Annotated in this window: 102 protein-coding genes and 1 riboswitch (1 of these 103 running past the window's edge); of the genes, 38 read left to right on the forward strand and 64 right to left on the reverse strand. The window is 52.3% G+C overall.

What is annotated here, in order from left to right:
- Window positions 1-326: hypothetical protein (locus tag B4W65_RS17275; protein ID WP_158522767.1), on the forward strand; the 326-nt coding region annotated here is incomplete at its 5' end.
- Window positions 327-515: 189 nt separating this feature from the next.
- Here the strand turns inward: B4W65_RS17275 and B4W65_RS03905 are convergent.
- The 8 genes from B4W65_RS03905 to B4W65_RS03940 form a co-directional block, all read right to left on the reverse strand.
- On the reverse strand, window positions 516-1,778 hold the full coding sequence (locus B4W65_RS03905) for an adenylosuccinate synthase (RefSeq protein WP_088653824.1): 1,263 nt from the start codon (window positions 1,776-1,778) through the stop codon (window positions 516-518).
- 110 nt (window positions 1,779-1,888) lie between these two features.
- Window positions 1,889-2,368, reverse strand: a complete 480-nt coding sequence (locus B4W65_RS03910) for a Fur family transcriptional regulator (protein WP_088653825.1) — start codon at window positions 2,366-2,368, stop codon at window positions 1,889-1,891.
- A 54-nt stretch (window positions 2,369-2,422) separates the two neighbouring features.
- On the reverse strand, window positions 2,423-4,657 hold the full coding sequence (locus tag B4W65_RS03915; protein WP_240509474.1) for a RelA/SpoT family protein: 2,235 nt from the start codon (window positions 4,655-4,657) through the stop codon (window positions 2,423-2,425).
- Between the two features lie 48 nt (window positions 4,658-4,705).
- Window positions 4,706-5,992: a M16 family metallopeptidase gene (locus B4W65_RS03920; RefSeq protein WP_088653826.1), complete on the reverse strand. Its 1,287-nt coding sequence runs from the start codon at window positions 5,990-5,992 to the stop codon at window positions 4,706-4,708.
- Window positions 5,989-7,233, reverse strand: a complete 1,245-nt coding sequence (locus B4W65_RS03925; protein ID WP_088653827.1) for a M16 family metallopeptidase — start codon at window positions 7,231-7,233, stop codon at window positions 5,989-5,991. Before B4W65_RS03925 ends, B4W65_RS03920 begins: the two co-directional genes overlap by 4 nt.
- A 49-nt stretch (window positions 7,234-7,282) precedes the next feature.
- A complete protein-coding gene (locus B4W65_RS03930) occupies window positions 7,283-8,230 on the reverse strand; it encodes an NAD(P)H-dependent flavin oxidoreductase (RefSeq protein ID WP_088653828.1) in 948 nt (315 codons plus the stop codon).
- 566 nt (window positions 8,231-8,796) lie between these two features.
- The gene (locus tag B4W65_RS03935; RefSeq protein WP_088653829.1) at window positions 8,797-11,190 is read right to left on the reverse strand and encodes a TonB-dependent receptor; all 2,394 of its coding nucleotides are present in this window, start codon (window positions 11,188-11,190) and stop codon (window positions 8,797-8,799) included.
- Between the two features lie 159 nt (window positions 11,191-11,349).
- Window positions 11,350-12,360, reverse strand: coding sequence for a glycoside hydrolase family 43 protein (locus B4W65_RS03940; protein ID WP_088653830.1), 1,011 nt, complete (start codon window positions 12,358-12,360; stop codon window positions 11,350-11,352).
- Window positions 12,361-12,524: 164 nt separating this feature from the next.
- Between B4W65_RS03940 and B4W65_RS03945 the strand changes: the two genes are divergently transcribed.
- The 5 genes from B4W65_RS03945 (at window position 12,525) to B4W65_RS03965 (ending at window position 18,846) form a co-directional block, all read left to right on the forward strand.
- Window positions 12,525-14,315, forward strand: a complete 1,791-nt coding sequence (locus B4W65_RS03945) for a chloride channel protein (protein ID WP_088654048.1) — start codon at window positions 12,525-12,527, stop codon at window positions 14,313-14,315.
- 129 nt (window positions 14,316-14,444) lie between these two features.
- Window positions 14,445-15,722 (forward strand): serine hydroxymethyltransferase, encoded by a 1,278-nt coding sequence (gene glyA, locus B4W65_RS03950; RefSeq protein ID WP_088654049.1) that lies wholly within the window; start codon window positions 14,445-14,447, stop codon window positions 15,720-15,722.
- Between the two features lie 94 nt (window positions 15,723-15,816).
- The gene (locus B4W65_RS03955; protein WP_088653831.1) at window positions 15,817-16,746 is read left to right on the forward strand and encodes a serine/threonine protein kinase; all 930 of its coding nucleotides are present in this window, start codon (window positions 15,817-15,819) and stop codon (window positions 16,744-16,746) included.
- A 68-nt stretch (window positions 16,747-16,814) separates the two neighbouring features.
- Window positions 16,815-17,633, forward strand: coding sequence for an SDR family oxidoreductase (locus tag B4W65_RS03960; RefSeq protein ID WP_088653832.1), 819 nt, complete (start codon window positions 16,815-16,817; stop codon window positions 17,631-17,633).
- A 70-nt stretch (window positions 17,634-17,703) separates the two neighbouring features.
- A complete protein-coding gene (locus B4W65_RS03965) occupies window positions 17,704-18,846 on the forward strand; it encodes a metallophosphoesterase (protein WP_088653833.1) in 1,143 nt (380 codons plus the stop codon).
- On the opposite strand, the gene B4W65_RS03970 is transcribed toward B4W65_RS03965, so the two are convergent.
- On the reverse strand, window positions 18,836-20,239 hold the full coding sequence (locus B4W65_RS03970; protein ID WP_088653834.1) for an adenylate/guanylate cyclase domain-containing protein: 1,404 nt from the start codon (window positions 20,237-20,239) through the stop codon (window positions 18,836-18,838). The genes B4W65_RS03965 and B4W65_RS03970 overlap by 11 nt on opposite strands.
- A gap of 105 nt (window positions 20,240-20,344) precedes the next feature.
- Window positions 20,345-21,250: a tRNA (adenosine(37)-N6)-dimethylallyltransferase MiaA gene (gene miaA / locus B4W65_RS03975; RefSeq protein WP_088653835.1), complete on the reverse strand. Its 906-nt coding sequence runs from the start codon at window positions 21,248-21,250 to the stop codon at window positions 20,345-20,347.
- A 79-nt stretch (window positions 21,251-21,329) separates the two neighbouring features.
- Between miaA and B4W65_RS03980 the strand changes: the two genes are divergently transcribed.
- From B4W65_RS03980 to B4W65_RS03995, 4 genes are all read left to right on the forward strand, one after another.
- Window positions 21,330-21,917, forward strand: coding sequence for a YIP1 family protein (locus tag B4W65_RS03980; RefSeq protein WP_088653836.1), 588 nt, complete (start codon window positions 21,330-21,332; stop codon window positions 21,915-21,917).
- A gap of 4 nt (window positions 21,918-21,921) precedes the next feature.
- On the forward strand, window positions 21,922-22,377 hold the full coding sequence (gene smpB, locus B4W65_RS03985; protein WP_088653837.1) for an SsrA-binding protein: 456 nt from the start codon (window positions 21,922-21,924) through the stop codon (window positions 22,375-22,377).
- Between the two features lie 146 nt (window positions 22,378-22,523).
- On the forward strand, window positions 22,524-23,084 hold the full coding sequence (locus B4W65_RS03990) for an RNA polymerase sigma factor (protein WP_240509475.1): 561 nt from the start codon (window positions 22,524-22,526) through the stop codon (window positions 23,082-23,084).
- Window positions 23,081-24,511, forward strand: coding sequence for an outer membrane beta-barrel protein (locus B4W65_RS03995; RefSeq protein WP_158522768.1), 1,431 nt, complete (start codon window positions 23,081-23,083; stop codon window positions 24,509-24,511). Before B4W65_RS03990 ends, B4W65_RS03995 begins: the two co-directional genes overlap by 4 nt.
- Before the next feature lie 22 nt (window positions 24,512-24,533).
- Here the strand turns inward: B4W65_RS03995 and B4W65_RS04000 are convergent, their stop codons facing one another.
- From B4W65_RS04000 to B4W65_RS04050, 11 genes are all read right to left on the reverse strand, one after another.
- Window positions 24,534-26,336, reverse strand: coding sequence for an ABC transporter ATP-binding protein (locus B4W65_RS04000; RefSeq protein WP_240509476.1), 1,803 nt, complete (start codon window positions 26,334-26,336; stop codon window positions 24,534-24,536).
- Between the two features lie 9 nt (window positions 26,337-26,345).
- Entirely contained in the window at window positions 26,346-27,893 is a 1,548-nt protein-coding gene (locus tag B4W65_RS04005; RefSeq protein ID WP_088653839.1) for an MFS transporter, read from the reverse strand.
- 43 nt (window positions 27,894-27,936) lie between these two features.
- Window positions 27,937-29,397: an aminoacyl-histidine dipeptidase gene (locus B4W65_RS04010; protein WP_088653840.1), complete on the reverse strand. Its 1,461-nt coding sequence runs from the start codon at window positions 29,395-29,397 to the stop codon at window positions 27,937-27,939.
- Window positions 29,398-29,437: 40 nt separating this feature from the next.
- Window positions 29,438-30,523 carry a DUF4831 family protein gene (locus tag B4W65_RS04015; RefSeq protein WP_158522769.1) on the reverse strand — a complete coding sequence of 362 codons (1,086 nt, stop codon included), beginning with the start codon at window positions 30,521-30,523 and terminating at the stop codon, window positions 29,438-29,440.
- A gap of 69 nt (window positions 30,524-30,592) precedes the next feature.
- Window positions 30,593-32,101: an NAD(P)H-hydrate dehydratase gene (locus B4W65_RS04020; protein WP_088653842.1), complete on the reverse strand. Its 1,509-nt coding sequence runs from the start codon at window positions 32,099-32,101 to the stop codon at window positions 30,593-30,595.
- 67 nt (window positions 32,102-32,168) lie between these two features.
- Window positions 32,169-34,220, reverse strand: a complete 2,052-nt coding sequence (locus B4W65_RS04025; RefSeq protein WP_146697701.1) for an alpha-amylase family protein — start codon at window positions 34,218-34,220, stop codon at window positions 32,169-32,171.
- A gap of 60 nt (window positions 34,221-34,280) precedes the next feature.
- Window positions 34,281-35,846: an AbgT family transporter gene (locus B4W65_RS04030; protein ID WP_088654052.1), complete on the reverse strand. Its 1,566-nt coding sequence runs from the start codon at window positions 35,844-35,846 to the stop codon at window positions 34,281-34,283.
- Between the two features lie 55 nt (window positions 35,847-35,901).
- Window positions 35,902-38,001, reverse strand: a complete 2,100-nt coding sequence (locus tag B4W65_RS04035; RefSeq protein ID WP_088653844.1) for a peptide MFS transporter — start codon at window positions 37,999-38,001, stop codon at window positions 35,902-35,904.
- A 174-nt stretch (window positions 38,002-38,175) separates the two neighbouring features.
- Complete coding sequence (locus B4W65_RS04040; protein ID WP_088653845.1) at window positions 38,176-38,997, reverse strand: universal stress protein; 822 nt, start codon at window positions 38,995-38,997, stop codon at window positions 38,176-38,178.
- A gap of 84 nt (window positions 38,998-39,081) precedes the next feature.
- Entirely contained in the window at window positions 39,082-39,615 is a 534-nt protein-coding gene (locus tag B4W65_RS04045) for an NUDIX domain-containing protein (protein WP_088653846.1), read from the reverse strand.
- A gap of 1 nt (window position 39,616) precedes the next feature.
- Window positions 39,617-41,188, reverse strand: coding sequence for a YfcC family protein (locus B4W65_RS04050; RefSeq protein ID WP_205741214.1), 1,572 nt, complete (start codon window positions 41,186-41,188; stop codon window positions 39,617-39,619).
- A 111-nt stretch (window positions 41,189-41,299) separates the two neighbouring features.
- Here B4W65_RS04050 and B4W65_RS04055 point away from each other — a divergent pair, with 111 nt between their 5' ends.
- From B4W65_RS04055 to B4W65_RS04085, 7 genes are all read left to right on the forward strand, one after another.
- The gene (locus B4W65_RS04055) at window positions 41,300-42,703 is read left to right on the forward strand and encodes a hypothetical protein (protein WP_088653847.1); all 1,404 of its coding nucleotides are present in this window, start codon (window positions 41,300-41,302) and stop codon (window positions 42,701-42,703) included.
- A gap of 203 nt (window positions 42,704-42,906) precedes the next feature.
- Window positions 42,907-43,608: a cytidylate kinase-like family protein gene (locus B4W65_RS04060; RefSeq protein ID WP_088653848.1), complete on the forward strand. Its 702-nt coding sequence runs from the start codon at window positions 42,907-42,909 to the stop codon at window positions 43,606-43,608.
- Window positions 43,609-43,621: 13 nt separating this feature from the next.
- Window positions 43,622-44,614: an alpha/beta hydrolase family protein gene (locus tag B4W65_RS04065; protein WP_088653849.1), complete on the forward strand. Its 993-nt coding sequence runs from the start codon at window positions 43,622-43,624 to the stop codon at window positions 44,612-44,614.
- A 101-nt stretch (window positions 44,615-44,715) separates the two neighbouring features.
- Window positions 44,716-45,315 (forward strand): helix-turn-helix domain-containing protein, encoded by a 600-nt coding sequence (locus B4W65_RS04070; protein WP_088653850.1) that lies wholly within the window; start codon window positions 44,716-44,718, stop codon window positions 45,313-45,315.
- 10 nt (window positions 45,316-45,325) lie between these two features.
- Window positions 45,326-47,257 carry a DUF4914 family protein gene (locus B4W65_RS04075; RefSeq protein ID WP_205741215.1) on the forward strand — a complete coding sequence of 644 codons (1,932 nt, stop codon included), beginning with the start codon at window positions 45,326-45,328 and terminating at the stop codon, window positions 47,255-47,257.
- A 78-nt stretch (window positions 47,258-47,335) separates the two neighbouring features.
- Complete coding sequence (locus tag B4W65_RS04080; RefSeq protein WP_088653851.1) at window positions 47,336-47,803, forward strand: AIR carboxylase family protein; 468 nt, start codon at window positions 47,336-47,338, stop codon at window positions 47,801-47,803.
- On the forward strand, window positions 47,803-48,825 hold the full coding sequence (locus tag B4W65_RS04085) for an L-threonylcarbamoyladenylate synthase (protein ID WP_088653852.1): 1,023 nt from the start codon (window positions 47,803-47,805) through the stop codon (window positions 48,823-48,825). Before B4W65_RS04080 ends, B4W65_RS04085 begins: the two co-directional genes overlap by 1 nt.
- 80 nt (window positions 48,826-48,905) lie before the next feature.
- Here B4W65_RS04085 and B4W65_RS04090 read toward each other — a convergent pair whose 3' ends face one another.
- Together B4W65_RS04090 and B4W65_RS04095 are read right to left on the reverse strand one after the other, a co-directional pair.
- Entirely contained in the window at window positions 48,906-49,772 is an 867-nt protein-coding gene (locus B4W65_RS04090; RefSeq protein WP_088653853.1) for a universal stress protein, read from the reverse strand.
- Window positions 49,769-51,364, reverse strand: coding sequence for a BCCT family transporter (locus B4W65_RS04095; protein WP_088654055.1), 1,596 nt, complete (start codon window positions 51,362-51,364; stop codon window positions 49,769-49,771). Before B4W65_RS04095 ends, B4W65_RS04090 begins: the two co-directional genes overlap by 4 nt.
- Before the next feature lie 195 nt (window positions 51,365-51,559).
- Here B4W65_RS04095 and B4W65_RS04100 point away from each other — a divergent pair, with 195 nt between their 5' ends.
- Both B4W65_RS04100 and B4W65_RS04105 read left to right on the forward strand, forming a co-directional pair.
- The gene (locus tag B4W65_RS04100) at window positions 51,560-53,164 is read left to right on the forward strand and encodes a fumarate hydratase (RefSeq protein ID WP_088654056.1); all 1,605 of its coding nucleotides are present in this window, start codon (window positions 51,560-51,562) and stop codon (window positions 53,162-53,164) included.
- 67 nt (window positions 53,165-53,231) lie between these two features.
- Entirely contained in the window at window positions 53,232-53,642 is a 411-nt protein-coding gene (locus B4W65_RS04105) for an acyl-CoA thioesterase (RefSeq protein WP_088654057.1), read from the forward strand.
- On the opposite strand, the gene B4W65_RS04110 is transcribed toward B4W65_RS04105, so the two are convergent.
- The 3 genes from B4W65_RS04110 to B4W65_RS04120 are packed head-to-tail and all read right to left on the reverse strand — an operon-like array spanning window position 53,637 to window position 55,855.
- Window positions 53,637-54,773, reverse strand: a complete 1,137-nt coding sequence (locus B4W65_RS04110) for a DUF819 family protein (protein ID WP_088653854.1) — start codon at window positions 54,771-54,773, stop codon at window positions 53,637-53,639. The genes B4W65_RS04105 and B4W65_RS04110 overlap by 6 nt on opposite strands.
- 57 nt (window positions 54,774-54,830) lie before the next feature.
- The gene (locus B4W65_RS04115; protein WP_205741217.1) at window positions 54,831-55,529 is read right to left on the reverse strand and encodes an LrgB family protein; all 699 of its coding nucleotides are present in this window, start codon (window positions 55,527-55,529) and stop codon (window positions 54,831-54,833) included.
- The gene (locus B4W65_RS04120) at window positions 55,517-55,855 is read right to left on the reverse strand and encodes a CidA/LrgA family protein (RefSeq protein WP_088653856.1); all 339 of its coding nucleotides are present in this window, start codon (window positions 55,853-55,855) and stop codon (window positions 55,517-55,519) included. Before B4W65_RS04120 ends, B4W65_RS04115 begins: the two co-directional genes overlap by 13 nt.
- A 181-nt stretch (window positions 55,856-56,036) precedes the next feature.
- Here B4W65_RS04120 and B4W65_RS04125 point away from each other — a divergent pair, with 181 nt between their 5' ends.
- Window positions 56,037-57,659, forward strand: coding sequence for an ABC-F family ATP-binding cassette domain-containing protein (locus B4W65_RS04125; RefSeq protein ID WP_088653857.1), 1,623 nt, complete (start codon window positions 56,037-56,039; stop codon window positions 57,657-57,659).
- A 93-nt stretch (window positions 57,660-57,752) separates the two neighbouring features.
- On the opposite strand, the gene B4W65_RS04130 is transcribed toward B4W65_RS04125, so the two are convergent.
- The 8 genes from B4W65_RS04130 to B4W65_RS04165 all read right to left on the reverse strand — a co-directional run bounded on the left by B4W65_RS04130 (window position 57,753) and on the right by B4W65_RS04165 (window position 62,737).
- Window positions 57,753-59,027 (reverse strand): glycosyl hydrolase family 8, encoded by a 1,275-nt coding sequence (locus B4W65_RS04130; protein WP_088653858.1) that lies wholly within the window; start codon window positions 59,025-59,027, stop codon window positions 57,753-57,755.
- A 134-nt stretch (window positions 59,028-59,161) separates the two neighbouring features.
- Window positions 59,162-59,569, reverse strand: a complete 408-nt coding sequence (locus B4W65_RS04135; protein ID WP_158522770.1) for an acyl-CoA thioesterase — start codon at window positions 59,567-59,569, stop codon at window positions 59,162-59,164.
- A 43-nt stretch (window positions 59,570-59,612) separates the two neighbouring features.
- Window positions 59,613-60,500 (reverse strand): ATP-binding protein, encoded by an 888-nt coding sequence (locus B4W65_RS04140; RefSeq protein ID WP_088653860.1) that lies wholly within the window; start codon window positions 60,498-60,500, stop codon window positions 59,613-59,615.
- The gene (locus tag B4W65_RS04145) at window positions 60,472-61,371 is read right to left on the reverse strand and encodes a nucleotide-binding protein (RefSeq protein WP_088653861.1); all 900 of its coding nucleotides are present in this window, start codon (window positions 61,369-61,371) and stop codon (window positions 60,472-60,474) included. The genes B4W65_RS04140 and B4W65_RS04145 overlap by 29 nt, the downstream gene beginning before the upstream one ends.
- Window positions 61,372-61,373: 2 nt before the next feature.
- Window positions 61,374-61,718, reverse strand: a complete 345-nt coding sequence (locus tag B4W65_RS04150) for a NifB/NifX family molybdenum-iron cluster-binding protein (protein ID WP_205741218.1) — start codon at window positions 61,716-61,718, stop codon at window positions 61,374-61,376.
- 17 nt (window positions 61,719-61,735) lie between these two features.
- Window positions 61,736-61,957: a DUF5320 domain-containing protein gene (locus B4W65_RS17640; protein ID WP_158522771.1), complete on the reverse strand. Its 222-nt coding sequence runs from the start codon at window positions 61,955-61,957 to the stop codon at window positions 61,736-61,738.
- 33 nt (window positions 61,958-61,990) lie between these two features.
- Window positions 61,991-62,308 carry a NifB/NifX family molybdenum-iron cluster-binding protein gene (locus B4W65_RS04160; RefSeq protein WP_088653862.1) on the reverse strand — a complete coding sequence of 106 codons (318 nt, stop codon included), beginning with the start codon at window positions 62,306-62,308 and terminating at the stop codon, window positions 61,991-61,993.
- A 24-nt stretch (window positions 62,309-62,332) separates the two neighbouring features.
- The gene (locus B4W65_RS04165) at window positions 62,333-62,737 is read right to left on the reverse strand and encodes a DUF134 domain-containing protein (protein ID WP_205741219.1); all 405 of its coding nucleotides are present in this window, start codon (window positions 62,735-62,737) and stop codon (window positions 62,333-62,335) included.
- A gap of 189 nt (window positions 62,738-62,926) precedes the next feature.
- On the opposite strand from B4W65_RS04165, the gene B4W65_RS04170 reads away from it, so the two are divergent.
- Window positions 62,927-64,462, forward strand: coding sequence for an AbgT family transporter (locus B4W65_RS04170; protein ID WP_088653863.1), 1,536 nt, complete (start codon window positions 62,927-62,929; stop codon window positions 64,460-64,462).
- Window positions 64,463-64,560: 98 nt separating this feature from the next.
- On the opposite strand, the gene B4W65_RS04175 is transcribed toward B4W65_RS04170, so the two are convergent.
- Window positions 64,561-64,896, reverse strand: a complete 336-nt coding sequence (locus B4W65_RS04175; RefSeq protein WP_088653864.1) for a YegP family protein — start codon at window positions 64,894-64,896, stop codon at window positions 64,561-64,563.
- 238 nt (window positions 64,897-65,134) lie between these two features.
- Here B4W65_RS04175 and B4W65_RS04180 point away from each other — a divergent pair, with 238 nt between their 5' ends.
- The 3 genes from B4W65_RS04180 to B4W65_RS04190 are packed head-to-tail and all read left to right on the forward strand — an operon-like array spanning window position 65,135 to window position 67,925.
- Entirely contained in the window at window positions 65,135-65,932 is a 798-nt protein-coding gene (locus B4W65_RS04180; RefSeq protein ID WP_088653865.1) for a LexA family transcriptional regulator, read from the forward strand.
- A gap of 31 nt (window positions 65,933-65,963) precedes the next feature.
- Complete coding sequence (gene menA, locus B4W65_RS04185; protein WP_088653866.1) at window positions 65,964-66,866, forward strand: 1,4-dihydroxy-2-naphthoate octaprenyltransferase; 903 nt, start codon at window positions 65,964-65,966, stop codon at window positions 66,864-66,866.
- A 15-nt stretch (window positions 66,867-66,881) separates the two neighbouring features.
- The gene (locus B4W65_RS04190) at window positions 66,882-67,925 is read left to right on the forward strand and encodes an o-succinylbenzoate synthase (protein WP_088653867.1); all 1,044 of its coding nucleotides are present in this window, start codon (window positions 66,882-66,884) and stop codon (window positions 67,923-67,925) included.
- Here the strand turns inward: B4W65_RS04190 and B4W65_RS04195 are convergent.
- The 8 genes from B4W65_RS04195 to thiS form a co-directional block, all read right to left on the reverse strand.
- A complete protein-coding gene (locus B4W65_RS04195; protein ID WP_088653868.1) occupies window positions 67,892-68,134 on the reverse strand; it encodes a (2Fe-2S)-binding protein in 243 nt (80 codons plus the stop codon). The two genes, B4W65_RS04190 and B4W65_RS04195, sit on opposite strands and share 34 nt — an antisense overlap.
- A gap of 9 nt (window positions 68,135-68,143) precedes the next feature.
- The gene (locus B4W65_RS04200; RefSeq protein WP_088654060.1) at window positions 68,144-68,842 is read right to left on the reverse strand and encodes a HesA/MoeB/ThiF family protein; all 699 of its coding nucleotides are present in this window, start codon (window positions 68,840-68,842) and stop codon (window positions 68,144-68,146) included.
- 61 nt (window positions 68,843-68,903) lie between these two features.
- Window positions 68,904-70,028: a 2-iminoacetate synthase ThiH gene (gene thiH / locus B4W65_RS04205; protein WP_088653869.1), complete on the reverse strand. Its 1,125-nt coding sequence runs from the start codon at window positions 70,026-70,028 to the stop codon at window positions 68,904-68,906.
- A 12-nt stretch (window positions 70,029-70,040) separates the two neighbouring features.
- A complete protein-coding gene (locus B4W65_RS04210; RefSeq protein ID WP_088653870.1) occupies window positions 70,041-70,814 on the reverse strand; it encodes a thiazole synthase in 774 nt (257 codons plus the stop codon).
- A 17-nt stretch (window positions 70,815-70,831) separates the two neighbouring features.
- On the reverse strand, window positions 70,832-71,461 hold the full coding sequence (thiE, locus tag B4W65_RS04215; protein WP_205741220.1) for a thiamine phosphate synthase: 630 nt from the start codon (window positions 71,459-71,461) through the stop codon (window positions 70,832-70,834).
- A gap of 82 nt (window positions 71,462-71,543) precedes the next feature.
- Window positions 71,544-72,158, reverse strand: a complete 615-nt coding sequence (locus B4W65_RS04220; RefSeq protein ID WP_158522772.1) for a thiamine phosphate synthase — start codon at window positions 72,156-72,158, stop codon at window positions 71,544-71,546.
- A 1-nt stretch (window position 72,159) separates the two neighbouring features.
- A complete protein-coding gene (thiC, locus tag B4W65_RS04225; protein ID WP_088653872.1) occupies window positions 72,160-73,842 on the reverse strand; it encodes a phosphomethylpyrimidine synthase ThiC in 1,683 nt (560 codons plus the stop codon).
- A 20-nt stretch (window positions 73,843-73,862) separates the two neighbouring features.
- On the reverse strand, window positions 73,863-74,060 hold the full coding sequence (gene thiS, locus B4W65_RS04230) for a sulfur carrier protein ThiS (protein WP_088653873.1): 198 nt from the start codon (window positions 74,058-74,060) through the stop codon (window positions 73,863-73,865).
- A 66-nt stretch (window positions 74,061-74,126) separates the two neighbouring features.
- Window positions 74,127-74,218: riboswitch (TPP riboswitch) on the reverse strand.
- Window positions 74,219-74,351: 133 nt separating this feature from the next.
- On the opposite strand from thiS, the gene B4W65_RS04235 reads away from it, so the two are divergent.
- The gene (locus B4W65_RS04235; RefSeq protein ID WP_088653874.1) at window positions 74,352-75,410 is read left to right on the forward strand and encodes an AMP-binding protein; all 1,059 of its coding nucleotides are present in this window, start codon (window positions 74,352-74,354) and stop codon (window positions 75,408-75,410) included.
- Window positions 75,411-75,505: 95 nt separating this feature from the next.
- On the opposite strand, the gene B4W65_RS04240 is transcribed toward B4W65_RS04235, so the two are convergent.
- Entirely contained in the window at window positions 75,506-76,270 is a 765-nt protein-coding gene (locus B4W65_RS04240; RefSeq protein WP_158522773.1) for a tetratricopeptide repeat protein, read from the reverse strand.
- A 150-nt stretch (window positions 76,271-76,420) separates the two neighbouring features.
- Between B4W65_RS04240 and galB the strand changes: the two genes are divergently transcribed.
- From galB to B4W65_RS04260, 4 genes are all read left to right on the forward strand, one after another.
- Window positions 76,421-79,135 carry a beta-galactosidase GalB gene (gene galB / locus B4W65_RS04245; protein ID WP_088653876.1) on the forward strand — a complete coding sequence of 905 codons (2,715 nt, stop codon included), beginning with the start codon at window positions 76,421-76,423 and terminating at the stop codon, window positions 79,133-79,135.
- Window positions 79,136-79,429: 294 nt separating this feature from the next.
- On the forward strand, window positions 79,430-81,463 hold the full coding sequence (tssD, locus tag B4W65_RS04250; RefSeq protein WP_088653877.1) for a type VI secretion system tube protein TssD: 2,034 nt from the start codon (window positions 79,430-79,432) through the stop codon (window positions 81,461-81,463).
- 115 nt (window positions 81,464-81,578) lie between these two features.
- The gene (locus tag B4W65_RS04255; protein ID WP_146697703.1) at window positions 81,579-82,163 is read left to right on the forward strand and encodes a hypothetical protein; all 585 of its coding nucleotides are present in this window, start codon (window positions 81,579-81,581) and stop codon (window positions 82,161-82,163) included.
- 141 nt (window positions 82,164-82,304) lie between these two features.
- Entirely contained in the window at window positions 82,305-85,190 is a 2,886-nt protein-coding gene (locus tag B4W65_RS04260) for a M16 family metallopeptidase (protein WP_088653879.1), read from the forward strand.
- 51 nt (window positions 85,191-85,241) lie between these two features.
- Here B4W65_RS04260 and B4W65_RS04265 read toward each other — a convergent pair whose 3' ends face one another.
- From B4W65_RS04265 to crtD, 5 genes are all read right to left on the reverse strand, one after another.
- Entirely contained in the window at window positions 85,242-86,564 is a 1,323-nt protein-coding gene (locus tag B4W65_RS04265; RefSeq protein WP_088653880.1) for an ATP-binding protein, read from the reverse strand.
- Window positions 86,565-86,642: 78 nt separating this feature from the next.
- Entirely contained in the window at window positions 86,643-87,746 is a 1,104-nt protein-coding gene (locus B4W65_RS04270; RefSeq protein WP_088653881.1) for a glycosyltransferase, read from the reverse strand.
- A gap of 1 nt (window position 87,747) precedes the next feature.
- Window positions 87,748-88,365 (reverse strand): lysophospholipid acyltransferase family protein, encoded by a 618-nt coding sequence (locus B4W65_RS04275; protein WP_088653882.1) that lies wholly within the window; start codon window positions 88,363-88,365, stop codon window positions 87,748-87,750.
- 4 nt (window positions 88,366-88,369) lie between these two features.
- The gene (locus B4W65_RS04280; protein WP_088653883.1) at window positions 88,370-89,026 is read right to left on the reverse strand and encodes a carotenoid biosynthesis protein; all 657 of its coding nucleotides are present in this window, start codon (window positions 89,024-89,026) and stop codon (window positions 88,370-88,372) included.
- On the reverse strand, window positions 89,023-90,516 hold the full coding sequence (crtD, locus tag B4W65_RS04285; RefSeq protein WP_088653884.1) for a 1-hydroxycarotenoid 3,4-desaturase CrtD: 1,494 nt from the start codon (window positions 90,514-90,516) through the stop codon (window positions 89,023-89,025). Before crtD ends, B4W65_RS04280 begins: the two co-directional genes overlap by 4 nt.
- A gap of 175 nt (window positions 90,517-90,691) precedes the next feature.
- On the opposite strand from crtD, the gene B4W65_RS04290 reads away from it, so the two are divergent.
- Together B4W65_RS04290 and B4W65_RS04295 are read left to right on the forward strand one after the other, a co-directional pair.
- Window positions 90,692-92,209: a phytoene desaturase family protein gene (locus B4W65_RS04290; protein ID WP_088653885.1), complete on the forward strand. Its 1,518-nt coding sequence runs from the start codon at window positions 90,692-90,694 to the stop codon at window positions 92,207-92,209.
- 11 nt (window positions 92,210-92,220) lie between these two features.
- Window positions 92,221-93,054: a phytoene/squalene synthase family protein gene (locus B4W65_RS04295; RefSeq protein ID WP_088653886.1), complete on the forward strand. Its 834-nt coding sequence runs from the start codon at window positions 92,221-92,223 to the stop codon at window positions 93,052-93,054.
- On the opposite strand, the gene omp85 is transcribed toward B4W65_RS04295, so the two are convergent.
- Window positions 93,051-94,388 (reverse strand): Omp85 family outer membrane protein, encoded by a 1,338-nt coding sequence (gene omp85, locus B4W65_RS04300; RefSeq protein ID WP_146697704.1) that lies wholly within the window; start codon window positions 94,386-94,388, stop codon window positions 93,051-93,053. The genes B4W65_RS04295 and omp85 overlap by 4 nt on opposite strands.
- Before the next feature lie 10 nt (window positions 94,389-94,398).
- Complete coding sequence (locus B4W65_RS04305; protein WP_088653888.1) at window positions 94,399-95,100, reverse strand: LiaI-LiaF-like domain-containing protein; 702 nt, start codon at window positions 95,098-95,100, stop codon at window positions 94,399-94,401.
- 141 nt (window positions 95,101-95,241) lie between these two features.
- On the opposite strand from B4W65_RS04305, the gene B4W65_RS04310 reads away from it, so the two are divergent.
- The 3 genes from B4W65_RS04310 (at window position 95,242) to B4W65_RS04320 (ending at window position 98,639) form a co-directional block, all read left to right on the forward strand.
- Window positions 95,242-97,602, forward strand: a complete 2,361-nt coding sequence (locus B4W65_RS04310; RefSeq protein ID WP_146697705.1) for a TonB-dependent receptor — start codon at window positions 95,242-95,244, stop codon at window positions 97,600-97,602.
- A 145-nt stretch (window positions 97,603-97,747) separates the two neighbouring features.
- Window positions 97,748-98,101, forward strand: coding sequence for a hypothetical protein (locus B4W65_RS04315; RefSeq protein WP_146697706.1), 354 nt, complete (start codon window positions 97,748-97,750; stop codon window positions 98,099-98,101).
- Between the two features lie 88 nt (window positions 98,102-98,189).
- Window positions 98,190-98,639: a DUF4625 domain-containing protein gene (locus B4W65_RS04320; RefSeq protein WP_088653891.1), complete on the forward strand. Its 450-nt coding sequence runs from the start codon at window positions 98,190-98,192 to the stop codon at window positions 98,637-98,639.
- Window positions 98,640-98,719: 80 nt separating this feature from the next.
- Here B4W65_RS04320 and B4W65_RS04325 read toward each other — a convergent pair whose 3' ends face one another.
- Together B4W65_RS04325 and B4W65_RS04330 are read right to left on the reverse strand one after the other, a co-directional pair.
- Window positions 98,720-99,115 (reverse strand): HEPN domain-containing protein, encoded by a 396-nt coding sequence (locus tag B4W65_RS04325; RefSeq protein WP_088653892.1) that lies wholly within the window; start codon window positions 99,113-99,115, stop codon window positions 98,720-98,722.
- Window positions 99,112-99,432, reverse strand: coding sequence for a nucleotidyltransferase domain-containing protein (locus B4W65_RS04330; RefSeq protein ID WP_088653893.1), 321 nt, complete (start codon window positions 99,430-99,432; stop codon window positions 99,112-99,114). Before B4W65_RS04330 ends, B4W65_RS04325 begins: the two co-directional genes overlap by 4 nt.
- 183 nt (window positions 99,433-99,615) lie before the next feature.
- Between B4W65_RS04330 and B4W65_RS04335 the strand changes: the two genes are divergently transcribed.
- The 4 genes from B4W65_RS04335 (at window position 99,616) to B4W65_RS04350 (ending at window position 104,982) form a co-directional block, all read left to right on the forward strand.
- Window positions 99,616-100,695, forward strand: a complete 1,080-nt coding sequence (locus B4W65_RS04335) for an isochorismate synthase (RefSeq protein ID WP_088653894.1) — start codon at window positions 99,616-99,618, stop codon at window positions 100,693-100,695.
- 39 nt (window positions 100,696-100,734) lie between these two features.
- Window positions 100,735-102,429 carry a 2-succinyl-5-enolpyruvyl-6-hydroxy-3-cyclohexene-1-carboxylic-acid synthase gene (gene menD, locus B4W65_RS04340; protein WP_088653895.1) on the forward strand — a complete coding sequence of 565 codons (1,695 nt, stop codon included), beginning with the start codon at window positions 100,735-100,737 and terminating at the stop codon, window positions 102,427-102,429.
- A 6-nt stretch (window positions 102,430-102,435) separates the two neighbouring features.
- Window positions 102,436-103,251 (forward strand): 1,4-dihydroxy-2-naphthoyl-CoA synthase, encoded by an 816-nt coding sequence (gene menB / locus B4W65_RS04345; RefSeq protein ID WP_088653896.1) that lies wholly within the window; start codon window positions 102,436-102,438, stop codon window positions 103,249-103,251.
- Window positions 103,252-103,440: 189 nt separating this feature from the next.
- A complete protein-coding gene (locus B4W65_RS04350; protein ID WP_088653897.1) occupies window positions 103,441-104,982 on the forward strand; it encodes a carbon-nitrogen hydrolase family protein in 1,542 nt (513 codons plus the stop codon).
- Between the two features lie 21 nt (window positions 104,983-105,003).
- Here B4W65_RS04350 and B4W65_RS04355 read toward each other — a convergent pair whose 3' ends face one another.
- From B4W65_RS04355 to B4W65_RS04405, 11 genes are all read right to left on the reverse strand, one after another.
- Complete coding sequence (locus B4W65_RS04355; RefSeq protein WP_088653898.1) at window positions 105,004-105,840, reverse strand: hypothetical protein; 837 nt, start codon at window positions 105,838-105,840, stop codon at window positions 105,004-105,006.
- 166 nt (window positions 105,841-106,006) lie between these two features.
- A complete protein-coding gene (locus B4W65_RS04360) occupies window positions 106,007-107,116 on the reverse strand; it encodes an ABC transporter permease (RefSeq protein WP_088653899.1) in 1,110 nt (369 codons plus the stop codon).
- Window positions 107,117-107,134: 18 nt separating this feature from the next.
- A complete protein-coding gene (locus tag B4W65_RS04365; protein WP_088653900.1) occupies window positions 107,135-108,238 on the reverse strand; it encodes an ABC transporter permease in 1,104 nt (367 codons plus the stop codon).
- Between the two features lie 6 nt (window positions 108,239-108,244).
- The gene (locus tag B4W65_RS04370; protein WP_088653901.1) at window positions 108,245-108,994 is read right to left on the reverse strand and encodes an ABC transporter ATP-binding protein; all 750 of its coding nucleotides are present in this window, start codon (window positions 108,992-108,994) and stop codon (window positions 108,245-108,247) included.
- Between the two features lie 3 nt (window positions 108,995-108,997).
- Window positions 108,998-109,921 carry an ABC transporter ATP-binding protein gene (locus B4W65_RS04375; RefSeq protein ID WP_240509477.1) on the reverse strand — a complete coding sequence of 308 codons (924 nt, stop codon included), beginning with the start codon at window positions 109,919-109,921 and terminating at the stop codon, window positions 108,998-109,000.
- The gene (locus B4W65_RS04380) at window positions 109,918-110,835 is read right to left on the reverse strand and encodes an HlyD family secretion protein (RefSeq protein WP_240509478.1); all 918 of its coding nucleotides are present in this window, start codon (window positions 110,833-110,835) and stop codon (window positions 109,918-109,920) included. The genes B4W65_RS04375 and B4W65_RS04380 overlap by 4 nt, the downstream gene beginning before the upstream one ends.
- Window positions 110,828-112,126, reverse strand: coding sequence for a TolC family protein (locus B4W65_RS04385; RefSeq protein WP_088653903.1), 1,299 nt, complete (start codon window positions 112,124-112,126; stop codon window positions 110,828-110,830). The genes B4W65_RS04380 and B4W65_RS04385 overlap by 8 nt, the downstream gene beginning before the upstream one ends.
- 24 nt (window positions 112,127-112,150) lie before the next feature.
- Window positions 112,151-112,783, reverse strand: coding sequence for a TetR/AcrR family transcriptional regulator (locus tag B4W65_RS04390; RefSeq protein WP_088653904.1), 633 nt, complete (start codon window positions 112,781-112,783; stop codon window positions 112,151-112,153).
- Between the two features lie 174 nt (window positions 112,784-112,957).
- On the reverse strand, window positions 112,958-114,127 hold the full coding sequence (locus B4W65_RS04395) for an MFS transporter (RefSeq protein WP_088653905.1): 1,170 nt from the start codon (window positions 114,125-114,127) through the stop codon (window positions 112,958-112,960).
- Between the two features lie 71 nt (window positions 114,128-114,198).
- Window positions 114,199-115,047 carry a hypothetical protein gene (locus B4W65_RS04400; protein WP_088653906.1) on the reverse strand — a complete coding sequence of 283 codons (849 nt, stop codon included), beginning with the start codon at window positions 115,045-115,047 and terminating at the stop codon, window positions 114,199-114,201.
- A protein-coding gene (locus tag B4W65_RS04405) for a hypothetical protein (RefSeq protein WP_146697707.1) crosses the window boundary here: on the reverse strand, window positions 115,044-115,343 show its 3' portion. It continues 228 nt past the right edge of the window; only the last 300 of its 528 coding nucleotides appear in the window; its start codon lies beyond the right edge, outside the window; it ends in the stop codon at window positions 115,044-115,046. Before B4W65_RS04405 ends, B4W65_RS04400 begins: the two co-directional genes overlap by 4 nt.

The raw sequence follows: 115,343 nt of genomic DNA on the forward strand, positions 1-115,343 counted from the left end.
GACCACCCGAGTTCCGTGCTTGTAGCGAAGTGCCTGAAGTGAACAGGAAACAGGCAGCAGCGCAGATGGCCTACCACAAACTCGGGCCCACCTCAAGGAAAGCCCGCATGCTTAAAGGAATTCACCCGGTGGTGCTGAAGTTGAAGCAAAGGGTTAATGATTCAAGCCTCAACCATTTTTTGAAAAAACTCGGAGAAGTGTCGCATAAAGATTCACCTCAACTCAGGAATGGAAGTGGTGTAGAACAGCTGCCTTCAGAAAATTTCGTGATGAACAAGGATGCGCAACGTAACAAGCATCGCTGTCTGAGCCGCAGGCGAGTTTGATGCTTGTAGTGGAGCATCCGTAGTGAATAGAAATTTTATGTCAGCAGCAGGAATACACCACGACTAACCGAGTACAAGAATATTAGCAAATCGACGGAGAGCACAAAACACGCAGCAGCGCAGAAGCATTAGCACGCGCGAAAACAAAGCACCACCGCAACAAAACCAATCAGCAGCAGGCTTTCACCCCTACTCCCTGATGATCGTCTGCTCCCGATCCGGCCCCACCGACACAATCTTAATCGGCACCCCAAGCTCCCGCTCCAGGAACGAAATGTAAAAATTCAGCTCCTCCGGAAACTCATCCTCCGACCGGACCTTCGTCAAATCACACTTCCAGCCGGGCAGCTCCGTGTACACCGGCTCCAGGCCCTCAGGCAATTCAAAAGGAAAATCCTCCGTCTCCTCGCCCGCCATCTTATAAGCAGTAGCAATCTTAATCGTATCGAAATCGCTCAGCACATCCCCCTTCATCATAATCAACTGCGTAACCCCGTTGATCATCACACTGTACTTGAGCGCCACCAGGTCGAGCCAGCCACAACGGCGCGGACGCCCTGTAGTAGAACCAAACTCATTCCCGTTTTTACGCATCAAATCCCCATCCGCATCAAAAAGCTCAGTAGGGAAAGGCCCCGAACCCACACGGGTACAGTAAGCCTTAAAGATGCCATATACCTCCCCAATTTTATTGGGAGCAATGCCCATACCGATGCAGGCACCGGCACAAACAGTATTCGACGAAGTAACAAAAGGATAGGAACCAAAATCGATGTCGAGCAAGGTGCCCTGGGCCCCTTCGGCCAGGATGGACTTGCCCTCTTTCAAATTACGGTTCAACTCGTGTTCGCTGTCGATCAGCGTAAAGCGCCGCAGGTTTTCGATGCCTTCCATCAAACCCACCTCAAAGGCATCCAGGTCGTATTCGAAATCGTACATCTCCAGCAAACGAAGGTGCTTGGCCTTGAGCGCCGCATATTTTTCTTCAAAGTTGTGCAGAATGTCGCCCACACGCAGGCCGTTGCGACCGGTCTTGTCCATGTAGGTGGGACCGATACCCTTAAGGGTGGAGCCAATTTTGGAGGCCCCCTTGGAAGCTTCCGAGGCAGCATCCAAAATGCGGTGGGTCGGCAGAATCAGGTGGGCCTTTTTAGAGATGTGCAGATTTTTGGTCAAGTTGGTGCCACGGGCCTCCAAACCGTCAATTTCCTTTTTGAAGGTGATGGGATCGAGCACCACACCGTTGCCAATCACGTTGATTTTATCGGCATGGAAAACACCCGAGGGAATGTTGTGGAGCACGTACTTTTCGTTGTCGAACTCGAGGGTGTGCCCGGCATTGGGACCGCCCTGAAAACGGGTAATTACGTCGTATTTGGGGGTAAGTACATCTACCACCTTACCTTTGCCCTCATCGCCCCATTGCAAACCTAATAAAACATCTACCTTCATCTGCTTAAAAATTAAAGACAAAAAAAACCGGAAAACCAGGGCGCGTGAGCCATGACTTTCCGATGTGTAAAATTAGTTATTTAAAATGGGATAACAGAATAAACGTGGGTTTATTTTTGGCTTTCGTCGGCACCTTCAGCAGCGGCCTGACTGCAGTCCTTGCACACCCCGTAAATGTAGAGCGAATGGTGCGACACGCTAAATTCCATCACCTTGGCGGCATTATTGAGCACCAGCTGTACCGAAGGGTCGCAGAATTCGGTGACCTTACCACACTGTATGCAAATGAGGTGATCGTGCTGTTTCGATTCAAAGGCCTTCTCGAATTGCGCAATATTTTTCCCAAACTGGTGCTTGATTACCAGCTTACAGTCGAGCAGCAAATCGATGGTGTTGTAGAGGGTAGCGCGACTCACCCGGTAGTTCTTATTCTTCATGAAGATGTAGAGCGATTCGATGTCGAAATGCCCGTCGCGCGAGTAAATCTCCTCCAGTATCGCATAACGCTCAGGCGTTTTGCGGTGTCCGTGGCTTTGCAGATACTCCGTAAACAGTTGCTTGACCGCCTCCTTGGTTTTGTGCTTATCCATACTTAGACCTATTAAAAACAGAGTTCCGCAATTTACTGTTTTTTTTTGAATTACCTAACCCCGGATGCGTTCCTGACGGGTAACATTGTGCACCCCTTTAATCTTAACCAGATTATAAATAAGGTTATTCAGGTCTTCGGTGTTGTGGATGTAGAGGTAGATGGTGCCCTCGAAAATGCCGTCGTGACTGTCGAAATGGATGGAGCGCATGTTCACATTCTGGTCGTCCGAAATCACCTTGGTGATTTTGCTCACGATGCCAATCTGGTCGATCCCCGAAAGCGTAATGAGGGCCAGAAAGGAGAGGATTTTATGGCTTTCCCAGTTGGCGGAGACGATGCGGTTCCCCTGACTCGACATGAGGCGGATGGCGACGGGACACTTGCGGCTGTGCAAAATGAGCTTGTGGTTGTCGTCCACATAGCCAATGACATCGTCGCCGGGAATGGGGTTGCAGCAGTCGGCAATCATGTAGTCCTCATCCATATCGTCGCTCACCACCATTTCGGTGGGCTGCTTGCTTTTGGCTTTACGCTGGGCACGAATGCCCCCTGCCCCGTCGGCACTTTTTTTACCGAAGGACAAGCGCCAGTAGCGCACCCACTTGTTGGTCGATTTGTCGCTCAAAATCTTGTGCAGATTGTCGAGCCGAATCACATTCTTGCCAATTTTAAAATAGAGCTCTTCCTTGGTGGGCAGGTTGTAAAAGCTCTGCAGCTTCTTCAGAATTTTGGCGTTGATGGTGAGCTTCTTCAGGTTAAGGGCTTCCTCCAGCATGCGCTCGCCCTCACTCACCAGGAGCTTACGCTCCTTTTTAAAGGCCTCCTTAATGCGACTCTTGGCCTTGGCGGTGGTCACATAGTTGAGCCACTCGTACTTGGGCGTTTGCTTTTCCGAAGTAAGAATTTCTACCTGGTCGCCGCTCTTGAGTTCGTGGCTCAGCGGAACCAGCTTGTAGTTGACTTTGGCACCGATGCACTTATAGCCGATATTGGTATGGATCTCAAAGGCCAAGTCGAGGGTGGTGGCCCCTTTGGGCATCACCTTAACATCGCCCTTGGGCGTAAAAATCATCATCTCGGCGCTGAAAAGGTTCAGCTTAAAGTCGTCGAGAAACTCCAGTGAGTCGAGATCGGGATTCTCCAGCACCTCCCTGATTTGCTTTAGCCAGATGTCGAGTTCCGATTCTTTATCGCCCTGCCCCTTGTACTTCCAATGGGCAGCAAAACCCCGCTCGGCAATCTCGTCCATCCGCTCACTGCGGATTTGTATCTCTACCCACTTGCCATCGGGACCCATAAAAGTGGCGTGCAGGGCCTCGTAACCGTTGGCCTTGGGCACACTCACCCAGTCGCGCAGCCGGTCGGGCTTGGGCTTGTACACATCGGTAATGAGCGAGTAAATGCTCCAGCACTGGGTCTTCTCCGGAATGCCTTCCTTGGGCTTAAACACAATGCGAAGCGCCAGCAAATCATAGATCTCGTCGAAGGGCACATTCTTTTTCTGCATCTTATTCCAGATGCTGAAAATGGACTTGGGTCGCCCCTTAATGTCGAATTCAAAACCTTCCTTGCTGAGCCGGTCGATGATGGGCAGCGAAAAGCGCGTCAAAATCTGGTCGTTGCGGGTCCGAAAATCCTGCAGCTTCTCAGTCAGATCGCTGTAAACGGCCGGGTGCTCGTATTTGAGACTGAGGTCCTCCAACTCTGTTTTTATGGCGTAGAGGCCCAGTCGGTGAGCCAGCGGCGCATAGATAAAGAGGGTTTCGCCGGCAATCTTAAATTTCTTGTGATCGGGCATGCTGTCGAGCGTGCGCATGTTGTGCAGCCGGTCGGCCAGCTTAATCAGAATCACCCTTACGTCCTCCACCATGGTCAGGAGCAGCTTCCTGAAATTTTCGGCCTGGCGACTCTGCGTCTGGTCAAAAGCACCCTCCAACTTGGTGAGTCCGTCCACAATATTCGCAATCTTCTCGCCAAAGATGGTGGTCAAATCCTCCACCGTATAGTCGGTATCCTCCACCACATCGTGCAGCAAAGCAGCGGCAATGCCCTTGGCACCGAGGCCGATTTCCTCGGCCACAATGCGGGCCACGGCCAGGGGGTGCATGATGTAGAGCTCGCCCGAACGCCGACGCACCCCCTTGTGCGCCTCCACCGAAAGCTCAAAGGCTTTTTGTATGAGGCGGTAATCTTCGGGGGAGTGACAGCGCGTGCAAATCTTCAGAATTTCTTCCAACTGCTGCTTGGCTTCCTGCTCTTCGTTATGTTGAGGCACTTCTTTTATCATGGGGCTACATCAAAGCACTAAAATAGAAGTTTGTTTGGATTGTTCAAACTATTTGCCGGCCACAACGGTGTAAAAATCACCGGGCTGCAGGTAACGGGCGGCCAGGGCCTGTAAATCGGGTGGACCGATGGTTTTGACGACTTCCACCATGCGGTCGTAAAAGCGGTAATCGAGTCCGTACTCCCACAGGGTGCGGTAGATGTCCGAACTGCTGAAGGGACCGTCGAATTGCCGGAGCAATTCGCCGAGCATGTAATTGCGTACCACTTCCAGCTCATCTTCGGATACCGGCTCGTCGATCAGGCGCTGCATTTCTTCAAAAATGGCGGCCGTGGCATCCTCGCGCATCTCGCCCATCACTTCTGAGGCAATGACCCACATGCCGCCTTTGGGATAGGATACAATGCTGGAACCAATGCCGTAGGTGAGGCCTTTTTCTTCGCGGACCGTAGTCATCAAACGGGAGCCGAAGTAGCCGCCCAATATGGTGTTGAGGACTTGCAGGGGAATGTAATCGGGGTGGGTGTTGTTGAACATGGGGCGACCAATGCGAATGGCCGATTGAAGGGCGCCGTCCTTTTCGAGCAGGTGAAATTTTTCCGGACTCGAAAGTCCCTCCCCCACACCGTTCAGGTTGATGTTGCCCGCCTGCCAGTCGCTGCCCCCAAAGTGACGGGTCAGCAGGGCCAGGATGTCGTTGCCGGGCTGACCGGCAACGACGATGCGGCAGCCCAGGGGGGTGTAAGCGGCGCGGTGAAAGGCGATGAGCTCCTCGCGACCAAGGGTGTCGAAGTGACTCAAATCGAGTTGCTTGCCGTAGGGGTGGTCGGCGCCGAATATCACGCTGCCAAAGTAGCGGGCGGCCAGGGTGCGGACTTTCTCCGATTCCAGAAGGAATTCCTGGCGGCGCTTGTTCAGATAAATGTCCACTTCCCGGGCATCGAAGGCGGCGTTGCGCACCACATCTTCGACCAGTGGCAGGAGATGGGGCAGCTCGCGGGTGAGGCAGACCAGGGTGACCACGGTGTTGTGGTGAAAGGTCTGGGCGTTCAAATAGGCGCCGTAAAAGTCTATCGTGTCCGAAATCTCGGCAGAGCTGCGTGTAGCCGTGCCCTCGAGCAACAAGTTGCCCACGGTCGAAGCCAACAAGGGCTTGCCTGCCTGAACGGCCCCGGCCGGAAATACCCAGTCGATCTTGCTTACGTCCTGACTGCCTGCCTCCAGCAGGGAGACTTCAATGCCGTTGGGCAGGGCGACTTCGCGCACGGGAATGAAATTAATGCCCTCGAGGGCCTGAAAGGCGGGTCCTTTTTTTCGATCTATCGTTCTGCTCATTGCTCACCTCCACTCAAATAATGCAGGGTACAGCTGTTGGTGCGACTAAATATTTGTCGTGCAGCCTCCTGCAGTTCGCCGGTGCTTACCGCCCGGTAGTAGTCTATTTCCTTATTGATCTCGTTGGCGTCGCCCATCAGTTCGTACTGGGCCATATTCATGGCTTTGTTGAGAAAACTGATTTCAGAAAATACGAGATTCGATTCGATTTTGTTCTTGACTTTTTGCAACTCCCGTTCGGCAACGCCCTCGTTGCCGATGCGCTGCAACTGCTCCCAGATGGCCGTCTCGGCCTGGTCCATCGGCACACCGGGCATCAGGCGACCGGTAACGGTGAAGAGGCCCGGATCCATGTCGCCCGATATAAAGGCGTTGATGTCCGAAAACAGGTTCTCGTCCTTAACGAGGGTCTGAAAAAGGCGGGAGGAGGGACCGTTGGACAGCACGTCGCTGAGCAGGTCGTTGACATAGAAATCGGGGTCGGTCCGCTTACCGATGTGAAAGTCGATGTGAATGAGGTCTGCCGGCACCTTACGGCGCACGGTCAGTTCCCGTGCCTCGGTCTGCGCCACCTCCTGCGGCAAAGCACGTTTGGGCACTTCCCTGCGGGGCAGGTCGCCGAACCACTTCTCGGCGAGACGAAAAACCTCATCGGGCACCACATTGCCGGCTACGGCCAGCACCGCATTGTTGGGGGCATAGTGGGTAAAGAAAAAACGCTTCACCTCCTCCAAAGTAGCCTCCTTTATGTGACTGAGATCCTGTCCGATTGTGGGCCAGCGGTAGGGATGCACTTGGTAGGCCAGGGGACGCGACAGCAAGGGCATGTCGCCATAGGGCTGGTTCAGGTAGCGCTGCTTAAACTCCTCAATCACCACCTTGCGCTGCACTTCCAGCGCATGGGGAGTGAAATTGAGTTCCAGCATGCGGTCCGATTCCAGCCAAAAGGCGGTCTCCAGATTACCGGCCGGCAAAGTCACGTAATAGTTGGTAAAATCGTTGCTGGTCCACGCATTATTATCGCCGCCCACCCTTTGCAGGGGATCGTCGTACGAGGGCACATTAACGCTGCCACCAAACATAAGGTGCTCAAACAAGTGGGCAAAGCCGGTACGGGAAGGATCCTCGTCGCGCGCGCCCACATCGTAAAGCAGGTTGACGGCAGCCAGCGGCGTGGTTAAATCGGGATGCACCACCACACGCAATCCGTTGGCCAGTTGATGTTTGTAAATTTCTATCATGAAAATTTCGTTTTGTAGTGAAGGGTCTCGGGCTAAGACCACGACCGGCTTAAAGCTCCGGCAAAGTCTCCCGGGCCGACCGGTAATCGGCCAGCAGGGAAGCGAAAATGGCGGCAACGGGCCGCAGGTCATCGATGAGGGCAGCCACCTGACCAATCTCCAGTTCGCCCTCGTCGAGATCGCCCTCGAACATGCCTTTTTTGGCGCGTCCCCGCCCCAAAAGGGCTTTCAGCTCCTCGACCGAAGCACAGCCTTGCTCGGCCTTTTGCACTTCCTCAAAGAAGCGGTTGCGCAGCAGGCGCACCGGCGCCAGCTGCTTCAATTGCAAAAGGGTATCCCCTTCTCCCGAAGCCAGCGCGTAGCGCTTAAAGGCCTCATGGGCCGAAGACTCTTCCGACAAGGCAAAGAGCGACCCAATCTGTACGCCATCGGCCCCCAGGGCCATCGCGGCCAGCATCTGGGCCCCACTGCCAATGCCTCCGGCAGCAATTACAGGCAATTTGGTGGTTTTACGAATCAGGGGTATCAGCGCCATGGTGGTGGTTTCTTCGCGACCGTTGTGACCGCCGGCTTCAAAACCCTCGGCCACAATGGCGTCTACCCCCGCCTCCTCGCACTTGCGGGCAAAGCGACTGTTGGCAATCACATGCACCACGGTAATGCCGTGCTGCTTCAGGTGAGCCGTCCACTTGGCGGGACTCCCCGCAGAGGTAAAGACAATTTTAACGCCTTCCTCAACAATAATGCCCATCAGCTCCTCAATCTGGGGATACAAAAGCGGTACATTAACCCCCCAGGGCCTGGTGGTGGCCTGCTTCATCTTCTGAATGTGCTCACGCAGCACCTCCGGGTGCATACTGCCCGCACCGAGCAGACCCAATCCCCCCTCGTTGCTCACCGCCGACGCCAGTCGCCAGCCGCTGCACCACACCATACCTCCCTGAATAATGGGGTATTCTATATCAAAAAGCTCAGTAATTCGGTTCCTCTTTACCATATTTCACCAATTTTGAACAGGCAAAGATACAGTATATCTGCACCACCACAAACAAGCATCCCCTAAACCTCACCCTCCCTCCCCCTATAAGAAAAGTGACGCAAAACAAACGACTTCAGAAAACAACTCGTCTAAGCGCAGATGCAGCTGTTCAAGCCTCTGAGTATTTCCGTAAGTGAGCGAAGGAACGCAGCGCAACAAGCATCGCTGTTTGAGCCGCAGGCGAGTTCGATGCTTGTAGTGAAGTAACTGCAGTGAACAGGAAACAGGCAGCAGAGCAGAACAGCTGCATCAAGCAAAACTCTGGAAGGGAAGTAGTGCAAGATAGCGACCTACAGAAAACAGCTCGTCTGAGCGCAGATGCAGCTGTTCAAGCCTCTGAGTGTTTCCGTAAGTGAGCGAAGGAACGCAGCGTAACAAGCATCGCTGTTTGAGCCGAAGGCGAGTTCGATGCTTGTAGCGGAGCGACTGAAGTGAACAGGAAACAGGCAGCAGCGCAGAACAGCTGCATCAAGCGTAAAGAACAGCTATTTTCTGTCAGGCGCAAGATTGCACTACGACCACCCTTAAAACTCCAAAATCACCCCCACCGACGGCAAAAACGTCCCCGAATAAGTCTGCAACTCCTTCAAACGATAACGCTCCGGATCCGTCCCCTGCAAAATTGGCGCATCGTTCTCATCCCGCTCCTGCAACAAACGCGGCGCATTGCGACTCTCAAAACCATACACATTTTGAATATCCAGATAAAAGCCCAGCGAGAAACGCGAGAAATAGAAACTCTTATCCACCCGCACATCCAACTGATGAAAAGGATCCAGTCGCTCCCCATTAAAGCGGTCGTAATCCAGATACTCCCGGCCCCGAACATCCCAGGCCTCCTTCAACTCCGAGCGTTCCCGGTCAATGGGCGTATAAGGCAAAGCCCCAATGTAGCGCCATTTAAAACCCACATCCCAGTTGCGGGGGAGCGACTGCGTCAAAGTCGCCGTAAGCAAGTGGCCACTGTCCCACGACGAAGGCAGGGAATTGCCCTCCAAATCGCTGAAACGACTCTGCACCCAGGTATAAGCCAATAGATAATTAAGTCCACCCGGCGTACGTTGCTGCAACAAAAACTCAAAGCCGTAACTGCGACCGCTGCCGATCGAAAGCACCTCCTCATCGCCCAACACCCCGTAATCGGCCCCCTTACTGGCCAGAGAAATGCCATCGACCACCGACACCGGATAATCCGCATAACGCTTGTCGAAACCCTCCAACGTAGCCCGCAGCGACGAAGAAATCCGCCATTCCAGTCCCCCCACAAAATGATCGGCCCTGATGTAGCGCAAACCATTTTCCAGGTTCTCCAGCACCCCGTCGCCATTGCGGTAGCCCAAAGTCGTGTAGGCAGGCAACTGGTAATAGCGCCCCACCGAAGCATTCAGCAAGAGCGATGGCAAAAGGGTAAAGGACGCAGAGGCACGGGGACTAAGTTGCTGCAAGGGATTGTTCATGCTGCCGCCGTAGTTGGTGGCATCCAAACGAAGACCGCCCGACAGCGCCAGTCGCTCGTCCCACACGCGACGCGAAGCAGAAGCGTACATGCCCCACTTGAAAATATTCAGCCGCGAATCGTAAGCGATTTGCTCCTGCGCATCGCCACGGTACACATTGGCCAGGGTGGCGTTGGTATAAGTCGCCAGTTCCGCATTGGCACCGGTACTGAAAGTCCATGCACCCGGATTGGCAAAATACTCAAAACGCAATTTGTTTTCAATCTCATCCGATTTGTAATCGCTGATCAGCTTGTCGGGCGAGCTCTCGTCGTTGTCGCGGTACTTATAAATGGTATTGTAAAGGTGCGAACGACTGGCCGAAAGCACCGAGTAGCTTTTGCTGTAAAAATGCTTGTACGAAGCCCCAAGCGTGTAATTCCATTGTTCAAACACCGGCAAATAGCTCAGTATATAGCGGTTTTCCTCCGTAGGTTCCAGTCCCGTATTCAAAGCAAACTCATCGATGGCCCCCACCCCCAGAAAGGTGAGCTCGTTGCGTTGGTTGATTTTGGTACGGGTCACAAACTGAAAATCATTGTAGGTCGGCAAAAAAGGGAGACCAATAATATCGAACAAAAAGTTGAGGTAGGAACGACGCACCGAAAACAGGGCCGAAGTCCGCTCGGTCAGCGGCGTATTGGCCGAAAGCGACACCTCCGAGGCACCCAGGGTGGCTTTGAGACTGGTGGCTTCGGGGTTGGGGTCGATTTGTTTCAGCTCAAAGACCGAGCTCAGGGCATTGCCCCGTGCAGCCGGAAAGGCCCCGGAATAAAAGTCCACCTCGCGGATAAAATCGACGTTCAGGAGACTGATGGGTCCGCCCGAAGCCCCCTGGGTGGAAAAGTGATTGAGCACGGGAATCTCGATGCCGTCTAAGAAGAAGCGGTTTTCGGAAGGCCCTCCACCCCGTACTATCAAATCGTTGCGAAAGGACGTGGTGCTGCCCACGCCCGGAAAGCTTTGCAGGACCTTGGCCAGGTCGCGTGCGCTCCCTGCCCCCTTCTCAATAATGTCGACCCCGATGCGCTGGAGCGATAAAGGACTCTCGATTTTACTGGCAAAGGGACTGGCTACCACGCGCACCTCATCCAATTGCTGATTGGTGGGCGTCAGCACCACCTCAAAATAATTGCGACGTACGGCCGACAACATAATTTCTTCGGTAATGAGGGGCTCGTAACCGAGGGAGGACACCTGCAGACGGACGAAGCCGGGCGACAGGTTTTCAAAGACAAAGCGACCCTCCTCATTGCTGGTGGTGCCGGTGGTGGTTTGGTACACCACAATGTTGGTAAAGGGCAACAACTCATTGGTGTAGGCATCCTTCACCACACCGGAGAGACTGGCTGTTTGGGCACTTACTCCGAAAACACTGCCCAAGCCAAGCAGGGCAAAGAAAGCATATTTTTTCAGCGACATACTGTTCATTTTTAGACTTCAAAATCTTAAACAAAAAACCCTTCAAAAAGTTCTAAGATCGCCCAAGATAAAGCAAAGCAGCACTTCCCCGCTTACCACCAACAAAAAAACCGCTCCTGAGAGCGGTTTTTCCTTCTTATTCTTCTCTATCAGGGCAAATCAATCACCCAGTTCCTGACGAAAATCGGGGAAGCCGTTCTCGTCCCAGTGCAAAACACGCAAACGGGTATCCCGGTTGGGATCGTTCAGCGATGCACCTTCAATCTCTTTATAATCGCGGGCATGGTAAACCACAATGTCGGTCTTGCCGTCCTCAGCTACCGTAAAGCCGTTGTGACCGGGACCAAAGCGTCCCACTTCCTCGTTGGTGTAGAAAACGGGCTCGGGCGACTTGTTCCAGGAGGCAGGGTCCATCAGATCAGCATTCTCGTCGGCCCACAAAAGCCCCATAGCATAGGTGTGATCGGTGGCCGATGCCGAATAAGTGACAAAGATTTTACCATTTCGTTTTATTACTGCAGCACCTTCATTCACCGCGTAAGTCTGACGCTCCCACTCGTACTCCGGCTCGGTAATTACAATCTCGGGACCCTCCAAACGCAGTCCGTCAACCAATTTGGCCATAACCAAACCCGAATTGTTGTCGGGACGGGTATTCTCCGCCCAAATAAGATAGCGTTCTCCGCGGTGCTCAAAAGTAGTGGCGTCCAGTGCAAAACCATCGCGCTCCGTTTCAATCTGCCCTTCCTCCACCCACTCTCCGGTGGTGGGATCGTCGGCGGTATTGGTCAGAGCCCACATGCGAATGTGCCAAATGTCCTCGGCCATACCCGCAGCAAAATAAATGACCCAACGACCATCTACACGATGCAATTCGGGCGCCCAAATGTGGTGACTCATCGGTCCGCTTTCGTGCTTGCGCCAAACTACAACAACCTCCGCATCGGCAATACCGGCGAGGGTCGACGACTTTCTCATCTCTATCCTGTCGTACTCGGGAGCGGTCGCTATGTAATAATAAGTACCGTCCTCAGCCCGGTGAATCCACGGGTCGGCACGCTGGCGCACCAAGGGGTTGTCGAATTCCAATTCCTGCGGAGCAGGCGCTGCACAAGCGTGCGCCAAAAGCAGCATAAGCACTGCCAGTGATCCGAAAAGCATCTTTTTCATTGTTGTTGTATTTTTGTTATAAACCATTAGCACTTGTATATTACAAAGAAAATAAAAACATCTGTTTTTGAGGGAGGACAAATCTGTAATTGAAGACCACCCAGCGCTACATTTTTTTGTTTTCAATTTCAGAACAAGTAAATTCGCACTGCCAAATAAGAAAAATGCAAGCAATTACCGATTTCATAACCACCTCATTCAACCGTTTTGTAGTGTGGCGCGTAAAAAACGTGTCGCACCAAAACTTTTTGCTGGTACTGGCCATGGCCACCGGACTGTTCAGCGGACTGGCGGCAGTTACACTTAAAAATGCCATCCATGCCATTCACGGTCTCCTTACCGAAGGATTCGATCTTACCGGGTGGAACTACCTCTACCTGCTCTACCCGATGTTTGGCATCCTCATCACCCTGCTCTTTGTCCGCTACATCGTAAAAGACGACATCAGTCACGGCGTCACCAAAATCCTGCACGCCATCTCGCAGAAAGACTCCAACATTAAGTCGCACAACAGTTTCACCTCCATCATCGGCAGTACGCTGACCATCGGCTTTGGCGGATCGGTAGGTGCCGAGGCCCCCATTGTGCTCACCGGCGCCTCCATCGGATCTACCCTGGGCCGTTTGTTTAGGATGAATTACAAAACCATTACCCTGCTTATTGGTTGCGGGGCAGCGGGCGCCGTGGCGGGGATTTTTAAGGCCCCTATGGCGGGCTTGATGTTTACCCTGGAGGTGCTGATGCTCGATTTGACCGCCGTGTCCATCATACCGCTGCTGCTGGCAGCGGTAACAGCAGCTTCGGTGGCCTACTTCTTCCTGGGCGAAGGGGCAGAATTCACCTTCCTCCTCGAATCGCCCTTCCTGCTGGAGAACCTGCCCTACTACATCCTGTTGGGGGTGCTGGGGGGACTCGTATCCCTGCACATGACGCGGGGCACCTTGCGGCTGGAGCAGCTGATGTCAAAAGTCAGGAATCCCTGGATAAAATGGGTGGCCGGAGGCTTGGTGCTGAGCATCCTCATTTTTATTTTTCCGCCCCTCTACGGCGAGGGTTACGACACCATTTCGGCCATGCTGGCAGGCAATACCGAGGCCATTGTGGCCAACTCCTTTTTTTACGGACTCAAGGACAACGGCTACGCCATCCTTATTTTTCTGGTGCTGATTGTGGGCTTCAAGGTGGTGGCCTCTACCTTTACCAATGCCAGTGGTGGCGTGGGGGGGATCTTTGCCCCCACCCTTTTTGTAGGCGGGGTAACCGGCTACTTCCTGGTTTTGCTGTTGAACGACTTTGGGGCCAACCTGCCTGTATCGCACTTCACGCTGGTGGGCATGGCCGCCACCATGGCGGGCGTTATGCAAGCGCCGCTTACCGCCATCTTCCTCATTGCAGAAATCACCAACGGCTACGCCTTGTTTATACCCCTGATTACGGTATCCACCATCTCTTTTTTAACCCACAAATACTTTGAACCCCATACCATTTACACCAAGCGTCTGGCACGTCGGGGCGAGCTCATCACCCACCATAAGGACAAGGCGGTACTCACGCTGATGCGCCTGAATAAGGTGTTGGAGACGGACTTCCTCACGGTGCATCCCGACCAAACGCTGGGCGAATTGGTGAAAGTAGTCGCTAAATCGCGCCGCAACCTCTTTCCGGTAGTCGATGCCGAACAAAAAATGCTGGGCGTAGTCATCCTCGACGACATTCGTGAAATCATGTTCAGCAATGAGCGCTATACCACCACCAAGGTGCACCACCTGATGACCATCCCGCCGGCCTTCATCGCCTGCGACGAGACCATGGACCAGGTGATGCAGAAATTTGAGGAGACCGGAGCCTGGAACCTTCCGGTGGTAGAAAAAGGCAAATACCTGGGCTTTGTATCCAAGTCCAAAATATTTTCGGTGTACCGACGGGTGCTCATCCACTTTTCGGACGAGGAATAAAGCAACAATTTTAAGCATTTATTGTCCGGCTCTCAGTAAAATAAGGTATTTTTGTAACGGATTAAAGCCAGAAGGGCCGCATCCGCTTACACACAATAAATTTCACAATCCTATCACAGCTGCCTCATGATTAAAAGAGACGAAAAAATCTTTGAGCTGATCCAAAAGGAGCACGAGCGCCAGATGGACGGCATCGAACTGATTGCATCAGAAAACTTTGTGAGTCCCCAGGTTATGGAAGCCATGGGCTCGGTAATGACCAACAAATACGCCGAAGGTCTGCCCGGCGCCCGTTACTACGGCGGCTGTCAGATCGTAGACCAGAGCGAAAGTCTCGCCATTGAGCGCCTGAAGGAAATCTTTGGTGCCGAATGGGCCAATGTACAGCCCCACAGCGGTGCCCAGGCCAACATGGCGGTGTTCATGACTGTAATGAACCCCGGCGACAAGTTTTTGGGACTCGACCTGGCCCATGGTGGTCACCTCTCCCACGGCTCACCCGTAAACAGCTCCGGCCTACTGTACGAGCCCATTGCTTATGGGGTTAAGGAAGATACCGGCCTGGTCGATTACGACATGATGGAGGCCCAGGCCATCAAGCACAAACCCAAACTGATTGTGGGCGGAGCCTCTGCCTATTCGCGGGAGTGGGATTATGAGCGCATGCGGGCCATTGCCGACAAGGTAGGCGCCCTTTTGATGATTGATATGGCTCACCCGGCGGGATTGATCGCTGCAGGTTTGCTGAAAAACCCGGTGAAGTATGCACACATTGTGACCTCCACCACCCACAAAACCCTCCGCGGTCCACGTGGCGGCATCATTTTGATGGGTAAGGACTTCGACAATCCTTTTGGCAAAACCACCAAGAAGGGAGAAATCCGCAAGATGTCCTCCCTGCTCGACTCCGCGGTATTCCCCGGTATCCAGGGCGGTCCGCTGGAACACGTCATTGCCGCCAAGGCCGTTTCCTTCTTTGAGGCCCTGCAGCCCGAGTACAAAGCTTACCAGACTCAGGTAAAGAAAAATGCCGCCAAAATGGCTGCCCTGCTCATCGAAAAAGGCTACAAAATTGTATCGGGCGGTACCGACAACCACAGTATGCTGGTGGACTTGCGGACCAAGTTTCCGGAGCTGACCGGTAAAAAGGCAGAAAACACCCTGGTACAGGCCGACATTACCATCAACAAAAACATGGTGCCCTTTGACGACCGCTCCCCCTTCCAAACCTCAGGTATTCGCCTGGGAACGGCAGCGCTGACTACAAGGGGACTGACCGAAGAACATATCGCTCCCATCGTGGAGTTCATCGACGAGGTGCTCTCGAATCCCGACGATGAGAAAGTACTGGCAGACGTACGCCAGCGTGTGAACAAGATGATGAAGGCCTTCCCGCTCTTTGCCTGAGCAGAAGGCTCTGCTTAAACCAACCGTAAAGGCCGTCTGCTCGCAGACGGCCTTTTCACCCCGCCCCTTTTACCACCTCCTTTAAGCGCTTGTCATGCAAGACCCGCAAACCACTCCGGTTGAACTCACCCACCTGCGCCTTTTGTCCTCCGGCAAATTCGGACGCAGCTGGCTGGTGCGTTCACCCAACCAGGAACTTTTGCTCAAAAAAGAGCTGTTCAAAACCCTGCCCAACGAGGAAGCGCTCCAGACCCTAAGGCAGGTGAAACACCCCGCCCTCCTCATTCCCGGAAAATTCACCTTCCTCGACCAAAAAACAGTGGTTTTGCGTCCCTGGCAGGAAGGCAGCACGCTAAAGGAGCTGCTGAAACAACCACGCCTATGGAGACGCTTGTCGCCCGACTTCTGGCTGAAAGCTTTTATGCATTTGTGCGGGGGCCTGGAAAAGTTGCACGCAGCAGGCTGGTTGCATGGCGACATCAAACCGGCCAACATTCTGATAAGGCATCAACCGGACGCTAAGCCTTCGGACTGGCAAGCCGAACAAGTCTGTCTCATCGATTTTGAACAAGCCCATCCCTTTCCGGACACCAAATCAAAACGCAGGCCCTTTGCCCTGGCCTACGCCCCACCCGAACAAATCCTGCAATTACCGCAGCTGGCGGCCCCCTCGAGCGACCTCTTTATGCTGGCCCTCTGTCTCTACGAGGCACTAAGCGGAAAGGCCGCCTTCAGCTACCACGATCCGGAGATGCTGCTGCACCTTCAGCTGAACCTACCCCTGCCGCCCCATCCGCGACTGTCACAAAGCTGCTTGGAGACCCTGCAAAAAGCCACTGCCCGGGAGGCCTTTCCGCGACCGGCGCGTCAGCTGGAACAAGCTGCCATCGAAAAGCTGGTGAGCAGGGGTATGGCCCTGCGCTACCAATCTGCACCCGAATTCGCCCAGGCATTGGAAGACTTGTCGACAGGAGCCCAAAAGCAGAAAAAAAGATGGCTGGCCACTTTGTTTAAGTATTTTTAGAAAGTTTTTTACAACAAGCTTGCCCCACGCTTGTTATCTTCACAGCAAAACACCTATAAACTACTGTGATGTCTATAAAAAAAGCCTTCATCACCGGAGCCAGTTCAGGCATTGGTCTGGCCACCGTTCAACACCTTGTCGAAAAAGGCTGGGAAGTCGCCGCCACCCTGCGCCGGCCCGATGCCGTTCCCGAACTGCAACAACAATCCGGTGTGCGGATCTATGCGCTGGATGTTTGCGACAGCCAACAGGTAAAGGAGTTGGTACAGCAGGCCTGGCAGGATATGGGCCACATCGATGTGGTCATCAACAATGCCGGCTACGGGGCCATCGGGCCCTTCGAGGCAGCGTCTGAGGAGGCGGTGGCACGCCAAATGGACACCAATTATATGGGCACGGTCAGAGTTATACAGGCCTTTTTACCATTACTGAAGGCGCAGAAGAGCGGGGTCATCATCAACCTCAGCTCCATAGCGGGGCGACTGGGTTTTCCGCTTTACAACATTTACAATGCCTCCAAATTTGCGGTGGAGGGCCTCACCGAAAGTCTGTACTACGAGTTGCATCCCTTTAATATTGCGGTGCGACTGGTGGAACCGGGCCCCATCAAAACCGAGTTCAACGGTCGCTCCAAGCAGGAAGTGGTGGCGCCCGACCATCTGGGCTATGAAGCGCTCACGACCAAGGTGCTGGGCTTCTACGACCAAATGTTTCAACATGCCGAGGAAGTGGACGTCGTGGCCCGTACCATCTACCGGGCAGCCACCCGAAAAGGCAGTCGCATTCGCTATCCGGCCGGACGAAACGCCCAGCTTTTGCTGCTGCTCAACAAACTGACCCCAGGGGCCTGGCTGCGCCGCATCAGTCGCGCCATACTTCTGCCCTAAAAACCCACCTTAAAATCTGTAAGCCTCTTTTGGGGACACAGACCACACAACCATTAAAAGCTCCAACAACATGCATTTTTTCCTGATAGTACTGGCTGTTCACGCCCTCGTTAATTTCTATCTGGCTCTCCGGGGCTGGCAAGCCCTGGAAGCCGCCCCGGCACTGCGTCCCTGGTGGACCGTCTTCATGGTCTTAATGTTTGTCGCCTATCCCCTTGGCCGCTGGCTCGAAAAACTGTGGTTTCACCCCCTGCCCATCGGTCTCCACTGGATCGGATCCTTTTGGTTTGCCGTCATGCTCTACGCCACCTTACTGGTACTGCTCATTGATCTGGGACGACTGCTTAATCTGGCCTGGCCCTGGATACAGGCACTGGGCGTCGACAATATGCCGCTGCTGAAACTGCGTGCGCTACTTATTGTATTTGGCGCTACCCTGCTTATTGTGGTGGGGGGACACATCAACGCCTGGTATCCCAAAATTGTGCGACTGGATCTGACCCTGCCCAAGCAGGCGGGACAACTCGAGTACCTACGCATTGTGGCAGCCAGCGACGTGCACCTGGGCACCATCATCGGTCCCCGGAAGACCGCCAAACTGGTAGCGACCATGAACAGTCTGAACCCCGATGTTATCCTCTTTGCCGGGGATGTGGTGGATGAGGACGTAAAGCCGGTCATCAAACAGAATCTGGGCGAAAACCTAAGGCAGCTGCATGCACCCTACGGCGTGTATGCCGCCACCGGCAACCACGAATACATTGGTGGCGGCGAACCCTCCATCCGCTACCTCGAAGAACATGGAATCAAAATGCTGCGCGACACCGCCCTGCTGGTCAATGAGGCCTTCTATCTGGTGGGACGGGAAGACTTACATAAGCGCTGGGCAAAAGGTGAAGAACGAAAGTCCCTGCCGCAGATTCTGGAGGGGGTGGACCCCTCCAAGCCGCTGATTCTGCTCGACCACCAGCCCTATCGCCTCGAAGAGGCGGAGCAGGCAGGCATTGACTTGCAGTTGTCGGGACACACCCACCACGGCCAGCTGTGGCCCTTTGGTTACATTACCCGTAAGATTTTTGAGGTGAGTCGCGGCTACCATCAGAAAGGAAATACACACTACTATGTAAGCACAGGCTTTGGCACCTGGGGGCCGCCGGTCCGCACCGGCAATCGCCCCGAAATTCTGGTGATCAACCTCTATTTTAAAGAGTAGAGCCCTCCTTAATCAATTTCTCAATCCGCTCAATCTGCTGTTGCTTATTTACCTCGCGCAGCTGTTGGGCGGTTTTGGTAAAATACTGGTGCCCGCTGATGAATTTCAGCTGCAAACGGTTCCAGTCCTCCCACGAGCCCACCATATCGCGCTCTTTCAGCTCACGGTACAAGTTGTTCGAAACCGGAATAAAGTCGCTGCGTCCCAAATAGTCCAGGTCCGAATCGCACATAATGCACTCCAGAATGTCGGTAGGCCGGGGCGGCATCCTGGTCGCCATTATCAAACGGCATACCGTATCTATTTGCTCCCGGGTAAAATCATAACTGGCCAGTTTTTCCCGGGCCATTACACTACCGTGGTACTCATGATCCTTGTAGGAGATGGTGTGACCGGCATCGTGGAAAAGCGCCGCTAATTTAAGCAGCAACACATCTTCTTCCGATACCCCTTCGGCCCAGCCAATAAGTTCCACCTCGGTGGTTACATCGATGGTATGCTTGATGTTGTGATAATACAAATGCGGGGGGAGCTTCTTCTCCAGATAATCGAGCATTTCCTCCTGAATATCCATAAACTTAAGCGCCAGGTACTTCACCCGGTAGCTGTGATTGGGCGCCCCGGTTCCGTTGGCCCGGAGCTCGGGCAGGAGTCCCCCTACCCAATACATCCCCATACTGCCCTTGTACTTCACCGGCATTTTGCCAATTGCTTTGCTGGAGAAAAACTCCTTAATCAGTTCGTAGGTCATCCCGCTCACAGTCAAAGAACATTCGGGAGAAGCTTCGCCAATGCGACAGGCAATATTAATGCTTTCGCCGGAAAAACTGTAGGAGGTATCGGCCTGCTGCTCTTCAGGAGTGGCGATAACGGGACCGGTATGAATGCCCATTTTCAGGCGCCAGAAAGCCTGCCCTTCTCCCCCGTGCACTTCCAGAGCAGCGGCCTGCATGTCCAGCGCCACGCGAACCATATCGATGGGATTGGTGCGGTTTTCACCCTGTAAGCCGGCGGCAAAAAGCATGACATCACCTACCGACTTTAACTTAACCACATTGTACATAAAGGCAATGTCGTCCAGGCGCATGTTCAATTCGTCCAGTTGATCGACCAAAGGACCCGGATTGGCCATTTTGTAGAGCCTGTCGAAGCCTTTAACCGCCACAAACAAAATGGATACAGTGCGCAATTGCCGGGCACGATTACGCAACTCCTTGCGGTTTTTTCGGCCCTTCATCTCAGGAGAGTAGCGCAGCAAAGCCTCCTTAAAATGCTGGCTCTGCATATCCATCCCGGCAAAGCGTTGCAGCATTTGCTCCAGTTGATCGCGCAACTCCTGGTTGTGACTGGCCAGTCGCTGTATTCGCTCTATGTAGCTTTCTGATTCACTCATCGACAAAAATACTTCAAAAAGAAAGATACGAACTTTCCCTCCGAAGGTTTAGCTTTTTGGCAATGGTTTTGACAAAAGACGAACTTAATCCGGTTGAACAGCAAACTACAATAAACCAAGAATCTTTTCTACCCGCTCATTTACAGGCTGGCTCACATCTACCCAATTGATGGCTATTCCCCTTCGCTCCATGCCCCTGAACCAGGTCATCTGTCTTTTGGCAAACTGATGAATGGCGGTATTGAGCTGGGCCACCATTTCGTCGTAGCTCAAGCGGCCCGTCACGTACTGGGTGACAAACTTGTACTCCAAACCATAATAAATCAGGTCCTCAGCACTAAGTCCTTCAGCCAATAAAGCCTCTACCTCAGCCACCAATCCCTCCTCCAGTCGTTGCTGCAGGCGGCGTGTGATTTTTTCGCGCCGCAGCTCACGGTCAATGTCCACGCCAATCAGCAGGGGCCGGATCTCGGGCAGCTGCACCTCAATTTCGGGATGACTCTGGTAATAGGTTTCAATTTCAATGGCACGTACCGCCCGCTTGTGGGTATCGGTATCGGTGCTGTTGTGCAAAATCCGGAAGGTCGATAGAATTTCCTCAAGTTCGGACAGAGGCTTATCCTTGAGCGCTTCCCTGAGCGCAGGATTGGCCGGCACGTGAATCATTTTGTATTGTTGCAGTACGGCCTCAATATACAAACCCGTTCCGCCACACAAAATGGCCCACTTGCCCCGCTTTTGCAGATCGTCAAACACCTGAAAGAAATCGTTCTGAAACTCATAAACGTTGTACTTATAGCCAGGCTCCCGAATGTCGATCAAATGGGCAGGAATACGCTGTCCCTCCACCACATAATCCGCGTAATCCTTTCCCGTTCCCAGATCCATCCTGCGGTAAACCTGTCGCGAATCGGCACTGATGATTTCCCCGTCCAGCGCCCTGGCCAAATGAGCCGCAAGGGCAGTTTTCCCGGAAGCGGTGGGCCCCAAAATAACAATGAGATTGTACATGCCTTGGCATTTTTGCTGTTTCACGCTCAAAATTATAAATAAATCCGGCTTGGTCGGGGCAATTTAGTATTTTTGCAATATGAGCAACCAAAAAACAATCAGCACCGCACAGCTGTACCGCAATTTGATGCTCCGGGCAAAAAACCTGGTGCTGCAACCACGCAGTGAGTGGGCCACGGTACGGAGCGAGCGAAAAAACCTGAACGAGGTACTGAGCGAATTCTCCCTGCCCCTCATCAGTCTGGTTACCCTGGCCACCTTTCTCAATATTTTGGTGAACCACCAGGGCTTTAATTTTGAACTGGCCTTAAAGCACGCAGCCCTTATTTTCACGTCCCTTTTTGGAGGCCTGTATCTGGCCTGGCTGTTGTTGAAAACAGTTAGGAGCGCCACAGGGGTTCTGGGCGATAAAAACCAAATTTTTGAGCTGGCCGCCTATGCATCCGGCTTCTGGTACCTCATTTTATTGTTGACAGCCCTTGTCCCCGAATTGACGATGCTGAACTTTTTGGCCCTCTACAGTTTTTATATTCTGTGGACCTATATGGAGGAGATACCAGGCATCTCCCGGGAGCATAAAGGACTGCTGACCCTGCTTGTTGGTTTCAGCATACACTTTCTGCCCTTGCTGGTTCGACAAATTCTTTTCAATCTGATTCACTTTTAATCGTATGGCTGCAAATAAAATCAACATCAAAAACAAACGTGCATTTTTTGATTTCGAAATTCTCGAAAAATATGTGGCAGGCATACAACTGGCAGGCACCGAAATCAAATCCATTCGCATGGGCAAAGCCAGTTTGGTAGATGCCTACTGCTTTTTTCTGCGCAACGAATTGTGGGTAAAAGGCATGAACATCTCCGAATATTTCTACGGCACCTACAACAACCACCAGCCGGTCAGAGAGCGCAAGCTTCTGCTGCAACGCAAGGAACTCTACAAACTGGAGCGGAAGACCAAGGAGAGCGGACTCACCATTGTGCCGCTGCGCTTGTTTATCAATGAGCGGGGACTGGCTAAAATAGAGTTGGCTCTGGCCAAGGGAAAAAAGCAGCACGATAAGCGCGAAACCCTGAAGCAAAAAGACGCCCGACGCGAAATGGATCGGGTAACCAAAAAATATTGATTGGTTTTATCGTCGCCAACGCAACCTCTTGAGCTTTCCTGCATCTTTTTCAAAACATAAAATGGAGAGGATTCAGGTTCGGCTGCAGCTTAACGATTCGGGTACAATTTTTGTAATCAACAAAGGAAACTCATCCTGGACTGTCTGTGGCAAACCTTGAGCAAATAATTGAAGCTTGTAAGGAAAACAAACGGGAAGCGCAAAAAGAACTCTATGAGCGCTTTGGTCCGACTTTGTTTGCTGTTTGCCTGCGCTACACCCGTAATCGCATGGAGGCCGAGGATTTTCTCCACGAAGGTTTTATAAAGATATTTGAAAAAATTGGCCAGTACGAAGGGAGGGGACCGCTGGAAGGATGGATGCGCAGACTTATGGTCAACACCATACTGGAAAGTTTCCGGAAAAATGCCCGATGGAAGTTTACGGACGAAAGCGAAATGCTTGAGGACAGCGCCCCTCAGGCTGCGGAGGACGAAGAGCAGGAAGGAGACTACAGTTTGCAACAACTCCATGCCCTGATAGAACAGTTGCCCGAACGCTACCGGCTGGTTTTTAAACTTTATGTACTGGAAGATTATACGCACGATGAAATTGCACAAGAACTGGGCATATCGAATGGCACGAGCAAATCCAACCTCGCCCGGGCACGCCAATGGCTCAGAACCAGGCTGGAAGAATCCAAAGCAATAAAGGAGAGGGCAATATGACAAAACTAAAGGATCTTGAAGCAGCCTACAAAGAACAGGCCAGGCAAGAGCAACTTGCTCCTCCGGAGGAACTTTGGTCGCGCATTGAAGCTTCGCTCAACAGCGCCCAGGTGGTAAAAAAACGTGTGCTGCCCTTTTGGTGGCGCATGGGCGCTGCCACAGCTGCTGCGGCAGCCCTTTGGGTGGCGGTATTTTTGTTGCCCTTGGGCGACCAGGAATCTTATTTGGCGCAGGAAAGGGAACCGGCTGCTGAAAGGACTGAAGCGGGCAGCACTGCACGCTATGATGAGCAGGCTTTGGAACAAGGGGTGGTCGACCCGGTGACCGGCACGACTGGTTCCGAAAGCCTCGCCGACAAGACCTCGCTTCCTCAGGCCGTACAAGGCTCCCCCGGCGCGACGGGCCTTATCCGGACCCTCGACCAGACAAGGGAGGCGACGATTGATGCTCCGCAGAACGAGACCAGCCTGCACCCCCTGAACTACCGGCCCAGTCGCCCCCGCTTTGCCGACACTGCGCCGGCCGCCGAAACACTGAAAATACGGAGCGCATCCTCTTTCAAACGCTTTGACGTACCGGCTTCCAATGTTGTTTTAGCCGCGTTGGACCAGGAAGAAACAAGAAAAAAACGCGCGCTGCGTATGGGCTTCAGCGTTTCTCCGCTTTACAGCTTTCGGGAAACCACCCCGACAGCCTCCGCGCCGGTTATGATGGCCACGAGCGACCGGGCAAGCTATAATGAGCAGGGCCTCTTGAGCGCTGCCGGCGGTCTTCACCTAAGTATGGATCTGGGCAAAAGATGGGCTGTAGAAACCGGTCTGGCCTATGCACGAATGGGACAGGAAGTAGAAACGCCGGTGACCCAGTCGCGGCGCTACGCCGCGAGTAATGAGGCAGCACAAGACGTGAAGCCAACTTCCTTTCGCAGTCTCTCACTGGCCAATTCTCTGGGCGATATCCATCGCAGCACAGATTTGCCCGAACTGCAAAAAGATGCCCCGGCCTACGCCGAAAAACAAACAATGATGGTGGGCATGGGCCAGGAAGTCAGTACTACTTCTGCGTCTTTGCAGCAACACCTCGATTACCTGGAAATTCCGCTGACCTTGCGCTATATCGTCATCGACAGAAGCACCAGACTCTCCCTGGCAGCCGGCTTAAGTTCCAACTGGCTGGTCGACAACAAGGCCTGGCTGGAGGAAGAAGGGCAGCGTCAGCAAATTGGAGAAACGGAAGGCATCGCTGCCATGACCTTCAGTACGCACGCAGGGATGGCACTTTCTGTGCCACTGGGGGGACCGTTTTCACTGCGTTTTGAGCCGCGCTTCTCCTACTTTCTGAATGAGATCAACGAAACGCACACGACAGCTTTCAAACCCTGGTCCTTCGGCATCTACAGTGGCATTCAGTACACCATTGGGGACTAAAAGCGGAGGGACTGTGACCTCATCAGGCCTCCATGGCGTCGCTTAATGAGGACAGCATACGTTTAAAATGCCCGTTTTCCTTATTGCTCAATTCATCGAAGCTTCCTGTTTCTACCACCCCTTCTCCTTCCAGCACCACCAGGCGATCGGCCATTTTAATGGTAGAAAGACGGTGACTGACAATGAGGGCAGTGCGCCCACGGGTTATGGAACGTATATAGCGCAGCAGTCTGGCCTCCGAAAAAGCATCGAGCGAACTGGTGGGCTCATCGAGTAGAATCAACTGGGCATCGTTGTAAAAGGAGCGGGCAAGGGCCAGGCGTTGCCACTGACCGGGACTCATTTGTTCGCTGCCTTCGAACAGGGTTCCCAAGGTGGTGTCGTAACCCTGAGCAAAGCCCTCTATTACCTTATCTATTCCCGCCTCCTGCGCAGCCTTCCGTACTTTTTGGGGATCAGGCTGCTCCGAAGCCGCACCAAACCAAATGTTTTCTGCAGCACTCACATTATACAAAATAAAATCCTGGAAAATCACACTGATGTTGGCGACCTTTTCGGACGGTGCTATGCGACTAAGGGGCAGTCCGTCAACCAGAATTTGACCCTCAACGGGCTCGTAGAGACTGTTCAGCAGTTTAATGAGGGTAGATTTTCCGGTGCCGTTGACCCCTACCAGGGCGACGGTCTCACCGGCAGCAATTTCAAAATTCAAATGCCGCAGAATCCAGCGCTCATTGGACGGATAATGAAAGCCGACATCATCAAAGCGGATGCCCCGGTGCAGGGGTCGGGGAAAGCGCAAATCCGCCTCCTGCCGAACATCCCCCCGTCGCTCTCCCAGCGCCATAAACTCAAAGAGATTGTCTAAAAACAAGGAATCCTCATACAAACCGGCCAGTCGCCCCAACAACTCCTGCAGATAGGAATAGCCCCTTTGGAGGGCCAAAAAATAAAGCACAACTTCCCCCATACTCACCGAACCATGAAAGGCGCGCCAGGCAATCATCCCGTAAACCGCCACAAAGGCCAGGGCGGCAAGGACCTGCACACTGCCCTCGCGCAAAGTTTTTTGTTGCAACATACCAAATTGCTTACGTCGCCATTCTTGCTTTAAGCTTTGATATCGGCTGCGAAAAAGGCTGCCCAGATCAAAAGCGCGGACTTCCTTGACAAAGTCGGGCGCGGTAATCAGGCGGTTGTAGTAAGCCACTTCCCGCTCGAGTCGGGTGTTGCGCTTTTTAAACTGAAAGAGTGCACGCGCATGTCGCCACCTTATGAAGGCCACCGGAAGGGTGATGACCAGGAGCACCAGGCTGACCGACCAATGAACCAGTACCAAAACACCGGCCATCAGCAACAAGGTTATGAGGTTCTGTACCACCCCCAGGCTGCCGTAGAATATTCTGCCTGGTCGGTAACTGGCTTCGTTAAGCGCCCTGTAAAAAACACTTTGGTAGTCGGGGTGCTCAAAATAACCATAATCCAGCCGATTGAGCTTGTTATGAATAAGCCAGTCGAAAAAATCGGAAATGGCGTAGGACTGCTTTTCGCGCACCAGCACGCTGATCGAAGCGGAAAGGGCGTTGATCAGAAACACGCCACCGGAGGCCAACAAAAAGTACTTCAGCCGCTCAAAATCACGTCCGCCCGCCTCCACCATAGCCAGGGCCTGAATTTCATCGACCAGGAGCTTGACCAGGTACAGCAATAAAAGTGGCAATACGCCCCGCACCAAAATGAGCAGTGCATTTCCGAGTGTCCAGCCCGGAGCACTGCGCCAAATATAGGCCAGTATGGTTTTTATATGAGCCAGGGATTTTTGCACGCTTAAACTTTAGGTGTGAATTTCCGGATTTTCCAGTCCATAGCCCTGGGCCTTGTCGGCCTGCTTCAACTGCCAGGCCAGATAAACCGAAATAACCCCAATGCCTACCAGCACCAGAACCGGCCAGGTATAATCGTACACGGCCTGACCTTCACCGATGGCTGCCAGGCGGTCGCGGTTCACCCAGTCGAGCAGTGCCCCTATGCCCCAAAAAAAGAAGCCGAGTCCCCAGTTCTGAACGGTAAACATGGCGCCATAAGCCGTACCCAACCGCTTTTCCTCCACAATGCGGGCCACGGCGGGCCACATGGCCGCAGGCACCAGCGAAAAGGCAATACCCAGACTCAACAAACCGGCATAACCCAGGTAAACGTTGTTGAAGACCGACAGCGAAAGGGTGGCGAAAATTAAGAGGCCTGAACCGAGCATCATCAGGGAAGCGGCCTTGCCTTTACGATCGACGTAGCTGCCGAAAATGGGGGTAAACAAAATGGTGCCCATGGGAATGAGCGAGGCCGTTTTAGGTCCGTTTTGCAGCCAGGCAGCAAAAACATCCTGCAGCACATAAACATAGGTACCAAAGAGCAGCAGCAAAAGCAAGTAGGCACCGGTCTTGGCCTGAAAAGTCTTCAATGCCGGGGGCCACAACGAAAACAACAGTCCAAACACAAAAAGCAACACATAAATAAAAGTCGTGCCCAACGAAGCACTGCCCCACAACAAAAATTCATCGCCGCCCTGTAATTCGTATGAAAAGCCGAACTTATTCACCAGCAAGTCGGGCGTGTACTGCAAGAGGGGGAATACGGCGGCATAAAAGGCCACACAAAGCAAGGTGATGTAAATGAAAGAGCGGTTGGTAATGAGTTGCAGGAAGTCGGCCATACGGAAACGCTCGTCCTCTGCCTCTTCGGGCGCAGCCTTCCCTTCCTGACGATCGAGACGGATGTCGAAAAACAGGTAAAGCACAAAAAGAAACAGACTGATGCCGATCAAGACTACAGCAAAGTTAACAGCCGGGGCTACCGTGCCACCTGCCAAATCAGGCGACACCGCCATTCCCAGCGCCGTACCGAGCCGACCAAAGCCAATGTTCACCGCCATGGCCAGCGCCATTTCGTAGCCTTTGAACCACTTGACGATGGTACGGGTAATGACCACGCAGGATATCTCCATACCAATACCAAAGAGCAAACGACCGCCCATGGCGCCCCATACCATGGTTTCCTTTTCACTTCCGAACCACCCCATTAACGAAAAGGCGGTCAGCAGAGCACCCAAAAAGGCCAGGGCACCAAAAACCAAACCCGCAATCCTAATGCCCCAACGATCGAGAATGAGTCCCCCAACCAAAATCATCCCCAACATGTTGGCGAAGGTGGTGGCGGCCAAAATTCGGCCATACTCCTCACTGCTGATGCCCAGCTCTGCTGTCATCAAGCCCTTTATGCCGCTGAAAAAATCGTAAAACCAATAAGTCGAAAACAGCAAGGCGCTGATCAAAACCAATACCAGCCAGCGCAGCAGTGCAGAGTGGCGAAGCGATTTTTTTTCCAAAACAGAATATTTAAGATGTGATGTCTTTTACTGAAAAGACGAATTATTTCCGGGGCACATTCTTCAGTGTAGCGATTAAAAAGCGCCAAAAACGCTCCACACTGGCAATATCGACCTTTTCGTCGGGAGAATGCGGGTAGCGGATGGTGGGACCAAAAGAAATCATATCCCACTGCGGATAGGCACTGCCCAAAATGCCACATTCGAGTCCCGCATGTATGGCTTTCACCTCGGGAATCTTACCAAAATCCTTGCGATACACCTCCTGCATGGTCTTTAGAATTTCGCTTTGCATATTGGGCTTCCAACCCGGGTAGGAGCCATCGAACCAAACCTCGGCACCGGCCAACAAAAAGAGACTTTCCAGGGTAGATTCCAGATCCTGCTTGGCCGTATCTACCGAACTGCGCAAAAGCGCCAGGGCCTTGACTTCGTGGCCCTCGGTCTTTACAACCGCCAGATTGAGGGAGGTTTCCACCAGTCCCTCCATATCGGCACTCATGCGTACTACGCCGTTGGGACAGGCTTGTATGGCGTTGATCAAATCGTCCTGCACCAGTTCTTCCATCACAAAGTCGGGCAAATCACAAGCTTGGGCCTCCAATTTAAGGTCGGGCTCGGTGCCGGCGAACTCCGCACGAAAGACTTCCGAAAAAGCTTTCACCAGGTTTTGAAAATCATTTTCCTGCTCCTTGGGCACAGTGAGTACGGCAAAGGCTTCGCGGGGAATGGCGTTACGGAGACTGCCACCGTCGACGGTGGCCAGTCGCGCACCGGTGAGACTAACGGCTTCTTTGAGGAGGCGGAAAAGCAGCTTGTTGGCATTGGCCCGACCCAAGTTGATGTCCATACCCGAATGCCCGCCTTTGAGTCCGGTCAGAGCCACCCGATAGCCTTGCACCGCAGTGCCCACCTTGTCCTCCCTAAACGAGAAAACCATATTGGCATTGGATCCGCCGGCACAGCCCACGTACAATTCCCCCTCATCTTCAGAGTCCATATTGATCAGAATCTCTCCCTGCAAGACGCCCACTTGCAAATTATTGGCACCGGTCATCCCGGTTTCTTCATCCACAGTAAACAGCGCTTCGATGGGCCCGTGCTGCAGAGATTTGTCCGCCAAAACAGCCAGGGCTGCAGCCACGCCAATGCCGTTGTCGGCCCCCAGGGTGGTCCCTTTGGCCTTCACCCACCCCTCTTCGATGTAGGTCTCTATGGGATCGGTTTCAAAATTGTGCTCCTTATCGCTGTTCTTCTGCGGCACCATATCCACATGAGCCTGCAGCACCACACCTTTGTGCTTTTCCATGCCCGCGGTGGCCGGTTTGCGAATGATCACATTACCGACCCCATCGATCAGGGTCTCGAGTCCCAACGCACGCCCAACTCCGGCTACATATTCTACCGCCTTCCGCTCCTTTTTGGAGGGGCGGGGTATTTGTGTCAAGGCTGCAAAGTGTTTCCACAAAAGACCGGGCTCCAAATTTTCTATCTTGTTTTCCATATCCACTTATCGTTTAAAAATTTTACTGAAACCGGAGTCTCTATTTAAAAAAAACACGACGCAAGGCGCCGGTGGCCGGATCCAACTCTACCCCCACTCCTGGCTGATCGAACAGATCGGCCGGCAGACGCAGTACCTGTCCGTACTGACCCAGCTTATGCTCGCCGGAATAAAGCTCCACGGTTCGGTCTACCACCCGCACCTGCGCTCTGGCAGGATTACTGTAAACCAGTCCCCTGCGATTCTCACCATCTTCGTCTTCAGCGGCTACAAAATTCTGGCTGGGGTCTTCATGCACCTCTACCTCCAGGTACACCGGCGTTCCGCTTACATCCATTGCCGCAACAAAGCCCTTCTGGGCCGAAAAACGAACCAGTACGGAGGACAGGGATTTGTCCCCTTCGGGAAGGAAGGAGAAGCTCCGGCGAACAGTACGGATTTCGCACTTTCCTACAAACAGTGCCAGATAAGCGGCTTCGAGCTTATCCAATTCGGCCAGCACCACTTCCGGGGCGGCGACCTCAGCCTCTCCGGCAACAATTTCTTTACGCAGGTCGCGCAAACGGTAGATCTCCCGGGCTACCTCCTCGGCCATTGCGGTAGTCGAACTCTTAATCAACTGCTCCTCATTCAGGGGAGCCTCGTTAAAATTCAGTTCACCCAAAAAGGGTGCTGTTGGCACCTTCCGATCCCCAAAACGAGAGCGCGGCTGCCGGGGCTCCGGAAGCTGCAACCCCATCAACACCCCGTCGGGCGCCAGGTTAAGCGCAGCCAAAGCGGGCGCTCCGGTGGTGCTTACCCGAAAAAGACGGGCCGGGTCGGCTTCTCCGCGTGTGTGCACTGTGGCTCCGGTAAGCACCCACTCCTCCTGGTCGCCAGTGATTACTTCGCTAATATTCAGGAAGCGTTGGGCATAGCGGTAGAAGGGACCGGCTTTTTCGACGCGTTGCTCCGCGACCAGTTCTACTTCGATGACGGTCCTGGGCAAATGATAGTACAAGCCGTGGCCATCGGGTGCTCCTCCGGCAACAGGACTCACCTTGCCGGTATTCAATTCCTGCGAGCTGCTGCACCCGGCCAAAACCAGGCTAAGCACCCCCAGTACTTTCAAAAAAGTATTGTTCATAACTGTACCTTTAAATTTTGTTCTACAGTCCATCACAGACTGCTTTAGGTTAACGCTTGGCCTTCCGCCTTATTGCGAAAGGGCTTTTAGGGCTCGTCCCACCCGGCTTATCAGATCCGAAGCTGTGAGGGCAGCCCAACCCTCCTCTTCTGCGGCCAAATCTCCTGCCAACCCGTGTACATACACCGCCAGGCGCGCCGCCTCCACGGGCAACAAGCCCTGTGCCAAAAAGCCAAGCACCAGTCCCGTTAAAGCGTCTCCGCTTCCTGCGGTGGCCATTCCGGGATTTCCGGTGGGATTAAAATAACACTGCCCCCCAGCATCGACTGTGGTGGTATAGGCCCCCTTAAGGACCAGTACCACTTGGTATTGGCGACAAAAAGCCACAGCCTTTTGCAAGCGCTCATAATCGTTGTCCCAGGTGCCCACCAAACGTTTAAACTCACCGGGGTGAGGGGTTAAAACCGTATTTTTAGGCAGGCGGGCCAACAATTCGGGTTTCAGGGCCAATATGTTCAGCGCATCGGCATCGAGCACCAGGGGCCGCTCACCAATTTTATCGAGCAGCTCGCCAAAGGCGACCATGGCGTTGCTGCGGGTGCCAATAGCGGGTCCAACCCCCACCGCAGCAAAAGGCGACAAATCGGGAAATTCGGTAAACATGAGGTCCGACCGGTCGATGCTCACCATGGCTTCGGGGACGGAGCAGTGTAACACGTGACAGGTTTTGTGGGGGACATGTACGGTGAGCAGACCGGCGCCGCTTTTCATACAGGCGCGTGCAGCCAATACAGCGGCGCCCATTTTACCGTAACTGCCGGCAATAAGGAGGGCATGGCCAAAATGCCCTTTGTGCATAAAGCGGGTGCGGGTTGGCAGCAGTGCTGCCATTTCGGTCGCCTCGCTGAGTTGCCAGGGACTGTCGTGGGCGGCAAGGGCGTCGGGGTGGAGACCAATGGGCACGACTTCCCACTCGCCGACAAAGGCATGGTTTCCGGGAAAGAAAAAACTGAGTTTGGGAAACTCGAAGGAAAAGGTGCGACTGGCCCTAACAATACCGTCTTTGTTGTTGGCCGCATTGCACTCCCCCATCAGTCCCGATGGCAGATCTATGGCCAAAACCTCACAATTCCAGCTGTTGACCATCTGTACCAGCTCCAGGGCCTTTCCTTCGAGGGGCCGATTGAGTCCGGCCCCAAACAGGCCGTCTAACACCACGGTGCCTTCAGGGGGTGCTGACAGACGGTCTTCTTTATCGAGTTCGAGCACGGCTACCCGGGGCAGGTGGCGCAGGCGCCCGCGATTGATCTCAGCATCGGGTGAGAGGCGATTCCCATCCAACAAAACCACACTGACCAAAAAATCGCTGAGGGCCAACATGCGGGCCAATACCAAAGCATCGCCTCCGTTGTTACCGGGCCCGGCCAGCACCAGAAAGGGGCGACCTGCATAGGGTTCTTTGATGCGATCGAAGAGGCGACGGGAGGCACGCTCCATTAAATTAACCGACAAAATGGGCTCATATTCTATGGTGTAGGCATCCATCTCTGCGATGGCCTTAACCGGAAAGATTTTCATAACATGCAGCTTAATTCCGACAAAACCAGGACCTACAACAAATTTAACAAATATCTGCGGAGTAAGCCTAGGGCAGGGACAAATCTTTTTGTGGGACAAAAAAGGCGTAGGATCTGGGGGGCGCCTGGACAAAAACACGACCATCGACCTGCACCTGCACCTTTTCTTGCGGGTTGCGCACATTCACCAGGGTTTCGCCGGACCAGGAACGCCAACCCTCAGGAGACGAATCGACCCACAAACCCTTTTCTTCCGAAGCGTTATTGAGCACAATGATGCCGCCTTCCTTGCCGGCAGCCCCTCCCCTGCGGGCCACATAAACATGACGGGCATCCTCCGCAGGATAAGGCTGTCCCATTGCGCTCAACACTTCCAGACCCCCATCCAGGTAGGTGCGACGCAGGTCAATGAGCGCCACTACTTCCGCCTGCAAAGCAGGGGGAAGTTCGACCGACTTCCCGGGCACATGGTAGTCCACCAAACTGAGGCCAAACAAGTGGGGATAGAAAACGCAGGGGCGTCCTTCGTGCGTTAATATATAGGCATAACCCAAGCCCCAGTCTTTATGCACCCATTTGTCGTGTTCCTTACCCGTGTCGTGGTTCTCCAAAAAAGTAACGACAGAAGTGCCCGAAAGTCCGTGCCCCTCGTTGTTGCGAACCAATCCGGCGTGATTAAGACGACGCATATCAAATTGGGCATCCCCGTTGCACATTTCGGTCAGGGTGGCTTTCAGCGGAAAATCAAAGACATCGGCATCGGCACCCAGTTCAGCCAGGGCATTAACCCATTGTCGAATACTCTGAGCTCCGCCCCAATATTCCCCGACAACAAAGCGCTGGCGACCGTCTTTCAGGGGAATGCTTTTAATCCAGGATGCAGCAAACTCGCACTGAAAGCCACGTACAAAATCGAGTCGGTAACCATCAAAGTCCAGCTTGCGAGTCAGCCACACCCCCCAATCGTTCATACGCTGCTGTACTTCTGAATCAAACGTATTCAGATCGTTCCCAAAGCCTTTGGTATTGGTAATGAGTCCGTCTCCTTCCCCCCAATCGCCCAGCCAATCGTTGTCGTCTGCAGGGTGAAAGTGTCGGTAGTTCCAGCTTAAATCCACTTCCCCGTTTCCGGTTTTGGGCGGGTAGGACAAGGCGGTGGTGGTCATGGCCTGCAAGTGGGTTGAGGCCAGGTCCTTGCCCTCATACCACAACTCAAAAGGATAATAGCCATGGGTGGGGTCGCCCGACCACCAGCCTGTTTGGTGACTGAAGCGGGGACTCAGGCGAAACACCAAATCCTGTCCGCCCGGTACAGACACCTTGAACACATCCACATCGTGCTCATCCTGGATGAAAGCACGCAGCGTTTGTCCCGATCCCGGAAAGCCCTGATGGCCTCCAGCCCCATTGTTGGGTTCCAACTCCCAGGTGTAGCTGTCGTTCCATCCCGAAGCTTGATAATCAATCTGCAAATCGTAGGCTCTAACCGCGGGCTCTGCCTCGTAATTGAGCCGATAACCTTTTATTTTCAAGTAATAATCCCCGGCAGCGGCTTTGGGCAGGCGCCAAAGCACTTCATTGGTGGGATAAGGCGTAAACTGCTTTCCGTGCCGCCTGGCTTCATCAAACACATAGGCTTTTACGGCAGGATTGGGTTCGAGATTGTCTTCACCACCATATATGTGATTGAGCACAATGTCGGCATACACCTCCACCCTGTGCTGCCCTTGTGCGGTATCGTGCATGGCCGCCAGCATTTGCTCCAGTTCGGCGCGGCTCCCAAAACGGGTTTCCACACTGCCTTTCTGGTCGTAGTTCCCCAAATCGTAATGGTCGTAAATGCCGTATCCCATGTCGTAAATGCCCCAGTTCCCTTTGGCGGGAGAAGGCACCCAGATACCGGTAATGCCCCAGCTTTTGAATTCTTCGGTCTGGGTCCTGAGGGTATTCCACCACTGCCCATTTTTGTTTTCGGCATCTACGGGCACATCCCAATAAAAACCCTGCAACATCACATCGTTTTGGGCCTGCAGCACCCCGTGGGGAAAAAGAAAACAAGCCACAAAAAACAACCCGACGTAGGTTTGGGACTTGAGTCTGGACGTAAGGAATCTGTGCATGGCAACAAACTTTTGTTATGTTTACCAAAGTCAGACAAAATCAAAGGTGTTTGGTCAATATTAGGGCTGGTAGTAGATGGGGCCTTCAACGCCCAGGGGCAGGTTCATCCAAATCCAGGCCACAAACATCGGGATGCGCACCACCATAAAAGCAATGGAATAGGGCAACATCAATGAAATAAGGGTGCCTATCCCCACATTCTTCACGTACTTTTGGGCAAAAACAATGACCAGCGGGAAGTAGGGCAAGAGCGGGGTAAGGATGTTCGAATAGGAATCGCCAATACGGTAGGCCGCCTGGGTGGTTTCCGGAGAATAGCCCATCAGCATGAGCATGGGCACGAAAATGGGCGCCAGCAGGGCCCATTTGGCCGAGGCGCTGCCCATAACCAGATTAACCAGCGAGGCAATTAAGATGAAAGCGACCAGCAGGGGCGTGCCCGTGAAACCAATGGCGTTGAGGCCCTCCGACCCTTTAACCGCCAAAACACTCCCCAGGTTCGACCAGTTGAAATAGGCCACAAACTGAGCGGCGACAAAGGCAATAACAATGTACAGCCCCATGGTCGACATAGATTTGGCGGTCATGTCCGACACGTCTTTATCGTTGCGAATGGTTTTGGCAGCAATACCGTAAACAAGCCCCCCTACAAAAAAGATCAAAAACATGATGGGCACCAGGGAATTGTAGAAAGGGGTAAAGCTGGCCGAACCGGTCAGGGGATCTACCTCGCCCCGAAGCAAGCCGTTTTCGGGCACAATGGCTCCGACTACCAACACAATCATTACCAGGACCGAAATCAGGGACCACAAAAGGGCTTTCTTTTCTCCACGACTCACTTCGTTGGTCTGCTTTTCCACTTCCAAACCTTCCTCGGCGCGATAGGGTCCCAAACGGGGAATAATGATTTTTTCCGTCACCCAGGTCCCTGCCAATCCCACCAGGGGCACCGAAGCAGCCATCAGGTACCAGTTGGAAAGTGGATTAACGGTATAGTTGGGATCGATCAGGTTGGCGGCCGGCTCGGTAAAGGCGGCAATCATGGGATCCAGGCCCGTAGGTAAAAAGTTGGCCCCAAAGCCACCTGAAACACCGGCAAAAGCGGCTGCAATACCGGCAAGGGGATGTCTGCCCATGCCCATAAAAATAGCGGCCCCCATAGGTATCAATACCACGTACCCGGCATCGGCGGCTACGGAGCTGACCATACCGGCTACTACAATCGAGAAGGTAATCAGGTACTTGGGCACTTTACTGACAAAGACTTTAAGGGCTACGGCAATCATACCGGTATGTTCGGCCACTCCGATTCCCAGCATTACCACCAAGACCAGTCCCAGGGGTGGGAAACTGGCAAACACATCGACCATGCTGGTAAAAATGCGCTGAAAACCTTCTTTGGTTAATAGGTTTTGTACCGTTATAAACTGCTCTTCCAGTCCGGTAGCCCCGCCGGTACCAGGCTTGAGCACGGTTACTCCGCCAAAAATCCATGAAAGCACCAAAACTACGCCCATTAAAATCGCAAACAAAGTCACCGGCTGGGGCAGCTTATTGCCCACCACCTCTACTTTGTCGAGCAGACGCTTAAAAAATCCCTCCTTCTTTTCCTTAATCTCACTCATAAAATTCAATTTGTAGGTCGCCATGGGCAACCTGCATTAGTCTTTGTTAAATCAATCAATGTTCGCCGTGCATCCATTTTTTAAGGATGGGGGATACCACCAGAATAAGGACTCCTGCGGCCATCGCGGTTAAAAACAGGTAGTAAAATACCCGACTGTAAATGTGTATGGTTTTGGTGGGACCAACAAAGGCGTGCAGCATTTTCCCAAACTCGGCAAAACCGGCGGCGGGCTCCTGCACCATTTGCAATTGAAGGGCATCCCCATTGGGGGTATAAAACTGACCCATTACGTTGATGGTGTTCACCGACTTTTTAATGGCGGTGGCTTGAGGCACGCTTACCTGCATGCTGCTGTTGCGCAGGAGGGGCTGATGCAGACCGCGCTCGCCCAAGGCCAAAACCAGGGCTACATCGGTGCTGTTCTCCGGCTTATCGGTTTCAAACACCCTATACATCAGGGTATCGCGCACCAGGGTTCCGGCCAGGGAATCGGGCAGGTTGGCCGCCCGATAAACCAGCGTGTCGCCATTCAGGGTATAGCTGCCCCACTGAGATTGGGCTTTCATCTCCAGGGTGGTCAAATCACCGGTGGGATCAAGATTGCCCAAACGCAGATTGATGGCCACTGTCTCACCGGGTGCCAGGGCACGGTGCAGGTAATACACCTCCTCCTTCGCATACTCGGCTTCGGCTACATCGGGCGTGGCCTGCACGGCAACCGACAGGGGATCGGAGTAGAGGGTGTCGCCTTCGTGTACATAGAAGGCACGCACTTGCAGTGCATCCACACCTTCAAATCCGGCAGGTGCTTCATATTTTAAGCCGCTTTCCATAAAACGCTCGGTAGAGGTCAATTTGGCAATGGTACCTCCCAAATGCTGGGCCATGGCAATAGATAAAAACCAGGCACCCATCACCATGGCGACCAGACGGGCCGGAGCCAAACGGGTAACCATAGACAAGCCTACGGGTGAAATACAAAGTTCTCCGGCGGTGTGCAAAAAGTAACCCAGGAAGAGGAACAGCATGGCGACTTTACCGTCGGCACCGGCCATGGAAGCCCCCAAAACAAAGGCGCCAAAACCAATACCCAGACTGAACAAACCCATGGCAAACTTAATGATGGTATTGGGCTCCCGATCGCGCCGTGCCAAAGCCAGCCACAAAGAGGAGAAAATGGGCGCCAGCATAATGATGAAGAGGGGGTTGACCGACTGGTATACCGAGGTGGGTATGGTAAACCCAAAGATCTCGCGGTTTACGTTGAGGTCGGTAAACAAGGTGATGGAGCTGCCGGCCTGCTCAAAAAAGGCCCAGAAAGTGATGGTAAAGAAGGCCAAAACTATGATGACCCAGATGCGCTCCCGCTCGACCTTGGTCATGCGCAGCGACATCACGATGAGACCGACAAATACCGCAATTACAAAGGGGGTAAAAATATAATTCATCAGGTGGTAGTTCCAAAGCAGGAGGCCCAACAAGGGTACTACCACAAAGGAGCCGATGTAAATGAGCCATTCGCGACTGAGTCCCGCAAAAACAGGCTTCTTCAGCAACTCGGGTTGGGGAGCCGCTCCGTTTTCAGGTTCAAAGTTTTTTTGTCCCCGCCAAAACACCAACAAGCCCATGATCATGCCCAAACCAGCTAAGCCGAAACCGTAGTGCCAGCCGTAAATCTCTCCAATGAGACCACAGGTAAGGGGGGAGAAAAAAGCACCCAGATTAATGCCCATATAAAAGATGGTGAATCCGCCGTCTCTGCGTGCATCCCCTTCTTTATAAAGCTTACCCACCATGGAGGATATGTTGGGCTTAAAAAAGCCGTTGCCCATGATCAGGAAAGCGAGTCCCCCAAAAAGGTAGAACTCCGACTCTACGGTCATCATAAACAAACCAATAGCCATCAACACCCCACCCAGGTAGATGCTCTTCCTATAACCCAAAATCTGATCGGCAATGACCCCGCCAATAAAGGGGGTGGCATATACCAGGGCGGCATAGGCGGCATAAATACCATAGGCCTCTGAGTCGCCATACAAAATCTGTCGGGTCATGTACAAAATCAGAATGGCCCGCATGCCATAATAGCTGAAACGTTCCCACATTTCAGTAAAGAAAAGGCTGTATAAGCCTTTAGGATGTGTTTTTCCCATAAAGCTGTAACGAATTAAAACTTTCGACCAACGAAAGCAACAACATTTTTATTTTGGAAGTCAAAAATAAGATAAATTAAAGAGTTTGTGCCTAATAAATGTCATTTATTACTGAAAAAGGGGCGGTTGCTGCAACCGCCCCAGGGGCTCAAAACATAAAGATTCAACGCCATATCAGGCCTGCCTGCCGGCATGCAAAACAAACAGGGGATAATGGGGATGTAGAACCATTTTCCGGGTGATACTGGGATGAAAAAGGCGCTCAAAAAAACTGTAATTGTGCCGCACCATGGCCACCAAATCGGCGCCCTGCTCTTCAGAAAAATCGCAGACGCTCCGACACACATCCTCGCCGTCTAAAAAGTGGAAGCTCAGTTTTATGCCCGGAAAATATGCAGCAATGCGCTCTTCGGCTTCCAGGTGATTCAAATACTCATTGTCGAGGACATGCGCAAAGAGCAGTTCGCTGTTGAAGGCACTCACCAGTTCAAAAAGGGGCTTGGCCATTTCCTGATTCAAGGTCTTTAAATCGGTGGCGAAGACCATTCTTCGGGGCTTTTGCAAGGGGGTTTCCCGCGGAATGGCCAGGACCGGTAATTGAACGTGTTTAATCACGTCAAAAGCTGTACTGCCCAACAAAAAATTTTCTAAAGCACTTTCGCCACGACAGCCCATCACCAGAAAATCGGGTCGGGTAAACTCGGCACCTTCTTCCCGCAGCAACACGTCCACCAGGGGACCATAACGAGATACCACATTGATGGCTACGTTAGGAAACTGATGGTGCAGCGAAGCCAGTTCACGCCGCAGTCCTTTTCGGCTTTCTTCTGCCATTTCTTCTTTAACACGGGTAATGTAGGGACTGCCACTGAACTCCACATCGTAGGCATTGAGCAAGTGAAAATGAAAGCCTCGGCCTTCAAAAATTGTCAGGGCATACAATGCTGCGTGGCGGGCGGTCTCAGAAAAGTCGGTAAGTAAGAATACATGCTTCATGGCACAAAGGATTTAGGCGATTTGGTCTTTGTTTATCAAGTTAAAACCTTTAGCCTGTAAATGCAAACCCCTTTGCCAAAAAAATCAGTGGCCCCGCTCACGCTGCCAATGGCGTATTATTTGTCGTATGCTCTCGCTGCAAATCAACGAAAAATCAAGTACTTCGGGGGCAATAAAAAGATAGCCGCTGATGTCGTCGCCCCAGCTGATCCCTTCAAAACTGCTTACGCGACACTCAAAGGCCAAATCGGCGGTATAAACGCTGAGTCCGCCAAACACATACTCATTGGGATAGGAAGCCAAAAAACGGTAGTGGTCCACCTCCAAATTTAATTCCTCTTTGATTTCGCGCAACAGGGCCTGTTCTGCACCTTCGCCGGGATCGACAAAGCCCCCGGGGAGATCAAGCAGGCCTTTTTGCGGATCGAGCGCACGTTGGGTGAGTAACAGCTCTCCTTTTTCGTTTACAATGAGGGCGGCTACCGCCGCGGCGGCATTCACGTAGAGGTGAAAGGCACAATCGCTGCAGCGAAAGGACCGGTCGGCTTGGGCTGTAAAGGCCCGACTGCCGCAACGGGGACAGAAACGAAAAACGGTCTCAGGAGATGTAGGTGTCATACTAAAAGCCATTGAGCTTAAGGGTAACGGTAGGGATCAGCAGTAAAAAACCAAGCAAAACCAAAACAAGCATCAGGGGAGCCATCCAGCGTACCCATTTGACATAGGGTATTTTGGCTACGCCCAAAACGCCAATCAACACCCCCGAGGTAGGGGTAATCATATTGGTAAACCCATCTCCAAACTGAAAGGCCAGCACGGTGGCCTGACGCGAGAGTCCAATCAGATCGCTGAAAGGCGCCATAATGGGCATTGTTAATGCGGCTTTGGCCGATCCGCTGGGAATGACCACATTGATGATGGTTTGGATGACGTACATAATGCCTACCGAAGCCACGTCTCCCATATCGCTCATGCCTCCGGCCATGGCGTGCAATATGGTGTGTATGATTTGCCCCTCCTCTAAAATCACAATGATGCCTCCGGCCAGGCCGACAATCAGGGCGGCCGACAATATGTCTCCGGCTCCGGTCAAAAACAGGCGGGTAATGGTATCGGGACTCTTGCCCATGGCGGCTCCGGATAAAATGCCCATGGCAAAAAACAAGGCGGCAATCTCCATGATGTACCACTGGTAGCCCATTACGCCAACAATCAGAAAAACAATGGTGTAAGCCAGTAAATTAAGCACAAAAACGGGCGAGGAAACACGCAGCGCCAAAAAACCGGTGACCGCATAAGCTAAAGTGAGTAAAGGCAGTACCGGTCCGGTAAAGCCATCCCCGCTTCCCATAGCCAGGGTGGATTGGGGATAAGCAAAGGAAAAGGCAATAAGGGCCAGGAGACTGAGTCCCCAGGTGTACCAGGCGGCTTTGTGGGTGCCTGCTTCTTCCCCTTCTTCCTGCAAGTGCAGCTGCGCGCGCCAGTAGGCATCTTCGTGGTAAACGGGCGACCGCTCGGGGGTGCGCCGCACCCTGGCGGCGTACCACAAAATATAGCTGATCCCCACCGCATTGATCACCAACCAGGCCACCAGACGGTATTCAAAACCCGAAAACAAGGGCAAATCGGCCAAACCCTGTGCAATACCAATGGTAAAGGGATTGAGCACGGCTCCGGCAAAGCCCAGTCCTGCTGCCACAAAAACCATGGCTACTCCGGTAATGGAGTCGTAGCCCATGGAAATGGCCAGGGGCACTATTATGATGATAAAGGCGATGGTTTCTTCGCTCATACCAAAAACGGCCCCAAAAACGGAGAACATGAGCATAACCAGTACAATGACCAGGTTGCCGGTACCCAGGCGACGCATCAGCGCATACCTTTCGAGCCGGACGGTAAACTTCAAAAAGGCACGTATGCCGACATCAATGGCCCGGGAATCGTTCATGATCCAAAAAGCACCGCCAATCATCAGTATGAAGATGATGATGCCGGCCTGGCGCTCAAAGCCCATAAACAGCGCTGCAAACACTTCCCAGGTTTGCGGCTGGCTGTCGGCCGATTGAAACACAGGCATGCCACCCTCTTCGGGAGTTACATAGGTGCCGCCTGGCACCAGCCAGGTGGCCAGGGCCGACAGCACAATCAGAAAAAACACAATAACATAGGTGTGCGGAACTTTCTTCAGCATAGCAATTCTTTTTGAGGGTTTCAAAAGTAAGGCTTTCTGCTGAATTAAGAAAAAGCAAACCTGCAGGACTCTTTTTCGTAGAAACAGCAGATTTCATCCAAAACTACAGCAATGCAACACACCGGATTTTTATTAAAAATGACCCTGCTGACACTTCTGTCGGCCCTGCTGTTGGGCGGCTGCGCCTCCAAAAAGCATCTGAAAACAGCTCTGGCCTACGACGAAGCCGGCCTGTTTGAAGATGCCGCACAATCGTATATGCGGTCCCTCTCGGCCAACCGCGACAACATCGACGCAAAACTGGGGCTGAAGAGGACCGGGCAGCAGGTATTGGAACAACGACTCGGCGATTTTCAATCGCACTACAACAACCAGCGCTACCGCGATGCGGTGTACGCCTACCTCGAAGCAGAACGCTTCCAGGAAAGTGCAGCCAACCTGGGGGTTCGGCTGGACTTCAGTGGCAATCATCAGCGGACTTACCACGAAGTACGCAGCAAGTATCTGGCGGAACTGTACCAAGAGGGATTGCGCCAACTCGATGCGGAAGCTTTTGCTACCGCCGAGCAGCATTTTGCCGAAATTTTGGATATTGATGCCGCCTACAAAGATGTGCAGGCCTTATGGACCACCGCACGCTACGAACCCAGGTACCGCGAGGGGCTGACTTTTATGAACAGTCGCCTGTATCGCAGGGCCTTTGTGGCCTTCAACAACCTTCTGAGCGAAAATGGCCCCTACAAGGATGCGGTAGAATTGCGCGAAGTAGCCCTCGAAGGGGCTACCATTACCCTGGCTGTTTTGCCTTTCTATGCCCCAAGGGGCGCAATGGAACAAGCCGCAGCGGCCAACCTGCGTACCAATACCTTAAGCGAAATTGCCGCTTTACCCCTGCCCTTTTATAAGGTGGTAAACGACCCTTTGCTGAACAACCTGCCCCAGATAAGTGTCATCAACGACCCCTCCATTGTTCTGGCCTTATTAAAAAGTGCCGGAGTGCGACTTTCGGCCGACCACATACTGATGTCCCGGATTGTCGATTACAAGGAACAAAACGGCAAACCGGCCCGAACCAGACAAACGGCCTGGCGTAAGGTGAACAAGGAAGTAAGCACCGACGGACGAAAACAAACAATTACCGAATACCAAAAAGCCACTTATACCGAAGTCACCCAACAAAGCAGTGCTGTTTTGCGCGTGGAGTTTTCGCTCTTGAATTTGAACACCGGCATGATTGTGCTGACCGATTACCTGGAATTCAGCGACCAGGACGTATTGCATTATGCCGAATCGGCAGTCAACTACAAAGAGTTGGTACCAGGCAGCTGGACCCATGCCGAACGAGATCTGGAAAGCGATAAGATCTACGACAACAGCAACTCAGTAGCCGAACTCCACCAACTTTTTACCAACAAGCGCGAATTCCGCACAGGCTCTGCCCTGATGTCGAACCTTTTGGGTGCAGCAGGTTTGCAAATAGCCCGACGCATGGAAACCTACAACCCTGAGTATTAACGCAATTTAACTTGTTTTTAATCTCTTTTACTGAAAAGCACCTTATCTTTGTCGTAGATTTTTTTTCATAGATTTGGATTTGGTTAACAAAGGCTGATTTAAGGGGAAAGGACAGATTTTTAAATCTGTCCTTTTTTTTATGCCTGCATTTTTGATTATTGCGCGATTCTTAGTATTTTGCTGTATTAAAACTTTAACCAGATATGGACAATCTGTTTCTAAAGTACATGCGCGAGCGCAGCGGCAAACGCAAAAGCACAGGCCCCAACTTCCATGCGCCGGGCCCGGTGATTACCATTTCGCGTGACTACGGTTGTCCCGGCAGGCGTATTGCGCGTAAATTGGCTGAAACCCTGAGCGAAAAAAATCTACGCATGGGCCGTGAAACGGAGTGGAAGTGGATCAGCAAGGAGATCATTGAAGAATCGGCCCGCGAATTAAAGCTTTCTCCCACGCTCATTCAGGACTTATCCGATTACCGCACACGAGGCTTTTTCGAAAACCTTGCGTTGTTTTTCTCCGATGAGTTTTACCCCGGCGATGTGAAAATTAAAAACACCATTGCGCGCTTCATTTATAATGCCGCGGCCGAAGGGCATGTGGTTATTGTGGGAAGGGCAGCCGAGTCCATCACCAAGAACTTTGAAAAATCTCTGCATATAAAACTTCAGGCGCCTATGGAGTGGCGGGCCGAACAGGTTGCAACAGCCTACGGAATGAGTCTGGCCGACGCTAAAAAGGAAGCGCTGGAGATGGACAAACGACGCAGCCAGTTTCGCAATTATTTTGAAAAAGAGCGCCCCGACATCGACTTTTTCGATATGTTCTTCAATGTGGCCACCCTTAGCGATGAGGAAATCGTTGAGGCCATCATCATTCTGACCGAAACACGTGGCTTCGTTTAATGGGAAAATCTTTATGACCTTTATAACACGCAACATCCTTCAAATATTTTTAACAGGCTGGCTCTGGCTGGGATTTTCTGCGCTAGGAGCCCAATCTGCCTTTCCGGTGGACAGTTCTTTTACCCTCCGGCGCGAATTGACCAAACAGCTGAAACATCACCCCGACATTAGCCTGGCCGAAGTTGGCGACACCAGCATGTTGAGCCTGCACAGAGATGTGGTGTACACTTCCTACGGACAACGTCAACTGCATGCCGACATCGTTTTTTTAAGCGAACGCGCTGCGGACAAAATGCCGGTCATCCTCTTTGTTCATGGCGGTGGCTGGAGCAGCGGCAACAAAAGCATGGAGCATCCCCTGGCCTTTGAAATGGCTCGCAGAGGGTACGCAGCTGTTTGTGTGGAATACCGCCTTTCACCTGAAGCCGGCTATCCGGCCGCTTTAATTGATTTGGTTACAGCCATTAAGTGGGTTCGTGCCATGGCCGACACCTATCCTTTTGACCCCGAAAAGGTTGTTCTGGAAGGCACCTCAGCCGGTGCCCAGCTGGTCAGTCTTCTGGGCAGCATCAACAACCAAAGCGACTTGTTCACAACTCCCAAGTATGCAGCCTATAGTGGCGAAGTGCAAGGCGTCATCAACATCGATGGCGTGCTGGCCTTTTTGCATCCCGACTCAAGTGAGGGGATGGACCGGCCCGGCAAACCCTCGGCTGCCACTCGGTGGCTGGGCAGTGCCGCGCATGAAAACCCGGAGCGCTGGAAAGAAGCCTCAGCCCTTACACACATCAACAAAAACTCTGCACCCTTCCTATTCATCAACAGCTCGTTACCGCGCTTTGGAGCCGGACGTGACGACCTGATTGAACAACTGAATAAATACGACATACCCAGCAGAAAACACCAACATGAGAGTTGCCCACACACCTTCTGGTTGTTCCATCCCTGGTTTGAAACAACCGTGCAATGGATGGACGATTTTATGCAGGAAATAATACTTTTGTAAGTTTTTTTAATACTTATTAAGAGCGGGTTAAATTGTTAAGCCATATTTAATAGTTAGTTTTGTGATTCACATACCATTTTGATACACACAGAACTGACGATATGAATCGCTTAGGAGGGCGCATACGAAACAGAAGGGAAGCTTTGCACATGTCGCTGGGAGAAGTAGCCCAGAAGGCAGGAATTAGTGCCAGTGCCCTTTCACAAATTGAAAACGCCAAAGCTTTTCCCAGCATCCTTACTCTGAAAGCGGTGGCCACGGCACTCCACATAACTGTGGGCGAATTGATAGGAGAAAACGAAACCATCAAACATTCGCCTTACCTGGGAGCCGGTGAAAAACGTTTTATTAGAAAGAATTCAGGAGGTGTAAATCTTTACTCCCTTTCCCATCACGAAACAGGAAAGCAAATGGGCACCTATCTGATGGAGTTTCCCGGAGGAAGCTCAGCGGAGGAGTTTTTTGAAGCCCACGCAGGACAAGAGTTTTGCTACCTGATCAGTGGAGAATTGAACTTTACCGTAGATAAAGAGAATTTTCATTTACAAGCCGGCGACAGTCTTTATTACAATTCTTTTAAAAAGAGAAGGGCGTTTAACGAAACGTCGGAGCCGGCACAACTGCTTTGGGTGCTTACACCACCCGATCCGCGCTTTGAACAGAGCCTGGCAGTTACAGAAATAATTTCAAATAAACCATAAACACAGAAAAATGAGCATGATTACAACGCTGGAAAAAAAAGGAATTAAGGTTCCCGACCAGATCAAAGACATCTTGAACAATGCTCCCAAAGTGCATTTCTTCAACACCACGGACGAATTAATTGTGGCCTCCACCAACGGTGAAGAAAACGCCACTTTTGAAGTTAAATACGATGTTCCCGGAAAGGGCGAATATGTTGAAGCTGTCGTTCACAAAGTTTCTAACGGCATATCAGCCAACTATACCGAGGCTTATATGCGTCGGCGTGACCCCAACTCCATGTTGATTGCCGACAGTAAACCCACCGATAAAACGCATTATCGCGATGTTTTTGACAAAGAGTTCGACGGACTGAGAACGGAAACTTTTGACTGGCTGAAAGGTCAGGAACTGGCTGTTTTCCTGTTTTGGGCAGGCAGCTACCCCGTAGGTGCCGGAGGCATTGCCATCGCTCCTGCAAACGCCGGGTTCTTTGCATTAGGACTGGCCTTTCTGCAAAAGATCATGCACATTGATCAATTGCAGGAGGATTTCAAACTGAATTCAGTCATTTATGTGGCCCCCCCATTCCGCCACACCCATTTTGATGGCAAGCAAAGAGTGGTTCACAATCGTCTGGACGACATTCATGAGATCTTCTCATACAACCTTTATCCCGGTCCCAGTGCCAAAAAGGGCTTGTACAGTGTTTTGCTTGACGAAGGAGAAAAAGAGGGATGGATTACCACCCACTGTTCTACCGTTCAGGTCATCAACCCTTACGACAACAGCACCAACTTTATGCATGAAGGGGCCAGTGGAGGCGGAAAGAGTGAAATGCTGCAATTTGTACCCCGCGAGCCCAATGGGCAGGTCAAAATCGGTTACAATATGGTTACCGGTGAGGAGCGCCTGATCAACATACCGCTTTTCTGCACCTTTAATCCGGTGACCGACGACATGGCACTCTGCCACCCCTCTTACCAAAAAAACAACGGCAAATTATCGGTTGCCGATGCCGAAAACGCCTGGTTTATTCGGGTGGACGGGGTCAACAACTACGGCGACGATCCGGCCCTGGAGCGGGTTACCATGAATCCCCCCGAGCCCTTGCTGTTCCTCAACATCGACACCAACCCCAATGGAACAGCCATGATCTGGAACCACATCGAAGACGAGCCCGGAAAGAGATGTCCCAATCCCAGGGTAATCATTCCGCGTGAGGACATTCACGGCGTACTCAAGCGCCCGGTTACCATCGATGTGCGCAGCTTTGGGGTGCGCACCCCACCTACCTCCAAAGAAAACCCCTCTTACGGTATTTTAGGCATCTTCCACATTCTGCCCCCTGCATTGGCTTGGCTGTGGCGTTTGGTCAGTCCGCGTGGACACGCCAATCCCAGCATCACCAGCGACGGAAGTATGGCCAGCGAAGGCGTAGGCTCTTACTGGCCCTTTGCCACCGGTCAAAAAGTGAAGCAGGCCAACCTGCTGCTCGAACAAATCATCAACTCACCCCGGGTGCGTTACACCCTCACGCCCAACCAGCACATTGGTATGTGGAAGGTAGGCTTTAAGCCGCAGTTGCTGATGCGCGAGTACCTGACCCGCAGAGGAAATGCCAAACTGCGTTCTGAGCAATATCAACCGGCCCGCTCTCCATTGTTGGGTTACGAGCTGAACTACCTGACCATTGAGGGCAACAAGGTGCCTTCACGCTTCCTGAAGGTTTACAAGCAGGATGAGGTGGGCGAAGAAGGTTACGACAAGGGTGCAGAAATTCTTTACGATTTCTTCCGCAAGGAATTGCCCCAGTACCTGCAGCCCGATTTGCTGCCCCTGGGTCGCCAAATCATCGAGGCCTGTCTCAACGGGGCTTCCGTTGAGGAATACAACCAGTTGCTGCCGATGGAGTTTAAGTATGCCTTTTTGAAGAAGGAGAAAAAAGAAAAGAAAAAATAAATAAGATTTCTTTGCACGCCTGTCGAACGACAGGCGTGCTCCTTTCATTCCATTACCAATAAACACCAATTACACAACATGAGTAAAGTTGTTATCATTATGGGCTCCAAGGCCGACCTGGAATGGTCGACCAAGATAGCCAAGGCGGCTGAGTCGCTGGGCGTTCCTGCCCTCATGCGCATTGCATCTGCCCACAAAGTGCCCCTGAAGTGCCTCGACATCATTCGCGAGTTTGAAAAGGAGCAGGTGGTATTTGTAACTGTTGCCGGTCGAAGCAACGCGCTGAGCGGATTCAGCGATGCCCAGACCCACTGCCCGGTAATTGCTTGTCCCCCCTACGGCGACAAATTTGCCGGAAACGATGTGTACTCCAGCTTGCGCATGCCTTCGGGCGTAGCGCCTATGGTGGTACTCGAACCCGATAACGCTGCTTTGGCAGCGGCCAAAATCATCGGCCTCAGCAACGAGGACGTGCGTAAAAAAGTGATGGCTCATCAAGAGGCTCAACGTCAAAAACTGGAGAACGACAACAAGGAGCTGCTCTAATGATCAAATCAGGAAAAGACATCATTTTTGCTTCAAAACTTATCAGGGAAGGTAAGTTGGTTGCCTTCCCTACCGAAACAGTTTACGGATTGGGAGCGAACGGACTGGATGCAAAAGCTGTAGCCAAAATATTTGAAGCAAAACAACGCCCCTCATTCGATCCCCTTATTTTACACATTTCCGATCTGGAGCAACTCGAGACGGTATTTAAAAAGCCAATATCGCCCCTGGTGCTGCAACTGGCCGAAAAATACTGGCCGGGGCCACTGACCATTGTGGCGCCCAAAACGGGGAAGGTTCCTGCTGTTGTAACGGCGGGACTAAAAACCGTGGCCGTTCGCATGCCGGCGCATAAGGTCGCGCGCAAACTTATTAAGCAGGCGGGGGTGCCTATTGCCGCCCCAAGTGCCAATCTGTTTGGGCGACTGAGTCCCACCCGTGCCGAGCACGTAAAGGCACAACTCAAGGGGGTGGACTATTTGCTCGACGGCGGCATTACCGATATTGGTCTGGAATCCACCATTGTGACCATTCACCGCAACAGCATTGAAGTCTTGCGACCCGGCGCCATTACTGCCGATCAGCTGCAGGCCGACTTTCCCGATTGTAAGGTGGTGGACTCCAATACCGAGGACCATATTCAGGCACCGGGTCAGCTCAAGAGCCACTATTCGCCCCGCACGCCACTCTATTTGTACGATGAGGTACCTGAAAAGCTGCCCGATTATGCGGCTTTGCTCTTGCTGGAACCCCATGAGCTGCCGGAGCATGCCCAATCAAAAATTGTACTCTTGTCGCCCACGGGCGACTTGGCCGAAGCGGCGGCGGGACTATTCCAAGCGCTGCACGACCTGGAAAACGACCCGGAGGTAGAACAGATTTACGCCGTAAAAGTCGTGGAGAAAGGACTGGGCATGGCCATTATGGATCGCTTAAAAAAAGCGGCCTACCGCTTCAGTCACTTTGTAGACCAAAACGGCATGACCGCCGACGAAGTTTCCCGTCAAAAGCAGGAACTCTAAACCTTAACCTGCACATTATTCATAAATTATCTATTGCGACAACTTATGAATAAAGCAAGCTAAAGTACTAGAACTGCTTATCAGTTGCTGCTTTTTACAATCAATACCGGAATGCTCTTCTCGTGAGAGATGAGCCTTTCGGCTACTGAGCCGATCAGCAAATCATTGCTGTCGGCTTTTCCTTTATTACCAATCACCACCAAATCGGCACTGTTGAAAGTAGCCTGATCGTATAAGGCCCGTGAAACATGGGCATCCTCTTCCAGTACCACACATTTGCAGTCTTCCTTCAACTTTAATTTTTCCTTGAACTTATCAAACTTTTTGCGGGTCGACTTTATAAAGTGCTGCTCGAGCTCCTTTTTATCCTTAAACAAGGGATAATAATGCAGGTTAAGTTTAACGGCATGCACCGGCAGCAGTTCCGCCTGAAGTACCTCAGCCGCCTCCCGGGCGACTTTTAAAGTCTTGTTGGTGTAGGATGAAAAATCGATGGGCACCATAACCCGATGAATGTCGCCACGCGCCATTTCGGTGACAAAAAGGGTATTGGCATCGAGCAAACGAACCAGTTTGCTCGAAAAAATACCGGAACCGTGCAGAGCAGCCTTCTTACCCAGCACCACCAGGTCGAAGTCGGATTGCTCCAACCACCCCAGAAATTTCTGCATATCGCCCCCGGTATGCACATAAATCTTGCTGTTGACCCCTTCGACAAAAGTCTCCGTTACCTGTTCCTGAATTTCTTCAGCAATCATCTCATCTACGGGCTCATCCAAATCGGGAAAAAGACTCAGAATTTCCTCCGGCATTTCCTCTACCTCCATAAAATGAACAAAGCTTACAGCTTCAAACTGGTAGTTTTCGTGTAAACGCCGAACATAATTAAGCAAAATCTGGTCCATATCGGACAAATCCAGCATAATGGCAACTTTCTTCAATATCATTTCCGTCCCTCCTTTTTGGTTAAACGTTTGGCAATCATTCCGGCAATTTTCTTTTCATAGGATTTCTTATCCTGGCTTTTCGACAGGTATTCGGCCCTTGTCAATTCGGACGACAAGCCCCGGTAGAGACTGTACATCATCACCAGGAGCACAAAGAGAAAGGGCAATCCGGTTGAAACTGCAGCTGTTTGCAAAGCCGTTAATCCGCCGCCCAAGAGCAACACCGCCGCAACGGCTCCCTCAATGTTGGCCCAGAATATCCGTTGGCCCACCGGTGCATCCAGTTTACCGCCCGCAGTAATGCTGTCGATGACCAGGGAACCGGAGTCCGACGAGGTGACAAAAAAGCTGATCACCAACAATATGCCGATCACCGAAAGCAAAGAACTCCAGGGGAACTGCTCAAAAAAGACAAACAGGGCGGTGGACTCATCGGCAATAATTCGGTCTCCAATACCGGGCGCGATCCCCTTAATGTCGAAAAACACAGCAGAACCACCAAAGGCGGTCAACCACAAAAACATAACCACCGAAGGCACCAGCAAAACGCCAAAAACAAATTCGCGTATGGTGCGCCCCTTACTCACACGGGCAATAAACATCCCAACAAAAGGCGACCACGAAATCCACCAGGCCCAGTAAAAGACGGTCCAACCGCCCTGCCAGCCCCGGTCGCGGTAAGCTTCGGTCCACGACGACACCATCAGAATCTCATTCAAATAATTGCCTACATTTTGAATAAAAGACTTAAAGATAAACAAGGTGGGCCCCAGGAGCAGAACCAGAATGAACAGCAGCGCAGCAATGCGCACATTCCATTCACTAAGAATACGCACGCCCTTTTTGATGCCGGTAACCACCGAAACGGTAGCCACCAGGGTAATGGCAATGATCAGGCCCACCTGCATCCACACCGTATTGGGCGTACCAAATACGTGATTGAGTCCCCCACTGACCTGCGTAACCCCCAAACCCAGCGAAGTGGCCAGACCAAAAAGGGTGGCGATTACTGCAAAAACATCGATGATGTTCCCAATGGGACCATGCACTCGCTTGCCCAAAACCGGCAGAAAAACGGAGCGAATGGTCAGGGGCTGATTCCGGTTAAAAGCAAAAAAAGCCAAAGCCAGTCCCACCAGCGCATAAATGCCCCAGGCATGAAAGCCCCAGTGCAAAAAGGTCAGGTTCATGGCATTTTCAGCAGCCTCGAGGGTTCGCCCTTGGCCAAAGGGGGGATTGATGTAGTGGGTCACCGGCTCAGCTACGCCCCAGAACAGAATACCAATCCCCATGCCTGCACTAAACAGCATGGCAAACCAGGCCGGGGTGCTGAACTCTTTTTCGGCATCGTCGCCCCCCAGTCGAATCTTGCCAAAGCGTCCAAAGCCAACATAAAGACAAAAAACAATAAAGGCATTTACCGCCACAATAAACAACCAGCCAAAATTATCTGTAATGCTGCTTTGTACCGTACTGAAGACTTTGGCCATGGGACTGCCCACAATCAAAGTCACTGCAATAAACAGTACAATTAATACGGAAGCCGGCCAAAAAACCGGTCCATGAATGTCGAAGTACTTCTTCTTTCCCATAAACCCCAGCATTTAGTTTTGCATAAAAATCCGGTCTCAAAAAATATCCACATTAAAGTAAGGAGAAAATCGACGAAGACAAAACCCACAAGGATTTTTTAGAAATAAAAAGGAGGGCATTCTGCAATGGCGAAAAAAATCTTTAATTTTGTCGGACACTTTACTAAGCAACAAAAAAACCTAAAAACAAATATTATGGCTGATTTTAAGTACCAAAAGCCCTTCCCCATTTTAAAGGACACCACCGAGTACCGTTTGCTGACTAAGGACTATGTTTCGACGATTGAAGCAGACGGTCGCAAATTTTTAAAAGTGGACCCCAAAGGCCTCGAATTGCTGGCCAAAGAAGCCATGTTTGATGTAAGCTTCTTCCTGCGTCCCGCGCACCTTCAGAAGCTCTCCGACATCCTTAAAGATGGGGAAGCCTCGGACAACGACCGCTTTGTAGCCCACACCATGCTGATGAACCAGGTGGTTTCGGCCGAAGGCGAACTGCCCACTTGTCAGGATACCGGTACAGCCATTGTAATTGGCAAAAAGGGCGAGCAGGTACTCACCGGAGGCAGCGATGCCGAAGCTTTGTCGAAAGGCATCTTTGAGACCTATCGCGACAAAAACCTGCGCTACTCGCAGGTAGTTCCCTTCAGCATGTTTGAAGAGAAGAACACCGGCACCAACCTGCCCGCACAAATTGATATCTACTCCGAAGCCGGCAACAAATACGAATTTCTGTTTGTGACCAAGGGAGGCGGTTCGGGCAACAAGACTTTTTTGTATCAGCAAACCAAGGCCTTACTGACCGAAGAAGCGCTGACCAAATTTGTAAAAGAAAAAATCAAAGACCTGGGTACTTCTGCCTGTCCCCCCTACCACCTGGCCCTGGTCATCGGCGGCACCTCTGCCGAGGCCACTCTGGCCACCGTGAAGAAAGCCTCAGCCGGCTACCTCGACCACCTGCCCACCGAGGGCAACGAAGGCGGCCAGGCCTTCCGCGACCTGGAATGGGAAGCTAAAGTGAAAAAGATTTGTGAAGAAAGCACCATTGGTGCTCAGTTTGGCGGCAAATATTTTGTACACGATGTGCGGGTAATTCGCCTGCCCCGCCATGCGGCCTCTTGTCCCGTTGGCCTCGGCGTGAGCTGCAGTGCCGACCGCAACATCAAAGCAAAAATTACTGAGGAGGGCATTTTTCTGGAGCAACTGGAAAAGAACCCTGCCCGCTTTGCCCCGGAAAGAGCTCCTGAACTGGCCCCTCCGGTCGACATCGACCTGGATCGGCCCATGGAGGAAGTCCTCAAGGAACTGTCGAAACATCCCATCAAAACCCGCCTAAATTTGAGCGGCACCTTGATTGTGGCGCGCGATATTGCCCACGCCCAAATCAAGAAAATTATTGATTCGGGTCAGCCCATCCCCGAATACATGAAAAAACACCCGGTATATTATGCCGGTCCCGCCAAAACCCCCCAAGGCATGGCCTCCGGAAGTTTTGGTCCCACCACAGCCGGCCGTATGGACCCCTATGTAGCGCAATTCCAGTCCCTGGGTGGTTCTATGATTATGCTGGCCAAGGGCAACCGCTCTAAGGCGGTAACCGAGGCCTGCCAAAAGAACGGCGGGTTCTACCTCGGCTCCATTGGCGGTCCCGCCGCCATTTTGGCCAAGGACAGCATCAAGTCGGTTGAGGTGGTTGATTTTGAAGAACTGGGTATGGAAGCCGTGCGTAAAATACGGGTAGAAAACTTCCCCGCCTTCATCATTGTGGACGATAAGGGCAACGACTTCTTTGCCAATTTATAATGTTTTGTTTGTTTATTCTCTCTCGTCAAGCGGCGGCCCGGGCCGCCGCTTGTTTTTTTTACCCGCTATGAAGCAAGCTTATCATTTCCGCCTGGAGTTTAAGGTGCGCGATTACGAATGCGACCTGCAGGGCATTGTCAACAACAGCGTTTATCAAAACTATTTGGAGCACGCGCGACATGAGTTTTTGCTGAGCGTGGGACTCGACTTTGCGGCCCTGTTTCAGCAGGGCATTGCCGCAGTAGTGGCACGGGCCGACCTTCGCTACAAAACGCCCTTGCGGAGTGGCGACCGCTTTGAAGTCTGCCTGCGGGTTGAGGTGCAGGGCCTCAAATACATCTTTCACCAGGATATTTACCGACTCAGCGACGGAAAAATGTGTCTGACAGCCACCATTACCACCACCAGTCTGGTCAAGGGTCGCCTGGCCGTAGCGCCGGAAATCACGTCGGCCCTCGAAAACCTCCCCATTTTATAGGCTGCCCAGCAACCAGGACAGCAAAAAACCGAGGTAATTGCCCAGGGCATAGCCCACAATTCCGATGGTTAGCCCGGGGACTACCAGACTGCGCTTGTTTAGGGCGGCAGCGACTACGGGAACGAAGGGGGGACTGCACAAGAGGGCGGCTGAGGTAATGATGAGGGTGTTGGCATCGACCTTGAACCAGCGCGACAGGAGCAGCTGCAACAAGAGGGAGCCAAAAACGACCCAGGCCACATAGTACAACACATCCAAAGCGCCCGTCAGCAACTGACCGATGTCGGCCATGGACGCCACCACTACACTAAAAACCAGCACAAAATACATCCCCAGCTCAAAAGTCTTGGGTAAGCGTCGAACAGGTTCCAGAAAAGACAAGCCCAGGGCCAGTGAGGTAATCAGCAACATCAGAACGGCCATGCGGGCACCATCAGACACCAGCAGCGACGCTGCCCCGGAAACAGCCACCACCAACACGGCCAACAGCAGGGCTTTGGACAAGGGACGCAAGAGCTGTTTTTTCAACATGCCATAAAAGGGGTCGCCGCCGTTGATTGGTCCTTCCTCCCCCTCAGGCTCTCCAACGGTGGACGTCGGCAAAATACGACCAAATACCCGTGGCCCTGCCGACAGCAGAAAGAACAAATAAAACACCCCAATCACCAGGTCGGCCGAGTGGGTCACCAGATATACGGTCTCATCGACCCCCAACATGACTTTAAGGGCCGCCAGGTTGGGTGTACCCCCAGTATAGAGTCCCACCAGCAAACCAGCCACCTTGTGGCCCTCGTCCAGTGAGGCGCCCAGCCAAAAGTAGCCCAGCACCACCATCAGCACCACACTAAACAGACCAAGCAGCAGACTGACCAGACTGACTCGGGCCAGTTTAAAGACTTCGTTCAGGCGGGTAGAAAACAGCATCAGGGGAATGGCCAGGGGAATGGTGGCTGCGGTCATGATTTCCTGTACCTTGGCGCTGCCCTCGGGCAGCCAGCCGGAATTGCCCAACAAGACGCCAAGGACATAAGCCACGACTACTGCTCCCAACTTGTTCACGTATTTGAAACGGTGACAAAGGTGCAGCACCAAAAATGGGGCAAGCAAATAAAACAAAACCAGCAGAACCATATATCAAATAATTCCTTTTGTTCCTTTATGCGATTTCAATTTCCAGGCTTCAAAAAACTATAAAAACAAGCGCACCAGCGGCATCAATAAAGCCGTAGCCACACCCATCAAACCAATACTCAAACCACTGATGGCGCCTTCTACAGCACCCATCTCTATGGCCCTTGACGTGCCGCCTCCATGGGCACTGCTGCCCATGGCCAGACCTCTGGCGATTTTACTCCGCACCCCGGTCTTGTCGAGGACAAAGGGGCCCACCACGGCACCAAACACGCCCACCACCACAACAACAACAGCTGTCAGGGGCGGAATACCCCCAAAGCGCTCGGAGATGCCCAGTGCAATGGGTGTGGTGACGGACTTAGGTTGTAAGGAACTCACCACCTGCTCATCGGCCCCCAGCCAGCGGGCAATAAGGGTGACCGACACAATGCCAACCAGACTGCCTACGCTTACGGCGGTCAGCATAGAAACCAAATGGCGGCGTATGAGGCGCACCTGTTCGTACAGCACATAACCCAGGGCCACAACAGAGGGGCCCAGCATAAAATCTATCAAAAAACTGCCCTGCCTGAAGGCCTCATAATCGACATCCAGCACATACAAAACCCCTATGATGACCAGCATACTGGTCAGTACCGGATGCAGTAAACCCAAACGGGTACGTCGGTACAAGGCCACCGAAGCCAGGTAAATCCCGATGACAAAAGCCAGGGTAAAGGGCTGGAGGGCAAAGAGCTCATTCATCGCTTCCATTTTTCCAGTATTTGTTGCACCCAGGCCGTTACGACCAGCACCAACACCGTACTCACGGCTGAAGCGACTACGATGGCCACGGTAGCCCCGGCAAAATACCGGGTAGTAACCATCAAACCCACCCCTACCGGCACAAAGTACAAGGCCATGTGGGTGGTAATAAAGGAGGCTATGGTGCGCATTTTTTCCGGCTTGACCCAGCCGGCCAACAAGGCCCCGAAAAGCAACAGCATACCCAGCACATTTCCGGGAATGAGTCCCCCAATCGCTTTGCTCAGGAGCAAACCGGCCGCATAAAACAGAAAAATGACGAATATGGCGTACATGGTGCTGCAAAAGAAAGAAAAATCAGGGAGATGCAGAAATCCTCTTCACATAACTTAACAAGCAAACTATGGCCCGGGACAAGATAATTGCCTATCTTTGCGGCCGCTGCCGCAAAAGAGAAAACTTGTGGACACCAGCAACTTTCCTGATTAGAAATCAATATCTTACCTATTTATATTCATGATTACAGTTTCCAATCTCGCCATTCAATTCGACAAAAAAGTATTGTTTCAGGACGTCAGCCTGAAATTCACCCCGGGCAACTGCTACGGCATCATTGGTGCCAATGGCGCCGGAAAGTCGACCTTCCTGCGTTTGATCAGCGGGGACCTCGACTCCACCCGCGGCTCAATTAGTCTGGCCCCCGGCGAACGACTGTCGGTATTGCGGCAGGACCACCACGCCTTTGACGGGCATAAGGTATTGGACACGGTGCTGATGGGACACGAGGAGTTGTGGAAAATCGCCCGGGAGAAAGATGAGCTCTATGCCAAGGAAGATTTTTCAGAGGCGGACGGCATGAAAGCCTCTGAACTGGAAGAGCGCTTTGCCGAACTCGATGGCTGGAACGCCGAAAGCGATGCAGCCATGCTGCTCAGCGGCCTGGGTGTAAAAGAGGACCTGCACGACAAGCAAATGTCGGACCTCAATGGTAAGGACAAAGTAAAGGTCTTGCTGGCCCAGGCGCTCTTTGGCAAACCCGACAATCTCTTGTTGGATGAGCCGACCAACGACCTCGACCTGGAAACGGTACGCTGGCTCGAGAATTATCTGGCCAACTTCGACAATACGCTTTTGGTGGTATCTCACGACCGTCACTTCCTCGATTCCATTTGTACGCATATTGTGGATATCGACTTTGGCAAGGTCAAACTCTTCCCGGGCAACTACAGCTTCTGGTACCAAAGCAGTCAGCTGGCCTTGCGCCAGCAGTCGGCCCAGAACAAAAAAGCCGAAGAAAAGAAAAAGGAGTTGATGGAGTTTATCCAGCGCTTCAGCGCCAACGTAGCCAAATCGCGCCAGGCCACCAGTCGCCGAAAAATGCTCGACAAACTGAATGTGGAAGAAATACAGCCCTCTACCCGTCGCTACCCCGGCATTATATTTACTCCGGAGCGGGAGACCGGCAACAGCATATTAAATGTAACGGGCTTGAGTAAAAAGGGTGAAGACGGCACGCAGCTGCTGAAGGATGTATCCTTTACCGTGGAGAAAGACGAGAAAGTGGTCTTTCTTTCGCGCAATCCCCTGGTCACCACCGCACTTTTTGAGATTCTGAGCGGGGAACTGAAACCCGACGATGGGCATTACACCTGGGGTGTAACCATTACCAATGCTTATTTGCCGATGGAAAACAGCCGCTTTTTCGAAAGCAAGCAGACTCTGGTGGAGTGGCTCAGCATGTTTTCGGCCGACACCAGCGAATCTTTTCTGCGTGGCTACCTGGGTAAAATGCTCTTTTCGGGCGAGGACATTTACAAGCGGGTCAACGTACTCTCCGGGGGCGAGAAAATGCGCTGCATGATTTCCCGTATGATGCTGCGCAACGCCAATGTAATGCTGCTCGACAACCCCACCAACCACCTCGATCTGGAGACCATTCAGGCTTTTAACAACACGTTGACCAACTTCCCGGGCAACATCCTGATGAGCTCCCACGACCACGAATTTATCGATACGGTTTGTAACCGCATCATTGAGATAACGCCCAATGGCACCATCGACAAGCTGATGCGCTACGACGACTATGTAAACGACGAAAACATTGCAGCACTGCGCAGCCAGATGTACGGCGACAAATAAAATACGGCTACTTGCCTAAGCAAACGCTAAAAAGGGGTGTCTCAACAATCAGAGACACCCCTTTTTTCAAGTGCAAAAATTTAATTGCTTCGCTCAGTTGCTTGAAGACGAAAAATCAGGTGTGATGATTTGGTACTGCCCGCTCAGATGCATCAGACTGAAAAGGTACAGCAGACCATCGTAATAGGGGTCGTAATAGCCGTCGTCATAGGGCTCCAGCCTGGCCTCCCAAAGGGCATGGACAAAATCAAGGGTCTGCGGATCCTTACTGACCAACGAAGCCATTGCAGCGGTAGCTTTAAGTCCCAGCGAATGTCTCCGCTTTTGAAAACCACCGGCAGGCGATATATACTCCGGAGTGCTGCCATCAAGATTGTACTGATCCATAAAGGAATCAATACCCTCTGACCGCAAAAAAGCCTGAAAGCGTTCGGCATAATCCTCCTGCCAGGCTTTATCCTTCCCGTACCACAAATAATCCATAGCGATATTCATAGGTACCCGCCAGGAGTCGTACCGAAACCCGGCCGGCATCCACTGCGTGGGATGTGGCTCCCCGCTGAATTCGGTGTAGCAGGAATTGAGCCCCGTAAGCGGGTGACAGGCACGATGAAAAAACACCCGGGAGGTATCGGCCACGTCGCGATAAAACTGCTCATGCCCGTCGCCGGCATACTCGGCCCAAAGCTCCAAAAAAGCAGGTACATGGTACGAAGGGTCGGTCCAGTTGTAAGCATCGCCAACAGGCACAAAAGTAATTTGCTTGTGCTCCGTATTGAACAAATTGTAAACATCGTTGCTGCCGTCCTTGGCCCACATGGCATCCAGAATTCGCCGTGCCTCAACATAATAATCGAAGCCCGTATCGTTGCCCCAACGGTTGGCAGCAAAGAGCAGACTGGTAACAAAATACAGTTCGCCATCGGAAGCCGGTCCCTGGGAATTGCGTACCATTGCCTCAGGATCAAAACTCCAGGCAAAGTAACCTTCCAGGGGACCTTCCTGATGTTGTAAGTAGTGTTTGGACCAACGCCAGATGCGGTCGAACACCTCCTTCTTATCGAGCTGCACCGCCACCATCATTCCATAGGATACCCCTTCGGAACGAACATCCTTATTTTTCAAATCCGACACATAAGCCATGCTGTCCCCCACCTCAAAATAAATGCGATCGGGTCCCTCAAACAAGTCGTGATACGCCTGATCGACCTTTTGGTTAATGGCCTCCTGAGTATAACCGGCTTCCAAAAAAAGATTGCGGTAATTACCGGTGTGGTAGGCAGCTTCCGGACTGGAACTACATCCGATCATACAACCCATAATTAGGGCCAGGGCGACCGCTAGGGCGCTCCATCCTTTTCTTATCATAGTACGTATTGTTATAATTGAAACAGCACCAACTAAAATAAGAAAAGAGAAAGTCTTAAGCCCTGCCTGGAACGATGTGCGAGGCAAATAAACGAAAAAGCCCTCCAATAAAGCAGAAATTTCCCCTCCAGCCATCAGGCAAACAGGGGGGCCAGCACCTCATGCACCACAGCCGGCATCTTCATGGGCTTGCGGGTATGGGCATCTACAAACACCACTGTTGAACGTGCCGTGCAGATCTTCTCATTGGCTTCGTTGCGAATTTCAAAACAGAAATGAAGGCGCACCTGCTTCAGCTCCTCTACGGTGGTGGTCACCATCAGGGCCTCATCGTAGCGTCCGGGTTGATGATACTTCAATTGCATATCAATAACCGGCATCATGATGCCCCGGGCTTCCAACACCCTGTCGTTGATTCCATATTTACGCATCAACTCGGTACGGGCCTGGTGACAGTACGACACGTAATTCCCGTGATAAACATAGCCCATCTGATCCACCTCATCGTAGCGGGGTCGGAGGACAAAAACATCTTTAAGCATAGTGTAAGTATCGAAGCACAAAAAATAGTCATTAAACCTTGATTCAGGAAGTCGCCACATCCAGCTTTTGGACAAGACCTTGCCAAACAGCCTGCAGTTGCAAGGCACCTTCGCTTTCGGGAGCATACTCGGTCAAGGTTAAGCCTTCCAGCATAGCCTCCACCATAGTCCGGTCAAACGAAAGTTTGCCCAACAGGGGCAGACCGGCCTCGGCTACTTCCAGCTCAATCTGAGCGGTAATCCCGGGATGTATGTCGGCCTTGTTGATGAGGATAAAAACCGGAAGATGAAAGCCCTGGGCCAGTGTAATGACACGCTTGGCATCGTGCCAACCGGTGCGGGAGGCTTCTACCACCACCAGAACGGCATCGGCACCGGTTAAGGAAGCGATGGTGGCACAACCAATACCGGGGGGACCGTCGTTTAGGATCCACTTGCGCCCTTCCTGAAGGGCCAATTCACGGGCCTTTTTTCGCAAGGTGCTGACCAGCTTACCAGAGTTCTCTTCTCCCGGCCCCATCCTGGCGTGCAGCACGGTTCCAAAGCGACTGTCGGACACAAACCACTGATTGTTGTCGCTTTGCGCGCTGCTTATGGCCTGCTCGGGACAGAGTCGCTCACACAGGCGGCAGCCTTCGCACAAGCTGGGCACCACCTGATATTTCCCTTCAGGGGTACGGACAAAGGCATCGAAGTGGCAATTATCGGCACAAAGGCCACAGGCGCTGCAACTTTCCTCGTCAACATGAGCCTGCCAGCCGCCCATAAAAACATGATGTTCCCTTTCGCTGGGCGCTACCAACAAATGCAAATTGGCGGCATCCACATCGTTGTCGCACAACACCAAATCGCCAGCCAACGCGGCCAGGGCCGCGGTGACAGAGGTTTTACCAGTGCCTCCCTTACCGCTCACTATGGTCAACTCTTTCATAAACCGGCATCCTCCTTTCTATTTCAAACATTATCCTTCTGAACCATTTCAACATCGGATCGTCGTCCAGGGAACTAAGTAAACCCTGCGCATAGTCGTGGGCAAAATCCCGATTGAATGGAATGCGGCCAAGAACAGGGGTTTGATAACGCTCCAACACCTCATAAATTTGATCGTTTCCCATACCGGCCTTATTGACCACCACGCCACGGGGCAAGTTCAGTTCCTTCAACAGATCGAGGGTGAGACACATATCGTGCACCCCAAAAGGAGTGGGTTCGGCAACGACCAGAACCAAATCAACATCCGACAAGGTGGCGACCACGGAACAGGACGTTCCCGGCGGGGCATCATAAATGATCATGTCGCTGTCGCCCCCAATTGTTTTCTTGAGCTCACGAATCAAAAAAGTCTGCATGGCCGACCCGATGGTCAGCTCTGCTTCACTGATTTTTAGAGAAGCGCCCACCTTGTAATGACGCACCTCCCCAACCTGCTTCTGATACAAATGCAGGGCATCCTCCTTACAGGCATGCAGACAGGCGCCACAAGAGTGACAAAGATTGGGATCCACCTGGGCAAACTTCACCGAAGGCAATACCACTATGGCATTGTAGCTGCAATAGGTGCTGCATTCGCGACAAAAAGTGCAACGCTCCAGATCTATTTCAGGGATCTCCTGATACACCGGGGCCACAGACCGCTTCTCTTTTTCTGAAAAAAACAAAGCGGCGTTGGGTTCCTCTACATCACAGTCGACCAAATGGACGGCAACTCCCCAAAGTCGCTGTAAATAATTACTCAGCGAAACGGAGACCGTAGTTTTTCCGGTCCCCCCTTTTCCACTGACTACCGCAATTTTAAAAGCCATGACTAATGATCACAATAATTGGCTGTAAGGGCCAATTCCTCGTTCAAAAACCGCTCAATCAAAACATCTTCTTCCAACTGGGGCGCACCCACAAATACATTCACACCTGCCGCCTGAAACAATTCAATGGCACGCTGGCCCATTCCTCCGGCAATTACATCGCTTACTCCTTGTTGGGCCAACCAGGCAGGTAACACCCCGGGCTCATGCGGAGGAGGCTGAACTTTTACCGAGGCCAAGACCTTGTTGCCCTCGGTCTGTACCAGTGAAAAAAACTTGCAGTGGCCAAAATGGCCGTCGAGCATCCCGTGGGCATCCACGGGAATCGCAATCTTCCTTTGCATCATCTACTTACATTTTATCATTAAGCATTGCGACCCGAACCACGACCGGCGCCTCTGCCGGCACCGCGTCCCAGTCCACGTCCTTGTCCGTTCCCCTGGCCACGACCCAGGCCGCGACCTGCTCCAAATCCGCGTCCGTTACGATCCACTTCGACCGATGAGGCTGCAGAATTACATTTCCCTCTTTGTCCACCGGTGCGGGGACCTTGTCCCAGCGGTCCGGTTCTGTCCATTCCAGGCATAACTGTAAAATTTAGATACTTATCCTGAGTCTTTCAGGATTTTTTAATGCGTTCCAATAAGGTTTCCACTGTGGCATCCTCTTCCACTACCACCATTTGCACTTTAAACCGATCGAGCAAATCTTTGGCTTTGGGACCAAAATCACCGGAGATGACCTTGCCTACACCCCACTCAACCATTAACTCGGAGACTTTAGTCCCGGCACCACCCTGCGCATCGGCAAAGTCATTTTTTTCAAAGACAAGGGCACCGTTGGCATGATCGTACACACAAAACCAGGCGGCCCTGCCAAAGCGCTTGTCAAATGCCGCCGAAAGATTGTTGCCGGCAGCTGTTATTACTGTTTTCATATTTGCTGTATAATGTTTAAAAAATCAAGGTTCAATCAATTCTACAGACGAAGAGCCACATAAAGCACAGCGACTTCCATCTACCCCCTCGGGCACCGAGTAACGGGCTTTGCACGAATTACAAACAAACCAGCTTTTATCCATCCAGGCATTGCCGTAAACAGCGACCAGGGGACGGGTCTCCACCAAGGCCAGCGCCAACTTCTTACGCACCGATTGATAAATGCGGGCAAAGGTGGGGCGCGATACCCCCATCAGCTGCGATGCAGCCTGATGATCCAAGCCGTCGTAATCGGCCAGCTTCAAGGCCTCATACTCCTCATACAGCAATTCTACCGGCTTTCCGGTAAGCCCTTGATGGCCGTGCGGCCGATAGCCCTTAAAGCGCGGCGGGGCAACTATTTTTCTCAGTCGTCGTGGTCGTGCCATGCATCAAATTTTATTCAAAGTTATGAGAATAATCTCATAATGCAAAACAAATTTCACTAAAAGCAAAGTCTAAAGTTTTGCCCCACTGCTTCCAAGTCACGTCATGCAAGGTCTTTGGCCGGCAGAGTTTTTTTTATATTTTTGCCTTCCGCCTTTTTCCCACCTCTTTTTTTAACCAAGCAATTGCCTATGTCTGTCTCGACCAAAAAGAAAAAGTCTTTATTCGACTACTTTCTCAACTTCCTGGAAAAAGGAGGAAATGCCCTGCCCCACCCGGCTACCCTTTTTGCGCTGTTTGCTTTAGGTGTACTCCTGCTGTCGGTAGTGGGGCACTGGCTCAATTGGCAGGCCACGCATCCAGCCACCGGGGAGGTCATATCTACGGTTAACCTGCTCTCGAAAGAAGGACTCAACCAGGTACTCAACCAAATGGTGGGCAACTTTACCAGCTTTGCCCCCCTGGGCATTGTACTGGTGGCCATGCTGGGTATAGGCATTGCGGAGACGAGCGGACTCATTGGCGTATTCATTCGCATGCTGGTTTTAAAAGCACCCAAGCGCATTCTGACCTTTGTGGTGGTCTTTGCCGGCATCCTCTCCAATGCGGCCAGCGATATTGGCTACGTATTGCTGATTCCTTTGGCGGGGGTCATTTTTCAAGCCATGGGACGCCACCCCATTGTGGGTATGGCCGCAGCTTTTGCCGGAGTGTCGGGTGGTTTCAGCGCCAACCTCATCATCGGCACCATCGATCCACTTTTGGCGGGACTCTCGCAGGAGGCCGCCCACATTTTGGATCCTGCCTACCATGTTAACCCTACCGCCAATTATTACTTTATGGTGGTATCTACCTTTCTGGTAGCTCTGTTGGGCACCTGGGTCACCGAAAAAATCATACAGCCCCGCTTTGGTACCTATCAGGGCGATGTGGTTCAGGAAACCATCGAAGCCCTCTCGCCCATCGAAAAAAAGGGCGTAAAGTGGAGCCTAGTGGTATTTGCAGGCTGGCTGGGGCTTATTTTGTTGGGACTGTTGCCCGAGAACGGGGTTCTGCGGGGACAAAACGGGGGCCTGCTTTCCTCTCCGGTCATTAAGGGCATCATCACCTTCCTCTTTTTAATTACAGGCACCATGGGCGTGGTGTATGGGGTGGTCATCGGAAAATTTAAAAACGACAGCGATGTGGCCAACGGCATGGCCAACAGCTTGAAAACCCTTTCACACTATATTGTTCTGGTGTTTTTTGCGGCTCAGTTTGTGGCCTATTTTAAATGGAGCAACCTGGGCGTGATTATGGCCATTACCGGTGCAGAGACTTTGATTCAAGCGAATTTAGGCGTTATCCCGCTGATGCTGCTCTTCATTCTGCTGGCGGCCACAGTCAACATGCTCATGGGCAGCGCCTCGGCCAAATGGGCCATCATGGCGCCCATCTTTGTCCCCATATTTATGTTACTGGGCTATTCGCCGGAACTGTCGCAGGCGGTGTACCGCATTGGCGATTCTGTAACCAACGTTATTTCACCCATGATGAGTTTCTTTGCCCTCATCATTGCTTACTTCCAAAAATACGACAGCAAGGCGGGACTGGGCACCATAATCGCCACCATGATCCCCTACTCCATTACCTTTTTCATTGGCTGGAGCATCTTACTCATCGCATGGATTTTATTGGGAACGCCACTGGGACCAGGTGCCGGACTCTTTTATTCCCTGCCGGGATAATGTGCAGGGGAATAAGGTTTTAACACAGCTCTTCAAAATTAAAAAAGCGGCAGCACCCTCCCGGGTACTGCCGCTTCGCTATTACAAACAGACGCCCTCTAAAGATAAATACTCACATCCTCCTCTTCGGCCTTATATACATGTTCACGCACCGCATTGATGTGCTGCACACATTCGTGTTTGCTGCTGAAAGGAGCGCTCATAGCCAGCAAATGACCATCCCTGCTGCGCAAATGAAACAAGTAACGTCCACTATCCGTCTGCCAACGATCCACCTCCACCTTATCTTCCACCTGTTTCCTCAAATGCTCAATTCCTTTTTTACATTGCGCCTTGGTGGCGAAACGGGGGCTCCACAAGATCTGTTTGCCTTGTGCATCCTTTAAGTAAAACTGATAGGCCCCCTCCGGCTTTCTGGAAATTACAAACTTCATAGCTCCTGGTTTTTTATAGGTAAAGAATGAATGCGCAACTTTTATTTGGTAAGTCTGCGTAGTATAAGTTACAAAAATCAAGAGGCCTTGTCAACTTGTAAATGAAAATAAATTGACAAAAATCAATATTTTTTAACAACCAGACAACCGGGAAAAGCTCAACAAAACGCAGGGGCAGCTTGCATTGATTTTATTTTAAGCATACATTTGTTTTTATTATAAACAAAACACTGTAAAAATGCATTTTGCCGCCAACCTTAAGCTGCTGCGCAAGCGCAAAAAACTGACACAGGACGACCTGGCACGACTAACCGGCAGCAAGCGCACCAGCATCAACAATTACGAGAATCAGATTGCTGCACCACCATTGGATATGCTTTTGCGCTTCTCCGACTACTTCAACATTTCGATAGACACCCTGGTACGTATGGATTTAAACAGCTTGTCGGGTGCCCAACTCTACGAGCTGGAAAACGGCAACGACGTGTATTTAAAAGGCAGCAAACTGCGGCTGCTGACCGCAACGGTGGGGCCCGATAACGAGGAAAACATAGAATTGGTGCCCGAAAAAGCCAAAGCGGGCTACCTCACGGGCTTTGCCGATCCGGAGTACATGGGCTCCCTGCCGGTCTTCCGCCTGCCCTTTCTGGACCCGGTTAAGAAATACCGTACTTTTCAGATCAGCGGCGACTCCATGCTGCCGGTGCCGCACGGCGCCTGGGTAACGGGAGAGTTTGTGGCCGACTGGACCGCATTGAAGGACGGGGAGGCCTGTATCTTGTTCACGCTCAACGAGGGACTCAGCTTCAAGCGCATCGAAAACCACCTAAAGACCCGGGGCTTGCTGCGCTGCATCTCCCTGAATCCGCTCTACGAGCCCTACGACCTGCCCCTTAGTGAGCTGCGTGAAGTGTGGCGCTTTGTTCACTACATCAGTCCCGAGTTACCTCATAAGGACCTGGAAATGCATCAGGTAGCCCGGGCCTTAGACGACCTGCGCAGAGATGTGGGCGACATCAAGGCCAAACTCCGTTGAAATTGCTAATTTTGTGCAAAATAAAAGGACTATGACTTTGCTGAAAGCCTGGATGATTTCCCTGCGCCTGCGCACCCTGCCATTGGCCCTCTCCACCATCTTTATGGGCAGTATTGTAGCTGCCTGGCAAGGAGTATTCCGGACCGAAATTCTGGTTTGGGCAGCACTCACCACGCTGTTTTTACAAATCCTCTCTAATTTGGCCAACGACTACGGCGATGCGGTTTCCGGAGCCGACGGGGTCGACAGACTGGGTCCCCAACGCATGATTCAGAGTGGCGTCATCAGCCTGAAACAAATGAAACGGGCGGTGGGACTTTGTGCCTTATTGGCTTTGGTGGCGGGACTGCGGCTGCTGCACCTGGCCTTTGAGGGGGCGCTGCTTCAGGCGCTTTTGTTTTTAGGTTTGGGTTTGGCTGCCATTGCTGCAGCCATCCGTTATACGGTTGGGAGCAGTCCCTATGGCTATCGTGGACTGGGCGATGCCTATGTTTTTGTCTTTTTTGGCTTGTTGGGCGTTGCGGGCACCTACTACCTGCACGGAGAAAGCTGGGACTGGAAGGTGCTGCTTCCGGCCGCCAGTATTGGTTTTTTCAGTGCCGGCGTACTGAACCTGAACAACCTGCGCGATGAGGAAAGCGACCGCAAAGCCAATAAAATAACGCTGATAGTACGGCGCGGCCGCCAATGGGGCAACTGGTACCACCTGGGGCTCCTCAGCGCCGGGTGGCTGGCCTTTGCAAGCTACGCCTGGCTGAGTGGACAACCGACCCGCTTTTGGCCCGTCATTTTTGCCCTGCCTTTTTTTATGCGCTCTGTTCTGCAGCCCTTCCACAATTACCGCCCCGGAGGACTGGACAAGGAACTGCGCAACCTGTCGCTGAGCACCCTGCTCTTTGTGGCACTCAGCGCCCTTGTCCTTTTCCTCTCTTAAAAATATCCCTTGCTTATGTACCAGGCCAGCAGCCATAAATATCCCCTGCATTTTAAAGAACCCGGCGGCACCTCACGCGGGGTGCTTCAGCAAAAGACCAGTTGGTTTATTGAAGTGTGGGACAGTGAGCGACCGGAGCATAAGGGCCTGGGAGAGTGTTCCATCCTGCCCAACTTGAGCAGGGACGACCGACCGGGACTGGAGCAAAAAATACAATGGTGCTGTACCCACATCAATGAGCTGGCCGCAAACTTTCATGAGGAGCTGGAAGACTGGCCGGCCTTGCGTTTTGCCCTGGAAATGGCCTTTAGGGATTTGCTGCAGGGGGGCCGGCAACGCTGGTTCGAATCGCCTTTTACGCGAGGCGAAAGCAGCATCCTCACTAACGGATTGATTTGGATGGGCGAAGCGCCGACCATGCAAAGGCGCATTGAAGAGAAATTGGAGGCGGGCTTTTCTTGTCTCAAACTTAAAATCGGGGCCCTGAATTTTGAGGAAGAATTGCGTTTGTTTCGGGGACTGCGCAGGAACTTTTCTGCGGAGCGCCTGGAATTGCGCGTTGATGCCAATGGGGCCTTCTCGCCAGAGGAAGCACCCAGGGTGCTGGCCCAGCTGGCCGACTTGCACATTCACTCCATTGAGCAACCCATAGCGGCGGGTCAGTGGCAGGAAATGGCACGACTTTGTGAAGAAAGTCCGCTGCCCATCGCCCTCGACGAAGAACTGATTGGTCTGCACAAGGAAGCGCTTCGCCTGGACATGCTGAATACCATCCGCCCCCATTTCCTCATCCTCAAACCCAGTCTCACCGGCGGTTTTGCCAGCTCCAACCACTGGATTCAACTGGCGCGAAAAATGGGGAGCGACTATTGGGTGACTTCGGCTCTGGAGAGCAATGTGGGACTGAATGCCATTGCTCAGTGGACGGCCACCTTGAACAATCCGCTGCCGCAGGGACTCGGTACGGGCCAGGTTTTCACCAACAATGTGGACAGTCCGCTTTACCTGCAGGGTTCCCGCTTGTATTACGAGGCTGGCGAGGGCGGCTTACCCGCCTGATCCCAGTCGATCTCCTGCTGGGGATTGGGGTCCACCACTTTATTTCGCTCCAAAATCACTTTGAGCGCGGGCTTGCAGCGCCCACAGGACATGCCGGCACCGGTGCGCAGCATCAGCTTACTCAAATCCGTTATTTTACGTTGGGCAATGGCAGCAATCAGTTTCTGCTCAGTAACGCCGTTGCAATTGCAGACAAAAGAGGGACTCATAAATTGGCATCAGTGGGACCACAAAACGGACAAGTCCACGGTGCGGTCCTGGTTGTTCAGGGCGTCAAAGATCCATAATTTTCCGGCCAAAACCTCACCCTGTCCCGTAATAATCTTCACCACCTCCAAGGCCTGACGTGTACCCACCAAACCCGGAAGGGGCCCCATCACGCCGGGAGGACCGGCGCCCCATTCAGGCGATTCGGGATACAAATGGCGGTAGCCCCCTGCCCCACCGTAGTGAAATACGGATACTTGTCCCCCCCAGCCCTCGGCCGACCCATAGACAAAGGGCAGGCGAAGTCGTTCACAGGCGGCATCCAGCGCATAGCGGGCCGCAAAATTGTCGGTAGCGTCGGCCACCACTTCAAAGCCCCGGAGACTGTCCACCGTATTGCTTGCCTCCAAACGCCGATTGAGGACGGTAAGCCGACAATCGGGATTCAGCGAACGGATTTTTTCGGCAGCAACCTGGGTCTTCAATGCACCCAGATGCCGTGGCTCATAGAGCAGTTGGCGATTCAGGTTGCTTTCCGACACCACATCGAAATCTACAATTCCCAGGTGACCCACCCCAGCCGCCGCCAGATAAAGCAGCAAAGCGGAACCGAGTCCCCCAGCCCCTGCCACCAGGACCGACGAACGGGCCAAAAGTTTTTGGTGGTGGGTGGTGAAACCGGGCAGCAACAAATGTCGGGCGTAACGCATCGTTATAATTTTAAAGATTTCAACAGCAAGCAGACTTGTTCCCAGGCTGCCAACCATTATCTTATATGGTGGCAGCTTGTTGCAAACAAGGCTCCCAATCTTTCCAGACGGGCTCAAAACCTTGTCGACGCAGCATTTCGGCCACCTCCCGGGGACTGCGCTCATCGTTTACGGCAAACTGCTCCAGCTCATGGTTGCCGCTGTAGGCACCGGGACCGGTCTTGCTGCCGGCACTGAGGGCCGTAATGCCCAAGGGAACCACCCCGTCGCGGTAAGCGGGTCGCTCCCGGGTGGAGAGAGAAAGCTCCACGTCGGCATCGAACAGCCGGTAGGCACAAATCAACTGCGTGAGGTCTCGCTCGTTGGTTAACACGCGGGGTTGAAAGCCTTCCCCGGCAAAGGGCCGCAAGCGGGGAAAGGATAAGGAATAGCGACTTTGCCAGTACCTGCGACGCAGGTACTGCAGATGCAGTGCCGTAAACCAGGCCTCCGTCCGCCAATCCTCCAGCCCGATCAAGGTACCCAGTCCCACCTTTCGAATGCCCGCTGCCCCCAAGCGGTCGGGGGTTTCCAGGCGGTAACGAAAGTTGGCTTTTCGCCCAAACGGGTGGTACTGTGGATAAGTTGCCTCATTGTAGGTCTCCTGATAAACGTAAACCGCGTGCAAGCGGGCCTCTGCCAAACGGGCGTAGTCGCTCGTATCGAGAGGCTGAACCTCCAGGGACAGCTGACTGAAAGCGGGCTGCAACAAACGGAGGACCTGTTCGAGATAAGCAGTCCCAGCCTTTTGTGGCGCTTCTCCGGTCACCAGAAGAAGGTGACGAAAGGGTTCCTGCTTAATGGTGCGGACCTCTGCCAGAATTTCTTCTTCATTGAGCACCTTCCGCCTGATTGGGTTGCTTCCGCTGAAACCGCAGTAAACACAGCGGTTTTCACAGAAATTGGACAGATAGAGCGGCAAATACAGTTGCATGGTGCGACCAAAACGCCGACGGGTCAGCGCCGCACTCTGTTGCGCCATGGGCTCTAGAAATGCATCGGCAGCCGGCGCAAGCAGGGCCTTGAAATCTTCCAGATCGGGCCAGTCTTTCCCCAAAGCCCTTTCCACCTCTGCGGGGGTCTTACGATAAATGGATCGACGCACCTCCTCCCAGTTGTAACGCCGCAACTCCTTATAAAAACTCATGGTCACAAAACTTTAAACGGGCGATAAAAAAGCGGTGAGGGGACTGGTAGCACTTGCCCCGGAATGTCTGGAGGCGAGTCCCCCCTCATAAGCCAGGCGACCGGCCTCCACGGCCAGCTTAAATGCAAGAGCCATTTGCAGGGGCCGGGCAGCAGCAGCAATGGCGGTATTGACCAGCACCGCGTCGGCTCCCATCTCCATAGCCTCTGCAGCCTGGGATGGGGCGCCGATACCGGCATCTACCACCACCGGGACATTCGACTGCTCAATAATAATCCGCAAAAAATCCCGCGTTTGGAGTCCCCCGTTGCTCCCTATAGGCGCTCCCAGCGGCATAACGGCCGCAGCGCCCGCTTCTTCGAGACGCTTACATAAAACAGGATCGGCATGAATATAGGGCAAGACCACAAAACCTTCGCGGGCCAGGACTTCCGTGGCCTTCAGGGTTTCAGCAGCATCGGGCAGAAGGTAACGGGCATCGGGATGAATCTCCAGTTTGATCCAGGACGTCTGCAAAGCCTCCCGCGCCAATCGCGCCGCAAAAATGGCTTCCTCGGCCGTTCGCACCCCCGAAGTATTGGGCAGCAAACGCGCCCCTGTGTTGCCGATCTGTGCCAGCAGGTCGTCCTGCCGACCGTCTAGTTCCACCCGCTTGAGTGCAACAGTAACCAACTGACTGCCACTGGCCGCAATGGTTTCGGCCATTTGTAGGTTGGAACTGAATTTTCCGGTACCGGTAAAGAGACGGCTTTCAAAGCTTGTCCCCGCAACAGTAAGTTTTTCCATAATCAGGATCTATTGGTCTATTTTTTAGTAAGAACATTCAAAAATTTACGGGTTTGGCCAGCAGTATCGTCGAGCAAGGCCCCCGACACGGCAATGCCATCCACCCCGACATCCAACAGTACGGCAGCATCATCGGGCACAATGCCGCCAATGGCCACAACGGGCGTGGCGTAACCTGCCGCACGGAAGGCATTCATGCGGGCACGATAACCATCTGCCCCTAAAAGCGGACTCAATCGCTCCTTGGTGCTGGTGAAACGGAAAGGCCCCAGTCCGATGTAATCGACCCCTTCGTAAACCAGTGTCTCCATCTGCTTCAGGGTGTTGGCCGTCCCTCCAATGATCTTATCCTTGCCCAAAAGATAACGGGCCTCGCGCACGGGCCAGTCGCTCTGCCCCAAATGCACCCCGTGGGCCCCGCTCTGTAGGGCCACCTCGGGATCATCGTTAATCAACAAGACTGCGCTATGGGCGCGACAACAGGACAATAAGCGTTCGGCCAGACTGGTCAACCCTGCTTTATCCATTGCTTTTTGACGCAATTGTACCCAGCGACCACCCGCTTCCAAAAAAGTACGCGTCAATTGTTCCACCTCTTCGGGTGTTCCGGCCGGCGTAATCAACATTAAGGGTTCAAAACTTTTCATGCTTTCTAATTATCGTACAATCAGATTCTTTTCGTTGGGAGACAATAAGACTTAACCAAGGTTTTACTGAAAAAAGACCGATTCAGAAGGAGCTGCGCTTTTTCCATAAAGCCTGAATTTCACTGAAGTTTTGCACAGTGGCACGCCAGTCCACCCCAGAGGACTCCAAGCGCCACACGGCGCCCAAAAGGGCGGCGCCGCCAAAGCCGAGCTCCTGAACGAGCGACACATTGCCCACATGCACTCCGCCCAAGGCAACAAGGGGGGGCGACAAAGGGGGGCGACCTTGCAGGAAGTGACGCAATTCATCGCTTTTGAAGGCCGCCCGATGGCCTTCCTTAGATATGCTGTTGAAAATGGGACTCAGAAAGGCATAGCGGAAGTGGGACGGCAAGGCCGCCGCTTCGGTGAGACTGTGGCAACTGCGGCTTTGCCGCAGGGCGCAATGCCCCTCCACCTGGTAGCTGCCGCTCTCGTGCAAGCCACCCAGACCTGCCTCGCGGCCCACCCGGTGGTGATAATGCACACTCAAACGGCCCCGGTAGGCAACCGGAATGTCCTTCAAAAATTGTTGCAGCTCATCGCTGCTGTATCCGGGTTTCCGCAAATGAATAAAATCAGCTCCGGCATCCAGCAGCGCCATAATGGCCCTTGCCTCGTACCGGAGCATTTTGGGCGGAGTAAGAACGATAAGCATATCAGCCTTTTCTGATTTTTCGGTTGGCACGCATGCTGCAAAAATGCTCGCCACACATGCTGCAATAATGGGCCCGCTTGTCGGCATCGTCGGGCAGGGTGGCATCGTGAAAAGCGTAAGCCGTATCCGGATCCAGGCCCAAATGAAACTGATCGCGCCAACGGAACTCATAGCGGGCCTTGCTCATGGCGTGATCGCGCAAAATGGCGCCGGGGTGCCCCTTGGCTACATCCGCCGCATGGGCCGCCAGTTTAAAAGTAACCACCCCGGTCTTTACATCCTCCCGGTTGGGCAAGCCCAGATGTTCCTTTGGGGTTACATAACAAAGCATCGAAACGCCCATTTGGGCCATCATGGCCCCGCCAATGGCTGAAGTAATGTGGTCGTAGCCCGGTGCAATATCGGTCACCAAAGGCCCCAGTGTGTAAAAAGGCGCCTCCATACACTCCCGCAATTCCTTATCCATATTCTCCTGCAAAAGGTGCATGGGCACATGTCCGGGGCCCTCTATCATCACCTGTACGTGCCGGTCCCAGGCCCTTTGCGTCAAGGCACCCAAGACCTCCAACTCTCCAAACTGCGCCCGGTCGTTGGCATCGTACAGGGAACCCGGTCGCAGTCCGTCGCCCAGCGACACCCCTACGTCGTAGGCAGCCAGTACCTCACAAATCTCGTCGAAATGCGTAAAGAGAAAGTTTTCTGCCTTGTGGTGGGTACACCAATTGGCCATAATGGACCCGCCACGCGACACAATGCCGGTCATCCGCTCAAAAGTATGGGGAATATGTTTGCGAAGGAGTCCCGCATGTATGGTAAAATAATCCACCCCCTGCTCGGCCTGTTCCACCAGGGTATCGCGGTAAAGCGCCCAGCTCAGGTCCTCCACCTTGCCACCCACCTTTTCCAAAGCCTGATACAAGGGTACCGTGCCAATGGGCACGGGCGAATTGCGCAAGATCCACTCCCGGGTTTCATGAATGTTGGCACCGGTACTCAAATCCATTACGGTATCGGCCCCCCAACGGATGGCGTGAATGGCCTTTTCTACTTCCTCCGAGATGTTGGAGCTGAGGGGACTGTTGCCGATGTTGGCGTTGATTTTGACCAAAAAGCGACGGCCAATGATCATGGGCTCGCACTCGGGATGATTGATGTTGGCAGGAAGAAAAGCTCGGCCAGCAGCCAACTCTTCACGCACCATTTCAGGCGTTATCGCCTGAAATGCCTCCCCCATCTGCGTCTCCAGTCGTTGATTCTCCCGAATGGCCACATACTCCATTTCCGGAGTTACTATGCCCTGCCGGGCATAGTACAACTGCGTAACGGGTCGCCCCACCCCCTTGCGGGGATGCCGGTTGACGTGGGCAAAACGCAAATGATCCAGCGCTGGGTTGGCCAGGCGCTCCCGACCATACTTTGAACTGGGCGCACTCAGGCGCTCACTGTCGCCCCTTGCTGCAATCCACTCCTCCCGCAAAGGCGCCAAACCCCGTGTTAAATCGATGCAAGCCTGGGCATCGCCAAAGGGCCCGGAAGTATCGTACACGGTAAGACTCCCGGCAGCTCCTGCACTGCGATCGGCCAGCTGAATTTCACGCATGCCTACACGCAGCGGGAAGCGTTGGCCTTCGACATACACTTTTTGGGAGCCCTTAAGGGGTTCCCCCTTTCTGATGTTCGACATTGTCTTCTGTTTTTAGCGGCTCAGCCCCCACGTGTGGCGCTGATCAGTAACACCTCATCGTTCTCCTTCAAAACCCAGCTGGCCCATTGGGCCCTGGGCACTACCTGTCCCGCCACCGCAACCGCCAGGCCCTCCGGGGGCTGGTCCAATTGCTGCAACAAATCGCCCAGATACTGCGCTGAAGTAGTTACTGACTTGCCGTTGATTATGATTTGCATACCTTTCCTGTTGTTGAATAAAGCCAATGGCAACAACAAAAAACAGAGGAACTAAAAAGTGGAGTATAATCAGGTAAACAGACTCCCTTCGCCGGTATTATCCGTATCAGGTTCCAGGGTATGATCTCAGCCGCTTATAGGCACCCCTGTCTTTTATGTTGATGGGAACAAATATATGACAATTATCAGCATATATAAAAGACAAAAAAGGAACAGCCACTTTATTTAGAACCATTCTTTCAAATTTGCGGCGGGGCGACTATCTTTGAAAACAAAAAGCGCCACCCGCTTATGCCGCAGCAAAACATACAGGAAATACGCATCAACGGACAGATTTACACCCCTGACCAACTGCATCTGATGGACGGGGAGTACAGCGACCTGCGCCTCTTTCTGGAGGCCTGGTGGTCGCCCCAGCCCCAAATGGAAGTGCAGACCTCAGGGTCGACCGGGCAGCCCAAAAAAATGCTTGTAAGGAAAGCGGCCATGCTGGACTCCGCAATACGCACCCTGCACTTTTTTGACCTGCAGGCAGGGCAGCGCGCTCTCCTGTGCCTGCCGCTCCACTACATAGCCGGAAAAATGATGGTAGTCAGGGCCCTTGCGGGCCAACTGAACCTGGTGCTTCGCACACCGTCGGGACTGCCCCTGGACAATCTGGAAGAGCGGGTGGATTTTGCCGCCTTTTCGCCTCTGCAGATGCTCAACGAACTGGAACACCACCCTTCACGTCTGCATCTGCTCGACAAAGTGCTCATTGGTGGCGGCAAAGTCGATGAAGTCCTCGGTCGCCTGCTCCAGCGCCAGTCCTTCGCTGCCTACGAAAGTTACGGCATGACCGAAACCCTGTCGCACATTGCCCTCCGCCGCATCAACGGACCCCGGGCACAAAAGCACTTCGTAGCCCTGCAAGGCGTAGAAATTCGTTGCAACAAGGAGGACTGTCTCGAATTACAGGTGGCGGGACTCACCCGGGGATGGCTCTCTACCAACGACCTGGTAAGGATGTACGACAACAACAGCTTTGAAATTTTGGGGCGGACAGACAACGTCATCAACAGTGGCGGCCTAAAAATCCTGCCCGAGCAGCTCGAATTCCGACTGGCCCCACTGCTTCCCCTGCCCTTTTATCTTACCTGGCGGCCCCATGCCCGACTGGGTCAGCAATTGGTGCTGGTCAGCACCCGCTATCCGGCCGACCACCAAAAGCTCTTTCAAAAAATCAAGGAAGTGCTGCCCCGCTACCAAAGACCTGCCGAGTGGCTGCTCGTACCCGACTTCCCCCTTACCCACTCCGGCAAAATCCAACGCAAGCAACTGGCTGAACTGGTGCAAAAAATGACCCTTTGATGCCAAAAAGGAATGGTCTGCTGCCCGACAAACCCCGTCGGCACATCAATCTTTCTTAAATTTTTTGAGTCGTGTTTGATAGGAAAGCCTGGGCTTTACTCCACCTCAAAGTGCCAGTTGGGATTTTTCCCTTGTTGCAATTCCGGCAAAAGTTCATCCCGTACCCAGGTAAAGTCGGGCGCCTCCTTCAGCAGCTGCAGATACAAAGCCTCCGCTTTTTGCCTTTGACCCTGTTGCAGATAAGCCTGGCCCAACCAGGCCCCCACATTGTAATACATCCAATGCTCCCTCTCAAAACGCTTGTAATAACTGAAAGCCTGTTCGTAAGCCTTCAGAGCTTTGGCCTTATCGCCCCCAACCAGACTGGGTCGAAAATACCATGAGTTGGCCTGTTCGACCAGGGGTAAGCCGGCACGGGGCTGCAAAGCAAGAGCCTTTTCAAGGGCAGCGGTGTGACTTCGACTCAAAAAGGGCGCCTTCCAGGGCTCAAGTGCTATGCGGTAGGCAATAAGAGCAGCCGAAAAAGCATGCCACTCCCCGTTGTCGGGTGCAGTCGCCAACTGCTTTTGAATAAGGCGCTCAAAAAAGGGCAGATTTTTCCAGGCGGCCTCGCTGCGCTTCGCCCCGATGTCCGCCCCCAGCAAACCATATTCGGCAAACAGCAACACCCGCTCTTCCTCGGCATCCAGGGGAACCTTGCGCAGACTGTCGACCAAGACCTGCCAAAGCTCCATTTGTCCCCCCAGATAAAAGTCCGTAAAACGCCGGTTCAAGGACGCAGCGCCCTGACCAAAAGCCACTGTCCCCACCAGGAACATGGCACCTAAAAACCATCCGACAAATCCTCTTCTCCTACGCATAATACGCAAACATAAGGTCAAACACAAAACAAGCCAAAAGAACATAAATATACCCCTAATTACCAAAAATACCCCCCTCCAACTCCCGGCAATTCACTATCTTTATTCGAATAAAATTCGTGTAAATTCGTGTAATTCGTGGACCCAATCATGCAAAAACTCATTCTACTCATTCTCCTCCCCCTCCTCCTTGCCTCCTGCAAGTCTGCCCCAAGCCCCGCAGTCAGGGAAAAAATTCTCCTGAACAGCGACTGGTACTTTTTCAAATACGACAGCACCCAACAGGCCGATGCCCTCATTTACGATGTTCGACCTCCACTGAGCGATACACGGGACGACAAACCTGCAGATGCCCAACCAACCGAAGCCCTGCAGGTAGAAGCCGATGTTCCGGTTCTCAAACCCTGGATTCTGCCCTCAGGAAATGCCTTCATCAAAAACCCTGCCCAACACCACCAGCGCCCCGAGGGGCAGCCCGGCAGCGACTTCCCTTTTGTACAGGGCGACTTTGACGACAGCGCCTGGGAGCACGTTGATTTGCCCCACGACTGGGCCATTGCCGGTCCCTTTATGGAAGGCTGGGAGGCAGAAGTGGGCGGCGGCATGGGCCGCCTGCCCAGTCACGGTGTAGCCTGGTACCGCAAAAAACTGGACCTTCCCCAAAGCGATGCAGGGCGACAAATATTTCTGGAAATAGAGGGCGCTATGTCCTACGCGATGGTCTGGCTCAACGGACAGCTCGTTGGCGGCTGGCCCTACGGTTACAATTCCTTCCAGCTCGACCTCAGTCCCTATGTCCACTTTGGCGGCGAAAACCAACTGGCCATACGCATCGACAATCCGCCGCACAGCTCGCGCTGGTATCCGGGAGGGGGACTTTACCGCAATGTTTGGCTCCACAAAACCGAAGCGGTGCACGTAGCCCAATGGGGCACTTACATCACCACGCCAAAAATCACAGAGGCACAGGCAACGGTAGAGGTAGAAACACGAATAGCCAACCACCTCGACAGGGCTGCTCCGGTAAAACTGCAAACCGAAATCTTTTATTTGGGGAGCGACGGGCAGCCGGAGGGACCGGCTCTGGCCTTTACTCCCGAAATGGACGTGCTCATTCAGGCACACAGCGAAACAACCGTTAAAGCAAAAGCCTTTGTGGAAGCCCCCTTGCTGTGGGGACCGCCACCCACCCAAACGCCCCATCGGTATCGGGCACTGACCACCCTCAAACAAAACGGAGAAACGCTGGATCGTTACGCCACCAACTTCGGCATCAGAACCCTTGACTTTGATGGCGAGGAAGGTCTGAAAGTAAATGGTGAGCGAATTTTTATTAAGGGGGTGAACCAGCACCACGACCTGGGCGCCCTGGGTGCCGCCTTCAACCGACGGGCAGCCGAACGTCAACTTCAGTTGTTGGCCGAAATGGGCTGCAACGCCATTCGTATGGCCCACAATCCCCCAGCTCCGGAACTGCTGGCCCTGACCGACAGCATGGGCTTTTTGGTGGTGAATGAAATCTACGACAGCTGGGAACGGAAAAAAACACCCTGGGATTTTCATTTGATCTTCCCCGATTGGCACGAACAGGATCTGCGGGCCTTTGTGCGCCGCGATCGCAACCATCCTTCCGTTGTTCTTTGGAGCTACGGCAATGAGGTGGGCGAACAATACACCGAAGAAGCCGGCGCCGAACTGAGTCGGCGTCTGCGCGACATTGTTCGCGACGAAGATCCATCGCGTCCTACCTCCGTATCGATGAACTACGCCAAACCCCACATGCCCTTTTCCGGGGTGGCCGATGTCATCAACCTCAACTATCAGGGCGAGGGCATCCGCAATACGCCTGCCCATGCCCACCTGACCGGCATACGTACCGATCCGCTGTATCCCGCTTTTCATCAAAAGTATCCCAACAAACTCATACTCAGCAGCGAAAATGCAGCCGCAATCAGCAGTCGCGGCACCTACCTCTTTCCCGTAGCGGAGGGCTTCAGCTCGCCGGTGAGCGACGGACAGGGCGGCGACAGCAAAGCAATGCACGTGAGTGCCTACGAATTGTATGCCGTTGATTTTGGCTCTTCGGCCGATAAGGTGTTTGCCACCAAGGACCAGCACCCTTATGTGGGTGGGGGCTTTGTGTGGAGCGGCTGGGATTACCTGGGCGAACCCACACCCTACTACCTGGCCCGCAGCAGCTATTTCGGCATCATCGACCTGGCCGGTTTCAAAAAAGACCGCTATTACCTTTACCAATCTCGCTGGCGCCCCGAGCTGCCCATGGTGCACCTGCTGCCCCACTGGAACTGGCCGGGCCGAGAGGGACAACCGACTCCTGTGCATGTTTTCACCTCGGGCGACGAAGTGGAACTCTTCCTAAATGGCCAATCGCTGGGACGCCAACAAAAAGAGCCCTACGAGTACCGCCTGCGCTGGGATGAGGTGCGCTATACACCCGGAGAACTCAAAGCCGTAGCCTACAAAAACGGCGCCCCCTGGGCCGAAACACGGGTGGTGACCACCGGTGCCCCCACTGCCCTGCAAGCCAGGGCCGACCGCGGCACCCTGCAAGCTGAGGCCAGCGATCTGGCCTTTGTAAGCGTTGAAGTCTGCGATGCCGATGGCAACACCGTCCCCAATGCCCATCCTCTGCTGACTTTCTCGCTGGAGGGACCCGGAGAAATTGTGGCGACCGACAACGGCGACCCCAGCGACATGACCGCCTTCCCTTCGCTGCAGCGCAAAGCCTTCAACGGAAAATGCCTGGTTATTATTCGTCCCCAAAAGGGAAAACCCGGCACTCTGCAGCTGACTGTAAGCGCCAAAGACCTGGAAAGTGCTACAGTAAGGCTTCAAAGTGAGTAGGACTGAGAATATCTTTAAAGCGTTCAAAATAGGCAAGTAGTTTTTCTATAACTCTTGCCGCTGAAGAGTACGTTCTCTTTTGGAAGTTATGCACAACAAAAAAACAGGGTCAACACAGCCAACATAATTGTAATTAGGCACTTCATGACTTTGGGGGTTTGCTAGTTAAAATAATAATTCAACTACACACAACAATACCACACATTTATCTGCATTATGGTTAAAAAACATCTTTGAACTATACAGTAATCCACGTAACTTTGGGAAAGTAAGAACCATTAACCATAACCTGATATGATGCGTGTTAAATTGATTGTGGCCGGTGAAGAACGGTGGCTCAAACACTTTTACTACGAATACTTTTATCCGATAGAAGAGATTACTGCCTTTTCCGTTGATCACTTTTCCAATTTTACTTTTTCAGAAACAACCTCGAGTTCACCATCTTCACTGCAAGCCCTTGTTATAGACTCCGAAACTGAACCCTTCTTAAACCGCAACCTTGCTGCCAGCAACACCCTCCCCCAAAAGACTAACATTGACCTATTTAAGCACCAAACTTACGACTCTTTGGTGCACCCATTGGCTTCATCCCGTGGGACTATTCGGCATCAACTAACCGGCGGACTGTTCAATCTCAGCTTTCCTTCCACAGAAAAGGATGAGTTCTTCTGGGAGTGGCTTCTTCAAGGAAATATGAAGCATGGACATTTTGAGATATACAAAGGCGATGACGACCATGCCTTAAAAATAGAATTTTGGGACTGTTACTGTGTAGGTTTTCAAGAAGTGATGCATCATGGAAACACCCCTATGTTGGCAAATCTGCGCCTATCGCCAGCTATTACCCGCAACAGAAAAGTGTTAGAGCATAAAAAGATTTGGAAAAAAACGGATATTCATTCTAATCTAAAACCTGAAAACTCCTCAAACACAAACCCTATAGTAGAGAAAGAACCGGAACCAGCAAAACTGGTTTCGGTAGAGCTGATTGATACTAATGATCAAGTTCTGACAGGCCTTTTAAAACAGTATGTCAATCTGCAATCCAAAGAGATTTATATCGACGGTCATGAAATCAAAGATCTGGTGCAACTCGGGCAAAATCTCCGATGCAAAGTCGTTTTTGATAAACCAGGGGTTCACAAATTCAAGATCTGGCTGAAATCTAAAAAGGGGAATAACACATACTCTGACTCAGAACGCACAAGAAACGGCAATTTTAAACACCTTGAAAAGCCACTTAACTTCGTCACCAAAAACAATGGTGAAGTCGTAATTGAAGGCTCACAACTCTTTGTAAGTCCTGGAGGCAAAGACGTCTATTCGCTTATCGCAGCAGACGAAGAAGGCAATGAAAAGAAGAGTTCTGGGAAAGTGATTACTGAACGCTTAATTCATTTCATTGAAGTTAAGATGAAGGGCCTCAAATCGGCAACCAAGAACCTTTCTACTTTCAAAAAGGAGTACGAGAAACATGGAATCACCTTAACCCCACTTACCCCTGTAGAAATGCCTCATATCTCCAATATAGGAGATCAAACAGACAGCAAATCCTTTTTGCATAACATACAACAGGCTTTGGGGACCACAAATGCGGCCAACTACGACCCACATTGCGTAACTATTGCCTACACGGACCATTTAGCGGTAAAAAACACAATCTCTATACCTATTAAAACCAAAGGAAAATCGGATCGAAAAGTTTCCATCCCTATTGAAGACGTTAACACTTCTAAAGAGTACGCTCTATGGCGTAACCTCGACAAGGAAGATTGGTACATTAATTGCTTCTTCACACCACAAGATGGCTCCCCAAAAATCGAGGTTGCAAAAACGCTATGCACCCCACGCGAAACAAAAGGAATCCCAGGATATGCAGACTCAGTGGATATCGATTTGACAAGTCTTCCTGATAGACCAGGGAAGCTTAACCTAAAAGTAAACATTGTTGACCGAATGCGCGCAGGGCTCTCCTTTGGCAATAATAAAACTGTAGCAATTTGTACTCGTTGCTGGTGGAGAAACATAAATGATTACGACCAAAATTGCGTTTGCATTCACGAAGTTGGTCATCAACTCGGTTTAGTAAGCGATGGGGTTGGGATAAAACCCGATAAAACCCCTACGTATTATGACAACAACAAAGGCCATGTGGGACCTCATTGTCATTTCGGAATATCTGCAGGCCAAGCAAGATACGACGCCAAAGCCGACCTCACTAAAAGTAAGTGTGTAATGTATGGGTCTGTAAATGGAAGCAGCCGATTTTGCAAGCATTGTTCAGAATCCCTGAGAAAATCGGACTTAAAAAATGGTCTTTCTTAAACCTAAAAACATGCCCTACAAATCAATTGTTCAACAATTACGGACTTTTGCTCCTGTCCTACTCTGGATGTTTTCAACATCTGTCGCTTGTCAAACCTTACAACAAAACAGCAGTATGAAAAAACAAGAAATCCGATTTATCCCTGAAACCTTTAACCAAATCGAGCTTGGATACCTTTCAAACTCCCAGACTCCTTGCTCCCCAATGTATCCTAACGATGCCACAGACGATTTATGGAACGAGATAATAATTAAGGCCCCTGAAAAGATCATCATACCCAACACATGTTTAAAAACTGGAATAAAACCGATCTTTCCGGTATGTGTGGCTATGGTAATAACAGCGAGAAGAGGCTATAAATATGCGCAGCTCTCTGATGAAGTACTTCACATAAGAAACACAGAATCAAACAAATGGATTACAGGACAGATTTTTGATGAAACCTTACTTGATGGGAATCCAATTGTGCCGTCCCCAGTCGAGGATGATTGGAAAAAAGAACTGCAAAAGAGAATCAAAGATGCACAAAAATACACCGAAGATGAACTCGATGAGGGACGAGCTAGTGGGACTTACAGAAATATTGACCTGCTCAAATATGTAGACATATCCTTAGACCAAGGGATTTACGAAATTTACTTCTCGACAAAAGGTCTTGAATCAAACAAAGTGCAAGTAGAGATCGTTTTTGAGGAATAAAAAGTTTTATTTTTGATTGACATGTCGGGAAAGGCACAGACTTTAGCACTGGTTGTCTCAATAACAAAGCCCACATCAGGCGTCTGGCACAATTATTGAACAAAGCGGTCAAAACTGTTACTCATCTTAACTCAGTGCTTTATGAACTACCCAAAAACCGGACTGACGGTTCTGCTTTGCTGTGCGGGACTGCTGGCGGCTGCCGACAACCCCCTGGAGCTGCACCACTACCAACTCGACAACGGCTTTAACGTGTATCTCAACCCCGATGCCACCCAGAACTCAGTAAAAGGGGGCGTAATGGTGAAAGGGGGCAGCAAGCGCGACCCCAAGGATGCCACCGGCATAGCCCACTACTTTGAGCACATCATGTTTAAGGGCACCACCCAAATTGGCACCATCGATTACGAAAAGGAAAAACCGCTGCTCGACAGTATTGCCCTGAAGTATGAGGAACTTTCGGCAACCGAAGACGAGGACGAGCGCAAAGCCATTCAGCTGGCCATCAACGCGCTTTCAATCAGGGCTGCGGAGTACGCCATCCCCAACGAACTGAATAAGATTCTGGAAACAATGGGCGGCACCGAAATCAATGCCTATACCTCCTACGACCGCATTTTTTACCACAACGAATTCCCCGCCAATCAGATGGAGAAGTGGCTCGAAGTCTACAGCCATCGCTTCCAGGAGCCGGTGTTTCGTCTGTTTCAAAGCGAATTGGAAACGGTATATGAAGAGAAAAACATGTATGCCGACGGGATGCTCAACCAATTTCTGGAGACTTTTATGAAAGAACTGCTGGGTGGTTCGCCCTATGGCGACCAGACCATTATAGGCAGTACCGAGCACCTTAAAAATCCTTCCTTGCAGAAAATGCGGGACTACTTTGAGACCTACTACGTAGCCAACAACATGGCCCTGATACTCAGCGGTAATTTTGATCTGGAAAGCACAAAAAAACTTGTGGCTGAGAAGTTCGGGCAACTCAGGAGCGGACCCGACCCGGCACCTTTTGAGCTGACCCTTCATCCTCTGGAGGGCCGTAAGGAAAGTAAGCACCGGCTGTCGCCCATCCGCATTGGCGTTTTGGGTTTTCACGGGGTACCCATTGATCATCCGGACAGGACGGCACTGGAAGTCTGCGACCACCTCCTGGCCAATCAGGCAGGCACGGGATTGCTGGACCAGCTGACCGACGACCAGAAAGTGCTGGCGGCCGGTTCAGAAACCTTGATGTGCAACGCCGACCTGGGTGCCCACCTCATCCTTTTTGTTCCCAAGTTGATTGGCCAAAGCATGAGCAAGGCCGAAGAGCTGGTTTGGGAACAAGTTGAACGCCTGCAAACGGGCGACTTTGATGAAGAGCTGTTGAAATCGACGCAGCTGACTTTAACGCTGAATCATGCCCGCAACCTGGAAACGGGGACCGACCGCCTGGACGTGCTGAGCGATTTATTTGTCAACAACATGAACTGGACAGATTACCTTCAAAAACCGGAACGAATTAATGCCGTTACCAAAGAAGACATCATGCGGGTAGCCACCCAATACTATGGCAAGAACCATCTGGCATTTCACAGTCGCACCGGCTTCCCCAAAAAGGACAAACTGGAAAAACCACCCTACAAGCCTTTACAGCCTGCCAACACCGAAGCCAAATCGGCCTATGCACAACAAATTGAGGCCCTGCCTACCTTGGCCGTAGCGCCTGATTTTATTGAGGAGGGCAGGGACTACGAACGCCGACAACTGCGGGAGGGCGCAACACTTTACTGGGTGGAGAACCCCTTAAACAATTTGTTCACCTTGCGCTGGCGCTTCCAAACGGGAACGGGACACGACCTGAATTTACTGATGCTCGATGATTGGATGGAATATGGGGGTTGCGATACGCTGGACAATCAGGCCCTGAAAAAGGCGCTTCAGAAGTTGGGCGGATCACTGTCTTTCAATCTGGACGTCCAGGACTTCACCGTAACACTGGAAGGTCCGGAAGAGGCGCTGCCCGAGCTCCTGACGCTCCTTAATCAAAAGATGAGCCTTCCGACGCTCAGCGAAAAGGAAAGAACGGCTGTTATCAACAGCCGTAAATCCGAAAAAAAGCTGATCAGTAGCGAACCCCGCATGAAGCAGAATATTCTGAATGAATTTGTGCGGATGGGAGACCAGTCGATTTACCTGAATTACCCCAGCATTAAGGAGATGAAGACCTTTGACAGCAGCACGGTGCAGGAGGGAATCAAAGCGGTACTTTCCGCGGCATCCAACCTACATTACGCAGGCCAACGTCCACTGGAGGAGGTGGCTGACTTGCTGGACCAACAACTCGGGGTACTGAATCAAACGGGAGCGGAAGATTTGCGTAAGGTGCGCCGTTTTGCCCTACCCGAGTCCACTACGGTCCACTTTCTGCACGATGCCAAAGCCGTGCAAAGTGTGATTTACCTTATGGTACCATCGCAACAAAACCGCTTGGAGGACGAGCTGGGAGCAGAAATCTTCAGTCGCTATTTCAGTCAGGGAATGAGCTCCTTGGTATTTCAGGAGATCAGAGAATTCCGCTCTCTGGCCTACGCCACAGGCGGGAACTATTCTTTGTATGCCGACCGTAGCGCCCCGGGCTGGTACATGGGTTATATGACGACGCAGGCCGACAAGACCACCGATGCACTGGAAGCTTTTACCGGCATGTTGAATCAGCTGCCCGAAAAACCGGAGCGTATGGATTTCATCAAACAAAACCTTCAGCAGTCCTTCAACAGCGAACGCCCGGAGTTTAGGGCGCTGACGCTGCAAATTCCGGAATGGGAATGGGCAGGCTTTTCGGAAGACCCGAAAAAGACTTTTTTAGACCAGGTCGACCGGGTGGACTTTGCTTTGGTGCGTGATTTTCACGAGCGCTACATAAAGGGCCAACCGCAGGTAATTATCATTACCGGCAACCGCAAAAAAATCGATTTGGCCGCCATTGAGAAACTTTACGGTCCGGTAGTGGAACACAAGTTCAAGGACATCTACAGAGAATAAATCAAGCATTCTGTTACCGCCGTAACTGTTACGGCGGTAACAGAATGAAACCTACATATCTTCCAGTGACAAGAAACGCATTTCAATGTCGTATTTAGGCAAAAGCTTGTTTTTAAGGTGTTCTGCTTTTGCTGCAACAAGATCTGGTTTGATATTTTTCCTTTGTCTTTTAACCTCTGCAACCACAGCCTGGTTTTTCTCTATTTTGAGCGCCAGCAAATCAATCTCATTTTGCGCACCTTTCGGCTCCCACCACGAACCAATAGCACGATACTTAAAGCTCTCCGCATACTGTTGCTTAAAGTACCTTTCAAGCATAACCCCTGAATAGGTCGGATAATCCTCTAAAACCATGGTTCTTAAAGCAACAAAGTTTTTTATTTCAATAAGAGATCGGTGGCGCTCAAAATAATTAAACCAGAATCTTAAAAAGTTGTCCTGAATTTCATACCTGACGGTTTGGCTCCCTACCTTTGCCAGCAAGGGTCGCTGGCGAACAACAATGTTATAATCTTCAATCAATCGTTTAATCTGACCGCCGATGCTTCGAGACCCCAAGGCTGCTTCGATTTGTGACTGGGTATTAACTCCGCCAGAAATAGCGCCTAAGATGGAAAAATAGGTGGCGTAATTTTTCCCAAACTCCTCTATCAATAAATTCTTTCCTTCCTCCGTAAATGGCGAATTATCACGTATCATAAACGCAAGCATTTCCTCTTTGGTCAACGGGACATTGTCACAGAATAACTCAATATATTTTGGAACGCCACCGGTAAAGGTATAAAGCGCCAAAAGATCGTCATTATTGTAAGCAGTTTGGTAATCCTGCATAATCGCTTTGAGGGTCCCTAAATCAAAAGGAGCCAGCTTTAGGATATTGTCGACACGACCAAAAAGCGGCTCTTTACTGTGCTGAAAAATTTTCTGCATCAAGGAATAGACTGAGCCCGACACAATCAAATTCATACGGGATCTTTGCCGATAAGTATCCCAGATGTTTTGCATGTCGCTGTATACCGTGGGGTTGATGTTGTAAAACTCCTGAAACTCATCAACCACCAGATTAAAGGGTTTGTGGACAGCCAGCTCCATCAAAAATTGAAACAAGGATCGAAAAGTTTGAATTTCGGGAGGCACAAAGACATTGAGCACTCTGGAAACCGTCGGTAGAAACTCTGCACACAAACTTGCTTCTGATTTACGTCCCACAAAAAAATAGACCGTCGGGGTGGTGCTGACCGATTTCATAATTAAACTTGTTTTTCCTATCCGCCTTCTTCCTGTGACTACGGTCAATCGGGAATGATCGCTGAAGGACAGTTCCCTAATCCGATTCAATTCGGCCAATTCCTGTTCCCTATTATAAAACTTCATAACACAACATCTTTGTTACCACCGTAACAGTTACGGCTGTAACAAAGATAAGGAATAAAAATCCGATATAGAAAATCTTTAAACAGAATAGCTTCGGCCCTTCCAAAGGACTTGCCGACCGCTGCGGACATTGCACCATGCAATGCGGCTCAGGTTGAGCAGACGAACAGGGTGCCCAAGTAGAGACGACAGCAAGGAGAAACTGCTGAGCTGCGCTACCATAAGCAAAATGGCGCTCTCCAAAAACAGGGCAAGCAAAGCTGCACCGTACTGTCCGCTGAGCAACAGAAAGGGCAAACGCAACCACTGGAGGGCAACAAACAAAAGCATCCAGAGGCGACTGCCGCCAAAAAACTGGTGGGTATTGCGGGTAAAGCCGGCACGGGCTTCTTCGGCACTGCGGTACATGCGGCACAAAATATCACTTTGTCCCAGGCCTACGGCAATGGGCAGTCGGGCCTGCTTCATTCCGCGCGCAACAGCGATGTCCTCCACCGCTTGCCCGCGTACCTTCTGATGCCACTGGTGCTGGTGATAGCCCTCGGCAGCAAAGAGCATGAACTGACCATTGGCTGCCGAGAGGGAGGTAAACCAGGGGAGGCGGACTGCCACAAGGGGCAGGAGACTGAGCAAAATCCAGTTCATCAGGGGGACGACCTGCTTTTCGCCGCGACTGAGCAGCATTTGATGGGGAAAAATACTGAGCAAGAGCAGGCGCCTATTTTGGGCGCAGCCTACGGCGGCTTGCAGTGATTGGGGCTGCAACCGCACGTCGGCATCCACAAACAGGAGATAGTCGCCCCCGGCCCTTTGGGCCAATTGGTGACAGGCATGGTTCTTTCCCATCCAGCCGGAGGGTAAGGGAGCGCTTTTGAACCAGTGCAGGGACGACCATTCGGCTTTACAACTTTCAAGAATTTGCGACGTCGTATCGGTCGAGTGATCGTCGCACACCCAGACTTCGAGGTGGGGATAGGTGCAACGTTTCAGATCCTCGAGCAGTTGCGGCAGATTCTCCTCCTCATTACGGGCGGGAATCAAAACCGACAATAGCGGCCAGCCCCTCCCATCGTCAACAGCTGCCGGCAACCAGGGCCGGGAAAGAAAGTTCACCAGAGTCACCCCAAAGCGCAGGGCCAGTAGAACGATCAGTCCCCAACCGATGTAGTACAATCCCGACATATCACTGAGTTTCTGCGGCCTGCTCCTGAACGGCCTGTTGGTGAAAAAGACGAAAGGCAGTCTCGAGTTCCCCCAATTGGTGACTGTCCCAACGGTACTGTCCCAGGTAAAAAGTCAACTCCGGCTTTTTGTGAACGCCGTAATCGACCAGGGCGGTATAAAACAACACGTCATGGACTCCGGAACGACGTGCTAACTGTTCTATACCCCGGGCAAAGGACGGAGGCGAGGCATAGAGGGAAGACAAATGGCCCTGGGGATACATGAGTACCAGGTTATTGTCGCCTTTCAAAAGCCCGGTGGCATACGAAAGGCTCTTAAGGGCACTGCGCCTGCCGGGTGCAATGGAAAAAGCACCAATGCGCTGTAGAAAAGGGTGGCGTTGCAACTGGCTATGCAGCATCATAACAAAAAGTCGTTTCCCCAATAGTTTTTGGTTGAGGTAATAGACCCAAAACCCATCCCACCAACTCACATGATTCCCCACCACCAGCGCACTACCAGAAAAGCGGGTCCACCTTCCTTTAACCCGAATGCCCGAAAAATGACGGCGCAGCAACACACGCAACCAGGCCTTAAAAAACCAGTGGGCAGGGGCAAAATGACGGGCCGGCAGCATGAGGCTACAAAAAGAGGTTCAGTACGAGGAAAAAGGCCAGTTGCGCCCAAAACAGTCGCTCCGCAACGGGGCGCACCGTTTGAATGCGGACCAGCTCAAAAGCCCCGGCCAGAAGCACCGAAATAACAAACCACATCAAATAGTTTTTGAGCGGCACTACCCCTCCGGCCCAATCCCACATTCCGGTGGCCATGGCCACCGGCTCCATTACAAAATCGAAGACTACCATCAAAACGCCTGCCGAGAATGGCACCCAGCGCTGAAGAACTGCAAAACGACGCACAATGGCCACCGCGCCGTACAGCAATACCAGCCAGTTGGCGCCAATGAGCACCGGAGTGGCAAAGACCTGCCATCCGAGGGAGGGACCATAGGCATAGGAGCCAAAGAGCAGACCGGTGTTGGTGCCTATGGCCTCCAGCGCAATGGTGAGCAGGGCGACACCCAAAAAAGCACCCACATGCAAGGGGTTCCAGGGCCTATGAAAACGAAGGAGTAAAAACAAATTGAGCAGCACCGACACAGGAATCAGGGCCTCAAAAAGACCACGACTGAAAGGAAGCAAAAAACCGGCCAGTCCCACCACATACCAAACCACTATAAACTGGCGCACCTTGGCCTGCGTCAAATTTTTGTTGAAATTCAATACTACGTTCATCATGGGGTTCCTTTTTTGTTATCCTTATCCTTTTCCATCAGCAGCTCATCCACAATGCGGGCAGAGGCCAGACAAAGGGGAATACCTCCGCCGGGATGCACACTTCCTCCGCTAAAGTAAAGGTTTTTATAGCGGCTGCTGAAATTTGCCGGCCTTAAAAAAGCCGCCAGGGGCGAATTGCTGCTGTGCCCGTACAAGGAGCCATTTACCGAACCCGTTTCCCGGGCAATATCGACAGGGGTCACCACCGCCTCTTCTTCCAGGACCTGCTCTACATCAACGGCCAAAACAGCCTTAATCTTAGCCAACACAATTTCACGTACCCTGGCCGTCAGCCTTTTCCAGTCCTGCCCCACATCCTCCGGCGCATTAACCATCACAAACCAATTCTCACAGCCTTCGGGAGCAGCCCCGGGCACCACCTTCTTACTGATAAAAATATAAACACTGAGATCTTCGGCCAGTGTTTTGTATTTGAAAAGATGGTCAAATTCCGCTTTATAATCGGCACTAAAAAGCAAGTTGTGTACATCCAGAGAGGATTGCAAACGCAAGCCCCAATAAAAAATAAGGGCCGAGCTGGAGCGTTCGCGGCGACTCAAACGCCGATAACGGCGTTTATCGGGCAGCAGATCTCGATAAAAAGCCGTCACATCTACATTGCTCACCACCCAATCGGCCTCCACCACCCCTGCGGGGGTCTCTACCCCCACCACTTTGCTTCTCTGGGTCCGCAAACCCGTAACCCGGGTCGAGAACTGAAATTCCACCCCCTGCTCCTCTGCCAGGGTCTGCAGGGCCTGCACTACAGCATGCATGCCGTTTTTGGGGAACCAGGCCCCGGTGTGGTGTTCAAGATGGGCAATCATATTTAAGGTTGCAGGCGCCTTGTAGGGATTGCTGCCGTTGTAAGTGGCGTAGCGATCAAAAAGCTGCGTAAGGGCACTGTCCCCGAAGGTCGACCGGTTGCGCCGGTGCATCGTGCGCCAGGCATCCAGTCTGGGCAGGGCACGGAGACTTTTGCGTCCCTCTTCTCCCACATAGCTCTGCCAGCGGTGTAAGGAGGAGAACAGAAAAAAATCCGCCGTATGCGTATACAAAAAAGCCTGTTGTCTGAGATAATCCGCCAGGCGATCGGCCGGCAAACCGGCTGCTGCCACTTCCTGCCTGAAACGATCGGGATCGCTCCAGGCTTGCAACACCAGTCCGTCGCTGAAAAAATAACGGGCTGTTGCCTCCAATTGCACAATGGGCAGGTAGTCGGACCGCCGGCGACCAAACAAGGCAAAGAGCTCGTCGAGCAGGTGAGGCAGCGTAAGCAGAGAGGGCCCACGGTCAAAGCGATAGTCGCCCAACTGCAACTGCGCCATTTTACCCCCTGCCGTGGCTTGCTGCTCCAACACCACCACCCGGTAGCCCCGTGCCCGCAAACGCAGGGCCACCGCCAGTCCACCTACCCCGGCACCAATTACACAGACCGTCTTTTGACCCATAATATGCAAGTTTGTTTAATTTTTATTTAAAACAGATAAACAAACAGCCTCCGTTTTGGTTTTAACTAAGGACAGACAAGCGCTGATTACGGAGAAAAACTTTTGCTTACCCTGACCTAAATATACAGGCTTTATTCTAATGATTTACCTAACTTGCTGATAAGATTTGTTGCCTATGCGCCCTAAAAAAGTACTTATTGCCGGATCGGGACTCGGTGGCCTGGCCACTGCGCTGCGCCTCGCGGCAGGTGGCTACCAGGTCACCATTGTAGAAAAACACCACCGGGCCGGGGGGCGGCTCAACCTGCTGGAAAAGGATGGCTTTAAGTTTGATCTGGGACCGACCTTCTTCAGTATGAGCTATGAGTTCGATGAACTGGTAGAAAGTACGGGCATCACCTACCCTTTCGAATTCATTGAGCTGGAACCCCTTTTTACGGTAAACATCGACGGAATTGCCCGCACCTTTACCATTTATAAGGATCTGGATAAGCTGGCGGCCCAATTCTCCGGCATAGAACCCCGCTTCCGCGAAAAAATGGAAGCCCACCTCTTAAAGACCGAAACGCTGTATAAGGACACGGTGAATCGGGTGATTCACCGCAATTTTGACTCCCTGCCCCAATACCTTTGGAGTCTTGCCCGGGTACCTATGAAGCACTTCCCCCTGCTTTATCAATCGATGTGGGACGAACTGTGCCAGAGTTTCGAAAGTAAGGAAGCACGCATGATTTTTTCCCTGGTGGGCTTTTTCCTGGGTGCAACCCCCTTCGATACCCCCGCTGTTTTTTCGCTGCTCAATTACATTGAGTTGAAGCACGACGGTTACCACAATGTAAAGGGCGGAATGTACCAGATCGTGGAAGGCTTGCTGAAGGTTTTAAAGCAAAAAGGGGTCGACATGGTTTACAACACCCACCTGGTGGAAGCCCGCTACGAGAAGGACCGCCTCACGGCCCTGGTCGACAGCAAGGGTAAAAGCTGGGAAGCCGATCTGTTTGTGGTGAATGCCGATGCGGCCTGGTTCCGCGGGGCGGTATTTAAGCGCCGCAAATACAGGCCGCAACGACTCGACAAATTGAAGTGGACCATGGCGCCCCTGACCATCTATCTGGGCATTAAGGGCAAACTGGATCAGTTGGAGCACCACAATTACTATCTGGGCAACAACTTCGACGAATACGCCAAGGGGATTTTCAAGAATCAGGTATCTTTTCAAAAGCCCTACTACTACGTTAACCTGCCCTCACGCAACAACCCCGACTACGCCCCGGAGGGACACGAGAGTGTTTTCATTCTTTGTCCCGCCCCCGATTTGCGCTACAAAGCCTCGTGGGACGATCGTGAACAGATTGCCCAAAACATCATCGACGACTGGTCCCAACGCATCGGCATCGATTTAAAGGAGCGCATTGTAAGCAAGACCGTGCTCTCGCCCGAACACTGGGGCAATATGTTTAATCTGTACAAGGGAAGCGGACTGGGTCTGGCCCACGATTTGAATCAGATCGGCTGGTTCCGGCCCGCCAATAAGGACGAACGCTTCAACAATGTGTATTATGTGGGCGCCTCCACCATTCCTGGAACCGGCTTGCCCATGACCATCATCAGCAGTAAGCTGACCTTTGAACGCATACAAAGCGATTGGGACGCGACAAGCAACACGCCAAGCCATCTGAACCAACAACGCTAAAACCAAAAGCCATGGACCTCTACCGCAAAAACAATCTGAAATGCAGCATCAGCACCACCCGCCTTTACAGCACCTCCTTTTCGCTGGGCGTAAGGCTGCTCGACAAGCAGTACCGCAACCATATTTACAGCATCTACGGTTTTGTGCGCTACGCCGATGAAATTGTAGATACTTTTTTGGAGCACGACCGGGGCACCCTGTTGGAGGAATTTCGGGCCGACACCTGGAAGGCCATCGAAAGGGGCATCAGCCTCAACCCCATCATCGACAGTTTTCAGCATACGGTCAACGAATGCAACATCGACCATGGACTCATTGAGGCATTTTTAAGGAGTATGGAAATGGACCTGCATTTTTCCAGCTATTCGTCGGGCGAACTGGAAACCTATATCTATGGTTCAGCGGAGGTGGTGGGACTGATGTGTCTGCGGGTGTTTTACGTGGAGGATGATGCGGCTTATGAAGCCTTAAAGCATCCGGCCCGCAAGCTGGGGGAGGCTTTTCAGAAGGTGAACTTTTTAAGAGATGCGCAGGACGACTACCAAAACAAGGGGCGCATCTACTTTAAGGACATTGACTTTGACCATTTTACTCCTGGAGCCAAGCGAAAGATAGAGGCCGAAATTCAACACGATTTTAACGAAGCTTTTAAGGGAATTGTGCAATTAAAACCTCAGGTCCGGCTCGGAGTTTATCTGGCCTACCGCTACTACCTCAACCTCTTCCACAAAATCAAATACGCCCAACCGGAAGCCATTCTAAAGCAGCGCTACCGGGTCTCCAATCCCCAAAAAGGCGTACTCATGTTCAAGGCCTCCTTGCGCAACGCCGTGGGCTTGTTTTAAAAGAGGTAGTTGAGTCCAATGTAGAGACCGGAGCTGCCGTCCTGACGCTTTACAGCGCGGCCGTAATCCAGCGCCACAATAAAATTGCGGTTCATGGCAATACGCAGCCCCGCACCATAACTCACATGCAGGGCTTCGTCACCAAAGTCAAAATAAGCGGCATCGGCTGCCTGCTCTGCACTTAAACGCTCTTCTACATCTATTAGGCTGGTGGCGCGACCGGCATCCAAAAAGCCGTTTACGCCCAGATAAAAATCCTGATTGATCAACTGAAAGTACCAGGCCTTCCAGCGCAATTCAAAATTGCCGAAAACCATGCCGTCGCCTACAATGCGGTTGCGCATAATGCCCCGCAGGGTACGGGCGCCGCCCAGTCCGGTCGACGAGGCGCCGGTCATTACGGAGGTGACGACTTGCGATTGGTAATAAAAAGGGACCTCTCCCGCCAGGGTTTGTTGCCAGCCCAGTCGGTAAGCAAAGGCCAGATCGTCGGGCACCAGGGTGAAGTACTGCCGGTGGATCAGGGCCAGCTTCAGGAATCCGCTTTCTGCTCCCAGAAACTCCGGTGCCCCGACCAGAACAGCCTCGGTCCATACCCCCTTCATGGGATGGGGGCGATTGTCGCGGGTATCGTACACGAAGCCGGCTTTTAATTCGGGGATGAAGCCGCCGTCGGCTTCGTCTTCAGAAATAAGCCCCCACTCCTGATAGCGCTCAAATAATCCGGGTTGCTCCGACACCGGCGGAAGCTTGTCCGCATCGGACTGACCCTTGTTCAGCTTGTCTACATCTACCGAGGCGAGTTTAAAATTCAAAAAGTTCATACCGGCCAGCCAACGCCAGGGACCATCACCCAGGGGGCCCTGAAAGTCGGTCTTGAAGCGAAACAGGCGCTGGTCCATTTTATAAAACATACGACTGCGGTAGTCCGGCGAACGGTCGTCTTCCCAGGCGCTGTTGTAAACCGACTCATAGCCGTTGAAGCCGTAGAAATCGTAGGCCTGCTCGGGCATATAGGTCACGTCGGCCGTCAAACGCACGCGTCCCAGCAAGCGGTCTGAGTCGTAGTAGAAACGATAAATACCGCTTCCGCGGGTGTAACGCGACACCTCAAAATACAGGGAATGATCGTAGTGCGGAAAGCGACTGCCGTCGCCATAGTTATAAAGGTTTACGAGGCCGCCGTACTGAAAACCCAGGTCGGCGTCAAAAGAGACTGCAGGCAAAACGCCGAAATTCCATCCACTTTTCCCTTCCTTCTTTTCAGCACCCTCCTGGGCCGACAAGGATAAGCCCACCAACAAGAACAGTGCGACCAGAAATACCTTTCGCATAAAAAACAATCTAGTAATTCAACACTTCGCCTCCGCCCAACACACAGGAGCCTTTTATGAGCAAAACACCCGGGGTAGAGGGTTGATCGCCACCCATCAAACGCTTGTCGGTAAAACTGCCCAGTACATTACTGACGTCGATCTGCACCTGCCAATTACGGGGTACAAATATCTTAACATTACCCAATACGGCCGACACGTCCAAAACGGCACCCTGGTCGGACAAGCGGGCTTCGGACAAATGAAGCATACAGGATCCTAAAACAGTGGTGACCTCTCCGCCCCTGAAATTGGTGGAGCGACTCCAAATACTGGCATTGCCCAGCACGGTGGTCTCGTCGAGCACGTCCTTCTCGCTGGCTTTAGGCATTTCCCCATCTTTAGAGACGGGCCCTCTGCGGCCCCACAGCATGGACAAGCCGCCCACAATCAACAGCACGGGCCAAAAACGCCAGAAGTCGTACCAATCAAAATCGTGCAAAATGCGTGGCAGGAGAAAATACACGCCGACCAGGGTAAAAATTAAACCCACAGTCCGCTGTCGGTGAATGAAATTGATGAGTCCCACCCCCACCAAAATCATGGGCCAGCTGACAAGCACCCTGCGCCAGGGCCAGGGAAGTAATTCCAGGTTGGCCAACAAAAGAATTATACCTGCCAATACAATAACGATCCCGGTACCAAATCGTTTGGATGAATGAATGTTTTCCATGGCCACTGCATATTATTTAAACCTAAGACTTATTTCTGCCTCAAAAATAAGGAAGTAAGTCGACATCTCCACATTTTTTTGAATACTTAAAAATGCTTAAAGCAGCTGAACCTTTTAACATCTTTGGTAGTTTTGTTGATTATGCGCGCACTTATTCTGGTTTGGGGACTGCTTTTGTGGTCGTTAACGCTGGCGGGACAGTCCTACCACGTGGCGGGACTGGTACTCGACGAGCTGAATCAGCCTATGCCGGGCTGCTATGTGCGCAGCAACGGAAATGCTGCCGTGACCGACGTCAACGGCCGCTTCATTTTCAACCACCTGAGTAAGGAAGAACTGCATCTGGAAGTCTCCTTTCTGGGCTACCTGCCCTTCGACACGCTGCTGAGGGCAGATGGGCACCACCACCTGCGCATCAACTTAAAACCCGATGCCGTTCAACTGGCCGAAGTGGAAGTAGAAGGCCGGCGCCTGCAAACCGCCTCGAACCAAAGCCGCACTCTGGTTCAGGCCCTGGAGCTGGACCGACAGCACAGCGGCACCCTGGTACGCACCCTCGACCGCCAGGTGGGTTTCAACAGCATGGACATTGGGGCCTCTGCCTCTAAGCCCATCATCCGGGGCATGAGTTTTAATCGGGTGGTGGTGGTCAGCAATGGCGTGAAGCAGGAAGGCCAGCAATGGGGCGCCGATCACGGTCTGGAAATGGATCCCTTTTTAAGCGAGCAGGCCGAAATCATCAAAGGAGCCGCCTCCCTGGAATACGGCAGCGATGCCCTCGGGGGCATCCTGCAACTGACCAGCAACCGCATTCCCGCAAAGGGCTTCAGCGGAAAGCTGCAACTGTTGGGCAAAACGGTGAATGAAACCGGGGGACTCTCGGCCCTGCTCCAGGGCAGCGATGGCCGCTGGTTTTTTAAAGGCCGCGCTACCGCCCTGAGCTATGGCGACTATCGGGTGCCGACCGATACGGTAGTTTACCTCACGCGCCAATTGCCCATTCACAAGGAACGTTTGAAAAACACGGCCGGGCGGGAAATGGACGGCTACATCCAGTTGGGAAGGACCGGTGACCACTGGCGCAGCAGCGTATCGCTCAGTCGTGTGGACCAAAAATCGGGCTTTTTTCCGGGCGCACATGGGGTGCCCGACGCCCAGCGTGTTGCCGACGACGGCAACACGCGCAACATCGACTTCCCCCATCAAGAGGTGCGTCACTGGAATGTGACTTCCAACACCCTGGTACAAACCCCGCATTCGGCCCTCTCCCTGGATGCCGGCTACCAACGCAACCACCGGCAGGAATGGTCGGATTTTCACACGCATTACGGTGCGCAGGAGGCGCCGGACGAGCAGGCCGATCTGGAACTGGACTTTTTTCTGGAGACCTGGAGTGCCAACGCAGGCTGGAACTTTCGTCTGACCCCCAAATATGCCTTTACCCTGGGCGGGCAATACCAGTATCAGCAAAACCAATCGGCCGGCTACAGCTTTTTACTGCCGGAGTTTGAGCGGCAAAGCAGGGGCCTTTTTCTGAAACACGATTATAAGCTGGGAGAGCATTGGGTATTGAACGGGGGACTGCGTTACGACTGGGTGGATTTGCAAACGGAGGGCTACTACGACCCGCTGTTGTTTGCCTACCTGATGGAGCGGGGGCAGACCAACGAGACGGCTGCGGCCTATGCGCAAAGGGCTGCCGACAGCAAACGAAGCTTTGGAGCGCTTAGTTGGGCGGGGGGATTAAGTTACCGGCCTGTTGAGGGACTAAAACTGGCCCTGAATCTGGGAGAGAGCTTTCGTGCTCCCACACCCAACGAACTCACCACCAACGGGGTGCACCACGGTGCCTTTCGACATGAGCAGGGTCGGGGCGACCTCTCCCCCGAACGGGGTTTTTACACCGATGTACTGGTCGAATACCAAAAGGAGGAGCGACGCATCAGTCTGTCACCCTATCTCTACCATTTTTCCAACTACATTTTCCTGAATCCCTCCGGCACCTGGAGCCTCTTACCGCATGCGGGGCAAGTGTACCGTTACACCGAAAGCGAGGCGGTGTTGACTGGTTTGGAGCTGCAGTACAGCGACCGCTATGGCGAACATTGGCAAGTGGAACTCAACGGAGAGTGGATCTACAATTACCAGCGGGGCGACAAGCCTTACCCCCTGCCTTTTTCGCCCCCGGCCAACCTCTTTGGGGAGTTGAGCTACCTGCACACCTTTTCTCCCAACCGCGAGCCCATACGCTGGAGCCTCAACACCAAGGCAGTGGCTGCACAAAACAGGGTGGCACGCAACGAAGCCACGACCCCCGGTTACCTCCTGCTGGGAGCCGCCATCGGTCTGCCCCTGCGCGCCGGCCGCCTGCCCATAGAGCTGAACATTCAGGTGCAAAACCTGCTCAACACCCGCTACTACAACCACCTGAGTTTCTACCGGCGACTCGAAATTCCTGAGCCGGGACGCAATGTCCAGGTGTTGCTCAACATCCCGTTTTAAAAACCTTTTTCCAATCCAAATGTTTTCTCTTCTTGCTTGGGTGCCTTACGCAAAAAAACAAGAAGTGGTATTATCTTTGACATCCGTTTAAAGCATCTGAAAACCTAAAAGAAAGACCTTGCCGGTGGCACAAAAATGGAAAAACATGGCCCTTTTGCTCCTGCTCTCCTTCCTGATTACGGAGAGCGGCAAGAGCGTGCACTATTTGTTTTTCCACCATCCCCAGGCCCATCAGGAATGCAGCGCCCATTGCAGCGACACCCAGTCTGCTGAAAACCTGCAAACCGAAGGGCCCACAGCGCTAAAATCTACCGAGGCACCCTGCCCCTACGAAAAAGTCAACTACTTTCCCTTTGAGGCAGCCCTGAGCCTGCTTCAGGTACGGCGGGTCGACAGACTTTACGAGTTTAGGCCCGCTGCCCCGTCTTTTTTCACAAACAGCCTGCCGCTCACACGCTTTTTGCGTGGCCCACCGGCAACCCTCGCTTTTACCGCCTAATCCTTCCCCGGAAGACACTGCAGGCCGGGCGGACCAGGTCACACGACACCGTCCTGCCTGAAAACAAACGCTTTTAAATAAATACACCATGTACAGCAAGTATATACTGGTCCTGCTGACGGGCCTCTTTCTGCTTTCGTGCAACGACGACGAAAGCACCGACACGACTCGTCCCGAAATAGAAATTCTTGCCCCTGCCGACGACAGCCATTTTCATGCGGGCGACAGCTTTGAGCTGCGCGCGCAGCTCAGCGACAACGAGGCTTTGGCTTCCTGGAAGGTGAACATCCATTTCAATGGAGACGGACACACCCACAAAAGCAGCTCAACGGAAGACACAGCAGTGGAGTGGGAAGCTGAGTGGACCGGCGACCTTGCGGGCAGCGAAACCTCGTTTTTGCTGGAACAGCCCATCGAAATCCCTGCAAACGCAGAACACGGCGAATACCACCTTGTAGTGATGGCCTTAGACCGTCAGGGCAATGAAACGGCTGCCTACAGCAGCTTTGAAGTAGAAGCAGAAGACCATCAACACTAAGAGAAGGCCTTAGTTTACTACAACGGCGCTCCCTTACCGGGGCGCCGTTTTTTGTAGAACTCCTCCTAGGCTACTGCCCTTCAACTTCTCCCCATCAAACGAAGCACTTCGTCCACAAACCGCTTTGCTTCAGGAAATAAACGCACGACAGTTGCTTCATCATAATCAAAGAAGTCGTTATAGTCTCCTTTGTGTCGTTTTTCTGATAGTTCTGTAAATAACTTCGCCAGGATCCGGTCAAACCGATCATTTTTAACATAAAGCTCTCCAAATTTCTGTCGAACTCCTGCATGACTGGAAATCTCTACGTGCTCGCTATAAAGCAGTGCGCTCACCGCATAAAAACATGCATAATACATCCGATTAACAGCAGTGTTCCAGAATCTATTCTCAATATGCTTCTCCACCTCAAGAATAGTCTCCTTTGCCCTCCTGAGTCTATAAACTACATAGTCATCTGAGCTATAATTCGTCATAAGAGCTTGCCCTCCTTCATAACATTACGATAGAAAGGGGTAACCCGGTATTTGGTATTCCACTCCTTTTCTGTATATATCATTGGGCTTATCACCTCCCCGATTTCAAACTCAAGATCGTAGAGGGGGTAACTGATTGCCCTTTCCATCTCTGAAGAAAGCAAATCCTTATCCAGCAAAATCAATACATCCCAGTCGGAATCAGGTTTAGCTGTCCCTCGGGACCGGGACCCATACAAAAAAATTTTTGCCGAAGGTTCCCTGTCCTGAACAATCTTCTTAATGTTATACAGTATTTTATCCTCAGAAACTTTCATACATCAAATATAACAAAAAGTGAAGCTACTTTATCTTAAGCACATAAAAACTTAGGTCATAAACCTGTAACACATGCTCTCAAAAACAGTTTTTTGCCCCCTGCTGCACAAGGCAGCGATGGGAATAAATTTATTATCTTTGCACGTTTGTAACCAACAGCCGAACACCGGGACATAAAGCGCATGGAGCAAGAGATCAGCACGACATTGGGGGACCTACTGAACGGCGAAACGCCTTTTTTTGCCTATCGTCGTCCAGAGGAGGACAGCTTGTACCTGGGTCGCATCACCACAGCTCGCAGCTTCAAGTATGACATGTTGGAGCAGATGCCCGAACAAGCAGGCTTTGTCATGGTCCCCTTCCGCACCGGGGAAGCCCGGGCCTGGTGGCTGGGTACCGAAGAAATGGAAGCCTTCAAGCTGCCCCAAAAAGAGCGCAGACCGGACCAGTCCCCGGCGCAAAATAAGGAGGAAGACCCCGAATCCTATGCATCCTACGCCGAACAGTTCAGGCAAATGATGAGCGCCCTGACGGCCGGAGAGGTCCAAAAAGTCATTTTGTCACGGACCATTACCCTAAATCAGGATTTGAAACATGACCTGCCCGGTATTTTCCTTCGTTTAACACAACGCTATCCCGCGGCCTTTTGCTACCTGGTGGCGAGTCCCCAAACCGGCATTTGGCTGGGCGCCTCTCCCGAATTGCTTTTTGCGCAACACGGCCAGCAATGCACTACGGTATCCCTGGCGGGGACCCGCTCCAGTGAAGGCAGTCCTTCCGACTGGACGGCCAAAGAGCGCGAAGAACAAGGGCTGGTCAGCTCTTACATCGACCAGCTTTTGGGGGACTTTGGGGTAAGCACTTATCAAAAAAACGGACCCGAAATAATAAAAGCCGGTAATCTGACCCATCTGAAAACAAGCTACAGCTTTAAAAAGGCCGAAATACACAAGCTGGCACAGTTTGTGGAAGCCTTGCATCCGACACCGGCCCTCTGCGGGGAACCCAAAATGCAGGCCATGGCACTCATCCGAAAGGTGGAGCAGCACCAACGCCTGTATTATGGCGGTTTTATGGGTCCACTGGGAAATGCCGACTGCCACTTATTTGTCAACATTCGTTGTATGAATACAGCACCAGACCGCAGCACCCTATATGTAGGGGGCGGATTAACCCGTCAATCGGAACTGCGCAGCGAGTGGAACGAGACCGTCATGAAAAGCCGCACGCTTTTATCGGTATTGTCCCCTCGGCAGGCCTAAGACCTTTTCTTTTATTGAATCTCAAACAATTCCCTTATAATGAGCAAACCTATTTCTGACAAACCTATTGTAAAATCACTGGTTGAACTCTGCCATCTGCACGGCGTGGAGCAGGTCATTCTGTCGCCCGGCTCCCGCAACGCACCGCTGATCATATCCTTTACCGGTTGCGAAAAATTTGAGTGCCTCAGCATTACCGATGAGCGCAGCGCCGGCTATTTTGCATTGGGCCTGGCTCGTGAAACGCACAAACCCGTGGCCCTGGTTTGCACCAGTGGCACAGCTGCCCTCAATTATGCCCCAGCTGTTGCCGAGGCCTATTACCAGCAGATACCCCTGGTGGTGATAACGGCCGACCGCCCCAAAGAATGGATTCATCAGGCCGACGGGCAGGCCATAGAACAACCGGGTATTTACCACAGTTTTATTCGCCACGAATGTACCCTGCCTTTGTCGGGGGGACATGCAGACGATGAGTGGTACATGAACCGCATCCTTAATGAGGCTTTTCATAAATGCAAGGGTGTACATCCGGGCCCCATACACATTAATGTGCCCATGCGGGAGCCGCTTTACGGCAAAACCGTGTATCCCGATAAGCCGGCACGAAAAATTGAATTGCTGACCGGCGACAGCCGCCTCTCCGAAGAAGCCATAAGCACCCTTACCCAGGAAATCACCCGCTACGAGCGGGTTATGGTCATCACCGGCGCCATGCATCACCAGCCCCAGCTCAAGGCAGCCCTCGATGCCCTGGCCGCCCAAGGTGTAGTGATCCTTACAGAGACCTTGTCCAATCTCGACGGCGACCATTTTATCCGCAATATGGACCGGGTAGTGGCTACCGTGTCGGAGGACGAGCAGCTCTTTTTCAGTCCCGACCTCCTCATTACCCTGGACGTGCCGGTGCTTTCAAAGATGGTCAAGAAAATCATTCGCCAGCGCAAACCCCACCTGCACTGGCATTTCAGCAACCAGACCCATGTGACCGACACCTACCAGTCGCTCACCCGCCTGATCAAAGGCGACGCAGCACACATTCTGCAACAGGTGGCCGCCGGCATGGAGCCGCGCGAAAAACGCTTCAGCGACACATGGACCAAACGTGCAGCCCAGGCGGCTGAACGCCACGAACAGTATTTTGAAAAACTGGCGTGGAGCGATCTAAAACTCTTTCGCCTGCTGAGCCGCACCACCCTGCCCCGTTTGCAGGTGCATCTGGGCAACAGCACTCCCGTACGCTACGCCCAGTTGTTCGACTGGCAAAAAGGACTCACCTGGTACGCCAACCGGGGCACGAGCGGCATCGATGGTTGCGTGAGTACGGCAGCAGGCGCCGCCTATAAGGCAGAGCGACCGGTCTTACTGGTGGTGGGCGACTTGTCCTTCTTTTACGACAGCAACGGCTTGTGGAACAACTACCTGCCGGCCAACTTCCGCATCATGGTCATCAATAATGGCGGAGGCGGCATTTTCCGTTTTATTGAAGGCCCTTCCGACACCGAAGAACTGGAACAATTCTTTGAAACCCGGCACAGCCACAACGCCAGGGGTATTGCAGAAACTTTTGGTTTGGACTATATTGCCTGTCGCGATGAAGAAAGTTTCAGTTCATCCCTGGCCACTTTCTTTGAACCTTCTGAAAAGCCCCGTGTTATGGAAGTGTTTACCCCCAACGTGGAAAACGGCAAGCTGCTGAAAAAATATTTCAAATACCTGAACAATCAACTTTAAGGAACCATGCGCAACTGGAAAAGTGAAAAAGAATACAGCGATATTTTATTTGAGTCGTGGGAAGGCGTAGCCAAAATCACCATCAATCGACCCCGTGTGTACAACGCTTTCCGGCCCGAGACCGTAAAGCAACTGATTGAAGCTTTTGATATTTGTCGCGAGCGGCAGGACATCGGTGTAATTGTACTCACCGGAGCGGGCGACAAGGCCTTTTGCTCGGGTGGCGATCAAAACGTTAAGGGACACGGGGGCTACATCGATGAAGGCGGGGTACCCCGTCTGAATGTCTTGGATCTGCACAAACGCATTCGCACCATGCCCAAGCCCGTAGTGGCCATGGTTAACGGTTATGCCATTGGGGGTGGACACGTGCTGCACGTAGTGTGCGACCTTACCGTAGCCAGCGAGAATGCCATTTTTGGTCAGAGTGGCCCCAAAGTGGGCAGCTTCGATGGGGGCTTTGGCTCCTCTTATCTGGCACGACACGTGGGACAGAAAAAAGCGCGCGAAATCTGGTTCCTTTGCCAGCAATACTCGGCCAAAGAGGCCGAAGACATGGGGTTGGTCAACAAAGTGGTGCCCCTTGAGCAACTGGAAGACACCACCATGGAATGGTGCAAGATCATGCTTCAACGCAGTCCCATGGCCCTGCGTATGATCAAGCGGGGACTCAATGCCGAACTCGACGGACAAACCGGCATTATGGAATTGGCCGGCGATGCCACCCTGATGTTCTACCTCATGGAGGAAGCCCAGGAAGGCCGCAAGGCCTTTCTCGAAAAAAGGGATCCCAATTTCGACCAGTTCCCCAAATTTCCATAAAGCACCATCCAAAAATATTCCGCGATGCTTGCACTGGTCTTCCCAAACTAAATCGTAACTTTATTCGTGCAATGAGCTCCGCTGATCTTCGATTCGTGCAATTAGCTCCGCTGATCTTCGATTCGTGCAATTAGTGGACCCAAATAAGTTAATCCCTTCGTGTAATTAGTGGACAAAATTAGTGGACCCATGAGCGACATCAAAAACGTAGAACTGCGCAACCTCAACATACAAGATTACGAAGAGCTGAAAAGTGCCATGATGAAGGCCTACGAAAAGTGGCCCGAGTCGTACTGGCGCGAGCACGAAATCAGGACCCTGCTCAATATTTTTCCCATGGGGCAGATCGGCGTACTGGTGGATGGCGTTATTGTGGGCTGCGCCCTGTCCATTATCGTAAAATACGAGCTGTACAGCGACGAACACAGCTACAAGGACATTACGGGCAACTATACCTTTTCGACCCACAACCCCAAGGGCGATGTGCTGTACGGCATCGACATGTTTATACAGCCCGACTACCGGGGATTGCGACTGGGACGGAGACTTTACGATGCACGCAAAGAACTGTGCGAGCAGCTCAACCTCAAGGCCATTGTATTTGGGGGTCGTATGCCCGGTTACCACAAAATGGCGGCCGAGCTCACGCCCAAAGAATACCTGCATAAAGTCAAGAGCAAGGAAATTTACGATCCCACGCTGACCTTTCAGATGGCCAACGATTTCCACGTTAAAAAGGTGCTGACCGAATATCTGCCGGGCGATAAGGAGTCGCGCGACTATGCGGTACTCATGCAGTGGGACAACATTTACTACACCAAAAAATCGCGGGAGCTCAAGCAACAGAAATCGGTCATTCGCCTGGGATTGGTGCAGTGGCAAATGCGGCAGTACGCTACCTCGGAGGACATGTACGAGCAAATCGAGTATTTTGTAGATGCGGTGTCTGCCTACAAAAGCGACTTCATTTTGTTTCCGGAGTTTTTTAATGCGCCGCTCATGGCCAAATACAACCACCTGTCGGAGCCCGAAGCCATACGTAAACTGGCCGAATACACCGAAGATGTGCGCGACCGTTTCATACAGCTGGCCATCAGCTACAACGTCAACATCATCACCGGAAGCATGCCCATGGTGCGCGACGACAAGTTGTACAATGTCGGCTACCTCTGTCGCCGCAACGGCACCCACGAAATCTACGAGAAAATTCACGTCACGCCCGACGAAGTCAAGGCTTGGGGACTCTCAGGCAGCGACATGCTGCGGGTTTACGAAACCGACTGCGGAAAAATAGGGGTGCTCATTTGCTACGATGTGGAGTTTCCGGAACTGGCGCGGATACTGGCCGACCAGGGCATGAAAATTTTGTTTGTCCCCTTCCTGACCGACACACAAAACGGTTACAGTCGTGTGCGTTACTGCGCCCGGGCACGGGCCATCGAAAACGAATGTTTCGTAGCCATTGCCGGCTCGGTAGGCAACCTGCCCAAGGTGCACAACATGAACATCCAATACGCCCAATCGGCCGTGTTTACGCCCTGCGACTTTGCCTTTCCCACCAACGGGGTAAAGACCGAAGCGACACCCAATACCGAAATGATTCTGGTATCGGATGTAGATCTGGATTTGCTGTCCGAACTCCACACCTACGGCAGTGTGCGCAACCTGAAGGACCGTCGCACCGACGTTTTCGACCTCAAACTCATCAACGGAAAAGACAAGGACGCTTAAGCACGAAGCTCATGTTGCGCCTCAGCGCGTTGCCTGTTCGATGACCAGGCGGGTGGTTTCTTGTAGTTGCGCCGCATTCTCATCGAAAAAACGAAGGACTTTAGCGGTCTTTAGGGCGCCCGGATTGGCTTCCTTCACCACCACCCTGAATTCGTAATTGCCATTGGGGGTAGGGGTATCGACTTTGGGAAGTACCGGAAACCAGCCGGAGTACAAGACCTGATCATAGGGCCGGTCAAACGACACTCCCTGGGCGACCACGGCACTTTGACCCAGAACGGCCCCCACATACTGTCCCTCAACCGGCATAAAACCAATAAACTGTATGTCCACCTCCACGTCGAGGGTAGGATGGCGCTTGTCCACCCTGGCCGAACTTCGGTACAAGCGGAAATCCTCCAGCCGATACCTGAAGGCCAGTCCATCCTCCGATTGCTCGGGGCAGAGCAGCAGCGAAAGCAGGGTGTCTCCGGGCGCAGCCATACGGTACAGGTGCAGCAGGGGCCACCCGGCCTCCAGACGATTGCGCCAAAACCCCGAGGCCGAAGCAGAAGCCCTGTACTCGGCAGTATAAGCTTCCTCGCGCTTCTTCAACTGCGACCTGACCAGTCCCACCCCACTGGCAACAGCCGAAGGCAACAAGGCGGCCATGGCAGCTCCGGCCGACTGCGCAGAAAGTACCCGCTTGGATGGTCCGGGTTGGGGACGAATGGACAAGCAGGTCTGCACTTGCTCTACCTTGGTCCGTCCCGCATCAGGGTGGTAAAGAGAAACCGACTGGGCGGTGACTTGCACAAAGGCAACAAGGGGAATAAAAATACAGACAGGAATTTTGTGAAAAAGAGAAGTACGTGGCATAAGGCAAAGGTTTTGAAGGTTCTGTTTTAAAAGACATCAAAGACAAACCAAGGCTACCGGAAGCGTCGGCCAATCAAAAAAACACTGCTTTGGGACAAGAAAATTAAAAAGAAAATCCCCCATTAGCAAGGACTGGTGAGAATCACGAGTGCAACACAATCCACCCTCAAACCGTTTTTCGATAAGTCCTTACGGCCAAAATCATCAGTCCCACCGCCAGTGCGGCCAGACTGGCTGCCTGTCGCCACAAATCGGCCAATCCTGCCCCCTTCAGCAGAATGCTGCGCATAATGTCCATAAAATAGAAAATCGGATTAATCACGTTGAGCCGCTGTCCCCACTCCGGCATATTCTCTGCCGAAGTAAAAATGCCACTCATTAAAATAAATACCAGCAGAAAAAAGTAACTCACAAAAGTCACCTGCTGCTGGGAAGTGGAGAAGGAAGACAAAAGGAGTCCCAGTGCCAGCAAGGCCACGAGATAAACAGCAGCCAGTCCAAAAACGAGCAGGGGACTGCCTACCATGGGGACCCCGTAAACGAGGCGACCAATCAGTAAGCCCAGCGCCAGCTCCATCAGGCCAATAAACCAGAAAGGCAGCAGCTTGGCGGCAATAAAGACGGGCTTGGGAACGGGACTCACATTCATTTGCTCAATGGTGCCCATTTCCTTTTCACGCACCAGGTTCATGGCGGTTAAGAACATCCCTACCACGGAGACCAAAATCACCAATATGCCCGGAAACATGAAGTATTTATAATTGAGTTCCGGGTTGTACCAAAAGGAGGAAGTCACCTCAACAGCCGGATTCCACGCCCTTCCACTTGTTTCGAAGCGGGCATCGCTGAGCAATTGAGCGGTGGTTTTTTGCAGATACACATAGCCCAACTGCGCCTGTTGGGCATTGATGGCATCGGCCATCAATTGCAGAGCCTGCACCTGGCCACGCTGCATGCTTCTTTCAAAATTTGCGGGCACCACCAAAAGCAAATCTGCAGCACCCGTCTCCAGGGCCCCTTTGCCCTCATCAACGGTTGGCGGAGGATCAAGCAAGTCAAAAAAAGGAGAAGCATCCAGGGTAGCGGTCAAGCGCCTGCTCAAGGGAGAATGATCCAGATCGCAAACGACAATCTGCAGGTTTTTCATATCCATGGTGGCAGCATGAACCAAAACCAGGAGCTGCACCACCGGAAGGACCAGCAACAAGCGCAGAAACAACTTGTTGCGCAAAACTTGCAGAAACTCTTTTTGCAGTAAAAACAGGAGCATTCTCATAAGGCTTGCATATTTATCTTATTCCAGTCGGACCTTAAAATTATACACACTCAGGCTTAGGAAGGCACCCAAAAATGCCAGCATAAGCAACAACTCCTTCCAAACCACGCCCAGACCGGCTCCTTTAAACATGAGCACCTTTACCGCCTCAATATAGTAACGAGGCGGCATCAACTTGCTGAACCATTGTAAAGCAACCGGCATATTTTCGATGGGGTAAATGAAACCCGAAAGCAAGATGGTCGGCAACATCAATGCAAAAAGCGAAATAAACATGGCCACCATTTGATTGGGCGCCACGGTGCTGATGAAAATGCCCAGGGAAAGGGCTAAAAGGATATATAGGAAGTTTACCAGGGCCAACAAAAGCCAGCTGCCCATCATGGGCACCTTAAACACCCCAACCCCAACCGCCAAAATGGAGGCGGCGTTAAGGAAGGACAAAAATACGTAGGGACTGACTTTGCCCAGGATGATTTGCCAGGGCTTTAAGGGGGAAACCAGGAGAATTTCCATGGAGCCATACTCCTTTTCCCGGGTGATGGAAATAGAAGTCATCATGGCCGACACCAACATCAGAATCATGGCCATGATGCCGGGAACCGACATAAAAACGCCTTTAAGAGAGGGGTTGTAGGCCATGCGGACTTCCACCAGGGCAGCTTGTTTGGCCTGGACACCAACCAACTCCTGCTCATAGTCACGTACGATGCCCTCTGCATAATTCACCAACATTTGGGCGGTATTGGCCTCGGAGGCGTCGGCAAGCAATTGCACCCGACTGCCATCCGGATCGGATGAGGCACTCCCAAAACCGGGGCCAATGACCACCGCCATTTGCACCGCTCCGCTGCGCAAGGCGGCCGCCACCTCCTCCTCATTCACAAAAATTCTTTCCACCTTAAAATAGCCCGAGGCGGCCAGACGATTGCGGAGTCCCTCACTGGCATAATCCCCGGCCTTATCCAGTACACCTATCCGGGCATCCTTAATCTCGGTAGAAATGACGTAACCAAAAATCAGGATTTGCGCCAGGGGCATCAACAACAAAACCGAAAGCGTACGTCTGTCGCGCAGGATGTGCATCGCCTCCTTAACTATAAATCGCCACAATTGCTTCACCTTGTCCTAGTTTGGTCGCGTTAACTTTAAAAACACCTCATTCATACTTTCGCTGCGCCCTTGTTCCTTTAGGGCCTTTGGGGTATCTAAGGCCGCAATACGCCCCTCCACCATGATACTCACCCTTTGACAATACTCCGCCTCGTCGAGGTAGTGGGTGGTGACAAAAACAGTAATGCCCTCATTGGCGGCCTGGTATATCTGCTCCCAAAACTGTCGGCGGGTAATGGGGTCGACCCCGCTGGTGGGTTCGTCGAGGAAAACAATGTGCGGACGATGCAGTATGGCCACCGAAAAAGCCAGCTTTTGCTTCCAGCCCAGCGACAAGGTCCCCAGCAACCTATTGCGTTGCTCCTTTAAGTCGAGCCGCCGTAAAAGCTGGTCGGACCGCTCCCGAATGACAGACAGAGACAGGCCGTAAATGGCACCAAACAGCCGGATGTTCTCATAAACGGTGAGGTCGTTGTACAGCGAAAAATGTTGACTCATATAGCCAATGCGACGCTTTACCTGCTCCGGGTACCTGGCCACATCGTAACCGGCTACCTCCACCCTTCCGGAAGTCGGGGCCGACAAGCCACACAAAATCTTTATGGCGGTGGTTTTCCCGGCCCCGTTGGCACCCAGAAAACCAAAAATTTCGCCACTGGCCACACTGAAGTTCAAACGATCATTGGCTGTAAAACTGCCAAAGCGCTTCACCAAATCCTCCACCCTGATGGCCGCTCCACCTGCTCTCTGCGCTGCTGCATCCATAAGTCATCCCTTTAAGTCATTTTCCGTGGCCATCAAAGCCATAAAACAGTCCTCAATGTTCGGCGCAATGGGGCGAACAACAGCACCTGAAAAACCGGAGGACTTCAAATGATCCACTAAGTGTTCAGCGGCTTCATCGTCCCTATTAAATCGCACATGCAACTCTTCGCCAAAGGGAAAAACGGAGACCACCGGTTCAAAGGCGCGACAGGCTTGAATAAGACCATAAGGATGGCCCCCCGACACCCCGTAAAAAAGGCCCTCAAAATCCCTGACCACCTCTCCCGGCGAAGCCACCGTAAGCAGACGTCCCTTCTGCATCAGGGCCACCCGATCGCACAGGGCAGCCTCATCCATATAGGGCGTAGCCACCAAAATGGTTATTCCATGCGCTTTGAGTTTCTTCAACAAGGCCCAAAACTCACTGCGCGAAACGGCATCGACCCCGGTGGTCGGCTCATCCAACACCAAGAGCTCGGGGCGATGAATGAGGGCGCAAGAAAGCGCGAGCTTTTGCTTCATGCCCCCCGACAGCTTACCCGCCGGTCGCTTCTTAAAAGGCTCAATTTGCTGATAAACCTCCTTAATCAGTTCGTAATTGGCGGCCGGAGTGGTTCCGAAGACCGAGGCAAAAAACTGTAAATTCTCCTCCACCGACAAGTCTTCGTACAAGGCAAACTTACCCGGCATGTAGCCCACTTTTTTACGCAAGGCATGCAAGTCCCGCACCGGATCGAGTCCCCCCACCCGAACCGTCCCCGAACCGGGCAACAAGAGGGAAAGCAAGATGCGAAACAAGGTGCTCTTACCGGCACCGTCGGGACCAAGCACCCCAAACAGCTCACCCCCCTGCACCTCAAAGCTCAATCCCTCGAGGGCCTGAATGTCGCCATAGCCTTTACTCAATTCATGAACACTGATCATCATTTCCTGCTGCTTAAAAAAACAACTTCTCCGGGCATCCCAATCTTAATCCTGCCTTCAGGATTGGGAACACGTATTTTTACCGCATAAACCAAGTCCACCCGCTCCTCCTTAGTCTGTATAATCTTGGGCGTAAACTCTGCAGAAGCGGCTATCCACATTACCGTTCCCCTTACTTCATGCTCCCCGTCCTCAGCCTTGTCGTACCGTACCTGCACTTCTTGTCCCACCTGCAAATCGTCCAGCTGACTGCCCGAAACATAAGCCCGGAGAATCAACTCCCGCGTATCGGCCATTTTAAACAGGGGCTTTCCTACTGCGGCAAATTCCCCATTTTCGGCATAGCTTTGCAATACCACACCCGACAGGGGAGCCACTATGCGGCAACGTTCCACCTGCTCACGGGCGGCCAGCCAGCGCGTTTGACTCAGCGCCTTTTCCGCTTCCAGCACCTGCCCCTGAGCCTTAAACTGATGCCACTCACGACGGGCAATCTGGTAACGTCCGCTCACCTCATCGTAAACCTGCTCCGATATGGCTTGTTCGCCATAGAGACTCCTGGCCCTTTCCCACTCCTTCTGCAACACAGCCAATCGCTCCTCTTGCAACTCCAGGCCTCTTTGCCACTGCATCCGGCGCGCTGCCACCCCTTGAATGGCGGACTGCAACTGTGCCGCCTCCAAATGGGGCAGCACCGTATCTACGAGTCCCACCTCTTGCCCTTCCTCCAAAAAGCTGCCCTCGCTAAGTGCCCATTGGACCAGCGTCCCGTTGGAGCGGGCACTGACGACCACTTCCTCGGCTTCAAAATTTCCAAAGGCATCGGCCGGGGAAGTGTTGCCGTTGCAGGAAACCATCCCGCCCAACAAGAGCACGGCTACGCAGACCGGCATCCAAAATTGACGCATCTTATTCATCCTTGGCATTATTAACTTGTTTGTAATCCTCATTTCCCTTCAGGTATTTCCTGGTCAGCAATTGCAAATATTCCAATTCGTGCAGTTTCAAATTCACCTCGGCCTCCATACGGTCATCCAGGTCGCGCAAGTAAGTGGCGGTGGTAATCTGTCCCTTTTGAAGCTGTTGAGCACTGGTCTCCTCAATGGCTTTGCGCAGGGCAATCAGCTCCCGATCGAGCGCCAGGGTCTCCTCAAAGCGCAGCAGTTCGCTGTCGAGCTGCTGCAGCACCCGGCCGGTATTGACTCGAAAAGTCTCCTCTTCCAAATCGACCAACAAGCTTTGTTGTTCCACCACCTCTTGTTTGCGGCGCCCCTCCTTCCAATCCCAGGGCTGCCACTTTAAGCGTAGACCAAAGCGATAAAAAGTATCGAACTCATCACGAAGCATGTTGTAACCCGGATTTCCATAACCCAACTGGCCGTAGGCGGTGACGACCGGCAAACGGGTACGCTTCAGCCAGCGCTGCTGTTGCGCCAACTGTGCCCTTTTCAGCGAAAAATGAGCATACTCCTCCGGGGTCGGTGCCCAAAGCAGGTCCTTAACGGCAGGCTTCTGCAGCAGCGACAAATCGCTGATCGGCTCGCCCATAAAGGAGGAGAGACTGCCCAGCAAGCTTTCCTGCCGGGCGTTCAGCTCCAAAATCCCCTGGCGCAAGGACAGCGCTTCGGCCGCCAGCTGCTGCAGACTGCTTTCGGTCACTGCTCCATAGCGCAATAAGGCTTCCACTTCGACTTGGCGTGCCTTAAGCACTTCTAGTTTATGCGCCATTTGCTCCCGCTGAGCATCCAGCATCAACAGCCCAAAAAACAAATCGGCCACCCTTTGCTCCACCTCTTGTAAACGGACTTCCAGGGCCTGAACAGCCACTGCGCCCTGCAACTCCTCCAGCGCCCCGGCTGCCCGTGTGCGCCCCCCATCATAAAGCGTCTGACCCACATCCAGGGCCAACTGATATTGGTCTTTGGGTGCCTGAGGCAGCGTCAAGCCAGGAAGAGCGCCTGTTGCATCAACCGATGGCACTTCGTTTTGCCATCCCATGCTCCCATTGATTTCCAGACGCGGCAGCCATTGACTGCGCAGCTGCTGCATATTCAAGGCCGAGGCAGTCAACAAGGCCTCCTTCCCCTTCAACAGAGGATAATGCGCCCTGGCCTTGTCCCAACAGGCAAACAAAGACAGTTCCTGCCCCTTTGCACTGCCCAGGAGCAACACAAGCAACACCATATAAAGCCCGATTATTTTTTTCATAACAGCTCCTTTTAATGACTGAATTTACAAAGCGGAAGAATGCAGAACGGCACGGCACATAAAGGCGTAAACCTCCTGACGACGCTGGCCCACAAAGGACATGAACGCCTCCTCCGAATCGAAAAACAGGCGCGACAGCACCGGCCGGGATATAAAAGGGAACAACACCAATCCAAGCATATTGATAAGGAGTGACCGTGGATCCATAGGCAAGACTTCTCCCCGGTCGATCCCTCTTTGCACTACCGCCATAACAAAAGCGGCATCCACCCCACTGGCCTGCAACAAACCCTCCATCCTTTCGGGTGAGCGATTGATTTCACTCACCACAAAAGCGGGTAAATAAGGCGTCTTCATCAACATATCGGTGTAGGCATTTACCCCCGCCCGAATCAAACACTTTACGCTGCCATCGCCCTGCTCCAGCTCGCTTTTTATCGAAGGCCAAAAATCTTTAAAAGCAGCCAGGAAAATCTGATCGAAAAGCTTTTCCTTACTGCGGAAATAATAATGCAACAAGGCTTTATTGATGCCTGCTTCATCGGCAATCTCCTGCATACGGGCGCCATCATAGCCCTTGCGGATAAAAACCTTACGTGCCGCCTCCAGAATAAGCGTTTCGGTATCGGGACTGTTTCCCTCTTTAATGCTAACCATTCAATTTAATTATTTGGTTTAACCATTTGGTCAAATTTAAAATAAAGTTTTTCCAAAACCAAATAAAAAAAATCCGACAGGCGGATTTTCTTGACTGAAAACCCATCTGTCGGATCTGAAAAGTACATACACTTACCTCATTAGCAATTTTTCTTAATGTGGGGTGGTTCAGCCCTATGAGGCAGCTTGGCGTCTTTTCTTACGGATATAACTGATTAAGAAAAGGAGGCTGCCTGCCAGACTCATCAGGGCTGCCAGGTAAATGGCGGCAGAAAAATTGCCGGACAAATCGTACAAATAACCCCCACTGAAGGGACCGGCGATACCGGCGATGGCATAACCCAAAAACACATAGGGATAAACAAGCCCAAGATTGGCTACCCCAAATACGGTGGCGCTGGCCTTGGCAAAGAGCACGAAATTGCTGCCGAAACCAAAACCAATCAGCACCGACAACACAAGATAAAGCCCGTCGGTCAGCTCCAAAAAATTTAGTGCCGCAATGGCCACGCCCTGCAACAATAAAGCCATAAAGACATTGAGACTGGCACTCCAGTGATCACTGAGCGCACCCCAGGTCAGGCGTCCCAAAAAATTGGCCACGGCAAAAAGGGCCACACTGTGTACCAGTGTCGCCGAAGAAATACCTCCTTCTTCTCCAATTAACTTTAAACTGCCTATGATCAACAAACCGGCAAAAGTGCCCAGAAAAATCCCGCTAAAAAATCGCAGGAAATAGCCCGAACGTATAAACTGACGGACCGAAAGCTTGTCGCCCCGAACAATTTTAGCCTGGGGGCTGATCAGCAGAGAAAACAGCGCAATGAGCGCACCATAGACCACCCCGACCAAACTGAGCAGCTGAAGTACATTGCGACCACTGTCCAGCACCAAAGCAGCCCATTCGGACATGAACACGGCACCCAGACCAAAACCTGCGGCAGCAATACCGGTAATCAAGCCCTTTTTTTCAGGAAACCATTGAACGGGAATGGTCAAGGCAACCCAATACCCAAAACCGGTAGCCATGCCGCCCAATACACCCACGCCCAGCCAGGTCAGCCAAAAATTCCCGCCCGATGCGCCGGCCAAGAAATAAGCGCTGAAAAACAAAACGCCGGAAACTACGCCGAGGAATCGCGGCGACCAACGCTCGGCCAGGCGACCGACAAAAATCATGGCAACCGGAAAAACGGCAATGAGGGTACCAAAAATGGTCTGCGACTGGGCGCCAGAAAATCCATACCCGGTCATCAACTCAGCCGCGACAATGCTCCAGGCGTACACACTACCAATGCAGAGCATGACAACGAAAGCGGCCAATACGGTTAAGTACTTCTTCATTATTTAAGTTTTGCTAATTTAACCATAAACGAAAGAAGGATCTTTTGGTTTTCATAAAAAAAACTAAAAAATCACCAGACCCAAAAAACACCAAAATCGAGTTCAAACCGCCCCATCCCATGTTTAGGGGGCCTCACCTCCTTGACCAAAGCACCGTCAACAGTCCAGTGTTGCACGGCCAGGCGATACGGCATGCTGCGCTGCCCCCAGGCATAAGCGGCATTGATCTGCAAACCCAAATCCATTTTACCCCAGCTAAAGAGACGGAGTCGTCCAGCAAAACGAGGCTGAACAAAAGGTTGCAAGCTCCGCTTTGTAGCATATTGGTAGCGCATCTTTTCATTACTGTTTATGCGCTTGTGCAAAAACGACACCTCCTCCCGGGAAAAATGCGCCAAGCCCAAATCGCAGCCCAAAACACCCTCAAATCGCAGCCCCTCGCCAAAACTCATCTGAGGCACGGCAAAAAAGTGCCAATCGTACGAACGGTGCTGCTGCAAATTCTGATCCATCAACGCCCACCCCGGAAACCGGGTTTTATGGTATTCGTCGTAGTACGATACATACTGCTTGCGCACCAAGGTGCCGGCCCCAATCGACCAGGTATCCGACAAACGATAAAACAAGCGAAAATCAAAATTGTCGGGTATCAAATCATCCATCATCACCAATCGGGCGTCCACCCAAAAGCGCTCCCCAAGGGTCGCTGCATACCCCCACTTAACCAGAATGTATTCAATATAGCCGTTTTCGCTGTGCAGATAATTCATAAAATCGAGCTCTTCTTCTGAATGCTCTGTATAGGCCACATCGGCCACACCCAGCGAAAACGAAAAAACCTGCTTCCCCTTTTCAGGTGCTTGCGCGCACATCGAGGCACCCAGCACCGCAGCCATCAAAAGCATTGCACCGCGCCTCATAAAGTCTCGGATAAAAGAGTAATCAGAGGTGATTCACAGCTGAGTACGCGCCCGTCACTGAGTGCGACCTCCACCACAAACTGCACCTCCTCAGCTTCCGGCTTGCCTTTAAAAACAAGACAAACACCGGCTGCTGAAGCATCCTGTATTCTATTCAGCTCGTCAAAAGCTTTTTCCAAACCTTGGTAAAGCTCAAAACTGTCGGGCGCATACAGCCAAGCAGCGGTGATTTCATCTCCGGCATGGGTAGTCGCATCCAAATCGACCAAAGTAAATATCTGAAGCGACTCGACCTT

Source organism: Geofilum rhodophaeum (assembly GCF_002210225.1).
Classification (GTDB): Bacteria; Bacteroidota; Bacteroidia; order Bacteroidales; family Marinilabiliaceae; genus Geofilum; species Geofilum rhodophaeum.

Bases quoted from the DNA above. Each gene is read 5' to 3' on its own strand.
- B4W65_RS03905 (WP_088653824.1), bottom strand. From the start codon at position 1,778: ATGAAGGTAGATGTTTTATTAGGTTTGCAATGGGGCGATGAGGGCAAA.
- B4W65_RS03910 (WP_088653825.1), bottom strand. From the start codon at position 2,368: ATGGATAAGCACAAAACCAAGGAGGCGGTCAAGCAACTGTTTACGGAG.
- B4W65_RS03915 (WP_240509474.1), bottom strand. From the start codon at position 4,657: ATGATAAAAGAAGTGCCTCAACATAACGAAGAGCAGGAAGCCAAGCAG.
- B4W65_RS03920 (WP_088653826.1), bottom strand. From the start codon at position 5,992: ATGAGCAGAACGATAGATCGAAAAAAAGGACCCGCCTTTCAGGCCCTC.
- B4W65_RS03925 (WP_088653827.1), bottom strand. From the start codon at position 7,233: ATGATAGAAATTTACAAACATCAACTGGCCAACGGATTGCGTGTGGTG.
- B4W65_RS03930 (WP_088653828.1), bottom strand. From the start codon at position 8,230: ATGGTAAAGAGGAACCGAATTACTGAGCTTTTTGATATAGAATACCCC.
- B4W65_RS03935 (WP_088653829.1), bottom strand. From the start codon at position 11,190: ATGTCGCTGAAAAAATATGCTTTCTTTGCCCTGCTTGGCTTGGGCAGT.
- B4W65_RS03940 (WP_088653830.1), bottom strand. From the start codon at position 12,360: ATGAAAAAGATGCTTTTCGGATCACTGGCAGTGCTTATGCTGCTTTTG.
- B4W65_RS03945 (WP_088654048.1), top strand. From the start codon at position 12,525: ATGCAAGCAATTACCGATTTCATAACCACCTCATTCAACCGTTTTGTA.
- B4W65_RS03955 (WP_088653831.1), top strand. From the start codon at position 15,817: ATGCAAGACCCGCAAACCACTCCGGTTGAACTCACCCACCTGCGCCTT.
- B4W65_RS03960 (WP_088653832.1), top strand. From the start codon at position 16,815: ATGTCTATAAAAAAAGCCTTCATCACCGGAGCCAGTTCAGGCATTGGT.
- B4W65_RS03965 (WP_088653833.1), top strand. From the start codon at position 17,704: ATGCATTTTTTCCTGATAGTACTGGCTGTTCACGCCCTCGTTAATTTC.
- B4W65_RS03970 (WP_088653834.1), bottom strand. From the start codon at position 20,239: ATGAGTGAATCAGAAAGCTACATAGAGCGAATACAGCGACTGGCCAGT.
- miaA (WP_088653835.1), bottom strand. From the start codon at position 21,250: ATGTACAATCTCATTGTTATTTTGGGGCCCACCGCTTCCGGGAAAACT.
- B4W65_RS03980 (WP_088653836.1), top strand. From the start codon at position 21,330: ATGAGCAACCAAAAAACAATCAGCACCGCACAGCTGTACCGCAATTTG.
- smpB (WP_088653837.1), top strand. From the start codon at position 21,922: ATGGCTGCAAATAAAATCAACATCAAAAACAAACGTGCATTTTTTGAT.
- B4W65_RS03995 (WP_158522768.1), top strand. From the start codon at position 23,081: ATGACAAAACTAAAGGATCTTGAAGCAGCCTACAAAGAACAGGCCAGG.
- B4W65_RS04010 (WP_088653840.1), bottom strand. From the start codon at position 29,397: ATGGAAAACAAGATAGAAAATTTGGAGCCCGGTCTTTTGTGGAAACAC.
- B4W65_RS04015 (WP_158522769.1), bottom strand. From the start codon at position 30,523: ATGAACAATACTTTTTTGAAAGTACTGGGGGTGCTTAGCCTGGTTTTG.
- B4W65_RS04020 (WP_088653842.1), bottom strand. From the start codon at position 32,101: ATGAAAATCTTTCCGGTTAAGGCCATCGCAGAGATGGATGCCTACACC.
- B4W65_RS04025 (WP_146697701.1), bottom strand. From the start codon at position 34,220: ATGCACAGATTCCTTACGTCCAGACTCAAGTCCCAAACCTACGTCGGG.
- B4W65_RS04030 (WP_088654052.1), bottom strand. From the start codon at position 35,846: ATGAGTGAGATTAAGGAAAAGAAGGAGGGATTTTTTAAGCGTCTGCTC.
- B4W65_RS04035 (WP_088653844.1), bottom strand. From the start codon at position 38,001: ATGGGAAAAACACATCCTAAAGGCTTATACAGCCTTTTCTTTACTGAA.
- B4W65_RS04040 (WP_088653845.1), bottom strand. From the start codon at position 38,997: ATGAAGCATGTATTCTTACTTACCGACTTTTCTGAGACCGCCCGCCAC.
- B4W65_RS04045 (WP_088653846.1), bottom strand. From the start codon at position 39,615: ATGACACCTACATCTCCTGAGACCGTTTTTCGTTTCTGTCCCCGTTGC.
- B4W65_RS04050 (WP_205741214.1), bottom strand. From the start codon at position 41,188: ATGCTGAAGAAAGTTCCGCACACCTATGTTATTGTGTTTTTTCTGATT.
- B4W65_RS04055 (WP_088653847.1), top strand. From the start codon at position 41,300: ATGCAACACACCGGATTTTTATTAAAAATGACCCTGCTGACACTTCTG.
- B4W65_RS04060 (WP_088653848.1), top strand. From the start codon at position 42,907: ATGGACAATCTGTTTCTAAAGTACATGCGCGAGCGCAGCGGCAAACGC.
- B4W65_RS04065 (WP_088653849.1), top strand. From the start codon at position 43,622: ATGACCTTTATAACACGCAACATCCTTCAAATATTTTTAACAGGCTGG.
- B4W65_RS04070 (WP_088653850.1), top strand. From the start codon at position 44,716: ATGAATCGCTTAGGAGGGCGCATACGAAACAGAAGGGAAGCTTTGCAC.
- B4W65_RS04075 (WP_205741215.1), top strand. From the start codon at position 45,326: ATGAGCATGATTACAACGCTGGAAAAAAAAGGAATTAAGGTTCCCGAC.
- B4W65_RS04080 (WP_088653851.1), top strand. From the start codon at position 47,336: ATGAGTAAAGTTGTTATCATTATGGGCTCCAAGGCCGACCTGGAATGG.
- B4W65_RS04085 (WP_088653852.1), top strand. From the start codon at position 47,803: ATGATCAAATCAGGAAAAGACATCATTTTTGCTTCAAAACTTATCAGG.
- B4W65_RS04090 (WP_088653853.1), bottom strand. From the start codon at position 49,772: ATGATATTGAAGAAAGTTGCCATTATGCTGGATTTGTCCGATATGGAC.
- B4W65_RS04095 (WP_088654055.1), bottom strand. From the start codon at position 51,364: ATGGGAAAGAAGAAGTACTTCGACATTCATGGACCGGTTTTTTGGCCG.
- B4W65_RS04100 (WP_088654056.1), top strand. From the start codon at position 51,560: ATGGCTGATTTTAAGTACCAAAAGCCCTTCCCCATTTTAAAGGACACC.
- B4W65_RS04105 (WP_088654057.1), top strand. From the start codon at position 53,232: ATGAAGCAAGCTTATCATTTCCGCCTGGAGTTTAAGGTGCGCGATTAC.
- B4W65_RS04110 (WP_088653854.1), bottom strand. From the start codon at position 54,773: ATGGTTCTGCTGGTTTTGTTTTATTTGCTTGCCCCATTTTTGGTGCTG.
- B4W65_RS04115 (WP_205741217.1), bottom strand. From the start codon at position 55,529: ATGGAAGCGATGAATGAGCTCTTTGCCCTCCAGCCCTTTACCCTGGCT.
- B4W65_RS04120 (WP_088653856.1), bottom strand. From the start codon at position 55,855: ATGTACGCCATATTCGTCATTTTTCTGTTTTATGCGGCCGGTTTGCTC.
- B4W65_RS04125 (WP_088653857.1), top strand. From the start codon at position 56,037: ATGATTACAGTTTCCAATCTCGCCATTCAATTCGACAAAAAAGTATTG.
- B4W65_RS04130 (WP_088653858.1), bottom strand. From the start codon at position 59,027: ATGATAAGAAAAGGATGGAGCGCCCTAGCGGTCGCCCTGGCCCTAATT.
- B4W65_RS04135 (WP_158522770.1), bottom strand. From the start codon at position 59,569: ATGCTTAAAGATGTTTTTGTCCTCCGACCCCGCTACGATGAGGTGGAT.
- B4W65_RS04140 (WP_088653860.1), bottom strand. From the start codon at position 60,500: ATGAAAGAGTTGACCATAGTGAGCGGTAAGGGAGGCACTGGTAAAACC.
- B4W65_RS04145 (WP_088653861.1), bottom strand. From the start codon at position 61,371: ATGGCTTTTAAAATTGCGGTAGTCAGTGGAAAAGGGGGGACCGGAAAA.
- B4W65_RS04150 (WP_205741218.1), bottom strand. From the start codon at position 61,718: ATGATGCAAAGGAAGATTGCGATTCCCGTGGATGCCCACGGGATGCTC.
- B4W65_RS17640 (WP_158522771.1), bottom strand. From the start codon at position 61,957: ATGCCTGGAATGGACAGAACCGGACCGCTGGGACAAGGTCCCCGCACC.
- B4W65_RS04160 (WP_088653862.1), bottom strand. From the start codon at position 62,308: ATGAAAACAGTAATAACAGCTGCCGGCAACAATCTTTCGGCGGCATTT.
- B4W65_RS04165 (WP_205741219.1), bottom strand. From the start codon at position 62,737: ATGGCACGACCACGACGACTGAGAAAAATAGTTGCCCCGCCGCGCTTT.
- B4W65_RS04170 (WP_088653863.1), top strand. From the start codon at position 62,927: ATGTCTGTCTCGACCAAAAAGAAAAAGTCTTTATTCGACTACTTTCTC.
- B4W65_RS04175 (WP_088653864.1), bottom strand. From the start codon at position 64,896: ATGAAGTTTGTAATTTCCAGAAAGCCGGAGGGGGCCTATCAGTTTTAC.
- B4W65_RS04180 (WP_088653865.1), top strand. From the start codon at position 65,135: ATGCATTTTGCCGCCAACCTTAAGCTGCTGCGCAAGCGCAAAAAACTG.
- menA (WP_088653866.1), top strand. From the start codon at position 65,964: ATGACTTTGCTGAAAGCCTGGATGATTTCCCTGCGCCTGCGCACCCTG.
- B4W65_RS04190 (WP_088653867.1), top strand. From the start codon at position 66,882: ATGTACCAGGCCAGCAGCCATAAATATCCCCTGCATTTTAAAGAACCC.
- B4W65_RS04195 (WP_088653868.1), bottom strand. From the start codon at position 68,134: ATGAGTCCCTCTTTTGTCTGCAATTGCAACGGCGTTACTGAGCAGAAA.
- B4W65_RS04200 (WP_088654060.1), bottom strand. From the start codon at position 68,842: ATGCGTTACGCCCGACATTTGTTGCTGCCCGGTTTCACCACCCACCAC.
- thiH (WP_088653869.1), bottom strand. From the start codon at position 70,028: ATGAGTTTTTATAAGGAGTTGCGGCGTTACAACTGGGAGGAGGTGCGT.
- B4W65_RS04210 (WP_088653870.1), bottom strand. From the start codon at position 70,814: ATGGAAAAACTTACTGTTGCGGGGACAAGCTTTGAAAGCCGTCTCTTT.
- thiE (WP_205741220.1), bottom strand. From the start codon at position 71,461: ATGAAAAGTTTTGAACCCTTAATGTTGATTACGCCGGCCGGAACACCC.
- B4W65_RS04220 (WP_158522772.1), bottom strand. From the start codon at position 72,158: ATGCTTATCGTTCTTACTCCGCCCAAAATGCTCCGGTACGAGGCAAGG.
- thiC (WP_088653872.1), bottom strand. From the start codon at position 73,842: ATGTCGAACATCAGAAAGGGGGAACCCCTTAAGGGCTCCCAAAAAGTG.
- thiS (WP_088653873.1), bottom strand. From the start codon at position 74,060: ATGCAAATCATAATCAACGGCAAGTCAGTAACTACTTCAGCGCAGTAT.
- B4W65_RS04235 (WP_088653874.1), top strand. From the start codon at position 74,352: ATGCCGCAGCAAAACATACAGGAAATACGCATCAACGGACAGATTTAC.
- B4W65_RS04240 (WP_158522773.1), bottom strand. From the start codon at position 76,270: ATGCGTAGGAGAAGAGGATTTGTCGGATGGTTTTTAGGTGCCATGTTC.
- galB (WP_088653876.1), top strand. From the start codon at position 76,421: ATGCAAAAACTCATTCTACTCATTCTCCTCCCCCTCCTCCTTGCCTCC.
- tssD (WP_088653877.1), top strand. From the start codon at position 79,430: ATGATGCGTGTTAAATTGATTGTGGCCGGTGAAGAACGGTGGCTCAAA.
- B4W65_RS04255 (WP_146697703.1), top strand. From the start codon at position 81,579: ATGAAAAAACAAGAAATCCGATTTATCCCTGAAACCTTTAACCAAATC.
- B4W65_RS04260 (WP_088653879.1), top strand. From the start codon at position 82,305: ATGAACTACCCAAAAACCGGACTGACGGTTCTGCTTTGCTGTGCGGGA.
- B4W65_RS04265 (WP_088653880.1), bottom strand. From the start codon at position 86,564: ATGAAGTTTTATAATAGGGAACAGGAATTGGCCGAATTGAATCGGATT.
- B4W65_RS04270 (WP_088653881.1), bottom strand. From the start codon at position 87,746: ATGTCGGGATTGTACTACATCGGTTGGGGACTGATCGTTCTACTGGCC.
- B4W65_RS04275 (WP_088653882.1), bottom strand. From the start codon at position 88,365: ATGCTGCCGGCCCGTCATTTTGCCCCTGCCCACTGGTTTTTTAAGGCC.
- B4W65_RS04280 (WP_088653883.1), bottom strand. From the start codon at position 89,026: ATGATGAACGTAGTATTGAATTTCAACAAAAATTTGACGCAGGCCAAG.
- crtD (WP_088653884.1), bottom strand. From the start codon at position 90,516: ATGGGTCAAAAGACGGTCTGTGTAATTGGTGCCGGGGTAGGTGGACTG.
- B4W65_RS04290 (WP_088653885.1), top strand. From the start codon at position 90,692: ATGCGCCCTAAAAAAGTACTTATTGCCGGATCGGGACTCGGTGGCCTG.
- B4W65_RS04295 (WP_088653886.1), top strand. From the start codon at position 92,221: ATGGACCTCTACCGCAAAAACAATCTGAAATGCAGCATCAGCACCACC.
- omp85 (WP_146697704.1), bottom strand. From the start codon at position 94,388: ATGCGAAAGGTATTTCTGGTCGCACTGTTCTTGTTGGTGGGCTTATCC.
- B4W65_RS04305 (WP_088653888.1), bottom strand. From the start codon at position 95,100: ATGGAAAACATTCATTCATCCAAACGATTTGGTACCGGGATCGTTATT.
- B4W65_RS04310 (WP_146697705.1), top strand. From the start codon at position 95,242: ATGCGCGCACTTATTCTGGTTTGGGGACTGCTTTTGTGGTCGTTAACG.
- B4W65_RS04315 (WP_146697706.1), top strand. From the start codon at position 97,748: ATGGCCCTTTTGCTCCTGCTCTCCTTCCTGATTACGGAGAGCGGCAAG.
- B4W65_RS04320 (WP_088653891.1), top strand. From the start codon at position 98,190: ATGTACAGCAAGTATATACTGGTCCTGCTGACGGGCCTCTTTCTGCTT.
- B4W65_RS04325 (WP_088653892.1), bottom strand. From the start codon at position 99,115: ATGACGAATTATAGCTCAGATGACTATGTAGTTTATAGACTCAGGAGG.
- B4W65_RS04330 (WP_088653893.1), bottom strand. From the start codon at position 99,432: ATGAAAGTTTCTGAGGATAAAATACTGTATAACATTAAGAAGATTGTT.
- B4W65_RS04335 (WP_088653894.1), top strand. From the start codon at position 99,616: ATGGAGCAAGAGATCAGCACGACATTGGGGGACCTACTGAACGGCGAA.
- menD (WP_088653895.1), top strand. From the start codon at position 100,735: ATGAGCAAACCTATTTCTGACAAACCTATTGTAAAATCACTGGTTGAA.
- menB (WP_088653896.1), top strand. From the start codon at position 102,436: ATGCGCAACTGGAAAAGTGAAAAAGAATACAGCGATATTTTATTTGAG.
- B4W65_RS04350 (WP_088653897.1), top strand. From the start codon at position 103,441: ATGAGCGACATCAAAAACGTAGAACTGCGCAACCTCAACATACAAGAT.
- B4W65_RS04355 (WP_088653898.1), bottom strand. From the start codon at position 105,840: ATGCCACGTACTTCTCTTTTTCACAAAATTCCTGTCTGTATTTTTATT.
- B4W65_RS04360 (WP_088653899.1), bottom strand. From the start codon at position 107,116: ATGAGAATGCTCCTGTTTTTACTGCAAAAAGAGTTTCTGCAAGTTTTG.
- B4W65_RS04370 (WP_088653901.1), bottom strand. From the start codon at position 108,994: ATGGATGCAGCAGCGCAGAGAGCAGGTGGAGCGGCCATCAGGGTGGAG.
- B4W65_RS04375 (WP_240509477.1), bottom strand. From the start codon at position 109,921: ATGATGATCAGTGTTCATGAATTGAGTAAAGGCTATGGCGACATTCAG.
- B4W65_RS04380 (WP_240509478.1), bottom strand. From the start codon at position 110,835: ATGAATAAGATGCGTCAATTTTGGATGCCGGTCTGCGTAGCCGTGCTC.
- B4W65_RS04385 (WP_088653903.1), bottom strand. From the start codon at position 112,126: ATGAAAAAAATAATCGGGCTTTATATGGTGTTGCTTGTGTTGCTCCTG.
- B4W65_RS04390 (WP_088653904.1), bottom strand. From the start codon at position 112,783: ATGGTTAGCATTAAAGAGGGAAACAGTCCCGATACCGAAACGCTTATT.
- B4W65_RS04395 (WP_088653905.1), bottom strand. From the start codon at position 114,127: ATGAAGAAGTACTTAACCGTATTGGCCGCTTTCGTTGTCATGCTCTGC.
- B4W65_RS04400 (WP_088653906.1), bottom strand. From the start codon at position 115,047: ATGAGGCGCGGTGCAATGCTTTTGATGGCTGCGGTGCTGGGTGCCTCG.